Source organism: Acidovorax sp. SUPP950, assembly GCF_030158935.1.
Classification (GTDB): Bacteria; Pseudomonadota; Gammaproteobacteria; order Burkholderiales; family Burkholderiaceae_C; genus Paracidovorax.
Genome location: NZ_BQXE01000006.1, coordinates 114,166 through 210,531 on the forward strand (window position 1 = coordinate 114,166; position 96,366 = coordinate 210,531).

At 68.3% G+C, this 96,366-nt stretch carries 99 protein-coding genes and 1 riboswitch (1 of these 100 only partly in view); of the genes, 39 read left to right on the plus strand and 60 right to left on the minus strand.

What is annotated here, in order from left to right; genetic code table 11:
* Positions 1 to 2,011, plus strand: partial view of a TonB-dependent receptor family protein gene (locus tag AVME950_RS20320; protein ID WP_502869432.1) — the 3' portion only. 89 nt of this gene lie to the left of the window's left edge; the window shows 2,011 of its 2,100 coding nt (coding positions 90-2,100); its start codon lies off the left edge, out of view; its stop codon occupies positions 2,009 to 2,011.
* Positions 2,012 to 2,044: 33 nt separating this feature from the next.
* Here AVME950_RS20320 and AVME950_RS20325 read toward each other — a convergent pair whose 3' ends face one another.
* The 3 genes from AVME950_RS20325 to xopAJ form a co-directional block, all read right to left on the minus strand.
* Positions 2,045 to 2,890: a fumarylacetoacetate hydrolase family protein gene (locus tag AVME950_RS20325; protein ID WP_284414394.1), complete on the minus strand. Its 846-nt coding sequence runs from the start codon at positions 2,888 to 2,890 to the stop codon at positions 2,045 to 2,047.
* Positions 2,891 to 2,953: 63 nt separating this feature from the next.
* Positions 2,954 to 3,250, minus strand: coding sequence for a hypothetical protein (locus AVME950_RS20330; RefSeq protein ID WP_284431188.1), 297 nt, complete (start codon positions 3,248 to 3,250; stop codon positions 2,954 to 2,956).
* Between the two features lie 2 nt (positions 3,251 to 3,252).
* A complete protein-coding gene (gene xopAJ / locus AVME950_RS20335; RefSeq protein ID WP_284431257.1) occupies positions 3,253 to 4,230 on the minus strand; it encodes a XopAJ/AvrRxo1 family type III secretion system effector zeta toxin in 978 nt (325 codons plus the stop codon).
* Between the two features lie 465 nt (positions 4,231 to 4,695).
* On the opposite strand from xopAJ, the gene AVME950_RS20340 reads away from it, so the two are divergent.
* From AVME950_RS20340 to AVME950_RS20350, 3 genes are all read left to right on the plus strand, one after another.
* Complete coding sequence (locus AVME950_RS20340) at positions 4,696 to 5,304, plus strand: chromate transporter (RefSeq protein ID WP_284431189.1); 609 nt, start codon at positions 4,696 to 4,698, stop codon at positions 5,302 to 5,304.
* Positions 5,301 to 5,900 carry a chromate transporter gene (locus AVME950_RS20345; RefSeq protein WP_284431190.1) on the plus strand — a complete coding sequence of 200 codons (600 nt, stop codon included), beginning with the start codon at positions 5,301 to 5,303 and terminating at the stop codon, positions 5,898 to 5,900. Before AVME950_RS20340 ends, AVME950_RS20345 begins: the two co-directional genes overlap by 4 nt.
* A gap of 217 nt (positions 5,901 to 6,117) precedes the next feature.
* Complete coding sequence (locus AVME950_RS20350; RefSeq protein WP_284431191.1) at positions 6,118 to 7,077, plus strand: aldo/keto reductase; 960 nt, start codon at positions 6,118 to 6,120, stop codon at positions 7,075 to 7,077.
* Between the two features lie 24 nt (positions 7,078 to 7,101).
* On the opposite strand, the gene ribB is transcribed toward AVME950_RS20350, so the two are convergent.
* From ribB to AVME950_RS20370, 4 genes are all read right to left on the minus strand, one after another.
* A complete protein-coding gene (gene ribB, locus AVME950_RS20355; RefSeq protein ID WP_284431192.1) occupies positions 7,102 to 7,812 on the minus strand; it encodes a 3,4-dihydroxy-2-butanone-4-phosphate synthase in 711 nt (236 codons plus the stop codon).
* A gap of 153 nt (positions 7,813 to 7,965) precedes the next feature.
* Positions 7,966 to 8,172, minus strand: a riboswitch (FMN riboswitch).
* 3 nt (positions 8,173 to 8,175) lie between these two features.
* Positions 8,176 to 8,988 (minus strand): SIR2 family NAD-dependent protein deacylase, encoded by an 813-nt coding sequence (locus AVME950_RS20360; protein WP_284431193.1) that lies wholly within the window; start codon positions 8,986 to 8,988, stop codon positions 8,176 to 8,178.
* Between the two features lie 16 nt (positions 8,989 to 9,004).
* Positions 9,005 to 9,754, minus strand: a complete 750-nt coding sequence (gene rlmB / locus AVME950_RS20365) for a 23S rRNA (guanosine(2251)-2'-O)-methyltransferase RlmB (RefSeq protein WP_272552603.1) — start codon at positions 9,752 to 9,754, stop codon at positions 9,005 to 9,007.
* A gap of 113 nt (positions 9,755 to 9,867) precedes the next feature.
* Positions 9,868 to 10,563: an ABC transporter ATP-binding protein gene (locus AVME950_RS20370; protein WP_272569367.1), complete on the minus strand. Its 696-nt coding sequence runs from the start codon at positions 10,561 to 10,563 to the stop codon at positions 9,868 to 9,870.
* Between the two features lie 30 nt (positions 10,564 to 10,593).
* Here AVME950_RS20370 and AVME950_RS20375 point away from each other — a divergent pair, with 30 nt between their 5' ends.
* Positions 10,594 to 11,238, plus strand: coding sequence for an arylesterase (locus tag AVME950_RS20375; RefSeq protein ID WP_284431194.1), 645 nt, complete (start codon positions 10,594 to 10,596; stop codon positions 11,236 to 11,238).
* An 83-nt stretch (positions 11,239 to 11,321) separates the two neighbouring features.
* Here AVME950_RS20375 and AVME950_RS20380 read toward each other — a convergent pair whose 3' ends face one another.
* From AVME950_RS20380 to AVME950_RS20390, 3 genes are all read right to left on the minus strand, one after another.
* Positions 11,322 to 11,498 carry a hypothetical protein gene (locus AVME950_RS20380; RefSeq protein WP_284399897.1) on the minus strand — a complete coding sequence of 59 codons (177 nt, stop codon included), beginning with the start codon at positions 11,496 to 11,498 and terminating at the stop codon, positions 11,322 to 11,324.
* Positions 11,499 to 11,607: 109 nt separating this feature from the next.
* Complete coding sequence (locus AVME950_RS20385) at positions 11,608 to 12,831, minus strand: PLP-dependent transferase (protein ID WP_284431195.1); 1,224 nt, start codon at positions 12,829 to 12,831, stop codon at positions 11,608 to 11,610.
* Between the two features lie 103 nt (positions 12,832 to 12,934).
* A complete protein-coding gene (locus tag AVME950_RS20390; protein ID WP_284431196.1) occupies positions 12,935 to 13,396 on the minus strand; it encodes a BON domain-containing protein in 462 nt (153 codons plus the stop codon).
* 149 nt (positions 13,397 to 13,545) lie between these two features.
* On the opposite strand from AVME950_RS20390, the gene AVME950_RS20395 reads away from it, so the two are divergent.
* From AVME950_RS20395 to AVME950_RS20410, 4 genes are read left to right on the plus strand one after another with little or no spacing between them, the layout of a single operon-like run.
* Complete coding sequence (locus tag AVME950_RS20395) at positions 13,546 to 15,216, plus strand: SulP family inorganic anion transporter (RefSeq protein WP_284431197.1); 1,671 nt, start codon at positions 13,546 to 13,548, stop codon at positions 15,214 to 15,216.
* A gap of 55 nt (positions 15,217 to 15,271) precedes the next feature.
* Positions 15,272 to 16,054, plus strand: coding sequence for a GGDEF domain-containing protein (locus AVME950_RS20400; RefSeq protein ID WP_372588176.1), 783 nt, complete (start codon positions 15,272 to 15,274; stop codon positions 16,052 to 16,054).
* A 10-nt stretch (positions 16,055 to 16,064) separates the two neighbouring features.
* Positions 16,065 to 16,916: a MinD/ParA family protein gene (locus AVME950_RS20405; protein ID WP_272569360.1), complete on the plus strand. Its 852-nt coding sequence runs from the start codon at positions 16,065 to 16,067 to the stop codon at positions 16,914 to 16,916.
* Positions 16,917 to 16,959: 43 nt separating this feature from the next.
* Positions 16,960 to 17,742 carry a sulfurtransferase gene (locus tag AVME950_RS20410; RefSeq protein ID WP_284431198.1) on the plus strand — a complete coding sequence of 261 codons (783 nt, stop codon included), beginning with the start codon at positions 16,960 to 16,962 and terminating at the stop codon, positions 17,740 to 17,742.
* A 55-nt stretch (positions 17,743 to 17,797) separates the two neighbouring features.
* Here AVME950_RS20410 and AVME950_RS20415 read toward each other — a convergent pair whose 3' ends face one another.
* From AVME950_RS20415 to AVME950_RS20430, 4 genes are all read right to left on the minus strand, one after another.
* Positions 17,798 to 18,682: a pirin family protein gene (locus AVME950_RS20415; protein WP_284431199.1), complete on the minus strand. Its 885-nt coding sequence runs from the start codon at positions 18,680 to 18,682 to the stop codon at positions 17,798 to 17,800.
* Complete coding sequence (locus AVME950_RS20420) at positions 18,679 to 19,086, minus strand: OsmC family protein (protein ID WP_284399922.1); 408 nt, start codon at positions 19,084 to 19,086, stop codon at positions 18,679 to 18,681. Before AVME950_RS20420 ends, AVME950_RS20415 begins: the two co-directional genes overlap by 4 nt.
* Before the next feature lie 52 nt (positions 19,087 to 19,138).
* Positions 19,139 to 19,693 (minus strand): flavodoxin family protein, encoded by a 555-nt coding sequence (locus AVME950_RS20425; protein WP_272569353.1) that lies wholly within the window; start codon positions 19,691 to 19,693, stop codon positions 19,139 to 19,141.
* Positions 19,694 to 19,777: 84 nt separating this feature from the next.
* Positions 19,778 to 20,479, minus strand: a complete 702-nt coding sequence (locus AVME950_RS20430; RefSeq protein ID WP_284431200.1) for a pirin family protein — start codon at positions 20,477 to 20,479, stop codon at positions 19,778 to 19,780.
* 110 nt (positions 20,480 to 20,589) lie between these two features.
* Between AVME950_RS20430 and AVME950_RS20435 the strand changes: the two genes are divergently transcribed.
* From AVME950_RS20435 to AVME950_RS20455, 5 genes are all read left to right on the plus strand, one after another.
* Positions 20,590 to 21,528: a LysR family transcriptional regulator gene (locus AVME950_RS20435; protein ID WP_272569350.1), complete on the plus strand. Its 939-nt coding sequence runs from the start codon at positions 20,590 to 20,592 to the stop codon at positions 21,526 to 21,528.
* 88 nt (positions 21,529 to 21,616) lie between these two features.
* Entirely contained in the window at positions 21,617 to 22,762 is a 1,146-nt protein-coding gene (locus tag AVME950_RS20440) for an NAD(P)/FAD-dependent oxidoreductase (RefSeq protein WP_284431201.1), read from the plus strand.
* The gene (gluQRS, locus tag AVME950_RS20445) at positions 22,759 to 23,742 is read left to right on the plus strand and encodes a tRNA glutamyl-Q(34) synthetase GluQRS (protein WP_284431202.1); all 984 of its coding nucleotides are present in this window, start codon (positions 22,759 to 22,761) and stop codon (positions 23,740 to 23,742) included. The genes AVME950_RS20440 and gluQRS overlap by 4 nt, the downstream gene beginning before the upstream one ends.
* Positions 23,712 to 24,506 (plus strand): tRNA (guanosine(46)-N7)-methyltransferase TrmB, encoded by a 795-nt coding sequence (gene trmB, locus AVME950_RS20450; protein WP_284431203.1) that lies wholly within the window; start codon positions 23,712 to 23,714, stop codon positions 24,504 to 24,506. The genes gluQRS and trmB overlap by 31 nt, the downstream gene beginning before the upstream one ends.
* A gap of 27 nt (positions 24,507 to 24,533) precedes the next feature.
* Positions 24,534 to 25,580, plus strand: a complete 1,047-nt coding sequence (locus AVME950_RS20455; protein ID WP_284431204.1) for a GGDEF domain-containing protein — start codon at positions 24,534 to 24,536, stop codon at positions 25,578 to 25,580.
* A 73-nt stretch (positions 25,581 to 25,653) separates the two neighbouring features.
* On the opposite strand, the gene alaS is transcribed toward AVME950_RS20455, so the two are convergent.
* The 4 genes from alaS to AVME950_RS20475 form a co-directional block, all read right to left on the minus strand.
* Positions 25,654 to 28,281 carry an alanine--tRNA ligase gene (alaS, locus tag AVME950_RS20460; protein ID WP_284431205.1) on the minus strand — a complete coding sequence of 876 codons (2,628 nt, stop codon included), beginning with the start codon at positions 28,279 to 28,281 and terminating at the stop codon, positions 25,654 to 25,656.
* 214 nt (positions 28,282 to 28,495) lie between these two features.
* Positions 28,496 to 29,620 carry an ROK family protein gene (locus tag AVME950_RS20465; RefSeq protein ID WP_284431206.1) on the minus strand — a complete coding sequence of 375 codons (1,125 nt, stop codon included), beginning with the start codon at positions 29,618 to 29,620 and terminating at the stop codon, positions 28,496 to 28,498.
* Positions 29,621 to 29,836: 216 nt separating this feature from the next.
* The gene (locus tag AVME950_RS20470; protein WP_284431207.1) at positions 29,837 to 31,027 is read right to left on the minus strand and encodes a YeeE/YedE family protein; all 1,191 of its coding nucleotides are present in this window, start codon (positions 31,025 to 31,027) and stop codon (positions 29,837 to 29,839) included.
* Between the two features lie 84 nt (positions 31,028 to 31,111).
* The gene (locus tag AVME950_RS20475) at positions 31,112 to 32,083 is read right to left on the minus strand and encodes a sulfurtransferase (protein ID WP_284425646.1); all 972 of its coding nucleotides are present in this window, start codon (positions 32,081 to 32,083) and stop codon (positions 31,112 to 31,114) included.
* Between the two features lie 194 nt (positions 32,084 to 32,277).
* On the opposite strand from AVME950_RS20475, the gene AVME950_RS20480 reads away from it, so the two are divergent.
* Complete coding sequence (locus tag AVME950_RS20480) at positions 32,278 to 32,664, plus strand: c-type cytochrome (protein ID WP_349817243.1); 387 nt, start codon at positions 32,278 to 32,280, stop codon at positions 32,662 to 32,664.
* A gap of 27 nt (positions 32,665 to 32,691) precedes the next feature.
* Here AVME950_RS20480 and AVME950_RS20485 read toward each other — a convergent pair whose 3' ends face one another.
* The 6 genes from AVME950_RS20485 to AVME950_RS20510 form a co-directional block, all read right to left on the minus strand.
* Positions 32,692 to 33,624 carry a CysB family HTH-type transcriptional regulator gene (locus tag AVME950_RS20485; protein ID WP_284414432.1) on the minus strand — a complete coding sequence of 311 codons (933 nt, stop codon included), beginning with the start codon at positions 33,622 to 33,624 and terminating at the stop codon, positions 32,692 to 32,694.
* 188 nt (positions 33,625 to 33,812) lie between these two features.
* Positions 33,813 to 34,883: a FecCD family ABC transporter permease gene (locus AVME950_RS20490; RefSeq protein ID WP_284431208.1), complete on the minus strand. Its 1,071-nt coding sequence runs from the start codon at positions 34,881 to 34,883 to the stop codon at positions 33,813 to 33,815.
* Positions 34,880 to 35,878, minus strand: a complete 999-nt coding sequence (locus tag AVME950_RS20495; RefSeq protein ID WP_284431209.1) for an ABC transporter substrate-binding protein — start codon at positions 35,876 to 35,878, stop codon at positions 34,880 to 34,882. Before AVME950_RS20495 ends, AVME950_RS20490 begins: the two co-directional genes overlap by 4 nt.
* Entirely contained in the window at positions 35,875 to 36,651 is a 777-nt protein-coding gene (locus AVME950_RS20500; protein ID WP_284431210.1) for an ABC transporter ATP-binding protein, read from the minus strand. The genes AVME950_RS20495 and AVME950_RS20500 overlap by 4 nt, the downstream gene beginning before the upstream one ends.
* A 1-nt stretch (position 36,652) precedes the next feature.
* Positions 36,653 to 38,824 (minus strand): TonB-dependent receptor, encoded by a 2,172-nt coding sequence (locus AVME950_RS20505; protein WP_284431211.1) that lies wholly within the window; start codon positions 38,822 to 38,824, stop codon positions 36,653 to 36,655.
* Positions 38,825 to 39,232: 408 nt separating this feature from the next.
* Complete coding sequence (locus tag AVME950_RS20510) at positions 39,233 to 39,961, minus strand: nitroreductase family protein (RefSeq protein ID WP_284431212.1); 729 nt, start codon at positions 39,959 to 39,961, stop codon at positions 39,233 to 39,235.
* A gap of 134 nt (positions 39,962 to 40,095) precedes the next feature.
* On the opposite strand from AVME950_RS20510, the gene AVME950_RS20515 reads away from it, so the two are divergent.
* Entirely contained in the window at positions 40,096 to 40,659 is a 564-nt protein-coding gene (locus AVME950_RS20515) for a TetR/AcrR family transcriptional regulator (RefSeq protein ID WP_284431213.1), read from the plus strand.
* Positions 40,660 to 40,698: 39 nt separating this feature from the next.
* On the opposite strand, the gene AVME950_RS20520 is transcribed toward AVME950_RS20515, so the two are convergent.
* From AVME950_RS20520 to AVME950_RS20570, 11 genes are all read right to left on the minus strand, one after another.
* Complete coding sequence (locus AVME950_RS20520; protein ID WP_284431214.1) at positions 40,699 to 40,950, minus strand: hypothetical protein; 252 nt, start codon at positions 40,948 to 40,950, stop codon at positions 40,699 to 40,701.
* 242 nt (positions 40,951 to 41,192) lie between these two features.
* A complete protein-coding gene (locus tag AVME950_RS20525; RefSeq protein ID WP_092743710.1) occupies positions 41,193 to 41,408 on the minus strand; it encodes a TOBE domain-containing protein in 216 nt (71 codons plus the stop codon).
* A gap of 79 nt (positions 41,409 to 41,487) precedes the next feature.
* Positions 41,488 to 42,309: an ATP-binding cassette domain-containing protein gene (locus AVME950_RS20530; RefSeq protein ID WP_284425653.1), complete on the minus strand. Its 822-nt coding sequence runs from the start codon at positions 42,307 to 42,309 to the stop codon at positions 41,488 to 41,490.
* 4 nt (positions 42,310 to 42,313) lie between these two features.
* Positions 42,314 to 43,291 carry an aliphatic sulfonate ABC transporter substrate-binding protein gene (locus tag AVME950_RS20535; RefSeq protein WP_284431215.1) on the minus strand — a complete coding sequence of 326 codons (978 nt, stop codon included), beginning with the start codon at positions 43,289 to 43,291 and terminating at the stop codon, positions 42,314 to 42,316.
* Between the two features lie 41 nt (positions 43,292 to 43,332).
* Positions 43,333 to 44,196, minus strand: coding sequence for an aliphatic sulfonate ABC transporter permease SsuC (gene ssuC / locus AVME950_RS20540; RefSeq protein WP_272569330.1), 864 nt, complete (start codon positions 44,194 to 44,196; stop codon positions 43,333 to 43,335).
* On the minus strand, positions 44,193 to 44,567 hold the full coding sequence (locus tag AVME950_RS20545; protein ID WP_284399990.1) for a VOC family protein: 375 nt from the start codon (positions 44,565 to 44,567) through the stop codon (positions 44,193 to 44,195). Before AVME950_RS20545 ends, ssuC begins: the two co-directional genes overlap by 4 nt.
* 15 nt (positions 44,568 to 44,582) lie before the next feature.
* On the minus strand, positions 44,583 to 45,746 hold the full coding sequence (ssuD, locus tag AVME950_RS20550) for an FMNH2-dependent alkanesulfonate monooxygenase (protein WP_284425656.1): 1,164 nt from the start codon (positions 45,744 to 45,746) through the stop codon (positions 44,583 to 44,585).
* A 19-nt stretch (positions 45,747 to 45,765) separates the two neighbouring features.
* Positions 45,766 to 45,951: a hypothetical protein gene (locus tag AVME950_RS20555; RefSeq protein WP_284431216.1), complete on the minus strand. Its 186-nt coding sequence runs from the start codon at positions 45,949 to 45,951 to the stop codon at positions 45,766 to 45,768.
* 12 nt (positions 45,952 to 45,963) lie between these two features.
* Positions 45,964 to 46,926 carry a sulfonate ABC transporter substrate-binding protein gene (locus tag AVME950_RS20560; protein ID WP_284414459.1) on the minus strand — a complete coding sequence of 321 codons (963 nt, stop codon included), beginning with the start codon at positions 46,924 to 46,926 and terminating at the stop codon, positions 45,964 to 45,966.
* A 147-nt stretch (positions 46,927 to 47,073) separates the two neighbouring features.
* Complete coding sequence (gene ssuE / locus AVME950_RS20565; protein WP_272569325.1) at positions 47,074 to 47,664, minus strand: NADPH-dependent FMN reductase; 591 nt, start codon at positions 47,662 to 47,664, stop codon at positions 47,074 to 47,076.
* Between the two features lie 48 nt (positions 47,665 to 47,712).
* Positions 47,713 to 48,735 (minus strand): sulfate ABC transporter substrate-binding protein, encoded by a 1,023-nt coding sequence (locus AVME950_RS20570; protein ID WP_272569324.1) that lies wholly within the window; start codon positions 48,733 to 48,735, stop codon positions 47,713 to 47,715.
* 143 nt (positions 48,736 to 48,878) lie between these two features.
* On the opposite strand from AVME950_RS20570, the gene AVME950_RS20575 reads away from it, so the two are divergent.
* From AVME950_RS20575 to AVME950_RS20620, 10 genes are all read left to right on the plus strand, one after another.
* Positions 48,879 to 49,151: an oxidative damage protection protein gene (locus AVME950_RS20575; protein WP_284414462.1), complete on the plus strand. Its 273-nt coding sequence runs from the start codon at positions 48,879 to 48,881 to the stop codon at positions 49,149 to 49,151.
* Between the two features lie 28 nt (positions 49,152 to 49,179).
* Positions 49,180 to 51,144, plus strand: coding sequence for a bifunctional tRNA (5-methylaminomethyl-2-thiouridine)(34)-methyltransferase MnmC2/FAD-dependent 5-carboxymethylaminomethyl-2-thiouridine(34) oxidoreductase MnmC1 (mnmC, locus tag AVME950_RS20580; RefSeq protein WP_284431259.1), 1,965 nt, complete (start codon positions 49,180 to 49,182; stop codon positions 51,142 to 51,144).
* A 170-nt stretch (positions 51,145 to 51,314) separates the two neighbouring features.
* The gene (locus tag AVME950_RS20585) at positions 51,315 to 52,118 is read left to right on the plus strand and encodes a sulfite exporter TauE/SafE family protein (RefSeq protein WP_284404497.1); all 804 of its coding nucleotides are present in this window, start codon (positions 51,315 to 51,317) and stop codon (positions 52,116 to 52,118) included.
* Positions 52,119 to 52,128: 10 nt separating this feature from the next.
* A complete protein-coding gene (locus AVME950_RS20590) occupies positions 52,129 to 53,967 on the plus strand; it encodes a nitrite/sulfite reductase (protein WP_284431217.1) in 1,839 nt (612 codons plus the stop codon).
* Positions 53,968 to 54,002: 35 nt separating this feature from the next.
* Entirely contained in the window at positions 54,003 to 54,383 is a 381-nt protein-coding gene (locus AVME950_RS20595) for a DUF934 domain-containing protein (protein ID WP_284431218.1), read from the plus strand.
* Between the two features lie 48 nt (positions 54,384 to 54,431).
* Positions 54,432 to 55,364: a sulfate adenylyltransferase subunit CysD gene (gene cysD, locus AVME950_RS20600; RefSeq protein ID WP_272553239.1), complete on the plus strand. Its 933-nt coding sequence runs from the start codon at positions 54,432 to 54,434 to the stop codon at positions 55,362 to 55,364.
* Positions 55,364 to 56,743, plus strand: a complete 1,380-nt coding sequence (locus tag AVME950_RS20605; RefSeq protein ID WP_284431219.1) for a sulfate adenylyltransferase subunit 1 — start codon at positions 55,364 to 55,366, stop codon at positions 56,741 to 56,743. Before cysD ends, AVME950_RS20605 begins: the two co-directional genes overlap by 1 nt.
* Before the next feature lie 103 nt (positions 56,744 to 56,846).
* A complete protein-coding gene (gene fdxA, locus AVME950_RS20610) occupies positions 56,847 to 57,170 on the plus strand; it encodes a ferredoxin FdxA (protein WP_092743740.1) in 324 nt (107 codons plus the stop codon).
* A 29-nt stretch (positions 57,171 to 57,199) separates the two neighbouring features.
* Positions 57,200 to 58,276: an NAD(P)/FAD-dependent oxidoreductase gene (locus AVME950_RS20615; RefSeq protein ID WP_284431260.1), complete on the plus strand. Its 1,077-nt coding sequence runs from the start codon at positions 57,200 to 57,202 to the stop codon at positions 58,274 to 58,276.
* A gap of 189 nt (positions 58,277 to 58,465) precedes the next feature.
* Positions 58,466 to 59,746 carry a purine-cytosine permease family protein gene (locus AVME950_RS20620; RefSeq protein WP_502869433.1) on the plus strand — a complete coding sequence of 427 codons (1,281 nt, stop codon included), beginning with the start codon at positions 58,466 to 58,468 and terminating at the stop codon, positions 59,744 to 59,746.
* Between the two features lie 162 nt (positions 59,747 to 59,908).
* Here the strand turns inward: AVME950_RS20620 and thiD are convergent, their stop codons facing one another.
* Positions 59,909 to 60,763, minus strand: a complete 855-nt coding sequence (thiD, locus tag AVME950_RS20625; RefSeq protein ID WP_284431220.1) for a bifunctional hydroxymethylpyrimidine kinase/phosphomethylpyrimidine kinase — start codon at positions 60,761 to 60,763, stop codon at positions 59,909 to 59,911.
* A 247-nt stretch (positions 60,764 to 61,010) separates the two neighbouring features.
* Here thiD and AVME950_RS20630 point away from each other — a divergent pair, with 247 nt between their 5' ends.
* Genes AVME950_RS20630 through AVME950_RS20645 form a run of 4 tightly spaced genes read left to right on the plus strand, consistent with a single transcriptional unit; the run spans position 61,011 to position 64,084 of the window.
* Entirely contained in the window at positions 61,011 to 62,138 is a 1,128-nt protein-coding gene (locus AVME950_RS20630; RefSeq protein ID WP_284431221.1) for an FAD-dependent oxidoreductase, read from the plus strand.
* Positions 62,135 to 62,332: a sulfur carrier protein ThiS gene (thiS, locus tag AVME950_RS20635; RefSeq protein WP_284400028.1), complete on the plus strand. Its 198-nt coding sequence runs from the start codon at positions 62,135 to 62,137 to the stop codon at positions 62,330 to 62,332. Before AVME950_RS20630 ends, thiS begins: the two co-directional genes overlap by 4 nt.
* A 5-nt stretch (positions 62,333 to 62,337) precedes the next feature.
* Positions 62,338 to 63,168: a thiazole synthase gene (locus tag AVME950_RS20640; RefSeq protein WP_284431222.1), complete on the plus strand. Its 831-nt coding sequence runs from the start codon at positions 62,338 to 62,340 to the stop codon at positions 63,166 to 63,168.
* Positions 63,161 to 64,084: a thiamine phosphate synthase gene (locus AVME950_RS20645; RefSeq protein ID WP_284431223.1), complete on the plus strand. Its 924-nt coding sequence runs from the start codon at positions 63,161 to 63,163 to the stop codon at positions 64,082 to 64,084. Before AVME950_RS20640 ends, AVME950_RS20645 begins: the two co-directional genes overlap by 8 nt.
* A gap of 96 nt (positions 64,085 to 64,180) precedes the next feature.
* Here AVME950_RS20645 and AVME950_RS20650 read toward each other — a convergent pair whose 3' ends face one another.
* Positions 64,181 to 66,403 (minus strand): hypothetical protein, encoded by a 2,223-nt coding sequence (locus tag AVME950_RS20650; RefSeq protein WP_284431224.1) that lies wholly within the window; start codon positions 66,401 to 66,403, stop codon positions 64,181 to 64,183.
* Between the two features lie 112 nt (positions 66,404 to 66,515).
* Here AVME950_RS20650 and AVME950_RS20655 point away from each other — a divergent pair, with 112 nt between their 5' ends.
* From AVME950_RS20655 to AVME950_RS20675, 5 genes are all read left to right on the plus strand, one after another.
* Positions 66,516 to 68,039, plus strand: coding sequence for a 3-hydroxyacyl-CoA dehydrogenase (locus AVME950_RS20655; RefSeq protein ID WP_284431225.1), 1,524 nt, complete (start codon positions 66,516 to 66,518; stop codon positions 68,037 to 68,039).
* Between the two features lie 69 nt (positions 68,040 to 68,108).
* On the plus strand, positions 68,109 to 68,885 hold the full coding sequence (locus AVME950_RS20660; RefSeq protein WP_284431226.1) for an oxepin-CoA hydrolase, alternative type: 777 nt from the start codon (positions 68,109 to 68,111) through the stop codon (positions 68,883 to 68,885).
* A gap of 226 nt (positions 68,886 to 69,111) precedes the next feature.
* Positions 69,112 to 69,831, plus strand: a complete 720-nt coding sequence (locus tag AVME950_RS20665; RefSeq protein ID WP_092743762.1) for a Crp/Fnr family transcriptional regulator — start codon at positions 69,112 to 69,114, stop codon at positions 69,829 to 69,831.
* A 34-nt stretch (positions 69,832 to 69,865) separates the two neighbouring features.
* Entirely contained in the window at positions 69,866 to 70,951 is a 1,086-nt protein-coding gene (locus AVME950_RS20670) for a phosphotransferase (protein ID WP_284431227.1), read from the plus strand.
* Positions 70,952 to 71,013: 62 nt separating this feature from the next.
* On the plus strand, positions 71,014 to 72,288 hold the full coding sequence (locus tag AVME950_RS20675; protein ID WP_284431228.1) for an acyl-CoA dehydrogenase family protein: 1,275 nt from the start codon (positions 71,014 to 71,016) through the stop codon (positions 72,286 to 72,288).
* A 151-nt stretch (positions 72,289 to 72,439) separates the two neighbouring features.
* Here AVME950_RS20675 and AVME950_RS20680 read toward each other — a convergent pair whose 3' ends face one another.
* From AVME950_RS20680 to AVME950_RS20700, 5 genes are all read right to left on the minus strand, one after another.
* The gene (locus tag AVME950_RS20680) at positions 72,440 to 72,940 is read right to left on the minus strand and encodes an Lrp/AsnC family transcriptional regulator (protein WP_284431229.1); all 501 of its coding nucleotides are present in this window, start codon (positions 72,938 to 72,940) and stop codon (positions 72,440 to 72,442) included.
* Between the two features lie 4 nt (positions 72,941 to 72,944).
* Positions 72,945 to 74,312: an aspartate aminotransferase family protein gene (locus AVME950_RS20685; protein ID WP_284431230.1), complete on the minus strand. Its 1,368-nt coding sequence runs from the start codon at positions 74,310 to 74,312 to the stop codon at positions 72,945 to 72,947.
* Positions 74,309 to 75,361 carry a phosphotransferase gene (locus AVME950_RS20690; RefSeq protein ID WP_284431231.1) on the minus strand — a complete coding sequence of 351 codons (1,053 nt, stop codon included), beginning with the start codon at positions 75,359 to 75,361 and terminating at the stop codon, positions 74,309 to 74,311. The genes AVME950_RS20685 and AVME950_RS20690 overlap by 4 nt, the downstream gene beginning before the upstream one ends.
* Positions 75,362 to 75,399: 38 nt before the next feature.
* Positions 75,400 to 76,065 carry a haloacid dehalogenase type II gene (locus AVME950_RS20695; RefSeq protein ID WP_284431232.1) on the minus strand — a complete coding sequence of 222 codons (666 nt, stop codon included), beginning with the start codon at positions 76,063 to 76,065 and terminating at the stop codon, positions 75,400 to 75,402.
* A 405-nt stretch (positions 76,066 to 76,470) separates the two neighbouring features.
* On the minus strand, positions 76,471 to 77,163 hold the full coding sequence (locus tag AVME950_RS20700) for a hypothetical protein (protein ID WP_284431233.1): 693 nt from the start codon (positions 77,161 to 77,163) through the stop codon (positions 76,471 to 76,473).
* Positions 77,164 to 77,365: 202 nt separating this feature from the next.
* Here AVME950_RS20700 and AVME950_RS20705 point away from each other — a divergent pair, with 202 nt between their 5' ends.
* Positions 77,366 to 78,040: a hypothetical protein gene (locus AVME950_RS20705; RefSeq protein ID WP_284431234.1), complete on the plus strand. Its 675-nt coding sequence runs from the start codon at positions 77,366 to 77,368 to the stop codon at positions 78,038 to 78,040.
* A 21-nt stretch (positions 78,041 to 78,061) separates the two neighbouring features.
* On the opposite strand, the gene AVME950_RS20710 is transcribed toward AVME950_RS20705, so the two are convergent.
* The 6 genes from AVME950_RS20710 to AVME950_RS20735 form a co-directional block, all read right to left on the minus strand.
* A complete protein-coding gene (locus AVME950_RS20710) occupies positions 78,062 to 79,078 on the minus strand; it encodes an asparaginase (protein ID WP_284431235.1) in 1,017 nt (338 codons plus the stop codon).
* 75 nt (positions 79,079 to 79,153) lie between these two features.
* Positions 79,154 to 80,092, minus strand: coding sequence for an adenylate/guanylate cyclase domain-containing protein (locus AVME950_RS20715; RefSeq protein ID WP_284431236.1), 939 nt, complete (start codon positions 80,090 to 80,092; stop codon positions 79,154 to 79,156).
* A 185-nt stretch (positions 80,093 to 80,277) separates the two neighbouring features.
* Positions 80,278 to 81,261 carry an LD-carboxypeptidase gene (locus tag AVME950_RS20720; RefSeq protein WP_284404537.1) on the minus strand — a complete coding sequence of 328 codons (984 nt, stop codon included), beginning with the start codon at positions 81,259 to 81,261 and terminating at the stop codon, positions 80,278 to 80,280.
* Between the two features lie 63 nt (positions 81,262 to 81,324).
* Positions 81,325 to 82,719, minus strand: a complete 1,395-nt coding sequence (gene tadA / locus AVME950_RS20725; RefSeq protein WP_284431262.1) for a tRNA adenosine(34) deaminase TadA — start codon at positions 82,717 to 82,719, stop codon at positions 81,325 to 81,327.
* A 58-nt stretch (positions 82,720 to 82,777) separates the two neighbouring features.
* Positions 82,778 to 83,029: a hypothetical protein gene (locus AVME950_RS20730; RefSeq protein WP_284431237.1), complete on the minus strand. Its 252-nt coding sequence runs from the start codon at positions 83,027 to 83,029 to the stop codon at positions 82,778 to 82,780.
* 188 nt (positions 83,030 to 83,217) lie between these two features.
* Positions 83,218 to 84,372, minus strand: a complete 1,155-nt coding sequence (locus tag AVME950_RS20735) for a branched-chain amino acid ABC transporter substrate-binding protein (protein ID WP_502869434.1) — start codon at positions 84,370 to 84,372, stop codon at positions 83,218 to 83,220.
* A 186-nt stretch (positions 84,373 to 84,558) separates the two neighbouring features.
* Between AVME950_RS20735 and AVME950_RS20740 the strand changes: the two genes are divergently transcribed.
* The gene (locus AVME950_RS20740) at positions 84,559 to 86,556 is read left to right on the plus strand and encodes a peptidase U32 family protein (RefSeq protein WP_284431238.1); all 1,998 of its coding nucleotides are present in this window, start codon (positions 84,559 to 84,561) and stop codon (positions 86,554 to 86,556) included.
* Between the two features lie 280 nt (positions 86,557 to 86,836).
* Here the strand turns inward: AVME950_RS20740 and AVME950_RS20745 are convergent.
* The 9 genes from AVME950_RS20745 to AVME950_RS20785 form a co-directional block, all read right to left on the minus strand.
* Positions 86,837 to 87,798 (minus strand): IS5 family transposase gene (locus tag AVME950_RS20745; RefSeq protein WP_284431239.1). Its coding sequence is split into 2 segments (ribosomal slippage): positions 86,837 to 87,198 and positions 87,198 to 87,798, totalling 963 coding nucleotides; the frame shifts between segments, so codons are not numbered across the junction.
* A 68-nt stretch (positions 87,799 to 87,866) separates the two neighbouring features.
* Positions 87,867 to 88,517, minus strand: a complete 651-nt coding sequence (locus tag AVME950_RS20750) for a hypothetical protein (RefSeq protein WP_284431240.1) — start codon at positions 88,515 to 88,517, stop codon at positions 87,867 to 87,869.
* A gap of 82 nt (positions 88,518 to 88,599) precedes the next feature.
* Entirely contained in the window at positions 88,600 to 89,688 is a 1,089-nt protein-coding gene (locus AVME950_RS20755) for a hypothetical protein (protein ID WP_284431241.1), read from the minus strand.
* A gap of 104 nt (positions 89,689 to 89,792) precedes the next feature.
* The gene (locus AVME950_RS20760) at positions 89,793 to 90,515 is read right to left on the minus strand and encodes a hypothetical protein (RefSeq protein WP_284431242.1); all 723 of its coding nucleotides are present in this window, start codon (positions 90,513 to 90,515) and stop codon (positions 89,793 to 89,795) included.
* On the minus strand, positions 90,488 to 91,030 hold the full coding sequence (locus AVME950_RS20765; RefSeq protein WP_284431243.1) for a phage terminase small subunit P27 family: 543 nt from the start codon (positions 91,028 to 91,030) through the stop codon (positions 90,488 to 90,490). The genes AVME950_RS20760 and AVME950_RS20765 overlap by 28 nt, the downstream gene beginning before the upstream one ends.
* A 171-nt stretch (positions 91,031 to 91,201) precedes the next feature.
* A complete protein-coding gene (locus AVME950_RS20770; protein WP_284431244.1) occupies positions 91,202 to 91,609 on the minus strand; it encodes an HNH endonuclease in 408 nt (135 codons plus the stop codon).
* Positions 91,610 to 91,693: 84 nt separating this feature from the next.
* Positions 91,694 to 92,317 (minus strand): hypothetical protein, encoded by a 624-nt coding sequence (locus AVME950_RS20775; protein ID WP_284431245.1) that lies wholly within the window; start codon positions 92,315 to 92,317, stop codon positions 91,694 to 91,696.
* 153 nt (positions 92,318 to 92,470) lie between these two features.
* Complete coding sequence (locus tag AVME950_RS20780) at positions 92,471 to 92,929, minus strand: hypothetical protein (RefSeq protein ID WP_284431246.1); 459 nt, start codon at positions 92,927 to 92,929, stop codon at positions 92,471 to 92,473.
* Positions 92,892 to 93,188 carry a hypothetical protein gene (locus AVME950_RS20785; protein ID WP_284431247.1) on the minus strand — a complete coding sequence of 99 codons (297 nt, stop codon included), beginning with the start codon at positions 93,186 to 93,188 and terminating at the stop codon, positions 92,892 to 92,894. Before AVME950_RS20785 ends, AVME950_RS20780 begins: the two co-directional genes overlap by 38 nt.
* Between AVME950_RS20785 and AVME950_RS20790 the strand changes: the two genes are divergently transcribed.
* Both AVME950_RS20790 and AVME950_RS20795 read left to right on the plus strand, forming a co-directional pair.
* Positions 93,178 to 93,531: a DUF4406 domain-containing protein gene (locus tag AVME950_RS20790; RefSeq protein ID WP_284431248.1), complete on the plus strand. Its 354-nt coding sequence runs from the start codon at positions 93,178 to 93,180 to the stop codon at positions 93,529 to 93,531. The genes AVME950_RS20785 and AVME950_RS20790 overlap by 11 nt on opposite strands.
* Before the next feature lie 44 nt (positions 93,532 to 93,575).
* Positions 93,576 to 94,025 carry a hypothetical protein gene (locus AVME950_RS20795; protein WP_284431249.1) on the plus strand — a complete coding sequence of 150 codons (450 nt, stop codon included), beginning with the start codon at positions 93,576 to 93,578 and terminating at the stop codon, positions 94,023 to 94,025.
* Here the strand turns inward: AVME950_RS20795 and AVME950_RS20800 are convergent.
* The 3 genes from AVME950_RS20800 to AVME950_RS20810 all read right to left on the minus strand — a co-directional run.
* Positions 93,949 to 94,620, minus strand: a complete 672-nt coding sequence (locus AVME950_RS20800; RefSeq protein ID WP_284431250.1) for an RHS repeat domain-containing protein — start codon at positions 94,618 to 94,620, stop codon at positions 93,949 to 93,951. The two genes, AVME950_RS20795 and AVME950_RS20800, sit on opposite strands and share 77 nt — an antisense overlap.
* Before the next feature lie 308 nt (positions 94,621 to 94,928).
* Entirely contained in the window at positions 94,929 to 95,516 is a 588-nt protein-coding gene (locus AVME950_RS20805; RefSeq protein ID WP_284431251.1) for a hypothetical protein, read from the minus strand.
* A partial coding sequence (locus AVME950_RS20810; protein WP_284431252.1) for an RHS repeat-associated core domain-containing protein occupies positions 95,513 to 96,366 on the minus strand: 854 nt, incomplete at its 5' end. The genes AVME950_RS20805 and AVME950_RS20810, both read right to left, overlap by 4 nt.

Here is a 96,366-nt window from a genome sequence, read left to right on the forward strand (position 1 = left end):
TCCGCAGGACCCGCCAACGGCCACGCTCCCGGCCGTGCAGGTGCCTGGACAGGCCGAGGCGCAGCGCCGCTTCGATGCCGCGGCCAGCCACACCAGCGTGGCGGTCGATGCGTTTTCCACCCCCAGCCCGCTGGTGAACCTGTCCGAGTTGCTCGCGGCCCAGGCGGGCGTGGTGGCGCTGGACCGGCAGAACTACGCGCAGGACCTGCAGATCGCAGTGCGAGGCTTCGGTGCGCGCTCCACCTTTGGCGTGCGCGGGGTGCGCATCCTGGTGGACGGCATTCCGGCCACCATGCCGGACGGCCAGGGCCAGGCGGCCACGGCGCAACTGCAGTCGGCCTCACAGGTCGAGGTGCTGCGCGGGCCGCTGGCCCAGCTCTACGGCAACGCGGCGGGCGGCGTGCTGCAGGTCACCACCCGGGAGCCGCGCGAAGGCGGCGGTGCCGGCGCGTCGGTGGCGGCGGGCTCGTTCGGGCAGCGGCTGGTGGATGCCTCGCTCGACTTCGGCGACCGCACGCTCGGCGGGCTGGTGGATGTGTCGCACTTCGAGACCGACGGCGCGCGTGACCACAGCGCGGCGCGGCGCACGCACCTCAACGGCAAGCTGGTGGCCCGGCCCGATGCCGACACCCGGATCACCGCGTTGCTCAATCTCTACGACCAGCCCCTGGCGCAGGACCCGCTGGGCCTGACCCGGGCGCAGTTCGAGGCCGATCCGCGCCAGGCACCGGCCGTAGCGACGGACTTCGGCACGCGCAAATCCGTGGCGCAAAACCAGTTCGGCGTGGTGCTGGAGCGGCAACTCGGCGCGGCCGACAGCGTTCGGGTGCGCGCCTATGGCGGCATGCGCACGCTCACGCAATTCCTGTCGTTCAGCGGCGCCGCGGCCAGCAGCGCAGGCGGCGTCGTGGACCTGGACCGCGACTACTACGGCCTGGGCATGGCCTGGACGCACACCGTGCGGCGCGCCTCCGGCCTGCCCCTGACCTGGACGCTGGGGCTGGACGCCGACCGCCTGTCCGAGCACCGCCAGGGCCGGGTCAACAGCAACGGCACGCCCGGCGCGCTGCGGCGCGACGAGCAGGACCGCGCGGGCAACACCGATTGGTTCGCCCAGGTGGACGCCTGGCTCACACCCACCTGGCGCGCCATGGCCGGAGTGCGCGCCAGCCGCGTACGCACGAGCGTCAACGACCGCTTCATCACCGCCGGGAACCCCGACGACAGCGGCCAGCGCACCTGGCGCCAGACCAGTCCCGTGCTGGGCCTGGTATGGAGTGCCACCGACCAGCTCAACCTGTACGCCAACATCGGCCGCGGCTTCGAGACGCCCACCCTGGCCGAGATGGCCTACAGCACCGGCAACACCGGCCCCAACTACGGCCTGAACGCCTCGCGCAGCCGGCAGATGGAGGTCGGGGCCAAGTGGCAGGGAACGGTGCACCGCATCGACGCGGCCTGGTTCGACGCGCAAAGCCGGGACGAGATCGTGCCGGCGGCCACCGTGAACGGGCGCACTGTGTACCAGAACGCCGACCGGGTGCGCCGGCGCGGGCTGGAGCTGGCCTGGAGCGCCCAGTCCGGCGCCTTCAAGCCGCGCGTGGCCTACACGTACCTCGATGCGTTCTTCGACAGTCCCTACGCCGTGGCGGGCGGCGCCACCGTGCCCTCGGGCAACCGGCTGCCGGGCACCGCGCGCCAGACCGTGCAACTGGCGCTGGACCACGCCCTGTCGCCGGCATGGCAATGGGGCGCGACGCTGGACGTGTCCGGCAAGGTGTACGCCAACGATGTGAACACCGAGGCCGCCGCCGGATTCGCCGTGGCGGGCCTGCGGGCGGGCTATGCCTTTCGCACCGGGGACACGCGCTGGCAGGCCTGGGCGCGGCTGGACAACCTGTTCGACCGCCGCTACACGGGCTCGCTCATCGTGAACGACGGCAACGGGCGCTTCTTCGAGCCCGCGGCGGGACGGCGCATCATGGTAGGGCTGCGCGCGCAGTTCCTGTAGCCGCCCTGCCCGGGGCGCAGGGCCCGGATCGGCTCAGCCGCCCTCGCACACCAGGCGCTGCTCGCCCAGGCCCGTGGCCCCCAGCCGCATCACGTCGCCCGGCCGCAGAAAGCGCGGCGCCGGCTTCTTGCCCAGTCCCACGCCCGCCGGCGTGCCGGTGAGCACGATGTCGCCCGGCTCCAGCGTCATGAACTGGCTGATGTACGACAGCACCCGGGGCACTCCGAAGATGAAATTGCGCGTGTTCCCGTCCTGCATGCGCTCGCCGTTCACCTCCAGCCACAGGCCGATGGCGTGCGGGTCGGGCACCTCGTCGGCCGTGACCAGCCAGGGTCCGATGGGCGCGAACGTGTCGTAGGCCTTGCCTTTGTCCCACTGACCGCCGCGCTCCATCTGGTAGCTGCGCTCGGATACGTCGTTGGCCAGCACGTAGCCCGCCACATGCTGCAGCGCTGCGTCTTCGGCCACATGCTGCGCGCGCGTGCCGATCACGATGCCCAGCTCCACCTCCCAGTCGGCCTTCAGCGCGCCGGGCGGGATGCGCACCGGGTCCGTGGGCCCACTCAGCGCGGTGGTGGCTTTCATGAACAGCACGGGCTCGGCCGGCGCGGCCAGGCCCGCTTCGGCCGCATGGTCGGCATAGTTGAGCCCCACGCACACGATCTTGCCCACGCCCGCCACCGGGCAGCCCAGGCGTTCCGATTCGGGCACGACGGGCAGGCGCGACGTGTCCAGCGCCGCGAGGGCGGCCAGGGTGCGGGGCGACAGCTGGGCGGGGCCGATGTCGGGCAGCAGCATGGACAGGTCCCGGACAATGCCTTGCGCATCGACGAGCCCGGCGCGCTCCGCGCCCGGCTGGCCATATCGGATCAGTTTCAAAGTGTCTCCTACCGGTGGAAGATTCCAGACGCGGAAGCGGGCGACGGGCGCCCGTCCGAAGCATCACGACCAGTAGTCGATCTCGTCCAGGCTGCGGGCAAATGCCTGCAGGTCAGACACCTGCGGATACTCCACGTAGTACAGGTACTCGTAGCCCACCGCCTGCTGCGCGAGATCGATCCAGCGGCCGCGCTGCGTCGTATCGTAAAGCGTCTGGAGCTTCCCGAGGTCGAAGGCCTCCTTGCCGCTCGATGCGGCCTGCGCCTTGGCGGCCTGCAGCCGCGCCGTTCGCTGCTGCTGCGCGCGTTCCCTGAGTTGCCGATGAAAAGCCAGGGCGGCTTCGCCTTTGAGTTGGGTCATCTTCAATCTTGTCCATTCAGCGTGCAGTGGATTCCCAGCGCCTGGGACCACGACAGGCCGGCATATTTCTGCAAGGCTTCGCGAGCGGTCTCGGCGATGGCGGCGGGCATGGCGTGCGTCAGCTGCCTGATCGTCCCGTCGTCGATCACCTGTTCGCCCATGTCGCTGGCGGGCAAGTCGGAGAGCGCCACGATCTCGGCGTATTGGTCCGCGTCGTGGATCGTCAGCTCCCCGTTCGCAACGGTCGCGACAGGCGCCTTCTCTCCCGTCGCCAACGTGCCCATCAGGTGGTAGGTGCCGATCTGCGGCTTCGCCAGGAACTGGTCGATGACGTCCAGGCGATTGCCGCGAACGGCGGAGTAGCCGGCGACGACGGCGGCATAGGGGGGACGCGGATCGTCCCCGTCGGGCTTGCGTTGCAGGACACCCAGCAGCGAACGCTCCAGAGGGGTGTCGATGTCGTACATCTCGACCTGGCGGCCGGTGTGCTCGGACAGTGCGATGTAGCTGGCGACTTCGTGCGCTCCGCCCAGCCGTTTGTCGACCAGCATGCTGGCCGGCTTTCCGCTCGCGGTCTTCCTTGTGGCGATCTGGCGTTCCAGCCGGTCGGCGAGCACGCACGACTCCGCGTGCACATTGGCCGGTGTCAGTCGGGGCTGGCCGTGCGCCTTCCTGAGCCGCGGTTTGAACGCGTCCGGATTGATGCTGCCCCCGCCGCTTTCCTGCAGGGCGTCGGCCAGGGCCGGCACGGCCGATCGGGCCAGCCGGGTCTTTCCGGCAGCCGTATTGCCGCGCAAGGCGAACAGTGTCGGATCGCAGCCCGACCGCTCCACGCATTCCGCGAAGACAGAGGCCTTGCGAAAGGAGTCATCGATCAGCGCATCGTGCAGCTTGCGGCGCTCGGGCTGCCAGTGGGCCGGATCGGCCAGGTAGTCCCATCGCCCGGGCCCGACGGGCGGCAGCGTGCCGACCGCGAACATCTCCACGGAGCCGTTGGCGTATGCGCCATTGAAGGCCGCGGAATGGGTGGTTCGCCTGGCAGACAGGCTTCGCAGTGCCGAGGCCGCGGAACGGACCGGGGACAGGGCCCCGTGGCCTGCGCTGCGAGGGGCTGCCTTCAATTCAGGGGAGCCGCTCTGCGATTTCAGCGTGGAGCCCGCCGGCAGCGGGGGCCCCGATGTCAGTCTGGCGAGGGGATGGCGCGGCACGCGCGCCCGAGCGGCAAGGCGATGAATCATAGGCCCGGCAAGTTAGCGGCAGCCACTCGGCGGCGCCATCCCACGCGCGAAGATCAGGCAGGTTCCGCGAACCCCTGCCCGCCCCCCAGCGCGGGGCCAGGGTGCCACACCAAACTTCGCTCATCGCCAGGGCGGACATCCGCCACGCGCCGTAATATCGGCCCGAACCACCACCCGCTCCCGGCTCCTTTCCGCCCCGAATCCGCCATGCCCCGTTCACACGCCCCCCCGGCCCCCTCCACGCTGCCGCCTGCAGCGGCCGACCGGCCCCGCCCGGCCCATCTGGCCGACCTGTTCTGGTCGTTCACCCTCCTGGCGCTGCAGGGCTTCGGCGGCGTGCTGGCCGTGGTGCAGCGCGAGCTGGTGGACCGCAAGGGGTGGCTCACCAATGAGGAATTTCTCGAAGACTGGGCCGTGGCGCAGATCCTGCCGGGGCCCAACGTGGTCAACCTCGCCGTGGTGGTCGGCGATCGCTATTTCGGACTGCGTGGCGCCCTGGTGGCACTGGCGGGCATGCTGCTGTTTCCCTTGCTGCTGGTGCTGGCGCTGGCCGTGGTGTATGCGCAGTTTTCCGGCCACCCCGCCGTGAGTGGCGCCTTGCGCGGCATGGGAGCGGTGGCGGCTGGCCTGGTCGGCGGCGTGGCGCTGCGGATGGCGGGGGCCTTGCGCACGCACCCGCTGGGCCCGGTGGCCGGGTGGGCCTTCGTGGCCGCGACCTTCGGCACCATGGCGCTGCTGCGCTGGCCGCTGGCCTGGGTGCTGCCCGTGGTGGGCGGCGCGGCATGCGCTGTGACCTGGCGGAAGATCGCCCCATGACGCCGGCCCCCATGCTCGCCCTGCAGCCGGTGGACTGGCTGAACCTGTTCCTCTACTACGCCTCCATCTCGCTGCTGGCAGTGGGTGGGGCCATTGCCGCCGCGCCCGACATGCACCGGTTCCTGGTGGAACGGCAGGGCTGGATCACCGACGTGCAGTTCAACGCCTCGGTCGCCATCGCCCAGGCCGCGCCGGGCCCCAACGTGCTCTTCGTCGGCCTGCTGGGCTGGAACGTGGGCCTGAACGCCGGCGGGCCGGGCGCGGCGGGCTGGGCCGCGGCCACGCTGGGCATGGCACTGAGCCTGGTGGGCATCATGCTGCCCAGCACGGTGCTGACCTGGCTGGCCACGCGCTGGGGCCACCGCAACAGGCACCGGCGCAGCGTGCGCGCCTTCAAGCAGGGGCTGGCGCCCGTGGTGATCGGCCTGCTGCTGGCCACCGCCTGGCTGCTGGGCAGCGTGCACCATGGCGCCGGCACCGACCTGCGCCTGTGGCTGCTGAGTGGCGCGTGCGCGCTGGTGGTATGGCGCACCCGGCTTCACCTGCTGTGGCTGCTGGCGGCGGGTGCGGTGCTGGGGGCGCTGGGCGTGGTATGACCAGGCGCGCCCGTGGATTTAACAGTCCGTGCTGACTCCAGGGGCGTGAAGATTCAGCGGTCGTCTTACCGCGCCGGGTGGCGTATGCCGCAACAATGGCTTTGGCACCTTTGCCGTCGGCGTTGGCCGGGCCTCCCCGGGCCTGCTGCCGCACCCCGTTTTCTTCGTGGCCCGATTCGCAACGGGCCTGTCTTTTCCGCAATCCAAGGAGTCCCCCATGCAATTTCGCCCCCTCGGCCGTTCGGGCCTGCAGGTTTCGCCACTGTGCTTCGGCGGCAACGTGTTCGGCTGGACGGTGGACGAGCCCACCACGTTCTCGCTGCTTGATGCCTGGGTGGACGCGGGTTTCAATTTCATCGACACCGCCGACGTGTACTCGCGCTGGGCGCCAGGGCACATGGGCGGCGAGTCCGAAGCCATGATCGGCCAGTGGCTCAAGCGCAGCGGCAAGCGCGACCGCATCGTGCTGGCCACCAAGGTGGGCAAGGACATGGGCGGTGGCAAGGTGGGTCTGGGCGGCGACTACATCCGCCGCGCGGTGGACGACTCGCTGCGTCGCCTGCACACCGATGTGATCGACCTCTATCAGTCTCACGATGACGATGCCGGTACCCCGCTGGAGGAAACCCTGGGCACCTACGCCGACCTGATCCGCGAAGGCAAGGTGCGCGCGATCGGCGCCTCCAACCATTCCGCGAAGCGCCTGGCCGAGGCCCTGGACACCAGCGAGCGCCTGGGCGTGCCGCGCTACGAAAGCCTGCAGCCGCTGTACAACCTGTACGACCGCGACGTGTTCGAGAAAGAGCTGCGCCCCCTGTGCCTGGAAAAGGGCGTGGGCGTGATCAACTTCTACGCGCTGGCCGCCGGCTTCCTGACCGGCAAGTACCGCAGCGCGGCGGACGTGGACAAAAGCCCGCGCGGCGCCAAGGTGGTGCAGACCTACCTGAACGACCGGGGCCTGCGCATCCTGGCCGAACTCGACCAGGTGGCCGAGCGCTATGAGGTCACCCCCGGCCAGGTGGCGATCGCGTGGCAGATGGCGCAGCCCGGCATCACCGCGCCCATCGCCAGTGCATCGTCGCTGGAGCAACTGCAGGAACTGGTGCAGGCCGCCAGTCTGAAGCTGGATGCGGATGCGCTCGAATCGCTGAGCCAGGCCAGCGCCGAAGCGGCCTGAGGACCCTGAAGGCCATCAAGCGGGTTAGCCGACCGCCGCCTGGGCGGCGGGCACTCTGCCGCCGCCCTGCCCGCCTTCTTCCGCCAAGGCCTGCAATCCCTGCCGATGCGCCACCAGCGCCTGCACGGTCGTGCACAGCAGACCGTGGGCCTGGGCGAACCGCGCCACGTCCGCACCGCGGGCCATGCTGCCGTCCGGATTCATCAGCTCGCACAGCACCCCGGCGGGTGCGCGGCCGGCCAGGCGCGCCAGGTCCACGGCCGACTCGGTGTGGCCGGTGCGCTCCAGCACCCCGCCCGGGCGTGCCACCAGCGGAAAGACATGGCCGGGGCTGACGATCTGCGGGGCACCGCCGGGCGCCGGTACCTGCAGGGCGCAGCGGATCGTCTGCACCCGGTCGGCCGCCGACACGCCCGTGCTCACGCCATGGGCCGCCTCGATGGACTGGGTGAAGGCGGTGGCGAACGAGGACCGGTTGACCTCCACCATCGGCCGCAGGCCCAAGGCGCCCGCATGACCGGGCGTGAGGCACAGGCAGACGATGCCGCTGCCCTCGCGGATCATCAGGGCCATGGTGGCCTCGGTGAGGTTGTCGGCCGCGCAGACGAGGTCGGCCTCGTTCTCGCGGTCGGCATCGTCCATGACGAGCACGGGACGGCCCGCGGCAATGGCGGCGATGACCTCGGGCATGGGCGCCAGCTGCACGCCGTGATCGACGGCCAAGGCCACAGGCATGGAAGGGGAAGAGGAAAAGGAAGAAAAAACGGAAACGGCGGTGTTCATGAAACGCTCCTGGAAGGTGAGGAAACGCCTCAAGGCATGCAAGAAGCACCGGCGCACGCCCGAGTGGCAGGCGCGCGCAGGCACCAGGGCGCGCATGGCTGCGCGCCCCATCTTCTTTCATCCGGACTGTGACCGTCGGCCCCAGACTGGACGGGCCAGGAACCGTGTTCCTTGGAGCCGCGTCGCACTGGGTCTGCTGACCTCCGCCCATCCCGAAGGACGCATGCGGAGCGCTCGCGGGCTCGCGGCGCGGGGAGACCTCCCGCACCGCCTACCGCCGGTGGGGAATTCCACCCCGCCCTGAAGACCGTGCGATTATCGCGGCGCTGCCGCCGGTGGCGTGTCGCCTGCCGGGCGATCCCGGCCCAGCAGCAGGGGCAAGACTTCGGCCGACGGACCGCGCAGCACCGCATGGGCCGTGCCGTCGAGTTCGCTTGGCGCCGGGTTGACGATGACCACGCGCGCCCCGATGCGCCGGGCCATGTGGGCGAGGCCGGCCGCGGGATACACGGCGCCGGCCGTGCCCACGACCAGCATCAGGTCGCAGGCGCTGACCGCCTCCTGCGCCTGACCGAGGATGTCCAGCGGCAACGACTCGCCGAACCACACCACGGCCGGGCGAACGAGATTGCCGCAGGTGGCGCAGCGCGGTGGTGCGCCGGCTTCGGCGTGGGCCATGTCGCAGCAGCCGCGCGGATCGTCCAGCCAGCGGTTACCGCGCAGCTCGCCATGCAGGCACAGCACGCCCTCGCTGCCGGCCATCTGGTGCAGGCCATCCACGTTCTGCGTGACCAGCGTGAGGCGGCCGGGATGGCGCCGGGCAAAGTCCGCCAGCGCCCGGTGGCCCGCATTGGGCTGCACGCCCTGCAGCAGCGCGCGGCGGTGCTCGTACCACGCCCAGACACCCGCGGGATCGGCGCGAAAGCCGGGCTCGCTAGCCATGTCTTCGGGGCGCACGTGCGCCCACAGTCCGGTCTGCGCATCGCGGAACGTGGGCACGCCGGACTCGGCGCTCACGCCCGCGCCGGTCAGCACCACGATGCGCTGCGCGGCGTCGACCCAGGCGATGGCGGTGTTCAGGTCGCCCGAGCCGCTCCACGCGACTTCGAGGGCTGGCACGCGCGGCATGGCGAAAAGACCGGGTTCAGACGGTGCGCTGGCGCAGGGCCTCGTACAGGCACACGCCGCTGGCCACCGACACGTTCAGGCTCTCCACCGCGCCCTTCATGGGGATGGAGACCAGCTCGTCGCAGGTCTTGCGCGTGAGCTGGCGCATGCCGTCGCCCTCCGCGCCCAGCACCAGGGCCACGGGGCCTTTCAGGTCCACCTGGTAGATGGTCTTGGGCGCATCGTCGCTGGTGCCGATGCACCAGATGTTGCGTTCCTTGAGCTCGTTCAGGGTGCGCGCGAGGTTGGTCACCATGAAATACGGCACCGTCTCTGCGGCACCGCTGGCCACCTTGGCCACCGTGGCGTTCAGGCCCACCGCATGGTCCTTGGGCGCGATCACGGCCTGCGCGCCGGCACCGTCGGCCACCCGCAGGCAGGCGCCCAGGTTGTGCGGATCGGTCACGCCGTCCAGCACCAGCAGCAGGGGCTGGGCGACGCCAGAGGCTTCCAGGTCTTCGAGCAGCTCGTCGAGCGAGGTGGCCAGGGCCACCGGCTCCACCCGCGCCGCCACGCCCTGGTGGCCCTGGCTGCCTGCCAGCTTGGCGATGCGCGCGCTATCGGCTTCGATGAGGCGCGCGCCGGCGGCGTTGGCGCGGTCGAGGAACTGGCGCATGCGGGCATCGCGCCGCGTGGCCTCGTAGTAGATCTCGATGATGGATTGCGGCGCGGTCTTCAGGCGCACGCCGACGGCGTGGAAGCCGAAGAGGACTTTGGGGCTGGACATGCGGGGATTATCCGCGCCACAGGCCGAGCGCCCGATTGCTATTTATTTGATAGCAACCAAGGCATGCAATATCCCGGCACAGGGCACAAACGGCCCAAAGTCCCATGGAAGCCTCAGGCCTCGGACACGCGCCCCGCGTCGATGGTGATGCGCCGCTCGCACTGCGCGGCGATGCCCCGGTCGTGCGTGACGAGCACGAGCGTGGTGCCCTGCTCGCGGTTCAACTCGAACATCAGCCGCATGATGGTCTCACCCGTGGCGAAGTCCAGGCTGCCGGTGGGCTCGTCGGCCAGCAGCACGGCCGGCTCGACCACGAAGGCCCGCGCCAGCGCCACGCGCTGCTGCTCGCCGCCCGACAGCACCTTGGGGTAGTGAGACAGGCGCTGGCCCAGCCCCACGCGCCCCAGCATGTCGGCTGCGAGCTTGCGTGCGTCGCGGCGGTCGGCCAGCTCCAGCGGCAGCATGACGTTCTCCAGCGCGGTCAGGTTGCCCATGAGCTGGAAGCTCTGGAACACGAAGCCCACCTTCTGCGCGCGCAGCGCGGCGCGGGCATCTTCGTCGATGGCGAACAGGTCCTGCCCATCCAGGCGCACGGTGCCGCGGGTGGGCGTATCGAGCCCCGCGATGATTGACAGCAGCGTGCTCTTGCCCGAGCCCGAGGCGCCCACGATGGCCGCGGTTTCCCTCGCAGCCAGCCGGAAATCGATATCCCGCAGAATGTCGAGGGTGCCGGTCGAGTCCGTCACCGACTTGTGCACGTGCTCCACGGCGATGATGGGGTGGGTGGGCAAGGAAGGAGTTTCCGACATGAAAGGTGCTTTGCTGTGAATCGAAATCTGTTGTACCGGCGTCACTTTATCGCGGCCCTGGCGGCCGGCGCGGCCGCAGGGCTTTGTGCCCCTGCTGCGCTGGCCGCTGCGGCGGCCAGGCCGGTCATCCTGGTGGTGGGCGATTCGCTGAGCGCCGAGTACGGACTGGCCCGCGGCACGGGCTGGGTGGCGCTGCTGGAAAAGAAGCTGGCCGAAGAGAAGATCGACGCCACGGTCGTGAACGCCAGCGTGAGCGGCGACACCACCTCGGGGGGCCGCTCCCGCCTGCCGGCCCTGCTGACCCAGCACCGGCCCAGCCACGTCGTGATCGAGCTGGGCGGCAACGACGCCTTGCGCGGGTTGCCGCTGCAGAACACCGCCGACAACCTGAAGGCCATGGCCCAGGCGGCCAAACAGTCGGGCGCCAAGGTCCTCATCGTGGGGATGCAGGTGCCGCCCAACTACGGCACCGATTACGCGAAACGTTTTGCCGGCACCTTCGCCAGCGTGGCCAAGGACACCCAGTCGGCGCTGGTGCCCTTCCTGCTCAAGGGCGTGGCCGATGCGGCCGACCCGACCGCCATGTTCCAGCCCGACCGCATCCACCCCAAGGCCGAGGCCCACCCGGCCATGCTGGCCAACGTGTGGCCCGAGCTGCGCAAGCTGCTGCGCTGACGGGCGGCGCCCTAGCGGGCCCGGTCGCCGGGCGAGCGCCTGGACCTGGGCCGGCGGTGCGGCTGCAGCGGGCCGTTAAGGGATCAGGCCGCAGGCGCGTTGCCGTCGGCGGGCGGTGCGCTCTGCTGGCCGTCGTCCTGCGCGGGGCCTTCCCGCGGGTCGTCCTTGCGGTGGGACTTGGCTTGCGCCTTCTCTTCCTTTTTCTTCTTCTTGGCGAGCTCGCGCTGGCGCTTTTCGTATCCGTAGTTGGGTGTTGCCAAGGTAGTACCTTCCTGAATTGAAGCGGTCAATGTAACAGCATGCCCTCAAGGCCCCGGGTCTTCCGGCCGCGGCGCCGCACCGGGCGCAGCCACCGGGCTCTTCGGGGCGTCAGGGTGCGGGAAAGGCATGCGCCAGGGCCTGGGCCAGATCGCGGCGGAGATCGGCTTCGGCCTCCAGTCCGATCGAAAAACGGACCACCGTGCCAGGAACGAGTTGCGGCGTCGGGCGGCTGCGCATGGTCGCCAGCTCGTACGGCACGACCAGGCTCATCGGTCCGCCCCAGCTGTAGCCCAGCTTGAAATATTGCAGCCGGTCGCAGAAAGCGTCCACCTGCGCCTGGGAATACCGCGCATCGATCACCACGCTGAACAGGCCCGCCGCGGCGCCGTCCCCGCCATCGGCCGCGCACAGCGCACGCCATTGGTCGTGCCCGGGCGATCCCGCCAGCGCGGGGTGCAGCACCTGGGCCACCGCGGGCTGCCCAGCCATCCAACGGGCGAGCGCGCGCGCCGCCACGTCGTGGGCGCGGTAGCGCAGTCCGATGCTGGGCAGCGAGCGCAGCACGGATTCGACGTCGTTCGCGCCCACGCCCAGCCCCAGGCGCATGTGGCACAGCTTCATGCGCAGGTGCAGGGCCTGGTCGCGCGTGACGATGCTGCCCATGAGCACGTCACCGCCGCCGCTGGGGTATTTGGTGAGCGCATGCACCGACACATCCACGCCCCACTGGCCGTCGCCCCGCAGGTCGAACGGCGCGAACGCCAAGCCCGCGCCCCAGGTGTTGTCCAGGGCGCAGACCACGCCGCGCTCGCGGCAGATGCGCACCTGCTCGATCAGGTCGGGGAACTCCAGGGTCACCGAGCCCGGCGCCTCCAGCCACACCAGCCGCGTCGCAGGCGTGATCCGGGCGGCGAGGTCGGCAGGGTCCATCGGGTCGTACAGCACGTGGCGGATGCCGTAGTGGGCCAGTTCCACCTCGGCCAGCGCCTTGTTCGGGCCGTAGGCGTTGTCGGGAATGAGCACCTCGTCGCCGGCGCGCAGCAGCGCCAGGGAGACATTGGCGATGGCGGCGAGGCCACTGGGCACCAGCAGGCATTGCTTGCCGCCCTCCAGTTCGCACAGTCGCTCTTCCAGCTGGTAGCTGGTGGGGGTGCCGTGCAGGCCGTAGGTGTAGCTGGTCTTGTCCTTCCACTCTCGGGCGCGCATGGCCGCCACATTGGGGAAGATGACCGTGGAGGCCTTGTACACCGCAGGCTGCGGCGCGGCGAAGCCCGCAGGGGGCACGTAGTCGTGGTGGACGATCCGGGTGGCGAGGTCGGCGGGTGAAGTCATGGGCGCCATGGTAGCGCCCGGCGCACCCGCCGAGGGTGGGCTGGATGCGCGCGGTGGAATGGCCGTGGCACCCGTGCCGGGTTGGCAGAAGCCGGGCCGGAGATCAGCCGGCGCTGGAGATGGTCAGCTGGTTCACCACCGAGTTCACGCCCTGCACGTTCTGGGCGATGTTCGTGGCGCGCTCGCTGGCCTGCTTGGATTTGACCGGACCGTTCAGCGTCACGATGCCGTTGCGGGTGTCCACGTCGATCTTGACGGCGCTCAGTTCCGCGTCCTGCGCCAGGCCGGCGGACACCTTGGCCGTGATGCCGGCATCGTCCATCACCGCGGCGGCGCGCTCGGCGGCCTGGCGGGTCGCATCGCCAGCCTCGTTGGCGGCGGCTTCCATCTTGCGCTGGGCGTCGGAGGCCACCTGGCCGCTCTTGGCGACGGCGGAGTCGATCTGCTGGCCCACCGTGCGGTCATCGGCCTTGTCGCAGGCGGCCAGTCCGAAAGCCAGCAGCGTGGCCGAAAGAATGCTCACCATCCGGTGGGAGGGGCTTTGGGGAGTACGGGTTTCGTTCATGGGAGGCCTCCTTGCAGGAAATGGGGGAATCTGGTGGGCACTTTAGGTTGGCGGCGCCTTGCACCCGGTGGGAAGGCGCCGAAGCTCGCGTAGGACAAGGCAGTCGAGAGGCCGCTGGCGCCCCGCTCCCGCCGCGCGACAATCGCGGGATGCGTCTGCAGTCCCTTTCCCGATGGTTTCCTTTCCTGGCCTGGCCCCGTCCGGACCGCCACCTGATGCGAGGGGAGTTCTGGGCCGGGATGACGGTCGGCCTGATGCTGGTGCCCCAGGGGGTGGCCTACGCAGCGCTGGCGGGCATGCCGGTCATCACCGGCATCTACGCGTCGCTGGTGCCCGCGCTGATCGCGGTGCTGTGGAGCTCCTCCACCCGCCTGGGCGTGGGGCCCACCGCGCTCACCAGCCTGCTGATCGGCGCCTCGCTCACCGGGCTGGCGGAGCCCGGCAGTGCGCACTGGGTGGCGCTGGCCGCCTGGATGGCGCTGCTGTCGGGCCTGCTGCAGATGCTGCTGGGGGTGGCTCGGTTCGGCTGGCTGCTCAATCTGGTCACCTCGCCCGTGCTCAACGGCTTCACCCAGGCGGCGGCTCTGCTCATCCTGGCCTCCCAGTTGCCGGACCTGCTGGGGCTGCGCACCACCTGGAACGCGCTGGCCGTGTCGCCGTCGCTGCACCATTTCGACCTGACGGCCGCGGCTTTCGGCCTGGGCAGCCTGGGGCTGCTGGTGGCCGCGCGGCGCTGGCGCGCCACGTTTCCGGCGGCCATCGTGATCGTCGGGCTGGCGGCCCTGGTCAGCTGGGCCATCGGCTATGCCGACCACGACGGCGCCGTGGTCGGCCACCTGCCCGCCGGGCTGCCCCAGCCCTACTGGCCCGGCTGGCTGTCGTGGGACGAGTTCGGCGCGCTGGTGCTGCCGGTGCTGGTGGTCACGCTGGTGAGCTTCCTGGAGACCGCCTCCAGCGCCAAAGTCGAACACCAGCAGGGCGGCACGCGCTGGAACGAAAACCAGGACCTGATCGCGCACGGCCTGGCCAAGATGAGCTCGGGGCTGTGCGGCAGCTTCGCCACGAGCGCGTCGTTCTCGCGCTCGGCGATCAACCTCTACGCGGGCGCCAAGAGCGGCTGGGCCACCCTTTTCGCCCTGGCGCTGGTGCTGGCGGTGCTGCTGTGGCTCACCCCGGCGCTGTACCACGTGCCCCATTCGGTGCTGGCGGCGGTGGTGGTGACGGCGGTGACCAGCCTCATCAAGCCCGGCACGCTGCTGCGGTTGTGGCGGGTGTCGCGGGTGGAGACGGTCATCGGCGGCGTCACCTTCGCGCTGACCCTGGCGACGGCCCCCCGCATGTACTGGGGCGTGCTGGTCGGCCTGGTGCTGAACCTGGGGCACTTTCTCTACCAGCGCCTGCACCCGCGCATCATCGAGGTGTCCCCGCACCCGGACGGCAGTCTGCGCGACCGCCACCTGTGGCTTTTGCCCCCCATCGCGCCGGGGCTCTTCGCCCTGCGGATGGATGCCGAACTGGACTTCGCGTCCGCCGCGGCCCTGGAACGCCGCATCGCCGAGCACTGGGCTGCCCATCCGGAGATTCGGCACCTGTGCCTTTTTGCGCAACCCATCAACCGCATCGACGTGACTGGCGTGGAAACCTTCGCCCGCCTGCGCACGCTGGCCGCCTCCCGCGGGGGGCAACTGCACGTGAGCGGCATCAAGCTGCCCGTGGAGCAAGTGCTGCGCCGGGCGGGACTTCTGGAGGCGGGACCGGGCCTCGCGCTCTACCGCACGGATGCGCAGGCACTGGCGGTGTTGCAACAATTAACGGAATGAGCCAGGATCGCAGGGGCCAGAAGCCACCCCCGCTGCTACACTCGGTACATACTGTTTGTTGCATTTTGTGACTGAATCTGCGACCCCTCAATTCGTGAACCTGCGCGACCTGCGCCTGACGACAGCGCATGCGTTGGTTGCACAGGCCGCGGGCTCGGAAGCTGCTTTGCCCTCCGACACGCCACTGCACTACCTGCAGGGCTTGATCGATGGCCTGTGCGAGCTGTCGCTCAAGGATCCCCTCACCGGGCTGGCCAACCGGCGCCACTTCCGCACCGTGCTGGAGCGCGAGATCGACCGCGTCACCCGCGCGGGCGAGGCGGCGCTGCTGCTCATGCTCGACATCGACAATTTCAAGCGGGTGAACGACACCTACGGCCATCTGGCCGGAGACATCGTCCTGCAGTCGGTGGCGCGCACCCTGAACGGCTGCGTGCGCCCCATGGACACCCTGGCCCGGTACGGCGGCGAAGAGTTCGCCGTGGTGCTGCCGGCCTGCCAGGCGGGCTTCGGCCGCGTGGTGGCGGAACGCATCCGCCGCGCGATCGAGCGCACGCCGGTGCGCATCTCGCCCTCCGTCGACCTCAACGTCACCGTCAGCATCGGCGGGGCTTTCGCCCTGCAGTGGATCCGCAGCACGACGCTCCTGTGGAGCGAACGTGCCGACAGCCAGCTCTATAAAGCCAAGATGGCCGGCCGCAACCGCGTCAGCATCGAAGAACAGCCGGACAGCACCGTCAGTGCCGAGGAGAAGAGCCTGCTCTTCGGCCCGCTATACACTCCGTCGGGATGGGGCGATCTGCCACCGCCCATGGATTCCACAGGCAGCGCCTATTGAAAGCCCAGAGATGACCGACGCGCTGTCCCCGCAACCCACCACACCCGCCGGCCCCAACATGCCTGCGCGCACCGCTAGCCCGCCGCCTGGCGCCCGCATCATCGCCATCACGAGCGGCAAGGGCGGCGTGGGCAAGACTTTCGTTTCCGCCAACCTGGCGGCCGCCCTCACCCGCCGCGGCCACCGCGTGCTCGTGCTCGATGCCGACCTGGGCCTGGCCAACCTTGACGTGGTGCTGAACCTGCACCCCAAGGTGACGCTGCACGACGTGTTCACCGGCAAGGCCGACCTGGACGATGCCGTGATCGACGCGCCCGGCGGCTTTTCGGTCGTGCTGGCCGGCTCCGGCATGGTCGAGTACTCGCGCCTCACCCCCGAAGTGCGCAGCGAATTTTTGAACGTGATCCAGACCCTGGCACCGCGCTTCGACGTGATCCTGCTGGACACCGGCGCCGGCATCTCCGACGTGGTGCTGTTCTCGGTGTCGCTCGCGTCCGAGGTGCTGATCGTCGCCACGCCCGAGCCCACGTCCCTCACCGACGCCTACGCCGCGATCAAGGTGCTGGCCACGCAGCAAAAGCGCCAGCACGTGCGCATGGTGGTCAACCAGGCCGCGCGCCCCGGCGACGGGCGCGCCATCACAAGCCAGTTGCAGCAGGTGCTGGACCGCTTCGTGAGCACCGAATCGGGCCGCTCCATGCGCTTGCTGCACATGGGCGACATCCCGGCCGACACGTCGGTGCGCGATGCCGTCATGCGGCGCCAGCTGCTGCTGATGCAGATGCCCGGCTGCCCCGCGGCGCTGGCCATTGCCCAGCTGGCCAACAAGATCGACACCGCGCTGCTCACCCCCGCCAGTTAGCCGAACGCCGGGGCCACGCCGTTGGCCGTCCGGCCCGCCTGCCATGCCCGAGTCCACCGTGAACGACGTTCTCAATATCTCCTGCTACCTGTTCGTGCCCCTGCCGGACGCGGCCGAACTGCGCGACGTGCTGCACGCGCGGGCCGAGGCGGCCCACCTCAAGGGCACCATCCTGCTGGCCGAGGAAGGCATCAACCTGTTCCTGGCCGGGCCGGCGACGGCGGTGCGCGGCTTCATAGCCGCCCTGAAGGCGGACGAACGCTTCGAACCCCTGGCCCCCAAGGAAAGCTGGTCGGCCAAGCAGCCGTTTCGCAAGATGCTGGTGAAGGTCAAGCGCGAGATCATCCGCATGGACCACCCCACCATCCGCCCGTCGAACGGCCGGGCGCCCGCGGTGGACGCACCCACCCTGCGCCGATGGCTGGCGCAGGGGCACGACGACGCGGGCCGGCCGGTGGTGACGCTGGACACGCGCAATGCCTTCGAGGTGGACCAGGGCACGTTCGACAACGCCATCGACTGGCGCATCGACAAGTTCACCGAGTTTCCGCCGGCGCTGCGCGAGCACAAGGCCGAGTTCGCGGGCAAGACGGTGGTGAGCTTCTGCACGGGCGGCATCCGCTGCGAAAAGGCCGCCATCCTGATGCGCGAGGAAGGCATCGAGAACGTCTACCAGCTCGAAGGCGGCATCCTCAAGTACTTCGAGGAAACCGACGGGGCGCACTACCACGGCGGCTGCTTCGTGTTCGACGAGCGCCGGGTGTTGGCGAACGACCTGTCGACGCAGCCGGAATCAGCCGCAGAGTCGAACGCTATCAAAATGTGAGCTACCGGGGCATGATTTTCTAGGGCATCGGGCTGTTTTGGCCCGATTTTTCAGTTCAAGGCTTGAAGCGCCGCTCCGGCAGCGGAATCCATTCGGTCTCGCCGGGCACGTGGCCCATGCGCTGGGCGTCCCAGTCGTCGGCAGCCTGCACGATGCGGTCCTTGCGGCTCGACACGAAATTCCACCAGATGTGGCGCGGGGCATCCAGTGCGTCGCCGCCGATCACCATCAGCCGCACCGCCCGGTCTGGCGCGCGCAGCGCGGCGCCGGCGCCCGTCTCCAGCACGGCCAGCGTGTGGGCGGCGAACGGCTCGCCGTCGAGCAGCAGGTCGCCGTCCACCGCATAGATCGCCATTTCCTGCGCCAGGGGCGGCAGGGTGAGCGCACCGCCGGCGGCCAATTGCACGTCGAGGTACAGCGTGGGCGACAGCGTCGCCACGGGCGAGGCGTGGCCGAACGCCCGGCCGATCAGCACGCGCACCGTGGCGCCCTCGTGCGACAGCTCGGGAATGTCGGCGGCCGGCGTGTGCACGAAGCTGGGTGCGTCGTCCTCGCTGGCCATTGGCAGCGCCGCCCACAGCTGGATGCCATGGTTCACGTAGCTGCGGTCGCGCAGCGCATCGGGCCGCCGCTCGGAATGCACGATGCCGCGCCCCGCGGTCATCCAGTTGATGGCACCGGGTTCGATCTGCTGCAGCGAGCCCAGGCTGTCCCGGTGCACGATGGCACCGTCGAACAGGTAGGTGACGGTGGCCAGGCCGATGTGCGGGTGGGGCCGCACGTCGTATTCGGACACCGGCTCCACGGTCACCGGCCCGAAATGGTCGAAGAAGACGAAGGGCCCGACGGAGCGGCGCTGCAGCGATGGCAGCAGCCGGCGCACGGTGAATCCGCCGCCCAGGTCCTTGTCGTGCCCCTTCAGGATGGCCGGCCCGCTCATGGCATGCGCTCCACGGCGGTGGTGATCTCGGTGGTGACGCTGGTCATCAGCTTGTGCACCGGGCACTTGGCGGCCACGGCCTCCAGCTCCGCGATCTGGGCGTCGGTGAGATCGCCGCTCACCTGCAGGCGGGCGGCCAGGCGGTAGGTGCCGCTGCGCTCGGCCGAGGCGTCGCGGTCGATCACCGTGTGCACATCGTCCACCGCCATGCCCTTGCGGCGCGCGTACCACAGCACGGTGAGCGCCTTGCACGCGCCGAGCGCGGCGTCGTACAGGTCGTGCGGATTGGGGCCGGTGTCATCGCCGTCCTCGGCCACGGTGCCGTCCACGACAAGGCGATGCCCGCGAACCGTCAGGGTCTGCGCCAGCGGTGCGCCGGCAATGCGCCGCAATTCGAGGGTCATGGGAAGGCTCCGGTGAGGGGAGGGATCGAGAGGGGATGGGCCGGCCAATCTATCAGCCGTGCAGGCGGCGCGCAATCTCCGCCACGCGTGCGCCGTACGAGCGGCCCGTGTCCAGGTCGCCCTGGAGCATCTCCTGCACGCTGGCGTCGGAGGGCGACTGGGCCAGCACGCCGACCGAGCCGCCCAGGTTGTTCAGGTCGTTGCGGGTGGCGGCCTTGGAGTTGCTGGGCAGCAGGCCCAGGCTCACCCAGATGCCGCCGTGCTGCGACGCCAGGGTGTGCAGGTAGGCCAGCGTGCCCTGCTTGTCGCCGTTCAGGCTGGCGCTGTTGGTGAAGCCGCCGAACACCTTGTCCTGCCAGCTGCGGCCGAACCAGGCCTTGGAGGAGGCATCGGCGAATTTCTTGAACTGCCAGCTCGGGCCGCCCATGTACGTGGGCGTGCCGAACAGGATGCCATCGGCCGCCTGCAGGGTGTCCCAGCCGCCTTCGGGCAGGTTGCCATCGGCATCGATGGCGACGAGCTGCGCGTTCGCGCCTTCGGCCACGGCCTGGGCCAGGCGCTGCGTGTGGCCATAGCCGGAATGAAAGACCACTGCGATTTTTGCCATGATGAAGAACTCCTCGAACGGGTGGTTGGATAAAGAAAAAAGAGAGGGGACAGGGAGAAAAAGAAAACGAAAGTCGGCCGATTCTCAGGCCGCCAGGTCGAACACCAGCACTTCCGCCTGCGTGCCCTGCCCGAACGCCAGCAGGGGCTCTTGCTCGGCAAAGGCCGCGTCGCCGGCCGCCAGGTCAAGCCCGTTGACCTGCAGCGCCCCGCGCACCAGTTGCACGTAGCCCTTGCGGCCGGGTGGCAGCGCCAGCGTGGCGGCCTCCGACCCATCGAACAGGCCGGCGTACAGCCGGGCATCCGCGTGGACGGTGAGCGAGCCACACGCGCCATCGGGCGAGGCCAGCAGCCGGAGCACGCCGCGCTTGTCCGCATCGGCGAAGGTCTTTTGCTCGTATTCCGGGGCGATGCCGCGGGCATCGGGCTCCAGCCAGATCTGCAGGAAATGGGTGGAGCGCCCGGGGGCATGGTTGAACTCGCTGTGCGTCACGCCGGTGCCGGCGCTCATGCGCTGCACGTCGCCCTGGGGAATGCCCCGCACGTTGCCCAGGCTGTCCTTGTGCGCCAGTTCGCCGCACAACACGTAGCTCAGGATTTCCATGTCGCGGTGGCCGTGGGTGCCGAAGCCGGTGCCTGGCGCGATGCGGTCTTCGTTGACGACGCGCAGGCTGCCATAGCCCATGTAGCGGGGGTCGTAGTAGCCGGCGAACGAAAAGCTGTGGTACGACTGCAGCCAGCCATGGTCGGCATGGCCCCGGTCTTGGGATTTTCGGACGGTCAGCATGGGCAGCAGGTGTTCATTCGGTGCAGCGACTTTAGGAGCAGGGTGCGGCTTGCAAGCCCAAGCGGATTGAAGGCATCATTCAAAATCTTTGAAGCCCAGCCGCACCCAACATGCAAAACGCCCGCGATGCTCTGACCCCCGACAGCCTGGCGATGCTGCAGGTCATTGCCGACACCGGCAGCTTCGCCGCGGCGGCGCGTCGGCTGGGACTGGTGCCCAGCGCCCTCACCTACCGCGTGCGCCAGATCGAGGACGCCCTCGACGTGCTGCTGTTCGACCGCAGCGCGCGGCAGGCGCGCCCGACGGAGGCCGGTACCGAACTGCTGCGCGAAGGCGCTCGGCTGCTCGAAGAAGTGGACGCGGTGGCGCACCGCGTTCGCCGCGTCGCTACGGGGTGGGAGCCGCAGCTGACCATCAGCGTGGACGGCATCATCTCGCCCACCACCCTGCTGGAGCTGACCGAGGCGTTCTACGCCATGGAGCCGCCCACGCGGCTCAAGCTGCGCACCGGCATCCTGTCGGGCACGCTGGAGATGCTGACCTCGGGCCGGGCCGACCTGGCCATCGGCGTGGCGGTCAACGCCTCCACCGTTTCCGGCCTGCAGCAGGAGACGATGGGAGAGGTGGAGTTTCTCTACGCCATCGCGCCCCACCACCCACTGGCCGCTGCGCAGGAGCCCATCACCGACACCGTGCTGCGCATGCACCGCGCCGTGGCCGTGGCCGATTCCGCGCAGCGCGGCAGCGTGACCATGGGCCTGCTCGGGGGGCAGGATGTCTTCACCGTGGACAGCATGCAGGCCAAGCTGCAGGCGCAGCTGCGCGGGCTGGGCGGCGGGTTCATCCCAGAGCCCATGGCCCGGCCCTATCTGGAGGCGGGGCGCCTCGTGACACGCCGGGTGGCCCGCGCACGGCGCAACGTGCAGCTGCACTACGCCTGGGGCGGACCGGGCCACAGCGCGCCGGGCCGGGCGCTGCAGTGGTGGCTGTCCCAACTGCAAAGCCCCGCCACGCGCAAGGCACTGCTCGAAAACCATCATCATTTCTAGCGCACGAAGCCGCGCGGCCAAGGGCGGCGCGTGTAGAGTGGGCCTTGTTTCACTGCTCCTGAACTTCGCTTCCGAAAGGCTCGGCCCCATGCCCCCAGCACCTGCCCAACGATCCAAGCAACGGCTGCGACGCAGCCCCTCCACGGAGACCCCATCCCCCCAGACGCCGCCCTCGGCGCAGGCCCGCCGCTTCGCCGTCATCGGTGCCGGCATGGCGGGCATCGTGTGCGCCCGCACGCTGGTCCAGGCAGGCCATGAGGTCACGGTGTTCGAGAAGGCCCCCCATGCCGGTGGACGCACCACCACGCTGGATACGGCCTTCGGCAGCTTCGATGCCGGCGCGCAGTATTTCACCGTGCGCGACTCGCGCTTCGAACGGGCCCTGGAAACCGTGCCCGGCCTGTGCCGGCCCTGGAGCGCCAACACCGTGCGCGTGCTCGACGCGGCTGGCCGCGTGGCCGCCGCGGCACCCCCGCCCGGTGAGCCGCACTGGGTTGCCAGCCCTGGCATGCAATCGCTGGTGGATGCGTGGTCGCGGCCGCTGTCGCAGGCGGGCCGCCTGCTCACCGGCTGCCGCGTGACCCGCATCGAACGCGACTCCATGGACGGCAAGCGCTGGCAACTGCGCACCGAGTCGCCCGATGGCGCGGCGCAGGTGCACGCGGGGTTCGACGCGGTGCTGCTCGCGCAACCCTCGGTGCCGGCGCTGGCGCTGCTGCAGGCCTCCGGCACCGCGTCGGGCACGACCGTTGCGCCGTCGCTGCACGCACCGCTGGCCCAGGTCACCATCGCCCCCTGCTGGACGCTCATGCTGGCGTTTCCCCAGGCGGTGCGGCCGGGCCTGACCACGCTGGGACCGCAGTGGAACGCGGCGCGCAGCACCCACCACCGCATCGCCTGGCTGGCGCGCGAGTCCTCCAAGCCCGGGCGCGGCCCGGTGGAGCGCTGGACCGTGCAGGCCAGCCCCGCGTGGTCGCGGGAGCACCTGGAGGACGGCGAAGCCCGGGTGCAGGCCAAGCTCACCAAAGCGTTCTCCGAAGTGACCGGCATCCGCGCCGAACCCGCGCACGCCGAGGTCTGCCGCTGGCGCTATGCGCAAACGCTCGCGCCGCTGGGCCGCTCGCACCTGTGGGATGCCAAGGCCGGCATCGGCCTGTGCGGCGACTGGTGCCTGGGCCATCGCCTGGAAGATGCGTTCGTTTCTGGACTGGAACTCGCCCTCGCGGTGGCATGACGCTGGGCGCCCTCTCCCGCTACATCGGCCGTTTCGCGCCGTCGCCCACGGGCCCGCTGCATGCGGGCTCGCTGGTGGCGGCGCTGGCCAGTTGGCTGGACGCGCGCTCGGCGCACGGGGGGCGCGGCGGGCAATGGCTGGTGCGCATCGAAGACGTCGACACCCCGCGCTGCGCGCCCGGGGCCGACGCCATCATCCTGTCCCAGCTGGCCGATTGCGGCCTGCTGCCGGATGGTCCGGTGATGCGGCAATCGGAGCGTGGCCTGCCATACCAGCAAGCGCTGGACCGCCTGCTTGCCCAGGGACAGGCTTACCCCTGCGCCTGCTCGCGCAGCGACATCGAGCAGGCCCAGGCCCGGCTCGGCCATGTGCGCCAACCCCATGTGGAACTGCCCTACCCCGGCACCTGCCGCGGCGGGCTGCAGGGTCGGCCGGCACGGTCCTGGCGGTTCCGCGCATCGGAAATTCAGAAAAAATTACCGCCCCGTTCAGGGCCGTGCGAGCGCGATGCGAGGCCTTCGGTCGCGCGGGACGGCGTGGTATGGGAAGACCGCCGGCTGGGCGTGCAATCGCAGGACGTGGCGGGCACGGTCGGCGACTTCGTGCTGCGCCGCGCCGATGGACTGTGGGCCTACCAGCTCGCCGTGGTGGTGGACGATGCCGACCAGGGCATCACGCACGTCGTACGCGGGGAAGACCTCGCCGACAACACGCCGCGCCAGATCCTGCTGCAGCACGCCCTCGGCCTGACCACGCCGCGCTACCTGCACACGCCGCTGGTGTATGCGCCCGACGGTGCCAAGCTCTCCAAGCAGCACGGCGCGCCGCCGGTGGACACGCGCGAACCCGTCAAGGCGCTGGCCGCCGCCGCGCACCAGTTGGGCCTGCCGCCGCTGGTGCGGCCAAACGACACCCCGGTCGGCCATGCGCTGGCGCTCTGGGCGCGGGCATGGTCCGGAATCTACAATCGCTCACCGTGACAGAAACGCAATTGCCCCTGGCCGATGCCGGCCCGACGAATCCCCCCGAGCAGCGCCCTGCGCGCGCGGGCGGCGGTGCCCCCGCCGACGTCCCCTATCCCAAGACCATCAAGAGCTATGTGCGCCGCGCAGGCCGCACCACCACCGGCCAGGCCAAGGCCTTCGAAGAGCTGGGCCCCCGCTTCGTGCTGGACTACGCACCCCAACCCATCGACGCACCCGCCGTGTTCGGCCGCAGCGCCCCGCTGGTGCTGGAAATCGGGTTCGGCATGGGCGAGGCCACCGCGCACATTGCCGGCGTGCGCCCGCAGGACAACTTCCTGTGCTGCGAGGTGCACGAGCCCGGCGTGGGCGCGCTGCTCAAACGCATTGGCGAGCAGGGCCTGGCCAACATCCGCATCCTGCAGCACGACGCGGTCGAGGTGATCGACCACATGGTGCCGCCCGGCACGCTGGATGGGATCCACATCTTCTTTCCCGATCCGTGGCACAAGAAAAAGCACAACAAGCGCCGCCTGATCCAGCCGCCGCTGGTGGCCAAGCTGGCGGCCCGGCTCAAGCCGGGCGGCTACCTGCATTGCGCGACGGACTGGCAGCCGTACGCCGAACAGATGCTGGAGGTGCTGTCGGCCGAGCCCCAATTGGCCAATACCGCTGACGGCTACGCGCCGCAGCCCGACTACCGCCCCCTCACCAAGTTCGAAAACCGTGGCCTGCGCCTGGGGCACGGTGTATGGGACGTGGTGTTCGTGCGCCGAAGTTGACCGCATGACTGCAGAATCGACGCATCCATGAAGCCCATTCTCGACAACCTGGTCGAAATGACCGGCCACCGCGACCATCTTCGGCTGGAGGTGTCGGTGCTCTCCACGCTCCAGAAGCTGCCCGCGATCAAGGCGGTGCGTGCGCTCGAAATCTTCAAGGACGATGGCATTCCATACGTGCGGCCGCGCACCTGGTGCGACCAGGGCCAGATGGTGTCGACCAACTCCGAAGCGGCGGCCGATTCCCGCCGCGAGCCCCTCACCCAATACGCCGCGCTGCACGAGTGCATCTTGCAGAAGGAGCGGCGCGCGCTGCATTCGCTGCGCAAGGGCGAGCACACGCTGTGGATGCCGGTGTGGATGCACGACGAGGTGCACGCCTGCATCGAGGTGACGCAGTCGCGGCCGTTCTCGGTGCACAAGCTGGACGTGATCCAGAGCGTCTTCTACGTCTACCAGAACTACCAGAGCCTGCTGGACTACAGCGAGCGCGATGCGCTCACGGGGCTGTTCAACCGCAAGACCTTCGACGAGCAGTTCGCGCGCCGCGCGGGCGTGTCCGGCAGCGTGCGAATCGCGGCCGACGAGATGCTCGCGGACGGAGACGGTGCCGACACCAGCGAGCCGCTGCAGCAGTGGCTGGCGGTGGTGGACATCGACCACTTCAAGCAGGTCAACGACCGCTTCGGCCACCTGTATGGCGACGAAGTGCTGATCCTGATCGCCAACATCCTGCGCTCATCCTTCCGCAGCCACGACCGCATCTTCCGTTTCGGGGGCGAGGAGTTCGTGGTGCTGCTGCGCTCGACCACGCTGTCGACCGCGCACAAGGTGTTCAACCGCTTCCGCCTGGCGGTGCAGGAGTACAACTTTCCGCAGGTGGGCCGGGTCACGGTCAGCCTGGGCTTCGTGTGCACCGACCGCGGTGCGCCGGTCGAAATCCTGGGCCAGGCCGACCAGGCCCTCTACTTCGCCAAGGAAAACGGCCGCAACCGGGTGTGCTACTACGACGAGCTGATCGACCAGGGCCACCTGCACACCAAGGTGTCCAACGACGACGTCGAACTGTTCTGACCGGCCGGCCCTGCGGCTGGCCAAACAACAAAGGCCCGCGATGCGGGCCTTTGTTTTTGCGGCGCCCTGAAAATCAGAGGCGTTCGCCCACCCAGCCTTGCACGGATGCCAGCGCCGCGGGCACCGCGGACGCATCGGTGCCACCGGCCATGGCCATGTCAGGCTTGCCGCCGCCCTTGCCGCCGACCTGCTGGGCCACGAAGTTGACCAGCTCGCCGGCCTTGACCTTGCCCACGCTGTCGGCGGTCACGCCGGCCGCCAGCTGAACCTTGTCGCCATCGACGGCCGCCAGCACGATCACGGCGGACTTGAGTTTGTCCTTGAGCTTGTCCATGGTATCGCGCAGGGTCTTGGCATCCGCGCCGGGCAGTTGGGCCGCCAGCAGCTTCACGCCCTTGATGTCCACCGCCTGGGCGAGCATCTCGTCGCCCTGCGCCGAAGCGAGCTTGCCCTTGAGTGCGGCCACTTCACGCTCCAGCCCCTTCACCTGGTCCAGCGTCTGGCCGATGCGGCCGTTCAGCTCGGCCACCGGTGCCTTCAGCACGCTGGCCGCACGGGTCACGGTGTCTTCGAGTTGCTGCAGATAGGCCAGCGCGTTGCTGCCGGTGACGGCCTCGATCCGCCGCACGCCGGCTGCCACGCCGCCTTCGGCCACGACCTTGAACAGCCCGATGTCGCCGGTACGCGCCACGTGCGTGCCGCCACACAGTTCGCGGCTGGTGCCGATGTCCAGCACCCGCACGCTTTCGCCGTACTTCTCGCCGAACAGCATCATGGCGCCGGTCTTCTGGGCCGACTCGATGTCCATCACGCGGGCGCCGGTGGGGGTGTTGGCCAGGATTTCCTCGTTCACGCGGCGCTCGATCTCGCGGATCTGCGCATCGGTCACCGGGGCATTGTGGGCAAAGTCGAAGCGCGTGCGCTCGGCGTTCACCAGCGAGCCCTTTTGCTGCACATGGCTGCCCAGCACTTCGCGCAGGGCCTTGTGCATCAGGTGGGTGACGGAGTGGTTGCGCATGGTGGCGGCGCGCAGCGCCGTGTCCACCTCGGCCGTCACGGTGTCGCCCACGTTCAGGGTGCCCGCTTCCAGGCTACCGTGGTGACCGAACACGTCGGCCTTGATCTTGAGCGTGTCGGCCACCGCGAAGCGGGCCGAGCCGCTGGCGATGACGCCCTGATCGCCCACCTGGCCACCGCTTTCGGCGTAGAACGGCGTGGTGTCGAGCACCACGACGCCCTCCTGCCCCGAGCGCAGCGCGGCCACACCGACGCCGTCCACATAGATGGCAGTGATCTTGGCGGTCTTCTCGGCCAGTTGCTCGTAGCCGGTAAAGCGGTTGACGTCGCCGGTGTACTCCAGCGCCTTGTCCATCTTGAACTTGCCGGCCGCGCGGGCCTGGGCCTTTTGCTTGTTCATGGCTTCGGCGAAACCGGCCTCGTCCACGGTCACGCCGCGCTCGCGGCACACGTCGGCCGACAGGTCGAGCGGAAAGCCGTACGTGTCGTGCAGCTTGAAGGCCACATCGCCGGGCAGCACCTTCGCGCCGCCGGCCAGGGCGGCGTCCAGGATTTCCATGCCGTTGGCCAGCGTCTCGAAGAAGCGCTCCTCTTCGGTCTTGAGCACGTCGGTGATGCGCTGCTCCTGCTCGCGCAGCTTGGGGTAGGCGTCGCCCATCTGCTGGGCCAGGTCCTTGACGAGCTTGTGGAAGAAAGGCGTCTTCTGGCCCAGCTTGTAGCCATGGCGGATGGCGCGGCGCACGATGCGGCGTTCGACGTAGCCACGGCCTTCGTTGCTCGGCAGCACACCGTCCACGATGAGGAACGAGGTCGCGCGGATGTGGTCGGCGATCACCTTCAGCGACGGGTTGGACAGATCGGCCGTGTGGGTCTCGCGGCCCGCGGCCTTGATGAGCGCATCGAACAGATCGATCTGGTAGTTGCTGTGCACATGCTGCAGGATGGCGGCCAGGCGCTCCAGGCCCATGCCCGTGTCCACGCATGGTGCGGGCAGCGGCTTGACGGAGCCGTCCTCGGCCATGTCGAACTGCATGAACACGTTGTTCCAGATCTCGATGAAGCGGTCACCGTCCTCGTCAGGGCTGCCGGGCGGGCCGCCGGGGATCTCGGGGCCGTGGTCGTAGAAGATTTCGCTGCAGGGGCCGCAGGGGCCCGTGTCGGCCATCATCCAGAAATTGTCGGACTTGTAGCGGCCGCCCTTGTTGTCGCCGATGCGGATCACGCGCTCGGGCGGCAGGCCGATTTCCTTCGTCCAGATGTCGTAGGCCTCGTCGTCCTCTTCGTAGACGGTGGCCAGCAGGCGTTCGGCCGGCAGCTGATAGACCTCGGTGAGCAGTTCCCAGGCCCACTTCAGCGATTCGCGCTTGAAGTAGTCGCCAAAGCTCCAGTTGCCCAGCATTTCGAAGAACGTGTGGTGGCGGGCCGTGTAGCCCACGTTCTCCAGGTCGTTGTGCTTGCCACCCGCACGCAGGCAGGCCTGGACGGAGGTGGCGCGCTGGTAAGGACGCTTGTCGGTGCCCAGGAACACGTCCTTGAACTGCACCATGCCCGAGTTCGTGAACATCAGCGTCGGGTCGTTGCCCGGCACGAGGGGGCTCGACGGAACGATGGTGTGGCCCTTCGACGCGAAGAAGTCGAGGAAAGTCTTGCGGATGTCTGCGACGCTGGAAGTGGGCTGGCTCATCTTGGAATCTGGTGGGGTGCCGAGGTGCCTCAACGCATGTGAGGCCCATGAAGTCCCGGCGAGGGCTGGGGACGTCGATTATAGGTTTCGGGGCATGCCGGAGGGCGGTCCACCCTATTGGGCAGCGCGGCGCCCGCCCAAGGCGCCAGAGATCGGCCCTGCCCTGCCCTGCGGGTCTTCCGCGCCCTGCCCCGCCCGGCGGCGGGCCTGCGGCTCAGCCGTCCGCGCGGTTCGTGTAGCTGGCGTTGCCCAGGCCCGTGCCCACGGTGAGCACGGCCCAGTGTTTCACGTCGGTGGTGAAAGGCAGCTCCGACAGGCCCTGCACCACCGCATCGTTGTGCAGGCAGACCTGCGTGCGGCCCTGGCCGATGTAGGGCAGGCGCTCGCACAGGTCGCGCGGCAGGTGAAAACGGATGCTCTCCCAGTTGCCCGGAAGGTTCTGCGTGCCGCCCGCCAGCGACCCGTCTTCGCAGACCAGCCCCGGGCAGGCCACGCCGACGTAGGGCGCGAGGCGGATGTTTTCCTTCTCGGCATGAGCCACCAGGTCTTCCAGCATCTCCGCGATGCCTTCGACCAGTTCGTCGCGCTTGGGGGCGTCGTCGGCATGGCCCCACTTCTCGCGGATCAGCACCTCGGCCTTGGACATGTCGGGCGCGCTGTGCAGGTGGGTCTGCACGATGCCGCAGCGCACGTTGGTGCCGCCGATGTCCACAGCCAGAATGGCGTCGTAGCTCTGCAGCAGCGCCGGCGGCGCCAGGTGCACCCAGCCGATCAGGCCACCCTCGTCCGCGTGGTGGTGCAGGGTGCGCAGTTCGACGGAGGTCTTTTCCTTCTTGAGGATTTCGGCGGCCCGGGCGATGGCCCTTTCGCCCACTTCGCTCTGGTGAAAGCCCCCACCGATGATCACGCGCTTCACGCCGCGCCACGTCTTGTGCCTGAGAAAGCACTGCACCACGTGGGACAGCTGCAGCGCGTAGTCCTCCGAGGCAGCCTCGATGGCGCGGGCGGCGGTGCCGTCCTTTTCGAGCAACTCGTCCAGGCGCTGCTTGCTGATCTCGCGCGTGGGCTTGCTGCCCAGTGGGTCCTTGCCGGCCATGTCGGTATAGAGCTTGCGCCAGGCATCGAGCATTTCGCGGAACGCGGTGCGGCTGGCGTTGTCGCCCACAAAGCCGTCGCCGTCGCGCAGCTCCAGGCTATAGCCGTCGATGGTGACCGAGGCCAGGCGCAGGTCGCCGTGCGGTCCCAGCACGCACAGATCACGCTGCGCCTTGATGTCCTTCTCGCTCACGGCCGGACCGGCGGGTTTGTCTTTTTCTTTCTCTTTGTCTTTGGATGCCATGCGTTCCCTGAATCGGATGCGGGCCCGCGGCGCGGGCGACCCGCCGATGGTGGCTCGACCGGGCCCCGGCCCTCCGTCAGCCAAGACGCCCTTTGTCGTCGGACAGTGCCGCGATGCACACCTGGCCCCACAAGTCACAAAAACGTGATTTGCTACAAATTTAGTAGCAATACAGTTATGAAATCCGCCGGCATCGAGGCCAAAACACTTCGAGCATCAGCGGGCGGCCCGGCCCGCCCGCCAGGCCCGCGCCCTCACCCCGCCCCAGACCGCCACGAACACCGCGGCCCCGAACACCCAGCCCGACAGCGCGCCGGCCATGCCCCCCGACAGCAGGGTACCGACGGTGCATCCCAGCCCGGTCATCGCGCCCCAGCCCAGCAGCACGCCGCCACCCAGGCCCCGCACGGCGTCGCGCCCGTTGGGCCAGCGGGGCGCGAACTGGCCGCTGGCCAGCGCCGCGATGAAAGCGCCCGCGACCAGCCCGCCGATCAGCACCGCGTTGGGCGTGAGCCAGGTCGCCTGCAGGGCCGTGGCGCATCCTGCCAGGCTGTCCAGGCCGTCGAGCCGGTCGGGGATCCACCCCTGCCCCTGCGCCAGCGAGCGGGCCGCGCTGCCGAGCGTCGCCGTGACACCCAGCGGCCGCATGCGCACGATCACGAAGGCACCGATGATCCCCACCGCCAATCCGCCCGCCCAGTACGGCCAGCGGCCCGCCCACAATCGCCGCCATGCCTCGCGCAGGCCTGGCACGCCCGGGGGCGCGGTGGCGGCCCCGGGCGCCTCGCGGGCGAATCCGCGCCACAGCCAGGCGGCGATGGCCGCCAGCACGCCCAGCTGCAGCGCCAGCGCGCCGCCGTAGCCCAGGTGCGCCGGCAGCCACACGACCGGTGCGTCGGCCACGCTGGCGCTGTACAGCGGGTTCCAGGTGCGAAACCCCAGGATGAACCCGCCGGCCGATCCGATCAGGGCGAAAGGCGCGACAGGCGAGCCTTCCGCCAGCCGGTACCAGTGCGCGCTGATGCACGAGCCCGACACCACCATGCCGGCGCCGAATGCCAGGCCCGCGGCCACCAGGGCCAGGCTCACCGGGCCGATGTGCATGTCCGCCGGCAATTGCCCGGCCGTGGGCACCGGCACCCAGCTGCCCAGAACGACGGTGTAGCCCACCGTGCCCACGGCCAGCGCCAGGACCAGGGCCAGCAGGCCGCGCGGGTTGCCGTCGGCGAACCAGTCGCGGGCATGGCAATAAAAGCAAAAGCGCGACCGCTGCAGCACCACGCCCAGCACGGCGCCCACCGCCAATGAGAAAGCCAGCGCGCGCCCGCCCGGCTGGCCCTGCAGCGCCAAGGCGGCAACCCCCACCGCGGCCAGCAGTCCCCATGAAAACAGTCCCGCAACGCGCATGGCCAAAACCTCCGGACAAAAAAAAGCCCGCACGCGGCGGGCTTGAAAAGAGACCCCCTACTGACAAACTGTTTTGGCCCGGCGCTACTTGGCGGCCCAGAGGGTGCCGGACGGGTTGGTGATGGGCACGCCCACGGCGTTGCCGTATTCGGTCCACGAACCGTCGTAGTTGCGCACCTCGTAGCCCAGGATCTTGCTCAGCGCGAACCAGGTGTGGCTGGAGCGCTCGCCGATGCGGCAGTACGTGATGATCGGCTTGCTGCCGTCGATGCCCGCGGCGGCGTAAAGCTTCTTCAGTTCTTCGGCCGATTTGAACGTGCCGTCTTCGCGCACCGCCTGGCCCCACGGCACATTGGCCGCGCCGGGAATGTGGCCCGCGCGGACCGACAGCTCGGGCACGCCGGCCGGGGCGAAGACCTTGCCGGTGTATTCGTCCGCCGAGCGAATGTCCACCAGCCGGGCATCGCTGCGCCCTTCGGCCACCGCCAGCGCGTCGGACAGCCGGGCCCGCAGCTGGGTGTTGACGCTGGCGACGCGGTAGGTGGTGGCCACGGGTTCGGGCACCCGGTTGTTCAGCGGCCGGTTCTCGGCCTCCCATTTCTTGCGGCCGCCGTCCAGCAGCTTCACGTCCTTGACGCCGTAGATGTCGAACACCCAGGCGCCCCAGGCAGCGAACCAGTTGCTGGTGTCGCCGTAGAGCACCACCGTGGTGTCCGGTGCCACGCCGGCTTTGGACAGCAGCGCCTCGAATGCCTCCTTGCCCACGATGTCGCGGCGCACCTTGTCGTTCAGGTCGGAATGCCAGGAGAAGTTGACCGCGCCGGGCACGTGGCTGCGCTCGTACAGGCCGGGGTTCACGCTGACCTCGATCACGCGGACCTTGGCGTTGTCCAGGTTCTGCGCCAGCCAGTCGGTGGTGACCAGCGGACCCTGCGGCACCGGCGTGGCCGCGAAGGCGGTGCCGCACAGCGCGATGGCCGCGCCCAATGCCAGGGCATACAGGCCGTCGCGCCATGTCGGGAGGTGGCGTTGAAATCGCAGTGCTGCAGTCGTCATCCCTCGTCCTTTCGCTGGAGTGCCCACTGCGCCGTGCGGTGGGCTTGAAGCGAATCTATCGGGGCCGACGCGCTGGCCCAAGCGACAAGAACGCGTTTGGATATGCGCAAAACGGCAGGCCGGACAGCTAAGGAAGTGCGTGGGCGCGCACCGCTATGCTCGACGGCATGACCCACGCCCTTTTCCGCACCGCCATGGCCCCACGCACCCTGCCCCGTTCCGCAGGCCCGGCCACCGGGCCGCGGCGGGGCTGGCACGGGGCCGTGACGGTGCTGGCGGGCCTGTGGCTGGCGAGCGTTGCCGTCACCGGCGAGGCCGCCGAGGATCGGCACCTGGCTCAGGAGCATGGCTGCATGGCCTGCCACGGCATGGTCCGCAAGCAGGTGGGGCCGGGGTTCGCCCAGATCGCCGAGCGCTACCGCAACGACCCGGAGGCGCCGGCCCGGCTGGCCGGCAAGATCCGCAACGGCAGCGTCGGCACCTGGGGCCGCGTGATCATGCCGCGCCAGGCCCGCATCACCGAGCCCGAGGCGCGGGCCCTCGCGCTGTGGGTGTTGTCGCAGCCTGCCCCGCCGCCTTGAGCGCTGGCTGGCCCTCTTTCGCCCGGCTCAGGGCGCGGGCGCCTTCATGGCGGCTTCCACCGCCTCGCGCGTGAGGGTGGGCACGAAGCTCTCGATGAAGCGGTAGGCATAGCCGCGCATCCAGCTGCCGCGCCGCAGGCCCAGGCGGGTCAGGTTGACCTCGAAGAGGTGGCGCGCGTCCAGCATGCGCAGGTGGCGGTCGCGGTCGGGGTCCACTGCGATGGAGGCGACGATCCCCACGCCCATGCCCAGTTCCACGTAGGTCTTGATCACATCGGCATCCATGGCGGTCAGCACCACGTCAGGCGTCAGGCCCTCGCGCGAGAAGGCCTCGTCGATGTGCGCGCGGCCGGTGTAGCCCAACTCGTAGGTGATGATCGGAAAGCGCGCCAGCTGCTGCAGCGTGACGGGCTCGGCCTGGTCCAGCAACGCATGCCCCGGCGGCACCACGATGCTGTGCGACCACCGGTAGCACGGCAGCGTGACCAGGCTGTCGTAACCGGCCAGCGCCTCGGTGGCCACGCCGATGTCGGCCTCGCCGGACAGCAGCATTTCGGCCACCTGGCGGGGCGAGCCCTGGTGCAGGTGCAGCGACACGTGGGGGTACAGCGCCCGGAAGTCGCGCACCACCTGGGGCAAGGCGTAGCGCGCCTGGGAATGCGTGGCCGCCACGGACAGGCGCCCTTCCTGCGCGGCGCTGAAGTCCAGGCCGGCGCGCTTGAGGTTCTCGGCCTCCAGAAGCAGCCGCTCGACGATGGGCAGCAGCGTGGCGCCGGGGGGCGTGAGCCCGGTGAGGCGCTTGCCCGCGCGGGCGAAGATTTCAAGGCCCAGCTCTTCCTCCAGCTCGCGGATCTGGCGGCTCACGCCGGGTTGCGAGGTGTAGAGCATGGCGGCCACCTCGGTCAGGTTGAAGCCGCAGCGCACGGCCTCCCGCACGGAGCGCAGTTGCTGAAAGTTCATGCGCCGCCCCTTGCGGGCCAGGCGTCAGCCGATCGTGGAAGGCCTGGGGAAATGTCGGTTGCCACGGAGAGCGGTCGGATCACGGAAAACACCTTTCAGGGAAGCTGCCGCGATCTTAGGAGTCGGCCCTTCAAACCAGAAAGAATATATTTCCATGACTTAGGATCAAAAACATCTGATGATCCATGTCAGTCCGCCACCCGACGCCGCAGCAGCGCCATCACGAACACGGCGCCGATGCCAGCCGTGACGATGCCCACCGGCAATTCCTGCGAGCCCAGCAGCGTGCGTGCCGCCAGATCGCTCGCCAGCAGCAATGCGCCCCCCATCACCCCGGCCAACGGCAGGAACGCGGCATGCAGGGGCCCCGACAGCCGCCGCGCCAGATGCGGCACCATCAGGCCGACGAAGCCGATCACCCCGGCCAGCGCCACGCAGCAGGCCGTCGCCACTGCGGCCACCACGAAGGCCTGCGTGCGCAGCCGCTCGGGCGCGATGCCCAGGCTGTGGGCGGTGTCGTCGCCGGCCAGCAGCGCATCCAGTGCGCGGTGGCGGCGCCAGACGAACACCATGGGCACGGCCAGCCCCAGGCATGCCAGCCACAGGTTGTCCCACCGCGCCAGCCCCAGGCCGCCGAGCGACCAGAAGACCACGGCATGCGCCGCGCGCTGATCGCCCGCAAAGACCAGCCCGTGCGTCAGCGCGCCGAACAGAAACGACACCGCCAACCCGGCCAGCACCGTCTGCGCAGGCCCCTGCCCGCCCGCGCGGCGCACCAGCAGCAGCACGGCGCCCGCCGCCACCACGGCCCCGGCGAAGGTCGCGGCCGGCAAGGTCCAGGCGCCCAGCCATTCGCCGGTCAACGTGATGACGGCCACGGCGCCCGTGGAAGCCCCCGAGGACAGGCCGAACAGGAACGGATCGGCCAGGTCGTTGCGCGTGGTGCTTTGCAGCAGGCCGCCCACCAGGGCCAGCGTGGCGCCCACCAGCAGCGCCAGCACCACGCGCGGCAGGCGCAGGTCGCGCACGATGGCCTGCGCCATGTCACCCGCGGGCGCGCCGAACGCCCCGGCCCAGGGCCCCGCCAGTGCCGCGACCGCCTCGCGCCACGACACGGGCGCGCTGCCCGCGGTGAGCGACGCCATGACCAGCAGCGCCAGGGCCAGCGCGATCCCCCATGGCGCCGCGCGGCGCAGCGCGATCCGCAGAGGCACCGCGCTGCGCCGCGCGGTGCGGGCATTCGCCCCCGGCGGCGTCATGGTGCCTGCCTCAGGGCGCGGGCCAGCTTCTCGATGGCGTCGATGTTGGCGGGCCCGGGCGTCAACTCGGCATAGCGCAGCGTGACGAAGCGGCGCTGGCGCACGGCGTCGGTCAGCCGCATGGCCGGGTGCGCCTGCAGGAGGCGCTGAAGGTGTTCCGGGCCCTGGCCATTCTGGTAGTCCAGCAGGACGATGACCTGCGGGTTGCTCGCTGCGACCGTCTCCCAGGCGCTGGTGCCCCAGCTCATGGGGGCATCGCCCAGCACGTTGCGCCCGCCCGCGGCCTCGATCAGGGCCGTGGGCATGGCGGCGCGGCCCGCGGTGAAGGGCTTGTCCTCGCCCGAGTCGTAGACGAACACGCGTGGCGGCTGCGGCAGCGGCGACCGGGTCGCGGCCCGGACCCGCTCGCGCCACTGCGCGATGAGCCGCTCGGCCTCGGCACGGCGGCCGAAAACGGTGCCCAGGCGCAGCAGGTCGCCGTACAGCAGGTCCATCGTGGCGCGCGGTTTGTCGCCGAGCGTGTGCGCGCAGCTTTCGGTCAGGATCAGCGTCTGGATGCCGTGCGGCGCCAGGGTGGCAGGGGTCACCTCGCCCCCAGGCTGCATGCCGTAGTACCAGCCGGCGAAGAACAGGTCGGGCTTGGCGGCCAGCAGCGTTTCCAGCGTGGGGTACTTGGGGGCCAGCTCCGGAATGGCCCCCAGGCTGCGCAGGAACGCCGCATCGGTCTTGTACCAGCCGGTGATGCCCGTCACGCCCACCATGGACGACTGCAGCCCGAGCGCCATCGCCATCTCCACCATGTTCAGGTCGTGCACGACCATGCGCTGGGGCGGCGCGGCGATGCGCAGCGTGTCGCCGCAGTTGGGCACGGTGACGGGGAAACCCGGCACCGCGCCCGCGCCCTGCGCCAGCGCGGGGCCCGCGCCGCACAGCACGCCGGCCACCGCCAGCGCCAGGGATCGGCCGGCCGCCCACCGCCGCAGCGCGCGCCTCATGCCGCCACCTTGCGCTCGAACGACCACAGCGTGCCGCCATGGCGCGGGTGCCGCGTGTGAACCAGTTCCATGCCGAACACGGCGGCCACGCGGTCGGCGCTCAGCGCCTCATCGGGTGGGCCGTCGGCCACCAGGGCGCCGCGGTCCAGCATCCACACCCGGTCGGCGAACGAAGGCACCAGGCCCAGCTCGTGCAGCGCAGCCACCACGGTGATGCCGAGCCCGCGCACCAGGGCCAGCAGGTCGGCACGCGCCGCGAGGTCGAGGTGGTTGGTGGGCTCATCCAGCAGCAGCAGCGCGGGCTGCTGCGCCAGGGCGCGGGCCAGGTGCACGCGCTGGCGCTCGCCGCCCGACAGGGTGGACAACGCCCGGTGCACCAGGGAGTCGACCGCGCAGGTGTGCAGGGCCTCGTCCACCGCCCGCGCGTGCTCCGCGCGGCCGGCATGGTGCTGGTGGGGCAGCCGCCCGAGGGCGACGTAATCGTGCACGCGGAACGCGAGGTCGGCGGTTTCGGTCTGCCCCAGCACGGCGATGTGCCGCGCACGCTCGGGCGCCGGCCAGGCGGCCAGGTCGTGCCCGAGCACGCTCACCCGGCCCTCGGTGGGCACGGCCCGCGCGCCCAGCAGCCTCAAAAGCGTGCTCTTGCCCGCGCCGTTGGGGCCGACCAGGGCCACGCATTCGCCGCGGGCCGCGCAGGCGTTCACGCCGTGCAGCAGCGGGCGCCCCTGCGGGGTGCGAAAGCCCAGGCCCTCGGCCCGCAGCAGCGCGTGCATGTCACAGCGTCCAGCGCAGGGCCAGCTCGAAGCTGCGCGGGGCGCCCAGCAGGATCTGGTCCGGGTAGAACGGATCGGCCCAGGCCGCGTACACGCGGTTGGTCAGGTTGCGCCCGCGCAGGGTCAGCTGCACGCCGCGGGCCACGTCCACGGCCACGGCAGCGTCGAGCGCGGTGTAGGCCGCCAGCCGCACGGTGTTCGCATCGCTGTGGAACCGCTCGCCCACATGCCGCAGCGAGGCCGACACCTGCACCGGCACACCGGCCACGAAGCGGTAGCCCACGCCGGCATTGGCCACCACGCGCGGGGCGTTGGGCGGCGTGTTGCCCGAGAGCGAGCCGCCACCGGCCAGCGCGTAGTCCTGGTAGCGCGCGCGGTTCAGCGCCAGGTTGGACCACAGGCTCCAGTGCGCATCGGGCCGCAGCGCCACCGAGGCCTCGGCGCCCCGCGACTGCAGGGCCCCTGCCACGGCCAGCGACTGCCCGCCCTGCGCGGCATAGACGTTGCGGCGCTCGGTGTCGTACACCGCGAAGGTCCATTCGCCGCGGTCCTGCCAGAACGACTGCTTGATCCCGGCCTCCACATTGCGCGTGCGGGTCAGGTCCAGCGGCTGCGTGCCGCGCAGCAGGAACAGGTTGTTGGCCGCCACGTCGGCGCCCGTGGCGTACTGGCCATACACGGTGGTACCGGCAGCTGGAGCCCAGGTCAGGCCGACGCGCCCCGTGGTCGGGTGCCAGTCCTTGTCGAACGGAAAACCGGCGCGCGGCGCACCGGCGGCATCGGTGGAGGTGCGCGACAGCTCGATGGATTCGTGCCGCAGTCCGCCGAGCAGCGTCCAGCCCGGCGCAACCGAGAACCGGTCTTCCAGCGCGAGCACCGTGTTGCGCACGCCGCTCGTCTGCCATTGCCGGGTGAGCGGGCCGTAGGTGCCGCGATCGGGGTTCACCAGGCTCACGCTGTCACCCGGAAAATTGGCCGCGCCGGGGCGGGTCAGGTCGAGGTCGCTGTATTCGAGCGCCGCCACCCAGCGGTTGTCGCGGCCGGCGATCTGGCCGTCCCACTGCAGCTCGGTCTTCTGGCCCACCGAGGTCTGGTCCTGGGCCACGTAGAAGCGCTCACGGTCCACCAGGCCGGTGCCGGCGTTGAACGCGGCGATCTCGTTGTTGAACCAGGTGCGCGTGGCTGTGTACCGGTAGATCTGTGTGCGCAGCGTGAAGGCGCTGTCGATGCGCCAGTCCATGCCGGTGCGCAGCCAGGTTTCGCGCGCGTCGTTGCGGTTGTCCAGCACGTTGTAATTGGTGCGCAGCGTGCGCCGGTCGATCGCGACCGGGCCGAGCACGCTGCCGTTGAAGCCCGACGTGTAGGTGCCGGACACCACGCCGCCCTCGGGCTCGATGCCGGGCGCGGCGGCGGAAACCAGCGGCGTTCCCCAATAGCTGCTGCCCCGGTCGCGCTTGACCTCGGCCGCCACGAAGAACTTGAGGCCGGGGCGCACATGCCAGTCCAGCCCGCCCGACAGGTGGCGGTTGTGCTGATGGGTGCCTTGCACGGGGCCGTCGCTGTCCGAGCCGCTCAGGTCGATGCGGTAATCCAGGTCCTTCCAGGCGGTGGTGCCGCCGGAGCCCATGCGGACGCGGCGCTCGCCGAACGAGCCGGCCGCCGTCTCGACCTCGGTCTGGACCGGGCCGCGGTGCGGCGCGCGGGTGACGAAATTCACCGCCCCGCCCGAGGCGCCCTCGCCCGACATCAGGGAGGCCGCGCCTTTCAGGAATTCGATGCGCTCCAGGTTGGCGGTGTCCATGACGCGCGAGGTCATGTTGGGCGGACCGATCTTGATGCCGTTGTAGAGCGTGTTGATCTGGCTGTTGGCAAAGCCGCGCATCGAAAACGCACTGGGCTCGGCCGGAAAGTCCCCGGCGGTTACGCCCGCGGCGGCCTGGGCCGCTTCGGTGACGGTGCGCAGCCCGCGTTCGCCCAGCACCTGGCGCGAGACCACGTCGATGGACGCCGGCGTTTCGCGCACCGACAGGCCCAGGCGGGACGCGCCCTCGGCCGGCTGGTCCAGCGCGCCCGGCGTGGCTTGCTCCTTCACGACCACCGTGGGCAGCGCGGCGGTGCTGCCGCCCTCCTGGGCCATGGCGCCGGGCGCGGACAGCGCCAGCAAAGGGGTCAACCAGAGGGAAGCTGTCGGGCAAAGCGGTCGCATGATGGGATGGAAAAAGACAGGGAGCGGCTCTTTGAGAGCCAGGCCGGCGTGGACGGTGGAAAAGGCAGGCCCCGATGCGCGCGAGCCGTGCGGATGCCAAGGCCGCCGGCGGCCGGCGGCCGGGGCAGAGCGCCACGGCGGGATCACAGGGAAAGGTGCCGCAGTTTAAAAGGGGATGAGGATGGTCGAAGGTGAATTTATTTACTACTGCAACTGAGTTGCAACAGCAGATTCTAGACCCAATAACGCAACACGGATGCGTTATTGGAAATTTCGATAGACCATACTGACGAGCATCCCGAAGGCGGGCGGACCGGCTCCTGGCACGGCACGGAGCATGCCGGCCGCGTGGCGTCACCCTGCCCACCCTGCCGGTCAATGGGCGAAGACCGACTCTTCCAAAGGCAGGCGCCAGCGATCCTCGACGCGGGCGTCATCGGCGCGGTAGCCCAGCGCCACAACGAGGGGGATGACCGTGCCGCGCGGCAGTCCCAGCAGCTTGGCAGCCGCGGACGCGGAGAAGCCTTCCATGGGGCACGAATCGATGCCCTTCGCCGCCGCGGCCAGCAGCAGGGTCTGGGCCGCAAAGATCGCATTGCGGGCGGCCCACTGGCGCCCGCCGATGTGCCCCACGGGCAGCAGCGACAGCGTGGGGCGCGCCCAGGCGGCCAGCAGCAGCCATGGCGACCACAGCACCGACGAGCCCGTACCCAGGATCCGCTGGAACATGCCGATCTGCTTGCGGTGGTAGGCCTTCGATTCCGGCCCCAGCACGGTCGATCGTTCGACATGGTCGAGCTGCGCCTGGGCGGTGCGCCGCCCGATGGCGGGACTGGCGGCAAAGACGACGAAATCCGCGGCCGATGCCGCCGCCTTCTGCCCGTTGCAGGCCTGCGCGAGGCGGGCTTTCACGGCCGGGGTGCGAACCCAGTGCAGCTCGTACGGCTGCATGTTTCCGCTGGACGGGGCGAAAGTGGCCTCGCGCAGCAGGGCCCGGACATCCGCTTCCGGAATCGGTGTCGGCCGGAATCGGCGGATCGCCCGGCGAAAGCGGTTGGCGGCTTGGAAGGCATCCCAGGGATGCAGCAGGTCTTGTGTTTTCATGCTTTAAATCGTAAGTTAAAGCTTTTATTTCCGAAACTCGCGTTCCCATGCCGTCCCCGCGCAAAAGCAAAACCGCTGCCACGCCCCGCAAAATTCCGGTCCAGGCGCGCTCGCGCGCCACCGTGGATGCCATCATGCAAGCCGCGACTTACATTTTGACCAAGGTGGGCTGGGCAGGATTCACCACGAATGCCATCGCCGAGCGCGCGGGCGTGAACATCGGCTCGCTCTACCAGTTCTTTCCGAACAAGGAGGCAGTGATCGCGGAACTGCAGCGGCGGCATGCCGTCGAGACGCGCTCTGACCTGCGCAAGGCGCTGCAGGTCCTGCCGGAGCAGCCCTCCCTGCGAAAGGCGCTGACGGTGGTCGTCGAGATGATCGTGGAGGAGCACCGCGCCGCGCCCGCCGTGCACAAAGCCATCTACGACGAACTGCCACGCACGGTGCGCGGCCTGGAAGAAGACAAGCACCAGCTGCGCGGGGAATTCCTGGAGGTGATCCGGCCTCTCATGCAGAACGTGCCGGACCCGGACCTGGCGACCTACCTGGTGGGCGTGGCCGCGCATGCGGTCGTGCACACCGTGACCGCGGAGCGGCCCAAGTTGCTCGGCGACCCCCGCTTCGCCCCGGAACTGGTCACCTTGCTGGAGAACTACCTGTGCCGCACCGCGCCTTCGCAGCGGGACGAAGGCGCCTGAGGCAGCCGCTTCGCTTGGCCGCGCCGGGCGTGCTGCGCCCTACCAGCGCCGGCCCAGCGGCAGATACCGCAGGACGCTGGCCAGGCCCTGGCGCCCGCTGGCGGCCCGCATCAGCAGCGCACTGCCCAGCGCAGAGCCGACGGTGCGCCGCAAGGGCGAGGGGCTGCGGCGCGAGGCCAGCAGCAGCGCGGCGCCCGCGCCCAGCACCAGCCAGTGCTCGCCCTGGAAGCCGGGGCGCCGGTCGTCGTACCGCTGGAGCCGCTTGAATGATTCGATGGGAGAAGGATTCATGGGAGTGCCTCGTTGGAACAGGCCTCGACGCTACCGAGGCGCCGCGCCCAACGGTGTCGGAAAGCGCCCGCACGGATGAAGGCGGACACGCCGGGCGCCGTGCCGCAGCGCGCGCCCCAGCAGGATCGCCCCACCATGAAAAAGGCGGCCCGCAAGCCGCCTTTGAAAACAAATGCTACTTTTTTTATAGCGCAACGCCCTAGTGAATCATGCGCCAGGGGTGTTTTTGGCCCCGATGCCCTTCACAGCTTGGCTATCGACACCTCGGTGGATTTGACCAACGCCACGACGTCGGAGCCCACGACCAGGCTCAGTTCATCGACCGAGCGCGTCGTGATGACGGAGGTGACGATGCCCCAGGGCGTCTCGACATCGACCTCGGACACGACGTCGCCGCGGACGATCTCGCGCACTTTGCCCTTGAATTGATTGCGCACGTTGATGGCTTGGATGGACATGGTTTTCTCCTTGAAAAGTCCGGGAACGGAAAACGGTGGGATCGAAAATCAGGGGAACGGAACGATGGAAAGCGTCGTTTCAGACCGCCCAGCGCAGCCCGTGCGCGGGAATGCCGGGCCAGGCCGGATCGGCCGGCGGGTCGGCGTCGGGCTTTTGCAGCACGCGGTCGAGGATGCGTTTTTCGATGGCGGCGAAGGCGGCATCGCCCTGCGAGCGAGGGCGGGCCAGGTCGATGCGCTCGTCCAGCGCGATGCGGCCGTCCTCGATCAGCACCACGCGGTCGGCTAGGGCCACGGCCTCCTGCACGTCGTGGGTGACGAGCAGCGCCGTGAAGCGATGGCGCTGCCACAGCCCCTCGATGAGGCGGTGCATCTCGATGCGGGTGAGCGCATCCAGCGCGCCCAGCGGCTCATCGAGCAGCAGCAGGCGCGGCTGATGCACCAGGGCGCGCGCCAGGGCCACGCGCTGGCGCTGCCCGCCCGACAGCCGGGCCGGCCATTCGCCCTCGCGGTCGGCCAGGCCCACCTGCGCCAGCACCTCGCGGCCCCGCGCCTGCGCGGCCTTGGGCAGGCCGATCGTCACGTTGTCGAGCACCCGGCGCCAGGGCAGCAGCCGGGCTTCCTGGAACATGATGCGCGTGTCGCCGTGCAGGCCGGCCACGGCTTGGCCGTCGGTGGTGAGCGTGCCGCTGCTGGCGGCCTCCAGCCCGGCCACCAGCCGCAGCAAGGTGCTCTTGCCGCAGCCGCTGCGGCCCACGATGGCGATGAATTCGCCGGGTTCGATTTCCAGCTGCGCGTTGCGCAGCACCTCGCGCTGGCCGTAGCGCTTGGACAGGCCGCGCGCCTGCAGGCGCACGCCGCCGGCGGGGGATGCAGAAGAGGAAGGTCGGGCGTCAGGCATGGGATCAGGCTCCGGGCTTGAACAGGGGAACGGCCAGGGCATCCACCCGGCGCGGGATCAGCTTCTCGGCAAAGAAGGCGTCGGCGATGCGCTGCTGCTCGGCCAGTCCTTCGGGCACCACGGGCCGCACGGAATAGCTGCGGCGGCCGTTGGCCTGCTCGATGACGGACGCATCCAGGCCCCACACGGGGGCCAGCAGCGCGGCGGCCTCCCTGGGGTAGGCCTTGGTCCAGCGGCCGGCCTTTTCCAGTTCGGCATACAGGGTGCGCAGCACGTCGGGCCGCGCCTGGGCGAACCGGGTGCTGGCCAGGTAGTAGCGCTGGTACGACGCCAGGCCCGTGCCGTCGGCCAGCACCCGGGCGCCAGACTGCTGCCGCGCGGCCGCGAGGAACGGGTCCCACACCACCCAGGCATCGATGGCGCCGCGCTCGAAGGCGGCTCGGCCGTCGGCGGGCGTGAGGTAGGCCGGCTCGATGTCCTTGAACGACAGGCCGGCTTTCTCCAGCGCGGCGATCAGCAGGTAGTGCGCACCCGCCGCCTTGGCGAAGCCGACCTTCTTGCCCTTGAGCTCGGCCACGGTCTTGAGCGGCGAGTCCGCCCGCACCAGGATGGCCTGGGCCGTGGGCGACGGTGCCTCCTGTGCCACGAAGGTCACGCGGGCCCCGGCGGCCTGGGCGAACACCGGCACGGTGTCGGCCACGTCGGCGCTGAAGTCCAGGTTGTCGAGGTTGAGCGCCTCCAGCAGCGGCAGGCCGCTCGTGAACTCGTGCCACACGGGCTGCACACCCAGCGGCGCGAGCTGCTTTTCCAGCGTGCCCTGCACTTTCAGCAGCGCGGTCAGCGTGGACGACTTCTGGTAGCCGATGCGCACCACGGACGGCGCAGCGCCTTGTGCGGCGGCCAGCCCGGTGCCGCCCAGCGTGGCCGTGGCAGCCAGCGCCGCCAGCACCGTGCGGCGATTGGGGGAATGGGAAAAGGTCATGGGCGGTTTCTTTCTTTCGGTCGAGCGCACGGCGGACGGGTTCAGGACTTGGCCTGGTAGCCGGGGTGCCAGCGCAGCCACCAGTGCTCCAGCCCGCGGGCGAACACATCGGCCAGCTTGCCGAGCAGCGCATACAGCAGGATGCCCACCAGCACGATGTCGGTCTGCAGGAACTCGCGGGCGTTCATGGTCAGGTAGCCGATGCCGGCCTGGGCCGAAATCGTCTCGGCCACGATCAGGATCACCCACATCAGCCCCAGCGAAAAGCGCAGGCCCACCAGGATGGACGACAGTGCGCCGGGCAGGATGATTTCGCGGTACAGCTGCCAGCGCGACAGGCCGTAGGTTCGGCCCATCTCGATCAGGCCCGGGTCCACGTTGCGGATGCCGTGGAAGGTGTTCAGGTAGATCGGAAAGAACACCGACACGCTGATGAGGAACAGCTTGGCCGACTCGTCGATGCCAAACCACAGGATCACCAGCGGAATGAGCGCCAGCGCCGGGATGTTGCGCACCATCTGGATGGTGGAGTCGAGCAGCGTCTCGGCCAGCCGCAGCGAGCCGGTGAGCAGCCCCAGCACCAGCCCCAGGCCGCCGCCGATCGCCAGGCCCGCCAGGGCACGGCTGGCGCTCACCTTCACATGGGTCCACAGCTCGCCCGATTCGGTGAGCGTCCACGCGGCCTTGACCACGTCCAGCGGCGCCGGCAGCACGCGGGTGGACAGCCACCCCAGGGCGGACGCCACCTGCCACAGCGCGATCAGCGCGACCGGCACCAGCCAGGGCAGCAGGCGGCGCCACACGGCGGCCACCAGCTGCACCAGCGGCGCGGGCAAGGCGCCCGCCGGGCCTTCGGGCGACTCGGGCAGGGGCGAGACCTGCAGCTCTCGTACCGTATCGGTCATGCGTCGTACCTCGGTTCGTTGTCGGGTTCGAGGAACTCCAGCTGGTTGCCCGCCGGGTCCTTCACATAAAAGCGCAGGTAGCCGGGCAGCGCCCGGTTCTCCACCAGCGGCAGCTCGGCCTGCAGCAGCCGCCCGCGCAGCTCGGGCAGGTTCTCCACCTCGAACGCCAGGTGGGACACGGCAGGCGCCGGCTGCCAGCGTTCGGTGGGCACCAGCTCGATGCGCTGCGCCCCCGCGGCAAAGCGCAGGGTGCTGCCGATGGGGTGGATCAATTCCGGCAGCCCCAGCAGCGTGCTGTAGAAGTTGCGGATCTGGCCCTCGGCGCCCGCCGGAAAGGCCAGTTGCACATGGTTGATGGAATGGATCGCCATGGTCTGCCCCGCCGCTCAGCTTTGCGACGCGCGCGGCGCGTACTGGTTGCCCACGACCTCGCCGAATGGCCCGCCGGGCGCGCCGCCCGCGAGCTTTTCCTGCAACGCCAGCGGCAGCAGCGGAAACACCAGCTCGGCAAAGCGGTACGCCTCTTCGAGGTGCGGGTAGCCCGACATGACGAAGGTGTCGATCCCCAAGGCGGCGTACTCCTTGATGCGGTCAGCCACGGTCTGCGGATCGCCCACCAGGGCCGTGCCCGCGCCGCCGCGCACCAAGCCCACGCCGGCCCACAGGTTGGGGCTGATCTCCAGGTCGGCCCGGGAGCGCCTGGCCCCGCCCGAATGCAGCGCGGCCATGCGGCGCTGCCCCTCGGAGTCCATGCGCGCGAACACGGCCTGGGCCTGCACCACGGTTTCGTCCTTCACGCGGCTGATGAGGCTCTCGGCCGCGGCCCAGGCCTCGGCATCGGTCTCGCGCACGATCACGTGCAGGCGGATGCCGAACTTCACCGTGCGGCCCAGCCGCGCGGCCTTCTCGCGCACATCAGCCACTTTCTTGGCCACTTCGGCGGGTGGCTCGCCCCAGGTCAGGTAGGCCTCCACCTGTTCGGCGGCCAAGTCGTGCGCGGCGGCCGAGGAGCCGCCGAAGTACACCGGCGGATACGGCTTTTGCAGCGGCGGGAACAGCAGCTTGGCGCCCTTGACCGAGAGGTGCTTGCCCTCGTAATCGAAGGTGCCGCCGTCGTGGCTGCGCGTGAGGATCTCGCGCCAGATGCGGATGAACTCGGCCGACTGCTCGTAGCGCGCCGCATGGTCGAGGAACACGCCGTCGCCTTCCAGCTCGACCTGGTCGCCGCCCGTCACCAGGTTGATCAGCAGCCGCCCGCCCGAGAGCCGGTCGAACGTGGCCGCCATGCGCGCGGCCAGGCTGGGCTGGTGCAGGCCCGGCCGCACGGCCACCAGGAACTTGAGGCGGCGCGTCACCGCCACCAGGCTGGACGCCACCACCCACGGGTCTTCGCACGAGCGCCCGGTGGGAATGAGCACGCCTTCGTAGCCCAGGCTGTCGGCCGCGACGGCCACCTGCTTCACGTAGTCGTGGCTGAGCTGGCGCGCGCCTTCGGTGGTGCCCAGATAGCGGCTGTCGCCATGGGTGGGAATGAACCAGAACACTTGCATGCGATGACCTCGTCGTCGTTCAGTAGGAAATTGCGAAAAATGGCGCCCGCGCCACGGCCCGGCGCCGGCGCGCAGCCCGGGGTGCCGGGGCGAGCGCCAGCACGCGGGCGCTTTCGCGCGGCTCCGACAGGCCCCAGGCCTGGGCGGTCACGCCCAGCACCCGGCGCACGCGCACCTGCAAAGGGGTTGGGAAAGGTGCGGACATGGGGGCACCCTTTCAGAGCAGGTCCACCGGAGCGGCGTCCTGCAGGTTGAGCTTGCGGGGGATGAGCTTCAGGTCGAAGAAGGTGTCGGCGATCACCTGCTGCTCGGCCAGGATGTCGCGCGACACCAGCGAGGTGCCGTAGCCCGCCCGGCCCACGAACAGCTCGGTGACGGCGCGGTCCAGCCCCAGCACGGTGGACAGCTCCGCCGCGGCCTCGGCCTTGTGCGCGGCAATCCACTTGTCGATGGCGTCCACCTCCTGGATGGCGACGCGCAGCACGTCGGCGTTCCTGGCGGAATAGTCGCGCGAGGAAAAGTAGTAGGCGCGGTTGTTCGCCACGCCCGTGGCATCGGCCAGCACGCGGGCCTGCAGCGTCTTTTGCGCCGACGCGAGGAACGGGTCCCAGATCACCCAGGCGTCCACGGCGCCTTTCTCGAAGGCCGCCCGCGCATCGGGCGGCGCGAGGAAGACCGGCTGCACGTCGCGGTAGTGCAGGCCGTGCTTTTCCAGCACCTTGACCAGCAGGTAGTGCACGTTCGAGCCCTTGTTGAGCGCGACGCGCAGGCCCTTCAGTTCGGCCACGCTCTGGATCGCCGAGCCCTTGGGCACGACAACGGCCTCCAGCTGCGGGCGCGGCACCGTGGCCCCCACGTACACCAGCGGCGCACCAGCGGCCTGGGCGAAGATGGGGGGCGCTTCGCCCACGTCGCCGAAGTCGATCGAGCCGACGTTCAGCGCCTCCAGTTGCACCGGGCCGGCATTGAACTCGGTCCAGGTCACCTTCACGCCCAGCGGCGCCAGGCGCTTTTCCAGCGTGCCACGGGCCTTGAGCAGCGACAGCCAGCCCTTTTGGTGGCCCACGCGCAGGACGCGGTCGCCCTTCTGGGCCAAAGCGGGCGGCAGGCCGGCGGCCAGCACGGTGCCGAGGCCGGAAGCCACCATCCGGCGGCGCAGGGAAGAGAAATTCGAAGTCATGCGATCGGTCTTTCTGGCGAGGTCCACCGGGTGCGGGCGGCAATGCAGCGGCCTGCCCGCGGCGAGCGGGTTCTCAAAAAATGGGGAAGGCTTGGGGAGGAGCGGACGGCGGGGGCCAGAACACAGGCCGGCGCCGCCCGGGGCGCGTCAGACGCTACATCGCACCTGGGAGAAATGCACCGGCGCGAACCGCGTGGCCTGGGCCGGTGCGGGGCGCAGGGTTTCGGTGATGAGCACGTTCACGGCGTCGTCCAGCCGGGAGGACACGTCGTGCCCCACCTCGTAGGCGCCCTCGGGCGTGAGCGTGACCTGGGCATCGGTGGCGTAGATGCCCGGCAGGATGTGCTTGGCACCCAGCGACTGCAGCACCGGCCGCAGCGCGTAGTCCAGCGCCAGCATGTGGTGGGCGCTGCCGCCGGTGGCCAGCGGCAGCACGGTCTTGCCCTTGAGCGCCGTCTGCGGCAGCAGGTCGAGAAAGACCTTGAGCACGCCGCTGTAGGCAGCTTTGTAGACGGGTGTCGCCACCACCAGCACGCTGGCCTCGGCCACGCTGTCCACCGCGTGGGCGATGGAGCGGTGGCCCGTGTCCGCCAGCAGCAGCGCCTGGGGCGACAGGTCGCGGATGTGCAGGCGCTGCACCAGCGCACCGCGCACCGACAGGCGCTGCGACACGGTATCCAGCAGGGCGGCGGAGCGGGAACGCTCCGAGGGGCTGCCGGCGATCAGGAGGACGGACATGGAATGGGGCTTTCTAGCGCGGGCGGATTGGCAAGAGCGCCGTCGTCTTCACTTCTTGGTGTAGATCTGGTCGAAGCTGCCGCCATCGGCGAAGTGCGCCTTGTCGGCCTTCGCCCAGCCGCCGAAGGCCTGGTCGATGGTCACCAGCGTGAGCTTGGGGAACTGCTTGTCGTACTTGGCCTTGGCCTTGTCGCCCGTGGGGCGGTAGAAGTTCTTGCCGGCGATGTCCTGGCCTTCGTCGGAGTACAGGTACTTGAGGTATTCCTCGGCGACGGCGCGGGTGCCCTTCTTGTCCACGTTCTTGTCCACCACCGCCACGCTGGGCTCGGCCAGGATGGACAGCGACGGCACGACGATCTCGAACTTCTCGGGGCCGAACTCCTTCAGCGCCAGGAAGGCTTCGTTCTCCCAGGCCAGCAGCACGTCGCCCACACCGCGCTGCACGAAGGTGATGGTGGAGCCACGGGCGCCGGTGTCCAGCACGGGCACGTTGCTGTACAGCTTGGCGACGAAGTCCTTGGCCTGCGCATCGCCGCCGTACTTGCGCTTGGCGAATTCCCAGGCGGCCAGGTAGTTCCAGCGGGCGCCGCCGGAGGTCTTGGGGTTGGGGGTGATGACCTGCACGCCGGGCTTGGCCAGGTCGTCCCAGTCCTTCAGGCCCTTGGGGTTGCCCTTCTTCACCAGGAACACGATGGTCGAGGTGTAGGGGGCCGAATTGTGCGGCAGGCGTTTTTGCCAGTCGGCCTTGACGAGGCCGCCGTGCGTGACGAGCGCATCGATGTCGCCGCCCAGTGCCAGCGTGGCCACGTCGGCATCGATGCCGTCGATGATCGAGCGCGCCTGCTTGCCGGAGCCGCCGTGCGACTGTTTGATCGCCAGATCCTGGCCGCTCTTGGCCTTCCAGTGCTTGGCGAACGCCTGGTTGTATTCGACGTACAGCTCCCGGGTGGGGTCGTAGGACACGTTCAGGAACTGCACCGGCTGGGCCAGCGACGGCAAAGCCGTCAGGGCCATACCGGCCAGCAGGGCGGCGGCGAGGGGAAACTTGATAAAGTCGCGGCGAACGTTCATGAGAGGCTTTCTTTTGTGGAATGCGGTCCGGTGCAAATCACCGATGCAACGCATTCTGAAAGTCGCTCTTCAAAACTGGAACTACTGAAATTTCAGTTTTAAATACCCAAAACATCTAAACCACCTTTCCAGGACCCTTCCCCATGGCACGTACCGTTCAATGCATCAAACTCGGCAAGGAAGCCGAAGGCCTCGACTTTCCCCCCTACCCCGGTGACTTGGGTAAGCGCATCTGGGAGGGTGTCAGCAAGGAAGCCTGGGCCGCTTGGCTCAAGCACCAGACGATGCTGGTGAATGAAAACCGCCTGAACTTGGCCGACGCCCGCGCCCGCCAGTACCTGGCCCGGCAGATGGAGCAGCACTTCTTCGGCGAAGGCGCCGACGCCGCCCAGGGCTACGTGCCGCCCAGCGCCTGAACCGCCGGGAATGAACCCGGCTCGGTTCCTGCCGGAGCCCATCGACTGGCTGGCGGACGGCACCCCTTACAGCCCGCGGTTCGGCGACCGTTACCACAGTGAAAACGGCGGCCTGGACCAGGCGCGCCGCGTGTTCCTGCACGGCTGCGGCCTGCCCCAGGCCTGGGCCGGCCAAGCGCACTGGCGCATCCTGGAGACCGGCTTCGGCCTGGGGTTGAACTTCCTCGTGACCTGGGCGGCCTGGCGCAGCGACCCCGATCGCCCTGCCCTGCTGCACTTCGCCTCGTGCGAGGCCCACCCCGTGGCCGCGGCCGACCTGCTGCGCGCCACCAGCGCCCACCCCGACCTCGCGCTCCTGGCGCAGCAGCTGCACGACCAGTTCTGGGGGCTGCTGCCGGGCGTGCACCGCCTGTCGTTCGAGCAGGGCCGCGTGCTGCTCACGCTCTATGTGGGCGATGCCCAGGCCATGCTGCGCCAGCAGATGCCGACGGCCGATTCGGTCTACCTGGACGGCTTCAGCCCGCAGCGCAACCCCGATCTCTGGAACGAACACACCCTGAAGGCCGTGGCGCGCTGCTGCCGGCGGGGCACGCGGCTGGCGACCTGGACCATCGCGCGGGCGGTGCGCGACACGCTCGCGCAGTGCGGCTTCACCGTGGCCAAGGTGCCCGGCGTGCCCCCGAAGCGCGACAACCTGCAGGCCACGTTCGATCCGGCCTGGGAACCCCGGGCGGCGCGCAACGCCCCGCCGCCGCTGGAAGTGGCGGCGGCGTCCGAATGCCTGGTGATCGGCGCGGGACTGGCCGGCGCCTCGGTGGCCGCGAGCCTGGCGCGTCGCGGGTGGAAGGTGCGGGTGCTGGACCGCGCCGAGGCGCCCGCGCGCGGCGCCTCCGGCCTGCCCGCCGGCCTGTTCGCCCCCCATGTGTCGCCCGACGACAGCGTGCTGTCGCGCCTGTCACGCAGCGGGGTGCGCACCACGCTGCAGGCGCTGTCGGCCCTGCCGGTGGGCGAAGCCTGGAGCCCCTGCGGCGTGCTGGAGCACCGCGTGGACGGCAGCCCGGGGGTGCCGCCGACCTGGGCCGGCGGGAACGGCGGCGAATGGAGCCGCCCCGCCGACGCCGACGCGCTGCGGCAGGCCGGGCTGCCGCCCGGCACCACGGCCTGCTGGCACGCCCGCGCCGGCTGGGTGCGCCCGGCGCGGCTGGTGCAGTCCCTGCTGGACCACCCGGCCATCGCATGGCACGGCGGCGCACAGGTTGCGCGGTTGCGCCGCGTGCCGGCCGGCGAGGACGGAAAGAGCGACGGCAAGAGCGACGACACTGGGCCGGCGGGCTGGCAAGCCATCGGTGCGCAGGGCCAGGTGCTGGCCGAGGCCCCCTACGCCTTCGTGGCGGCCGGGCCCGACAGCATGCCGCTGCTGGACCACCGCTGGACCCTGCAGCCGCTGCGCGGCCAGGTGTCGTGGGCCGAAGAAGGCGAAGGCACCGCAGGCTGGCCGCCCTTTCCGGTCAATGGCAACGGCAGCCTCGTGCCCCACATTCCCGGGCCGGAGGGCGCGAACGGCGCCCGGCGCTGGTATGCCGGCTCCACCTTCGAACGCCACGCCACCGAGCTTCCGCCCAGCAGCGCCGACGAGACGGCCGCACACGCCACCAACTGGAAAAAGCTGCGCACCTTGCTGCCGGCCGTGGCCGACCAGTTGGCGCCCGCCTTCGGCCAGCCCCAAGCGGCCCCAACGGACCGAGTGCCCGGCAAGGAAATCCCCCCCGTTTCGGTCTGGGCCGGCCTGCGCTGCGCCTCGCCCGACCGCCTGCCGATCGCCGGCCCGGTGGACCCGCACGCCCTGCCCGGGCTGTGGGTGTGCACGGCGATGGGCGCGCGCGGAATCACGCTGGCGCCGCTGTGCGGCGAACTGGTCGCCGCCCGGCTGCATGGCGAACCCTTGCCGCTGGACGCCCGCCTGGCCCAAGCGCTGGGCACGGAACGGCTGTGAACCTGGACTGACCCGCGGGCCGGGCAGAAACGGCGCCCAACCCCTTATCGCCGTTTTCCGCCGTCCGCCCCCTGCCAACCCGCGCCAGCCTTGAGGAATATGCTTATCCGCATAACGGCCTCACAAAACAATCGTTTGTTTCCATAAAGACTCCCACTACATTCGCCCGCATGCATGATTTGGCATTCGTTTTCGCGGGCTTCGCGGTGGGCTTGATCGTCGGCCTCACCGGGGTGGGCGGCGGCTCGCTGATGACGCCGATCCTGATCTTCTTCTTCGGCGTGAAGCCGCACCTGGCCATCGGCACCGACCTGCTGTTCGCCGCCTTCACCAAGATGGGCGGCACCGTCAGCCTGGCACGCCAGCGGCTCGTGCCCTGGAAGGTGGTGGGCCTGCTGTGCGCCGGCAGCGTGCCGGCGGCGCTGCTGTCGCTGTGGGCCCTCCAGGTGATGGGTCCGAGCAGCAGCACCGCCCAGCGCATCATGACGACCACGCTGGGCGTGGCCCTGCTGCTGACCGCCGCGGCCATGCTGTACAAGGCCTTCGTGTTTTCTCCCGCTCGACAGGCGGCCGACCGGGCGGCGCGTGCCGACGCGGGCACAGACGCCGCACGGCCGCGCCACTGGAGCCTGCCGGTGCTGCTGGGCGCCGTGATCGGCACGCTGGTCACCTTTACCTCCGTGGGCGCGGGCGCCATCGGCGTGACGGTGCTGCTGATGGTGTTTCCCCTGCTGCCGTTGCCGCGCATCATCGCGGCCGACATTGCCTATGCCGTGCCGCTGACCCTGGTGGCCGGCCTGGGGCATGCGTCGCTCGGCTCCGTGGACTGGCCGCTTCTGGTCCAATTGCTGGCGGGATCGCTGCCAGGCATCTGGCTGGGCTCGCGCCTCGTATCCCGCGCGCCGGAGCGGTTGATCCGCTCGGCCCTTTCCGTGCTGCTCGCCTGGGCGGGCGCCAAACTGGTTTTGATCTGAGTGACCCACGATGTACCAATACACAGACTTCGACCGCGAATTCATCCGCCTGCGCGCTGAGCAGTACCGCGACCAACTCGAACGCTTTCAGGCCGGCAAGCTTTCGGGCGACGAATTCAAGCCCCTGCGCCTGCAAAACGGCTGGTACGTGCAGCGCTACGCGCCCATGCTGCGCGTGGCCGTGCCCTACGGCGAGCTGTCCAGCACCCAGCTGCGCGTGCTGGCCAAGGTGGCCCGCGAGTACGACCAGCCCGATGCCGCCCTGCTGGCCGAGGCCCAGGCCACGCAGGAAAAGCTGGGCGACATCCCCCTGCACGACGGCCGGCGCATCGGCACGCAGATGAAGTACGGCTACGGCCACTTCACCACGCGCACCAACGTGCAGTACAACTGGATTCCGCTGGACAAGAGCGCCGATGTGATGGACCTGCTGGCCTCCGTGCAACTGCACGGCATCCAGACCAGCGGCAACTGCATCCGCAACATCACCAGCGACGCGCTGGCCGGCATCGCCGCCGACGAGATCGCCGACCCGCGCCCGTTCTGCGAAATCCTGCGCCAGTGGAGCACGCTGCACCCCGAGTTCGCCTTCCTGCCGCGCAAGTTCAAGATCTCGCTCAACGGCGCACTGGAAGACCGCGCCGCCCTCGGCTGGTACGACGTGGGCCTGCAGCTGCACAAGAACGATGCCGGCGAACTGGGCTTTCGCGTGCGCGCCGGTGGCGGCATGGGCCGCACCCCCGTCATCAGCCCGGTGCTGCGCGAGTTCCTGCCCTGGAACCAGCTCATGAACTACCTGGAAGCCGTGATCCGCGTCTACAACCGCTATGGCCGCCGAGACAACGCCTGGAAGGCGCGCATCAAGATCCTCGTCAAGTCCGAAGGACAGACCTACATCGACCAGGTCGAGGAGGAGTTCCGGCAGATCGTCGAGATCGAAGGCGGCCCGCACACCATCACCCAGGCCGAGCTGGACCGCGTGACCGCCTCGTTCCGCGAACCCGAGCTGGACCTGCGCCCGGCCGACGCCGAAGCCGAGACCGTGGCCCTGCTGCGCACCGCCGCCGAGAACGACCAGGACTTCGGCCGCTGGCTCACGCGCAACGTGATGCCGCACCGCCATCCGCAGCTGCGCGCCGTGGTGCTGTCGTTCAAGCGCCTGGGCTACGCGCCCGGCGACGCTACCGCCGAGCAGATGGAAGCCGCCGCCGACCTGGCCGACCGCTTCTCGGGCGGCGAGGCCCGCGTGACGCACGAACAGAACCTGCTGCTGCCCTGGGTGCGACGCGACCAGTTGCCCGAGCTGTACAAGGCCGCCAAGGCGCTGGGCCTGGCCAAGCCCAACATCGGCCTGCTGACCGACATGATCGCCTGCCCCGGCGGCGACTTCTGCTCGCTGGCCAATGCCCGCTCGCTGCCCATCGCCGAAGCCATCACCGAGCGCTACCAGGACCTGGACGAGCTGTGGGACCTGGGCGAGATCGACCTGCACATCAGCGGCTGCATCAACAGCTGCGGCCACCACCACAGCGGCCACATCGGCATCCTGGGCGTCGACAAGGACGGCAAGGAGTGGTACCAGATCACGCTGGGCGGCGCCGACGGAACGAACCTGTCGGGTCCGGCCATTCCCGGCAAGATCATCGGCCCGTCGTTCAGCGCCAGCGAAGTGCCCGGCGTGATCGAGGCGCTGCTGGCCACCTACCGCACCGAGCGCCTGCCCGTGGTGGACGCCGCCCACGGCCCCCGGCACGAGAACTTCATCGACACCGTGCGCCGCGTGGGCATCGAGCCGTTCAAGGCCGCCGCCAACGCCGCGCGCCACCCTGCCGAAGTCCTTTCCGACTGACATCCGCCGACGTCCTCCAGCCCCACCGAATCACTATGAAAATAATAGCTGCCAGCGCACACAGCACCAGCGCGGAAGGCCAAAAAGTCCTTGAACTGGCCAACGACGACGACCCGCTCGCGCAAGACCTTGCAGGCATCGAGCGCATCGACCTGCACTTTCCGAAATTCACCGACGGCCGGGCATTCAGCCAGGCCCGCCTGCTGCGCCAGCGCCTGAAGTTCGCGGGCGAGATCCGCGCCACGGGCGACGTGCTCATCGACCAGCTGGTGCAGATGGCCCGCTGCGGCTTCGACGTGGCCGTGCTGCGCGAGGGCGTGGACATGGCCGACGCGCAGCGCCAGCTGGACCGCTTCCACGCCTTCTACCAGGGCGACGTGACGCACCCGCTGCCGCATTTCCGCGACGCCGCCTGACGCGACGCCCCCGCCCCGCACAACGACGCCCCCAACGAGATCCCCCGCATGAATGCCCGCACCGAATCCCATGTGCTGAGCCACCTCAGCAACCGCCACCTGGACGCGCTGGAAGAAGAAACCATCTTCATCCTGCGCGAAGTGGCCGCCGCCTTCGAGCGCCCCGCCCTGCTGTTTTCGGGCGGTAAGGATTCGCTGGTGATGCTCCGGTGCGCCGAGAAGGCTTTTGGCGTGGGGCGCATCCCGTACCCGCTGCTGATGATCGACACCGGCCACAACTTCCCCGAGGTGACGGATTTCCGCGACTTCCGGGCGAAGGAACTGGGGGCCGAGCTCATCGTGCGCAGCGTGGAAGACTCCATGGCGCGCGGCACCGTGCGCCTCGCGCATCCGGGCGAGAGCCGCAACGTGCACCAGTCGGTCACGCTGCTGGAGGCCATCGAGGAATTCCGCTTCGACGCGCTGATCGGCGGCGCCCGCCGTGATGAGGAAAAGGCCCGCGCCAAGGAGCGCATCTTCTCGCACCGCGACAGCTTCGGCCAATGGCAACCCAAGGCCCAGCGACCCGAGCTGTGGACGCTGTTCAACACACGGCTGGCGCCGGGCGAGCACTTTCGCGTGTTCCCCATCAGCAACTGGACCGAACTCGACGTGTGGCAGTACATCGACCGCGAGCAGATCGCGTTGCCCTCGCTCTACTACACCCACAAGCGCCAGGTGGTGGAGCGCAAGGGCCTGCTCGTGCCCGTGACCGACCTCACGCCGCCGCGCGACGGCGAAACGGTGGAGACGCGCGACGTGCGCTTTCGCACCGTGGGCGACATCACCTGCACCTGCCCGGTGGAGAGCCCGGCCGCCACGGCCGCCGACATCGTGATCGAGACCCTGGCGGCCGATGTGAGCGAGCGCGGCGCCACGCGCATGGACGACAAGACCTCCGACGCTTCGATGGAAAAGCGCAAGAAAGACGGGTACTTCTGATGACCACCACTACCAATTCGATAGCAGAGCAGGCAATCAATCCGCCGGCATCGGGCCAAAACGATGCCATCTCTGCACTGAAGTTCATCACCTGCGGCTCGGTCGACGACGGCAAGAGCACCCTCATCGGCCGCCTGCTGGTGGACAGCAAGGCCGTGCTGCAGGACCACCTGGCCGGCGTGCAGCGCCAGGGCGAGACCGACCTGGCCCTGCTGACCGACGGCCTGTCGGCCGAACGCGAGCAGGGCATCACCATCGACGTGGCCTACCGCTACTTCGCCACCGAAGAGCGCAAGTTCATCATCGGCGATGCGCCGGGCCACGAGCAGTACACGCGCAACATGGTCACCGCCGCCAGCAGCGCCGACGCGGCCGTGGTGCTGGTCGATGCCACCAAGCTCGACTGGAAGAACCCCGGCCTCGAACTGCTGGTGCAGACGCGCCGCCACTCCCTGCTCGTGCACCTGCTGCGCGTGCATTCGCTGGTGTTCGCGGTGAACAAGCTCGATGCGGTGGAAGACCCGGCGCTCGCCTTCCGCCACATTCGCGATGCGCTGGGCGCGTTCGCGCAGGCCGCCGGCATCGCCGCGCATGCGACGGTGCCCGTGTCCGCCCTCAAGGGCTGGAACGTGGTGGATGCTCACCCCGGCTGGTGCGGCTACGAAGGCCCGAGCCTGCTGCAGATCCTGGAGCGCCTGCCCAACACGCCCACCGACGTCGCGCTGCCGCTGGCCTTCCCGGTGCAGTGGGTCGAGAAATTCTCGTCCTCCGCCGACACCTCCCAGGGGCGCCGCGTGTTCTGGGGCCGCGTGGCGGCAGGCGCCGTGGCGCCGGGCACGGCCGTGCAGGTGTTCCCGAGCGGCCTGCAGGCCACCGTGGCCCAGGTCCTGGACCATGCGCGCCGCCCCGTGGGCGTGCCGGCCGGCCAGAGCGCGGGCATCGTGCTCGACCGCGAGGTGGACGTGTCGCGCGGCGACTGGATCCTTACCGCACCGCAGGCCGCCGCCGTGGCCGCCGACGATTTCGACACCCCGGCATCGACGCCGTCGTGGCCCGGCCGGCGCGAACTGCGCGCCACCGTGGCCTGGATGGACGACGAGCCCCTGGTCGCCGGCCGCGTGTACTGGGCGCTGCACGGCCACCGCTGGGTCAAGGCCAAGGTGCAGCGCGTGGTGCACAAGCTCAACATCCACACGCTGGCCGAAGAAGACGCCGCCCAGCTCGACCCCAATGCCATCGGCCACGTGGACCTGCTGCTGCAGGAGCCCCTGCCCGCCGCGCCGTTCACCCAGGCGCGCGTGCTGGGCTCGCTGATCCTGGTGGATACCGCCAGCCACAAGACCGCTGGCGCGGTGCTCGTGAACGCCCCGGCGGCCTGACCCGAGGCGCCGAATCTTCGCCGTTGCAGGGGCGGCCCCCAGGCCGCTCCCTGAAACGCCCTAAAATCGCGGGTTACCCCCGATTCCAACGACAACTCCTGCCATGACTCACGTCGTCTCCGAAAACTGCATCAAGTGCAAGTACACCGACTGTGTGGACGTGTGCCCCGTGGACTGCTTCCGCGAAGGCCCCAACTTCCTCGTGATCGACCCCGATGAATGCATCGACTGCGCCGTGTGCATTCCCGAGTGCCCGGCCAACGCCATCTTTGCCGAGGAAGACCTGCCCCCGGACCAGATCGCCTTCATCAAGATCAACGCCGACCTGTCGCCCCAATTCAAGAGCATCACCAAGCGCAAGGCGCCCCTGCCCGACGCCGACGAATGGAACGGCAAGCCCGGCAAGGTGGCCGACCTGATCCGCTGAAGCAGACAGGCCCCCGACGCCCCGTGAAGATCGAAGCGACCACAGCCCCCTCGAGAACCATCGAGACGGATGCCGCCGTCATCGGCGCTGGGCCGGTCGGGCTGTTCCAGGTGTTCCAGCTCGGGTTGCAGGGCATTGCAGCCCATGTGATCGATGCGCTGCCCCACGTGGGCGGCCAGTGCGCCGAGCTGTACGGCGACAAACCCATCTACGACATTCCCGGCATTCCCGTCTGCACCGGGCGCGAACTCGTCGCGTTGCTGCAGCGGCAGATCGCCCCGTTCCCACCCACCCTGCACCTGGGCCAGCGTGTTGCCACGCTCGCGCCGCAGCCCGACGGGCGGCTTTTGCTGCAGACCACGGCCGGCACCGCGCTGCTGGCGCGCACGGTCTTCATCGCCGCGGGCGTGGGCGCGTTCGTGCCGCGCGCCGTCAAGGCCGAAGGCATCGATCGCTTCGAAGGCACGCAACTGCATTACCACGAGGATGCGGCCGACACCGCCGGCCGGCATGTGGTCGTGCATGGCGGCGAAGACACCGCCGTGGCCCGCGCCATCGCCTGCGCCCAACCGGGGCCGCACGCCGCCGCCAGCGTGACCCTGCTGCACCGGCGCGATGCCTTCCAGGCGCCGCCCGAGGCCCTGGCCCAGCTGCAGGCCCTGCGCGACGCCGGCCGCATCACGGTGGTGGCCGGGCAGATCGTCGGCATCGAGGTGCAGCACGACCGCCTGAGCGCGCTGCAACTGATCGACCCGGACGGCCAGCCGCGACCGTTGCCACTCGACGTGCTCATCGCCTGCCTCGGCATCTCGCCGCGCCTGGGCGCCATCGCCGACTGGGGACTGGCGATGGAGCGCAAGCAGCTCGTGGTCGATACCGCCACGTTCCGCACGGCCATCCCCGGCATCCATGCGGTGGGCGACATCAACACCTACCCCGGCAAGCGCAAGCTGATCCTGTGCGGCTTCCACGAAGCCACGCTGGCGGCCTTCGGCGCGGCCGAATACCTGTCCGGCGCGCCCGTGGCGCTGCAATACACCACCACCAGCGCCCGGCTGCACGAGCGGCTGGGGGTGGCGGTGCCGACGGCCTCCGCACCGCCCTAGAATCGCGGCTTCGCCAGGGGTGGAACCGGCCGACCGGTCCCCGTCTGAGACTTTCCCCTTGAATCGGCCGGGGTCATCCTCGCGCAGGCCATTCGCCTCCCGCCGCCACGCCCACCGCATGCCGTCCCGGCGTGCCTTGGGGCCAGCCCGTGCCGCGACCCTGCTGTGCCTGCCATCCACGGAGCTTCCATGCCGCCCTCCTCGCCCCCTGCGCCCGCCAACGACGCGCTGATGGCCATCGCGCCCGACCGCCGCGTCTTCCGTTTCGGCGACCATGCCTCGCTGTGGTTCAGCCTGGGCGTGGGCCTGCTGGTGATGCAGGTGGGCGCCTATCTGATGCCCGCGTTGAGCCCGCGCGAGGCGCTGGCGGCCATCGTGGCCGGGTCGCTGATCGGCGCCGGCCTGCTGGGCTGGGTGGCCAAGATCGGCTGCGACAGCGGCCTGGCGAGCGCCGGGCTGATGCATGCCGTCTACGGGCGCGCGTTCGCGGGCCTGCCCATCGGGCTCAACATCGTGCAGCTCGCGGGCTGGGGCGCGTTCGAGCTGGTGGTGATGCGCGATGCCACGGTGGCCATCGGCCGGCAGGCCGGCGCCATGGGCGGGGCCCACTGGCCGGTGCTGGCCACGCTGCTGTGGGGTGGCGTGGTGATGCTGCTGCTCAGCGGCTCGATGGTGCAGCTGGTGCGCCGGCTCATCGCGCGCGTGGCGTTGCCCCTGGTGGTGCTGTCGCTGCTGTGGCTGAGCTGGCAGTTCGTGTCGCTGGCGCAGGCCCAGGGCTTCGCCACGCTGTGGACGCGCCCCGGCGCGGGCGGCATGGGCGTGCTGCCGGCGCTGGACCTGGTGATCGCCATGCCCATCTCCTGGCTGCCGCTGGTGGCCGACTACGCGCGCCACGGCACCTCCGGCCGGTCCGCGCTGCGCGGCACCTGGCTGGGCTACGCGCTGGCCAACCTGTGGTGCTATGCGCTCGGCGTGCTGGTGGCGCTCACGCTGCCCAGCCAGGACCTGGTGACCGCGCTGCTGCTGGCCCAGGGCGGGCTGATCGCGCTGTCGCTCATCCTGATCGACGAGGTGGACAACGCCTATGGCGATGCGTATTCGGGCGCGGTCTCGGCCCACAGCCTGCTGCCGCGCTGGGGCGTGCGTCGCTGGGGCATGGCCATGGCGGCGCTGTGCACGGCGCTCGCCCTGGTGCTGCCGATGCACAGCCTGGAGCCGTTCCTGCTGCTGCTCAGCTCGGTGTTCGTGCCGCTGTTCGGCGTCATCCTGGGCCGGCTGGCGTTCGGCGCGCCGGTGCAGCAGGCCCTGGCAAAGGCGCGGCAGGTGGAGTGGCTGCCGGTCGGCCTCTGGATCGCGGGCATCGCCTGCTACCACGGGCTGCCGCGGGTGCTGCCGGCGCTGGGCGCGGCGTTGCCGACACTGTGCCTGTGCTTCGCGCTGGCGTTCCTCACCCGGCCGGGCCGGCGCTGACTCGCGCCTGCGGCGCACCCGGCCGGCTTACCTGGCAGCGTGATGATTTGAAGCAAAAATCGGGCTCCAGCACAATCAAGTCGCCGGCATACAGCTATTATTTTTATAGCGCACCCACCAGCCTTGGTCGGTGAGGGACGGGCAGGCAGCGCCCCTGCGCGGTCAGCCCTGCAAGATGCGCTGCGCCACCGGGCTGTGCCCGTGGTTCAGCGGCCCGTGACCCCGGCCGGTGTGCACGTCGGCGCCCGCGGCGATGGCCGCCAGGATGTAGGCACGGGCATGCTCCACGGCCTGCACGAGCGGCTCGCCGAGCGCCAGGTGCGCGGCGATCGCGGACGACAGCGTGCAGCCCGTTCCGTGCCCGTTGTGCGTGGCGATGCGGGCCGACTGCAGCCGGTGGTACAGGCCCTGGGGCCCGGCCAGCACGTCGATCACCCAGTCGCCCGGCAGGTGGCCGCCCTTGAGCAACACGGCCGGCGCGCCGAGCGCCAGCAGGTCCTGCGCCGCAGCGTCCAGCGCATCGGCGCCGTCCACCGCCCGGCCCAGCAGCAAGCCCGCTTCGTCGAGGTTGGGCGTGACCAGCGTGGCGAGCGGGAACAAGGCCTCGACCAGCACGCCCACGGTTTCTTGCGCGATGAGCCGGTCACCGCTGGTGGCGACCATCACCGGGTCCAGCACCACGTGCGGCAGGCGGTGGCGGCGGATGGCATCGGCCACCACGCGCACCACCTCGGGCGAATGCAGCATGCCGATCTTCACGGCATCCACGCCGATGTCCTCCACCACCGCATCGATCTGCTGGCGCAGCATGTCCGGCGGCACGCCGTGGATGGCGCGCACGCCCTGCGTGTTCTGCGCGGTCAGGGCGGTGATGGCGGTCATGCCGTAGCAGCCCAGGGCGCTGAAGGTTTTCAGGTCGGCCTGGATGCCCGCTCCGCCGCCGCTGTCCGATCCGGCGATCGTCAGCACGCGTGCGTAGCGGCGGACGGCCGGCGGCGAGAGGGTCTCAGTGTTCATGGGCAAAAATTATGGCCCATGCGCCAGGTCAAACCGGCGGGCGCGGTCACTGTGCTGTAATCCCTGCACGGACGAAACAGGGGTGTCCCGCCCATGGCGCGCGACTGAGAACATACCCTGGGGCCTGGCGGCCACACCACCGCCCCGCGTGCCCCGCGACCCGATCCAGGTCATGCTGGCGTGGGGAGTTTCATCGGCGGAGCCTTCCCGTTTTGTCCCCCTGTTGGCTTGCAGACAGACGGACCCGATGCGCCCCCTTCTTCTTTCCCCTTCCTCGCCCTCTTCCCTTGCCATTCTGGGCGCCGGACTCATGGGCCGGTTGCTGGCCGTGGAGCTGGCCCACCAGGGCCATGCGGTCACGGTCTACGACGCCGCCGGGCCCGATGCGCAAGGCGCCGCGGCGCGCATCGCCGCAGCCATGCTGGCACCGTTGGCGGAGTCCGCGGTGACCGAGCCCGGCGTGGTGCGCATGGGCCATTACGCGCTCACGCGCTGGCCGCAGTTGCTGGCCCGCCTGAACGGGCCCGTGTTCTTTCAGCAGGAGGGCACGCTGATCCTGTGGCACCGCCAGGACGCGCCCGAGGCCGCGCGGCTGCGCGGACAACTCGAACGCACCACGGCCACCCTGCCCGAATTGCCGGCCCTGCAGGTGCTCGACAGCGCCGGCGTGCAGGCGCACGAGCCGGCCGTGGGGCAGCGCTTCGCCCAGGGGCTGTATCTGCCCGGCGAGGGCCAGCTGGACAACCGGCAGCTGCTGGCCGCGCTGGAGGCCAGCTTCGCCGGCCTGGGCATCGAGGCCCACTGGCACTGCCCGCGCGCGCCATCGGACTTTTCCCCCGGCATGCCCGGCCAGCCGGACTGGGTTATCGACTGCCGGGGCCTGGGCGCCCGCACGCAGTGGAGCGCGCTGCGCGGCGTGCGCGGCGAGGTCGTGCGCGTGCATGCGCCCGAGGTAACCCTGCGGCGGCCGACCCGCCTGGTGCATCCGCGCTACCCGATCTACATCGCCCCCAAGGAAGACCACCTGTTCGTGATCGGCGCGACCGAGATCGAATCGGACGACCTGTCGCCCGCCAGCGTGCGTTCGACCCTGGAGTTGCTGAGCGCGGCCTACGCGGTGCATTCGGGCTTTGCCGAGGCCCGCATCCTCGAAGTGGCCACGCAATGCCGCCCGACCCTGCCCGACAACCTGCCCGCCCTCCGCCAGGTGCGCCCGCGCGTGCTGGAGGTCAACGGCCTGTACCGCCATGGCTTCATGATCGCCCCGGCCATCCTCGACGCCGTCATGGAATGGTTGAACCAGGGACAATCGGCGCTGGCCTCCCGTTTCGATCTGGCCCTGCACCTCGACGAAGAGGCAGCCCTTTCCCCATGAACATCACCATCAACCAGACCGCCACGACCCTGCCGGAGCCTGCCACCGTAGCCGACGCGCTGGCCGCCATCGCCGCGCGCCCGCCCTTCGCCGTGGCCGTGAACACCGTTTTCGTTCCCAACACCCAGTACCACCTGCGCCAGCTTGCCGCGGGCGACCGGGTGGAAGTGATCTCGCCCGTGACGGGCGGCTGAGCACCATGCATTCCCCTTCCAACCCTTCCCGAGACAACGACGACGCCGATGCGCTGGTGCTGTACGGCCAGCGCTTTTCCAGCCGCCTGCTGCTGGGCACCGCCCGTTACCCATCCCCCAGCGTGCTCGAAGCCGCCGTGCAGCGCGCCCGGCCCGCGATGGTGACCGCCTCGCTGCGGCGCCAGGGCAGCAACGCCGCCGAAACCGGCAGCGGCTTCTGGGAGCTGCTGCGGCGCCTGGAGGTGCCCGTGCTGCCCAACACCGCCGGCTGCCACAGCGTGCAGGAGGTCATTACCACCGCGCAGATGGCGCGCGAAGTGTTCGGTACGCCCTGGATCAAGCTGGAGCTGATCGGCGACGACTACACGCTGCAGCCCGACACGCTGAACTTGGTCGATGCCGCCTCGCAGCTGATCCGCGACGGCTTCCAGGTGCTGCCCTACTGCACCGAGGACCTCGTGCTCTGCCAGCGCCTCGTCGACGTGGGCTGCCAGGCAGTGATGCCCTGGGCCGCGCCCATCGGCACCGGCCGCGGCCCCGTCAACCCCTACGCGCTGCAGCTGCTGCGCGAGCGCCTGGACGTGCCCATGCTGGTGGACGCCGGCCTGGGCCTGCCCTCGCATGCCTGCCAGGTGATGGAATGGGGCTACGACGGCGTGCTGCTCAATACCGCCGTGGCCCTGGCACAAGACCCGGTGGCCATGGCCGGCGCCTTCGCCGACGCCGTGCAGGCCGGCCGCACCGCCCGCCGTGCGGGCGCCATGGCCGCGCAGGAAGCCGCCCAGCCGAGCACCCCGGTGCTGGGCACTCCTTTCTGGCACCACGACCATGGCTGAAATGCTGCACGGAACCGCTTCGGGGCACGCCGCATCGGTGCGCGCCATCCTGGCCGCGCATGGCGCCGCCTTCGCCGACTTCCCATCCCAGCCGGCCCCCGTGCCGCTGTCCGGCGGCCCGGTGTACCGCGCGGCGCTGGAGGCCTGCAGCGCATTGGGTTTCATCGCCAGCGATGCCGAGTGCCTCGCCCGGGCCTGGCAGGCACAGACGGATCGCACCGGCGGCTTCGATGCCTCGCAGTGGCCCGATGCGCCGCAAGACTTCGGCCTGCAGCCGCTGCCGCACCACCAGCCCTTCCCCGCCTGCCCCGAGCGGCTGGGTCTCTATGCAGTGCTGCCCGATGCGCAATGGGTGGGCCGCATGGCCCGCGCCGGCGTACCCACCGTGCAGCTGCGCTACAAAACGGACGACGCACAAACCATCGCGCACGAAGTGCGGGCCGCCGTGGACGCCGTGCGCGGCACGCATGCCCTGCTGTTCATCAACGACCACTGGCAGGCCGCCATCGACGCGGGCGCCTACGGCGTCCACCTGGGCCAGGAAGACCTCGATGCGCTGGCGCCTGCGCAGCTGCAGGCCATCCGCGACGCCGGCCTGCGCCTGGGGGTCAGCACCCACGGCTATGCGGAAATGGTGCGCGCCGATGCCGCGGCGCCCAGCTATGTGGCCATGGGGGCGGTGTTTCCCACCACGCTCAAGAAGATGGCCACCGTGCCCCAGGGGGTCGCACGCCTGGCCGGCTATGCCCGGCTGATGCGGCACTACCCGATGGTCGCCATCGGCGGCATCGGGGCGCCGCAGTTCGGCGAGGTGCTGGCCACGGGTGTGGGCTCGATCGCCGTGGTGCGGGCGCTCGTCAATGCCGACGATCCGGAAGCCGCGGCGCAGGATCTGATGGCCCGCATGGCGGGCTGACACCGGCAACCCCTGGCAGGCGCGCGCCGACGGCAGAAAGCCGCAACGCGCGGCATGCCCTGCATCGAAAAAGGCCCCGAAGGGCCTTTTTTTCCGTTACTTGTCCGTGCGCTGCTTTCGCTCCAGCTCTTCGAGCTCCAGACGCAACTCCATCTTGTCGTTGTCCATGCCGAAGCCGACCGGGTCCCCCGCCGAAGGCGGCGCGGTGACGGGCACCGGGGGCAGCTCGCTCAGCGTGAGCGGTGGTGGATCGGTCAGGTCGATGTCCAGCATGGCCTCGGAGATCGGCTTGGGGGCCAGAGGCGCCGGGATCGATTCCCAGGAGAACCCGGCAGACAGCGAGTCCAGCGATTGCAGCTCCTGCTCCCGACGCGCGGAGAGGCTGTCCACACCGAAGGCGCTGGCGGAAGGCAATTCCGGCTCGGGCTCGATTTCCAGCGGCGGGGGCGTGAGAGGTGTGGTGCGGGTGCGTGGCGGCGGTGCCCCGCGGGCACTGGCCGGCGTGGTCTGCGCGATGGCCAGCAACAGCAACAGATCGTCGTAGGCCGCCAGATCGAACGGCGAGGCGATGGCGTCTTCGCCGCGGCGGAACAGGCAGCCTTCGAGGGTATCCAGCACCTCGGGGGAGGACCATTCGGCCTCGATGGCCGCCAGCGCTTCCGTGTAGCTTTCCAGCGTCAGGCCCGTCCGGTGGAACGAGGAGAACTCCGGCACCTGCGCATTGAACTGCGCCTGGAACTGGGCACGCAGCTGATTGAAGCTGTCCACGCGGCTGAGCGTGTGGTACAGGCGCAGCAACTCCAGGTAGGCAAAGGGCGAGGTCTCTCCATGCTCGGCAATGTGGCGCTTGAGCACACCGATGGCCTGGTCATGCTCTCCCACCGACACGAAGAAGTCGGCCTGCTGCTGAATGTCGAACAGGTCCTCCGGATGCACGATGGGCGCGGCCCGGACAGCAGATGGCGGCGGCACCAAGGACACGGGCGGCACGGGGGGCGGCGGCGCCAGGGGCGCTGGCGCGCTGCGCAACGAGGGCTCGGTGCGGCGCATCACCGGCGGCGGAGCGCGCTCGGGCAAGGTGGCGGCGCGTGGCGCCGGCTTGGCGGACACCGGGGCGGGCGTTGGCACGGGCGCGGCTACGGCAGCAGGCACCGCTGCGGGCGTGGCATATGCGACCGGCTCGGGCATGCCCGGCCACTCGTCCGCCGCCTGCGGCGCGGTCTGAAGCGACTCGCGACCCGTCGGCCCATCCACCACCGCGCCGCCCAGGGGCCCGTTGCCGCCACTGGCAGCGACGGCATGGCTCCAGTCCAGCGCCGACTGGCGGCGTGCGCGCGCCCAGATCCAGGCCGCCAATCCCAGGGCCAGGACCAGCAAGGCCAGCAGCCCGTAGACCACCGTGGCGGAAAACCGCTCGGTCTCGGCGGCTTCGAGTTGCTGCCTGAGCTGGGCGGCGGCCGCACGCTCGGAGGTGGCCTGGGCACGCTGCGCTGCCACCTCGGCTTCGAGCTTGCCGGTGCGTGCCGCGGACTGCTGCAGCTCTTCCACGGGCGTGTTCAGCGCCTTCCACAGCGCAGCGGCTTCGGTGCGCTGGGGGCTGGCATCAGTGGCGGTAGGCGCCGCCATCTCGGGGGCCGCGCGCAATGGCAGCGGGGCATCGAGCCACACATCCAGAGGCTCCATCACGAGGCGGGGGCGCTCGGCGGGCGCCGGCTGCTGCGGGCTGGTGAACACCGCGCGGCCCGAAGCGGGTGTGGCGGGGGCCGCCGCAGCACGGGGTGCGGCAGCATTCGCGGCAGGGGCCCGTGGGGGACGGGGCGCCGCCGCGGGCCTGCGAGGGGGTACATCCGTGGTGGCTGCGGCGGAAGTCCGTCCCGCACCCGTTGCAGCCGCGCCGTCGCCTGCCAGCCCAGGACCTGTGGCCGGTGCCGTGCGAGGCCGCGCCAATTGGCCCAGATCCACGGGGCGGGAGGTGCCAGCCGCCGACTCGGGCAGCTGCGCAAAAAAAGTGTAGTTTCGTGTAACACCACCGCGGCATCCCGCGGTGAGCCTGGCGGTGAGAATGGGTTCGTCGGCCGACACATTGGCCTGCACGCGCACGGCAGCGGATCGGCCGGCCGAGGCGGGTATCGGCGTCACCCGGACTTTGGAATCCGGAACTGGAGTCTCGCCGGACACCAGCCGGGCCGCCACGCAGGACGATTCGATGTCCGTGCCCGGGTCGGGCTGCACCTCGAACACCAGATCCACCGGAGCGCCCAGCACCACGGCGCCGCGGCTCGCGCCCAGCGAAAGTGCCGTGGCGCTGCAGGCAACCATCGACAAACTTGCACCAAGAATCGCGTTACTTATTTTCACAACAGTTTCTTTTTTGTTCGGCCCATTCTGGCACATAAGTCCTCCCCAATACGCCGCCGCCATAATGCGCCCCATGACCAGCAACCCATTTTCCTTCGTGGGCATCATAGGCACCGGTGCCATGGGCCAGGGCATTGCCCAAATGGCGGCACAGGCCGGCAGCAATGTTCTTCTATTTGATGCCAAGCCTAACTCAGCAGGCGAAGCGATTGACCATATCAAGCAGCAATGGCTGCGCCTCGTAGGCAAGGGCCGCATTACCGAAGCCCAGGCCGGCGACTGGCAGGCGCGGTTGACGGCGGTGTCCTCGCTGGAAGGTCTGGCGCCATGCGACCTGATCGTCGAAGCCATTGTGGAACGGCTCGACGCCAAGCAGTCGCTTTTTGCACAGATGGAGCGCATTGTCGCCACAGATGCCGTGCTGGCAAGCAACACGTCCTCGCTTTCGGTGACGGCCATTGGTGCGGCGCTGCAACACCCCCAGCGTCTGGCGGGTTTCCATTTCTTCAATCCCGTGCCGCTGATGAAGGTGGTGGAAGTCATCGCCGGCCTGCGCACGGACCCCGCCGTGTGCGAGCGGCTTGCCGCGCACGCCCGCTGCATGGGCCACACCCCGGTGCAGGCGCAGGACACGCCGGGCTTCATCGTCAACCATGCGGGACGCGGCTACGGCACCGAGGCGCTGCGGATCGTGAGCGAAGGCATTGCCGACTTCGCCACGGTGGACCGCATCCTGCGCGACCAGGTCGGCTTCAAGCTCGGCCCCTTCGAACTCATGGACCTGACCGCGCTCGATGTCTCGCATCCGGTCATGGAGTCGGTCTACCACCAGTATTTCGAGGAGCCCCGCTACCGCCCCAGCGTGATCACCGCCCAGCGCCTGGCCGGTGGCATGCTTGGCAGGAAGACCGGCGAAGGCTTCTTCCGCTATGCCGACGGCGTGGCGCAGGTGCCCGCGGAGCCCGCCGCGCCGGTCGTGGACCAAATACCGCCGGTCTGGGTGTCTCCCCGCGCCGCGCGGCGGGCCGAGCTGTACCAGTTGCTCAAGGACCTGGGCGCGCAGATCGAAACCGGCACCTCGCCCTCTCCCAACGCGATCACGCTGGTGGCGCCCCTGGGATTCGACATCACCACGGTGGCCGTGGTGGAGCGGCTCGACCCGGCACGTACCCTGGGCATCGACATGCTGGTGGAAGACCCTGCCACCAGGCGCCGCGTGCTGGCCACCAACCCCGCCACGCGCCTGGACATCCGCAACGCGGCCCACGCGCTGTTCGCCCGCGACGGCAAGCCGGTGAGCGTGATCCGCGACAGCGGCGGCTTCGTCACGCAGCGCGTGGTGGCCACCATCGTGAACATCGCCAGCGACATCTGCCAGCAGGGCATCTGCAGCCCGGCCGACCTGGAAACGGCGGTCACGCTGGGCCTGGGGTATCCGATGGGCCCCCTCGCCATGGGCAATCGCTGGGGACCGACCAACATCCTCGAAGTGCTGTTCAACATGCAGACCGTGTATGGCGACACGCGCTACCGGCCCAGCCCCTGGCTGCGCCGGCGCGGCGCGATCGGGCTCAGCCTGCTGCACGAAGAAGAGTGAACCCACCGATCTTCCCTGCGGGCCGGCGCACCGCCGGCCCTGCCCGCCTCTTCTTTACTTAAAGCGCCCATGCCCGCACAACTCCAGAGCACCAGCCACGGACAGACCCTCGTGCTGACCATCCGCCATCCGGAAATGCGCAACGCGCTCGATCCGGCCATCTACGCGGCGGGCATCGAAGCCCTGAACGGCACCGAGCGCAGCGCGGAGGTGCGCAGCGTGGTCATCACCGGCGCCGACGGCACGTTCTGCGCGGGCGGCAACCTGCAGCGGCTGCTGGCGCGGCGCCAGGAAGATGCCGAATCGCAGGCGCAGGGCGTGGAAGCGCTGCACCACTGGATCGAAACCATCCGCGCCTACCCCAAGCCGGTGATCGCCGCGGTCGAGGGCGCTGCAGCCGGCGCGGGCTTCTCGCTGGCGCTGGCCTGCGACCTCGTCGTGGCGGCGCGCAACGCGACCTTCACCATGGCCTACAGCAGCATCGCGCTGTCGCCCGACGGCGGCGCAAGCTGGAGCCTGGCCCAGGCCGTGCCACGCCAACTGGCCAGCGAAATGCTCATGGGCGGCGGCAAGGTGGAGGCCGAACGCCTGCACGCCCTGGGCGTGGTCAACCGGCTGTCGCAGGCCGGCTCGGCCCTGGCCTGCGCGCTGGAACTGGCGGACACCCTGAACGCACGCGCCCCCAATGCGCTGGCCAGCATCAAGGAGCTGATCAGCGAGGCGCCGCAGAACACGCTGACCGCACAGCTGGCCCAGGAGCGCCAGCACTTCGTGCGCAACCTGCAGCACCCCAACGCGGGTGAAGGCATCTCCGCCTTTCTGGAGAAGCGCCCAGCGCGCTATTAATACGATAGCAATCAGGGCATATAAATCGCCGGCATCGGGGTATTTCGCCTCGAATCGCCGCCCCTGAGTTCCGCCATCGTCTTCGTGCCGCGCCTCCCGGCGCGTCGCGGCGTGGCCGTGCGCGCGTGCCAGACACGCAGGCGACAGCCCCGGGACAACGAGCAGCAGGCGCACCGGTCCCGGGCGCGACAATGAAAGCGATACCAGTCACCCAAAAGACAGACCAATGGACGACCCCATTCTTACCATCGAAGAACGTGAAGCGATCAATACCGGTCGCTGGTTCTCTTCCCTCTCCCCTTCTCTGCGGCACGACATTCTCCGATGCGCGTACGTCAAACGCTTCAAGGACGGCGGCCTGATCGCCGCCCGCGGCGATCCGCCCGAGGAATGGATCGCGTGCGCCCGCGGCGCGGTGCGGGTGAGTTCCACCTCCATCTCGGGCAAGCAGATCACGCTGACCTACGTGGAGCCCGGCATCTGGTTCGGCGACGTGGCGATCTTCGACGGGGACCGCCGCACGCACGATGCCTATGCCCATGGCGACACCACCATCCTGTGCGTGGCCAAGGCCGACTTCCGCAAGATCCTCAGCGCGCACGTGGAGTTCTACGAAGCCATGCTGCGCCTGCATGCGCGGCGCATCCGCCAGCTCTACGGCCTGGTGGAAGACCTCAACACCCTGCCCCTGCGCGCGCGGCTGGCCAAGCAGTTGCTGCACCTGGTGCGCAGCTACGGCATTCCCAGCCTCTCGGACGGACGCGAGATGCGCATTGGCCTGCAACTGGCGCAGGAAGAGCTGGCGCAATTGCTGGGCGCCTCGCGCCAGCGCGTGAACCAGGAACTCAAATCGATGGAGCGCGAGGACGCCATCCGCATCGAGCCGGGCGGCCTCGTGGTGCGTGACCGCGAAGCCCTGATGCGCATCGCAGAAACCGACAACTGACCGACCCCCCGGCCTCCCACCTCCACCGCACTCCATGAGCAACTACGACCACTTCATCGGCACCCGGCCCGTCTCCGATCAGCATGCGTTCGACACCCGGGCCCTGAGCGACTGGCTGGGCCGAAACCTGGATGGATTCGCCGGACCGCTGACGGTGGAGATGTTCAAGGGCGGCCAGTCCAACCCCACCTACAAGCTCGTCACGCCGGGCCGCAGCTACGTCATGCGCGCCAAGCCCGGGCCGGTCGCCAAGCTGCTGCCATCGGCCCATGCGATCGAGCGCGAGTTCGCGGTGATGAGCGGGCTGGCCGGTACCGACGTGCCCGTGCCCCACATGCATGTGCTGTGCGAGGACGAGTCGGTGATCGGCCGGGCGTTCTACGTGATGGAGTTCATGGCAGGCCGTGTGCTGTGGGACCAGTCGCTGCCCGGCCTGCAACCGGCCGAGCGCGGCGCCATCTACGACGAGATGAACCGCGTGATCTCGGCACTGCACACGGTGCGTTTCGCCGACCGGGGCCTGGCCGGCTATGGCAAGCCAGGCAATTACTTCGACCGGCAGATCGGTCGCTGGAGCAAGCAGTACGCGGCCTCCATCACCCAGCCCATCGAGGAGATGGACCGGCTCATGGAGTGGCTGCCTGCGCACATTCCGGAGAGCGCGCGCGACGAGAACCGCGTGTCCATCGTGCATGGCGACTTCCGGCTCGACAACCTGATGTTCCACCCCACCGAGAACCGCGTGATCGCGGTGCTGGACTGGGAGCTGTCCACCCTGGGCCATCCACTGGCTGATTTCAGCTACCACTGCATGGCCTGGCACATCCCGCCGGGCATGTTCCGCGGCATCGCGGGGCTGGACATCGCGGCACTGGGCATTCCGGACGAGGCCGACTACATCCGCCGCTATTGCGAGCGCACCGGCTTCACCACGCCCGAGGCGCTGCGCGCCGACTGGAATTTCTACCTGGCCTACAACCTGTTCCGCCTGGCCTCGATCCTGCAAGGCATCGCCAAGCGGGTGGAAGCCGGCACCGCCTCCAGCGCCCAGGCACGCACCTCGGGCGAAGGCGCCCGGCCCCTGGCCCAGATGGCCTGGGGGTTTGCCCAGCGCATGTGAAACCACGGCCGGCGATGCAGCACCGCCGGCCTGCCCCCAAGCCTTTCAACCGGAGGACCGCGATGGATTTTGATTACTCACCGAAGACCCAGGACCTGCAGGCACGCCTGCGGCAGTTCATGGACGACCACATCTACCCTTCGGAGCCCGCCTATGCCGCCGAGTTGGCGGCCAACACCGCCGCCGGCAAGCGCTGGACGGCCCTGAACACCATCGAGCAGCTCAAGCCCAAGGCCCGCGCCGCCGGGCTGTGGAATTTGTTCCTGCCGGTGGACAGCGCCGCCGCCTCGGGCTATGACGGCGCCGGGCTGACCAACCAGGAATACGCGCCGCTGGCCGAGATCATGGGCCGCGTGCCGTGGGCCAGCGAGGTGTTCAACTGCTCCGCGCCGGACACCGGCAACATGGAGACCATCGCCCGCTATGGCAGCGAGGAGAACAAGGCGCGCTGGCTCAAGCCGCTGCTGGAGGGGCAGATCCGTTCGGCCTTCGCCATGACCGAGCCCGACGTGGCCTCCAGTGACGCGACCAACATCGAGACGCGCATCGAACGCCAGGGCGACGAGTACGTCATCAACGGCCGCAAGTGGTGGATATCTGGCGCGGCGGACCCGCGCTGCGCGGTGTTCATCACCATGGGCAAGAGCGATCCGGAAGCGGCCCGCCACTCCCAGCAGAGCATGGTGCTGGTGCCCGCCGACACGCCCGGCATCCGCGTCATGCGCCCGCTGAACGTGTTCGGCTACGACGACGCGCCCCACGGGCACGTGGAGATGGTGTTCGAGAACGTGCGCGTGCCCGCCTCCAACATCCTCCTGGGCGAGGGCCGCGGCTTCGAGATTGCCCAGGGCCGACTGGGCCCGGGCCGCATCCACCACTGCATGCGGCTCATCGGCCTGGCCGAACGCGCGCTCGAGCTGATGTGCCGCCGCGCCAGCAGCCGCGTCGCCTTCGGCAAGCCGGTCTCGCAGCAGACGGTGACGCAGGAGCGCATCGCCGAGGCCCGCTGCAAGATCGACATGGCCCGCCTGCTCACCTTGAAAGCGGCGTGGCTGATGGACGTGGCCGGCAACAAGGTCGCACGCACCGAGATCGCCATGATCAAGGTGGTCGCGCCCAGCATGGCCTGCCAGGTGATCGACTGGGCCATGCAGGTGCATGGCGGCGGCGGCATGTGCGACGACTTTCCGCTGGCCTATGCCTATGCCAACGCGCGCACCTTGCGCTTTGCCGATGGCCCGGACGAGGTGCACCGCAACGCCATCGCCAAGTGGGAACTGGGCAAGTACGGAACCTACGGCAGCAGCGTGGAGCCGCCCATCACCCGCGGCTGCTGACAGCCTGCAGCCCCAAGGTGCAGGGGCCCACGCATCCCGGACCCCTGCCCTTCAGACTCCACTCCAAGAGGTTGCGATCGCCCCGGATCACGGGGCGTTTTTCCATGGCATCGAGAATCGGCACGGGGCGCCCCCGACCCGGAGCCCACCGTCACTCCCAACGTTGCCGAGCCGCAATGGCCCCCAAGGGGTACTCGCGCCGTCCATGCGGTTGGCGCAGGACAATCCGGCAAGCGAAACGCTCGATGCCGATATCGTCTTCCAGCATCTTTTCCATCAGCGCCTGAAAAGCGCCGATGCCCGACACCACGATCTTGAGCAGGTAGTCGTATCCGCCGCTGACGTTGTAGCACTCGACGATCTCTTGGTACTTCCCGGCGCCTTCCTCGAACTTTCGAAAATCATGCGGCCGGTGGCTGCCGATGGTGACCTCGGAGAACACGATGACGTGATCCCCCAGTTTTTCGAGCGCGATGTCGGCGCTGTAGCCACGGATCAGTCCGATCTCCTGCAGCCGCTTCGTGCGCAGGAGACACGGGCTGGGGCTCAGCCCCACCGACTTGGCCAGATTGACGTTCGAGCAGCGCCCCTCGCGCTGAAGATGCGCGAGGATCTTGAGGTCAAACCGATCGAACAGGATGGCCGATTTCATGGCGCTATCGTATGGCCAAGCCGCCTTGCCTTGTGGTGCATGTCTCGGCCAGCGATTCGTCGAGCGCTTGGACAACCATGCCGGCCTGCTCCGCCGACAACACCAGCGGCGGGCGGATCTTGAGCACGTTGTGTCCCTGGGCACACGCGCTGAGCAACACGCCTTTGTCGCGCATCCGGTTGACGACCCGGCTGGTGAGTTCGCGCTCCGGCGCCCGCGTCGCCCGGTTTGATACCAGTTCGACGCCCACGAAGAGCCCCGCCCCCCGAACGTCGCCGATGGCCTCGTACTTCGCGGCAAGCCCCGCGATGCCGTCGAGCAGCAATCGGCCGATCCTGGCCGCGTGCGGCACCAGTCGGTCCCGCTCGATGGTCTCCAACACCGCCAGGGCCGCTGCGCATGAGACCGTGTTGCCGGCGAAGGTGTTGAAGTAGCGGGAGTTCTTGCCGAATTCCGCTAGGGCATCGGCTGTCGCAAGGATGCCGGCGATCGGCTGGCCGTTGCCCATGGGCTTGCCCATGGTGACGATGTCGGGAACGAGGCCATGGCGCTGGAAGCCCCACAGATGCTCGCCCGTGCGGCCGAAGCCAGGCTGCACCTCGTCGGCGATGAACAGCCCGCCAGCGCGCTGGATCGCCTCGACTGCCCCCTTCAGGAAGCCCGCGGGCTCGGGGAGTATGCCGTCGCTGGTGAAAAGCGAATCGACGATCAAGGCGGCCGGCCGGATGCCATGGCGCTGCAGGTCGGCGATGGCCGCCTCGACGTCGCGCGTGAAGCGCTCGCCGAGGTCGGCACCCTCGGCGTGGTAACGGCGCGGCGCCGGCACCAGGCGAACGTGCGCCCCCAGATCGACGGTCGGGCCCAGCGAGGGCGAGAACTGCGACACGGCGTCCGTGATGCCGTGGTATGCCGTGTCGGTGACGATCACACCCGTGCCGCCGGTGCGCACCTTGGCGATGCGATAAGCCAGGTCGTTGGCCTCGCTGCCGGTGCAAGTCAGCATCAGGTGGGCCAGATCCGTGCCCGGCACGCTGGCCAGCAGGCGCTCGGCCAGTTCGAGGATGGTGTCGTGGAGGTAGCGCGTGTTGGTCGCGAGCGTCGTCACCTGGCGGCAGATCGCCTCGGTCACTGCAGGGTGGCAATGACCGAGCGAGGTAACGTTGTTGTAGGCGTCGAGGTAGCGGCGGCCCTGGGGGTCCATCAGCCAAACGCCGTCACCGCGCACGATGTGCAGCGGATGCTCATACATCAGCCGGTAGGCCGGGCCGAGCAGCGCATTGCGCCGATCGATCATGGCCTCGGTGGCGGGGCCGACCTGGGCTCGGCCGGGGATGTAGGCATTGACCATATTGAAATCAGCAGTGGTTTTCATGGCGGGGTTTCAGTGGGTGTGGGGGTCAACAGGCGGTCGCGCGCCTCGTGGCGGGAAAGGTCTGCCATCTGCGACAGCGCCTGCCAGGCCGCCGGGTTGTGCCGCATGATGTAGTCGCGGTTTTCGGGATAGCGCAAGGCCCGCCACTCCGAGATCAAGGCCGTGATCAGGTGGCGCGTTGCCATGAGATCGGCGACGATCTCCTGCTCCGGCTCGGTCAGCGGCACAACGGATTGGTAGGCCCTGACGAACTGCGCCGGCCCTTCGAACGGATCGGCGCAGCCGGCCATGTGGAAGGCCGCCGCCGTGGCCACCTCGCCGACCAGTGGCGCGTGCAGCATGTCGCCGAAGTCGATGATGCCGGTGATGCGCGACGGGTCGTGCGGCGCGACCAGCACGTTGTAGAGGTGATAGTCGTTATGGATCACCTGCGCCCTCAACGAAGCAAGGCGAGGCAGCACGTGGTCGATGAAGCGGGCCATGAACGACTGGGCCAGCACGCGCCTCGGGCCTTCCACCAGGCTGTCGAGCTGGACGGTCAGACGATGCGCTGCCGACACGTTCCACAGCAGATCATGGGCCGCCGCCGGGTGCGTGAAGCCTTGCAGGGCAAGGTTCAGCGCGGCCAGGCCTTGCCCCATCGCCACCCGCTGGGCAGCGGTGCGCGGTGTCTCCCGGATCTGGATGCCATCCAGGTAGGTGAGCATGCGCACGGTGGTCCGGATGCCCCCGGCGAGGTCCACGGTATCGCGCGCGCGTCCGTCCAGCATCCGCACCACGCGCGGAACCGGCTGGCCGGGCGATGTGCGGGCGATGTGCTCGATGGCGGCGATCTGGAAATCGACCAGTTCCACCCGCTCCGAGGGGTTGCTGATCTTGAACACGTAGCGCGCGCCGTCGGCCGATTCCAACGCGCAGTTTTGGTCGCGCTCGCCAGCGAGTGCCCTCACGCCGACGTCGAGGCCGTAGAGGCGCTTCACCAGCCGCTGCACCTCGGCTGGCGCCAGTTGGGGCGCTGCCGTGCTCAATGCCGCGGCTTGGTCACGCATCGCGCCATGGGTTCCCAGGTGGGGGTCGAGGCGGAGCATCAGAGTCCGAGCAATGCAGGAAGCTGGCGAACGTCTGTCAGGCGGCACACGCCGTAGTCGCTCGACGCAGGCTCATGGCCCCGGTCGATGAAGGCCTTGGCCATGAACCCCAGGTCGGACGCCGTCATCAGGTCATAACGAAAACTCGACGAGACATGCATCATCTGATCGGGCCCGCATCCCAGCCGGTCGAACATGTATTCGAAGGCTTGCATGCGCGGCTTGTACGCGCGCGCTTCCTCGGCGGTATAGACCGCGTGGAAGGTGGCCTTGAGGTGCGCGACGCTGTGGGGAATCAGGTCGACCATCGAGTTCGACAGGACGACCAGCGGTACTTCTGGCGCAATCGCCTCCAGCACTTCCACCACGTTCGGGTGTGGCTGCCAGGTCGGCACGGCGTCGTACAAAGCGGCAGCATCCGATACCAGGCATTCGATGCCGTGCGCCTTGCAGGCACGTTGGATGGCGTTCGCCACCACGTCGTAGAAAGGCTTCCAGTCGCCCAGCACCTCGTCGAGGCGATAGGCCCGAAAACTGTCCAGGAACGCAGGCATCCGATCGGCCGCCACCCGGTCTTTGAACAGGATCTTTGCCGTCGGCCCCATCTCGAAGTTGATGAGCGTGCCGTAGCAGTCGAAGCTGATGAATCGAGGTTTGAAGATCATGGGCAGATCTGCTGTGTTGAGGTGAAACGAGTCTAGGACTGCGCCCTTTACAGGAGATGCCATATCGATGCGAGTCCCGAGCAGTTTCTTTGTCAATCTGCACGGGGCCTGGCATTTTTGGATAGTGTTGTTTTGCCCTCGTCCGGCGCGATGGCGGCCACTACCGCATCGCGAGGCGCACCCTGCGCATGCGATCACGCAGGGGTGGCCCGATGGGGAAATGGGGCTGAAATCCCAGCACCGACGGGCAGGTCCCGTTGCGCTGAGCACTTGCCGATTCGTCAGGCCAGCCTTGGCTCGCCGCGTTGGAAGACCGCGTTCGATCGGCCCGCAGCGAGCCGCTGCGATCTCCCTGCATTCACGGTCGCAGCGAATCCGCCTCGGCGCAATTCGTGCCAGCCGGTCCTAGTTCTTCGCTGTGCCCTGCGGCAGGTGCTGCAGGGCACAGCGGGCAGCCTCGTGCAGCAGCATCACCGCATCGGCCAGTGTCTGCAGGTGGTCGCCCGGGTATTCGATGCGCAGCGACACCTTGCCGCGCGCCACCATCAGCATCAGCGGCGGCGCTTTCGGCGCGCGCGTGCCCGCTTCATCGGGCTCGCCCTGGGCCGGCAGCAGCATCTCCAGCAGATGGGACACCATGGACGGCTGCACCCACCGCTTGGCGTGCAGGCCGCCCTCGCCCACCACCGCGAAATGCTGCCAGAAAGGCAGCGGCACGCCGGGCCACGCCATCTCCTCGAACATGGCGAGCCAGCGCACTTCCTCGGGCAGGTCCCCTGGCAACGAGGTCTGCAGCGTGTCGGTGAAGGCACCGTAGGCTTCGCGTTCCAGTGCCTCCTTGAGGGGGCGGGATACCAGCATCAGCGCCACGTCGGGCTCCACGCCCACATCGATGCGTGCGCGCAGTTCCGTGCCCCTCAGGTAGTGGCGCTGCGGCGCCCCGCACTCCAGGCGCCAGGTGCGCCCTTCGTACTGGCCCAGCATCAGGAACCCGCCAGGCTCCGCGGTACGCGAGAAAGCCAGGCCCTGCGCGGCCGCCCATTGCTCGGTGTCCTCCAGCGATACGGGGCGCGGAGGATCGTCGGGGCGTGGGCCCAAGGCGAAGGCTTTGCGAAAGCGCTCGAACATGGTGTGAAAAAATCAGGGCAAAGGCTCGGCAGAAGCAGCCATTATTCGCCCAAACCGGCCCCCTCTGCTCGCACGCGCCAGCATGCACGGCACTTTCCACCCCTTGGGACTTTTTGGGTACTTCTTCGCTACTTGCCAGGGCCGTTTCTGCCTGGCCATCCAATATCACCGCATGACCGGACCGCCCGCCGCCCCGACCCACGCCGCCGCCCTCTCGCGCAGGGCCGCCATCGCCGCAGCGGCCCTGGGGCTGCTGCCCGTTGACGGATTACGGGCTGGCACCGGCGCGACGTGGCCGCCAGAGGGCACCTCCGACACCGCGGTGCAATTGGTGCGGTGGGTGCAGGGCACGGCCGACCACGGCGGCCTGCCGTTCGCCGTGATCGACAAGCTGGGCGCGCGCCTGCATGTCTTTGCCGCCGACGGGCGCTGGCGCGGCAGCGCGGCCGTGCTGCTGGGCTCCGCCCGCGGCGACGCCTCGGTGCCCGGCATCGGCGACAAGCCCCTGTCGAAGATCCGGCCCGAGGAGCGCACCACCCCGGCCGGCCGTTTCATCACCGAGCCGGGGCTGAACCTGCGCGGCGACGACATCGTCTGGATCGACTACGACGCCGCCGTGTCGCTGCACCGGCTGCGCAGCGTGAGCCCCGCAGAGCGCCGGCGCGAGCGGCTCGTGCATGGCAGCGCCGAGGACAAGCGGATTTCCTACGGCTGCGTGAATGTGGACGCGGCGTTCTACGACCGGCTCATCGCCCCTGTGTTCGGCCAGTCGGCGGGCGTGGCGTACATCCTGCCGGACACTTGGTCTTTTGCGACTGTTTTTGCAGCGGCCAGCGCTTATCCGTAAAGCGGCGGCGGCCTGTCGGCCTCAAACGGCGGCGCGCTCCAGCCGGAACACCGGGCGGCGCTCGCCCACGGGCATGCCCCGTGCGCTCAGCAACGGCGCGGCACGCCAGGGCGCCAAGGCGGCGCGCTGGGCGTCATTCATCCAGCCCAGCTGGTCCAGCACCTCGACGGCGGCGGCGATCTGCGCGGTCATGTTGCCGTCCATGACCTTGAGCGCGAAGGCCTCGCCCCGGCTGCGGCTGCCCAGCACCTGCACGCCATCGGCGCCCGTCTTGGACACCCAGTCGCCCCCGCCGGCCCGCATGAAGTCGGCATCGTGCCGCCCCGTGCCCGAGCCCAGTGCAGGAAACGCCACCATGGCATCGGCCAGCGCCGCCAGGTGCGGGCCCAGGTCGCTGTCCTGCGGTGCTTCGCCGGCCAGCCGGGCGTAGCCCCGCGCCAGGTGCGCCAGCGGCATGGCGTAGTTGGGCGCCGAGCAGCCGTCGATGCCCATGGCCAGCTCTTCGGGTGCGAGCCCTACGGCGCTGGCGACCTGCTCGCGCACCTGGGTCTGCAGCGGGTGCGTAGGGTCGGTGTAGTCGGGCAAGGAGAGGCCCTGCTGCACGCAGTACGCAACGAACCCCGCATGCTTGCCGCTGCAGTTGTGGTGGCGCTCGTCGTGCACGGCGCCGGGCGCCAGCGTGCCCAGCTCGAGCGCCGCGAACAGCGGCACGTGGCAGCCGCAGCGCAGCACGGTGTGGGCCTGGCCCACGCTGTCGAGCATGCCCTGCACCACCTGCACGTGCTGCGCTTCGCCGTTGTGGCTGGCGCACAGCAAGGCCAGTTCGCGCTCGCCCCAGGCGAGGGCGTGCACGCCGCCGGACCGCAGCAGCGGCAGGGCCTGGAAGGCCTTGATGGTGGAGCGGGTGAACACCCGCGCGCATGGGTCGCCCACCTGCGCGAGCAGACGGCCCAGCCGGTCCACCACGGCCACCGAGCCGGCATGCAGGCTTTCGGGAATGCCGCCACGGGTGAGTTCGATCAACGGTGCATGGTGCATGGGGCAACTCGCTTTGGTTTGGGTGCTGGGCCTGCCCCACGGGCAGGCAGATGGAAAGATCCCGGCGCTGCCGCGTCAGTGCGGCAGCACGGTGCCGCCCGACACGCGAAAGCCCACCGTCGGCCCGCCGGCCACCTTGCCCAGCGGCACCCCGAGGGCGATCACCCCCGTGCCATGCAGCAGGCAGGCGTCGCGGCGCAGGTTGACGACGGTGCTGCCGCCCCCGAAGTGCACCCAGGTGCCGAAGCTGCTGAGGTCGGTGAGCACGAAGGTGCCGTTGCGCCAGTCGATGCGGGCATGCAGGCGCGAGACCCGGGGGTCGCCCACATGCACCTGGGCCTGCGTGGCGCGGCCCAGGTGCACGGGCGTTTGCGTGGACAGGAAGGCGCGGTGCGCGCCGCCCCAGGACAATTCCAGGCAGGCGCTGCCGGAATCGAGCGGCATCACCGCGCTGGGCAGCGCCGCCTGCATGGTGACCGAATCGCCCTCCTCGCCATCGCGCCATTCGACCTGGTACATGACGATGGGCTCGGACCGCCCGCGCAGGTCCATGGCGCCCAGGCGCACGAACCAGGTGCCGTCCACCGCTCCCGCCTGCTCCACGGTGCTTTCGGTGGCCCAGATCTCGCGCGGGCCAGCACGCTCGGACAACCGGGCGGCCACGTTGACCGCGTCGCCGTAGCAATCGCCGTCCACCTGCACGATCTCGCCACTGGCCAGGCCCGCCCGCAGGTCGAGGCGCAGTTCGCGCGGCCAGGCGTGCATGCGGTGGTGGTGGCTGCGCATCATCGCGGCCATGGCGGCCACGCCGGCCGCGCCGTCCTCGAACACGCCGAGCACGCCGTCGCCCAGCGTCTTGACCACGCGGCCGCCATGGGTGGTGACGGTCTCGCCGATCCAATCGGTCAGCTGGGTCACGGCGGCGGTCGCACGTGCGTTGCCCACAGCCTCGAACAGGGCGGTGCTGCCCGCGATGTCGGCGAACACGACGGTGTGCACCGCGCCGCCCGTCATGGCGCGGCCTTCCGGCGAGCGCCTGGCCGCGTGGTGGCGCCAGGGCCTTCAAAGATCAGGGATGCGTGCACGCAACACGCGAACAGACGAGGCACGGAGGGGAGAGAATGGAAACGGAATGCAAATTATGGGGCCGGCTCGGGCGGCCTGCAGCGGGGCATGGAAGGTGGCACCGCCCGCGTTCCTCAGTGGGTGTGGCCCCAGTACAGCAGCGCGTCGCGCCCCTCGACCGACAGCGACACCGTGGCGCCCACCGGCAGCAGCACCTTGGTGGCGACATGGCCGTAAGGCAGGTTGGTCAGCACCGGCGCCTTGATCTGCGTGCGCAGCCAGTCCACCACGCTCTGCAGCTTGAAGCCCTTGTCGTGCGGTGCGAGCTTGTAGCCGGTGAACTGGCCCAGGATCACGGCCTTTTGCTGCGCCAGCACGCCCGCGTGCAGCAATTGCGTGAGCAGGCGCTCCACGCGGTAGGGATGCTCGTTCACGTCCTCGATGAAGAGGATGCCGCCGCGCACCGCCGGCAGGTAGGGCGTGCCCACCAGCCCGGCCAGCACGGCGAGGTTGCCGCCCCACAGCTGCGCGCTTTTCAGGTAGACGTCGCGCACCGCGGGCTGGCCGGCGGCGTTGGGCTTTTCGGCGTTCATGCGCCAGCCGCTGCCCTCGCCGTGGCCGGTGAGCAGGTCGTCCAGGCAGGCCAGCATGATGTCGTCGGGCTCGCCTTCCGGGCCCAGGTCTCCGCACAGCGAGGGGCCGGCCCAGGTGATGGCGCCGGTCTTGGCCAGCAGTGCGTTCTGGAACGCCGTGAAATCGCTCACGCCGACGAAGCGCGTGCCCCCCGCAACCGCCTTGGCCACCGCCTTGTAGCGGATGCCCGGCAGGATGCGGGTGATGCCATAGCCGCCGCGCGAGATCAGGGCCAGGTCGGCGCCGCTGGCCGCCGCGCGGTGGATGGCCGCCAGCCGGGTGGCGTCGTCGCCCGCAAAGCGCGTGTGCGTGGCCAGGGCATCGGCATCCACCTCGACCTCGTGCCCCAGGGCCTTCAGGCGGGCGATGCCGCGCTTGAACGCCGCCTTGTCGCGCACCGCGCCGGAGGGCGAGTAGATGTAGATGTGCCGGGGGCCGTGGTCGTGGCCGCAATGGGCGTGGTCGTCATGGGATGCAAGGGACAAGGCATTCAGGCCGCGCGGGCCTGCTCCGGTGGATGCGGTGTGTGCGCCGGTGCGGCCGGCGCGCTAGGGTCGGAAGTATTCCACAGCCCGCGCGGCGATTTCGGCGCCCTGCTCCGGCACGAAATGCCCCGCACCGGGCACTGCCAGCGGCGGCGGGCTGCCGCGCACCAGGGCCTGCAGGGACTGCATGGCCGCAGGGCCCAGCGCGGCGTCCGGCGCACCGGCCACCAGCAGGCTGCGGCCTGTCCATTCGCCCTGCCAGAAGCGGCGGGCCGCCAGGGCCATGACGGCGCCCTCGGGTTCCTCCGGCACGGCCTGCGGCAGCGCCCGCAGCGCAGCGCGAAAACCCACATCGGGAAACGGCGCATCGTAGGCCGCCTGCGCCTCGGGAGTCAGCGGGCTGCCGGCCTGCGCCACCAGGCGGCCCGCGCCCGCGCTGCGGCCGGCCCGGGCGCATTCGGCCTGCCATGCCTGCAGGCGGGAGGGCACCGGCGCATCGGCGCCGGCGAGCCAGGTGTTCATGGCCAGCACGCCGTCGAACCGCCCGGGCAGGGCCATGGGCAGCGTCAGGCCCAGCGCCCCGCCCCAGCCCTGCACCACCAGCACGGCGTGGCGCAGGTCCAGCCGTTCGATCCACTCGATCAGCACCTGCCGGTGCCATTCGAAGCGGTGGGCGGCCTCTTTCTTGGGCTTGTCGCTGCGGCCGAAGCCAATGAGGTCGGGCACCACCACCCGGTCGCCCGCGGCGGCGAACACCGGCAGCATGTGGCGGTACAGGTAGCTCCAGGTGGGCAGGCCGTGAAGGCACAGCCAGGTGCGGGCGGCATCGCGCGGGCCCTCGTCCAGGTAGTGCAGGCGCAGGCCGGCGAGCGCGGGCAGGTCGCTCAAGTAGTGCGGCGCCCAGGGGTAATCGGGCAGGCTGGCGAAGGCGGCGTCCGGCGTGCGCAGCGCGTCATCGCGCAGCGGGTGGGCCGACAGCGCCCGGGCACGCTGCTGGCTGCGCCGCTCGCGGAAAAAACCGCTGAGCAACTCGCCGCACTCCGGGGCCAGCACGCCGCGCCGCACCTGGGTGTGGTGGTTCAGCCGCCGCTCGGCGAACAGATCGACGACCGAGCCGGCCGCGCCGGTCTTGGCGTCCTGCGCCCCGTACACCACGCGCGGCAGGCGGGCGTGCAGCATGGCGCCGCTGCACATGGCGCAAGGCTCCAGCGTGACGTAGAGGGTGCAGCCATCCAGCCGGTAGTTGCCCAGGCGCGCCGCCGCCGCCCGCAACGCGGCGATCTCGGCGTGCGCGGTGGGATCGTGGCCGGCGATGGGGGCGTTGCGGCCCGTGGCAATGACTTCGCCGTTGCGCACCACCACCGCGCCCACCGGCACCTCGCCCGCCTCGGCCGCAGCACGCGCCTCAGCCAGGGCGTGGCGCATCCAGCGCGCATCTTCATCGTCGGCCGAATCCATCATTTGCTATTATTTTTATAGCTATCAGGGCATGGAAAACGCCGGCATGGGCCCGATTTCACTTGGATTCGTCTTCCGGCATGGGGCGGGCCTGCTGCATGAGCGCTTCCATCTGTCGCTTGACCTGTTGCTGCACCTGCTGGCTCTGCTCGCGCACGGTGGCAGCCGAGGCCCCGCTGGCCGGCGGCTGGGCGCCCGGCACCGCGATGACGGGCACGGAGGCGCGCGTGGCGCCCATCTGCTTTTTCACGAGGACGGCGACGATCGCCAGGGCCACGAGCAGGCCCACGAGTCCGAATCCCATGCGCATGGTCAGTTCTCCGTGTGTTGCGCGACCGGCGGCGGCCCGATGCCCTGCCGCGCGCCGACTCCACCCTGCGCCCCATTCACGGGGTCACGGGATCGAAATCGCACGGGGAGTGGCATCGGCGGCGCCGCCGGACAGAGCCGCCACTGTAACGAAGAACAGCGCGCTGGCGGGCGCGCTCGGGTGCAGGATCAGTTCAGCGCCACCCGGGCATTCGCCGGGTAGTGGTACAGCGTCACGGCCGGCGCCGTCAGCTCGCCCTTGGGCGTGAACGCGATGTTCGCCGTCACGCCCTTGTACTGGGTCTTGGACAGGAATGGCGCGTAGACCTTGGGGTCCACCGAGTCGGCACGCTTCATCGCATCCACCAGCACCATGGCCGCGTCGTAGGCGTACGGGCTGTAGATCTGGAACTGGCCGGGGAACTTGGCGTCGTAGCGCTTCTTCCATTCGGCGCCGCCCTGCATCTTGGTGACCGAGGCCCCGCCCGTGGCGCAGGTCACGTTCTTGAGCACGGCCGCCTTGGACGACAGGTCGGGCAGCTTCTCGGTGCACAGCGCGTCGCCGCCGAAATACTTCACCGAGCCCAGGCCCAGCTGCTCCATCTGGCGCAGCATGGGGCCGGCCTGGGCATCGAGGCCGCCGTAGAAGATGCCGTCGGGCTTCTTGGACTTGATGGCGGTGAGGATGGCCATGAAGTCCGTGGCCTTGTCGTTGGTGAACTCTTCGGACACCACCGTCAGGCCCTTTTGCAGCGCCGTGGCCTTGAACACCGCCGCCACGCCCTGGCCGTAGGCCGTGCGGTCGTCGATGATCGCCACGGTCTTGAGCTTGAGGTGGTCCGCCGCGTAGAGGGCCAGCGCCGCGCCCAGCGCGCTGTCGTTGGCGATCAGGCGGAAGGTCGTCTTGTAGCCGGGCTTGGTCAGGTCGGGGTTGGTGGCCGCGGCCGTGATGTGGGGCAGGCCGCACTTGTCGTAGATGGACGAGGCGGGAATGGACGTGCCCGACTGCAGGTGGCCGACCACCCCCGCCACCTTCAGGTCGCACAGCTTCTGCGCCACGCCCGTGGCCTGGCGCGGGTCGCCGGCATCGTCTTCGGCGGCCAGCTCGAAGCGGATCTTCTTGCCGCCGATCACCAGGTTCTGCGTGTTCAGGTCGTCCAGCGCCAGGCGAACGCCGTTCTCGGTGTCCTTGCCGATGTGGGCGATGCCGCCCGACAGGGGGCCGGCGTGGCCGATCTTGACGGTCTGCACGTCCTGGGCCATGGCGGCGCCGCAGGCCACCAGGGCCGCACAGGCCAGCGCGGTGGACCGCAGGGAAAAACTCAGTCGGGAAGCGTTCAGCACTCTCAAAGTCTCCATCCTTGTCGTTGGAAAGCCGCCGGGGCCGGCGGCCAAGCGTGCGTATGCTAGCCCCGCCACGCACCGGTTTTGGGATAAATCGCACCAATTCAGTGCAGATTGCGGGGCATTCGCGCCGCTAATGCCGGCCCGGGTAGGCACCGGCAGCGCCCGCTGGGATAATCGCGCCCCATGTCCCTGCTGCCCCACCATATCGAACTGCTTTCCCCGGCGCGCGACGCCGACATCGGCATCGAGGCCGTCAACCATGGCGCCGACGCCGTCTACATCGGCGGCCCGGCCTTCGGCGCCCGGGCCGGCGCGGGCAACGATCTGCGCGACCTGGAGCGCCTGGTGCGCCATGCGCACCGCTTCCACAGCCGCATCTTCGTCACGCTGAACACCATCTTGCGGGACGACGAGCTGGAAGGCGCACGGCAGATGGCCTGGCAGGTATACAACGCCGGGGCCGACGCGCTCATCATCCAGGACATGGGCCTGCTCGAACTGGACCTGCCGCCCATCCAGCTGCACGCCAGCACCCAGACCGACATCCGCACGCCCGAGAAGGCGCGCTTCCTGCAGGACGCGGGCCTGTCGCAGATCGTGATCGCGCGCGAGCTGGACCTGCAGGAGATCGCCGCCGTGCGCGCCGCCACCGACCCGGCGCGCACCACCATCGAATTCTTCGTGCACGGCGCGCTGTGCGTGGCCTATTCCGGCCAGTGCTACATCACCCATGCGCACACTGGCCGCAGCGCCAACCGGGGCGACTGCAACCAGGCCTGCCGCCTGCCGTACGAGGTGCTGGACGGCAGCGGACGCATCATCGCCCACGAAAAGCACGTGCTGTCGATGAAGGACAACAACCAGAGCGACAACCTGCGGGCGCTCATCGATGCGGGCGTGCGCAGCTTCAAGATCGAGGGCCGCTACAAGGACATGGGCTACGTGAAGAACATCACGGCGCACTACCGCAAGCTGCTCGACGAGATCATCGAAGAGCGCGAGTTCTCGGCCGAGCCGCTGGCGCGTTCGTCGTCCGGGCGCACCACGTTCACCTTCACGCCCGACCCCGACCAGAACTTCAACCGCGAGTTCACCGACTATTTCGTCAACGGACGCCAGGACGACATCGGCGCGTTCGACACGCCCAAGACGCCGGGCCGCGCCATCGGGTGGGTCACCAAGGTGGGCGAGAACTTCGCCGAACTCGAACTGTCCAGCCCCGACACTGTGCTGCACAACGGCGACGGCCTGTGCTACTACGACCTGCAAAAGGAACTGGTGGGCCTGCAGATCAACCGCGCCGAGGCCGTCAACGCCCGGAAAGGCCTGTGGCGCGTGTTCCCCAAGGACCCCATCGCCGGCTTCAAGGACCTGCGAAAGGGGCTGGAGATCAACCGCAACCGCGATATGGACTGGGTGCGCACCCTCGACAAGAAGTCAAGCGACCGGCGCATCGGCCTGTGGGCGCAGCTGTCCGAAACGCCCGACGGCTTCGACCTCACGCTGACCGACGAGGACGGCTTCGTCGGCAGCGCGGCGATCGTGCACCCGCACCAGCGCGCCACCGACGGACCCCAAGCCGAGGCCACGCTGCGCGAGCAACTCGGCCGCTTCGGCGCCACGGTGTTCTCCGTGCACGACATCGCCCTGAGCCTGTCGCAGCCCTGGTTCGTGCCGGCCTCGGCATTGAACCCGCTGCGCCGCGACGCGGTGGCCGCGCTCGAGTCCGCGCGCGCCGCCGGCCTCGTACGCCTGCCCCGCGCCGAGCCCGTCCAGCCCCCCGCCCCCTTCCCCGAAGACACGCTCACTTATCTGGCCAACGTGTTCAACCAGAAGGCGCACGACTTCTACGTGAAGCACGGCGTGAAGGTGATCGACGCGGCCTACGAGTCGAAGGAAGAGGAAGGCGAAGTCAGCCTGATGATCACCAAGCACTGCGTGCGCTTTTCCATGAGCCTGTGCCCCAAGCAGGCCAAGGGCGTGATCGGCGTGAAGGGCACCATCAAGGCCGAGCCGCTGCAGCTCATCAACGGCAAGGAAAAGCTCACTCTGCGCTTTGACTGCAAGCCGTGCGAGATGCACGTGGTGGGCAAGATGAAGAAGTCGGTGCTCAACCAGCACGCGCGCGACATGCAGGCGGTGCCGATGCAGTTTTACCGCACACGGCCCGTGGCGGGATAACGCCATCGAAACGCGGCTTTGACAGCCGCATGCCCCGGGAAATTCGCCCCGGCTACACCCGCCCCCTATCAGCCTCAAACGGAGGGCCAGAATCTGCGGCCGAGAACAGCCCGCGAGGTGCGGCCTTGCCTAAGGAAGCTCTGCACAAAACACGCACGAACGTGCTGATGCCCTGAGCCAGTTGGAATGCGATGCGGCCAACCCCTGATTCATCTCAGTTCCGGTGCCTGTGGCACCGAACTGGCGGCCTGAATGGCCGGTTTGGGAACTGCGGGCGCACTCATGCCGAGGCTCCCAGCAGTTTGCGCCTCACCATCCAGAGATTGGCCAGCGCAAACAGCGTGTGCAGTTGCGCGGTGTTCTTGGCCAGCCCTCGGTAGCGCACCTTGATGCGGCCGAACTGGCGCTTGATCACTCGGAAAGGGTGTTCCACCCGCGCCCGAATGCTGGCCTTCACGCGCTCCAGTTTCCCGGTCAGGGCCTCGATCGGTTTGGCCGGGTCGAGCAGGCGACGTTTGCCGGGCCGCATGGCGATGTGCCAATTCACGTCGCGCCTGGCATCAGGGCGGTGGCCCGCGCCTTGGTAGCCGGCATCGGCATAGACATCCCGGTCGCTTGCGCGCACCAGACTGTTGGCCTCGTCACATCATTGACCGCGCCACTGGTGCCGCGCGCGGTATGCACCAGGCCCGAGTCGGCGTCCACTCCGATATGGCACTTCATACCGAAGTACCACTGCTGTCCCTTGCGGCTTTGTTTCATCTCCGGGTCGCGCTCTCCACTGCTGTTCTTGGTCGAGCTGGGTGCTGCGATCAAGGTGGCATCCACTACCGTGCCGCTCTTGAGCATCACGCCCTTGGCGCTGAACAGATCGTTGACGGTCTGCAGGATTTGCGCAGCCAATTTGTGCTTCTCCAGCACATGCCGGAACCGAAGGATCGTGCTCTCGTCGGGCAGCCACTCGTCCCAGCCTTCCAGGCCCGCGAACTCGCGGAATACCGGCATGTCGTGCAGCGCTTCTTCCATCGCCGGGTCGCTCAGCGCGAACCACTGCTGCATGAAATGGATGCGCAACATGGTCTCGCACGGGAACGGAGGACGCCCCCGCTTGCCTTCGGGTAGGTACGGCGACACCAGGGCCACCAGTTCGGCCCACGGTACGACCTTCTCCATCTCATACAGGAATTCCCGCCGCCGCGTTCGCTTCGCCGTCATTCCCAAGCCCAAGCTGTGTTGCTTCATTACCCGTATCGTCTCAGGGCTTCACGCCGGTGCCAAGGATGCCGTGGGGCGATTTATGCAGACCTTCCCTAGCGGCCAAACCAGCGATTTAACTCCACCGATACCGATGCAAGCACAACCCCAATAAAAATCCACACGGTTCCCATTGCTGATAACGCCATTCCGCCCGTACTCACCTGCTGCAACTTGCCCCCAAACTCTAGCAGGGCGTACTTTCTATCCGTGCTTTCATGCATTACAAGTTCTGAAAGCCGCCGAATCTCAGTGCTCATATTTAGCTCAGCCTCATCAAGGCGATGTGCCGCGATTCTCATTGCAGCTTCAATTCGAGCCAGGCGATCTTCTATATTGGCACTAGGAACCATATTGGGAATTGCGGTTGATATCCGTGCATCCACATGCGACGAGTAGGTAAAAATTCCATCTGCCTCGACATATGTTGGTTCGCCACTCCAGAAACATTTGATCCAAGATATGGCACCATCGCGCAGTGAAGACATTCGAAACTCGCGGCGAAGCTCAATCAATCCACGCACTACACAGACGAGGCCTAGCAGCTGCAGCAGCATGCCTGAGACTCTAAAGGATTGTTCACTGCGGTTAAAGGCCAATATAATAAATATGGCAAGAAAAACAGGTGCCAGCATCCAATAAATTTTTAGAAGCTGAGGTTGCCGAAGCATATTTAAGCGCCGTTGAGCTTTGGTTATTTTCGTCATCACCCCTCTTTTTAATGACGCATGCCATGAAAAAACGCAGTATTAAATGGCGCAGTTTCCACCCAAGTAACTGGGACAGCCATCAGTCGAGTTTTCTAAATATCGGTTTAGGCGAAATTATTTTAGGCGCCATCTCCTTAATATGTAACCAATCCGGAGCATTGACACCAATAAGTTCATGAGACGCCTTAACCAACTTCTGCTGGGCCGCGTCGTTCAAAGCATCCTCAATTTCCAGGGCGGTAGCGGCGGGATATTTCTCTAATTGTGCTTGCAATACTTGAGCCTTGGCACTCGGTTTAGTGTAATAAGGCGGGGGGGACTGCTTACCAAGAGTACACATTGCCCTACCGACAGCGTGATAGGCATCGGAAAACAGACCCATGAAGCCGTTCGGATCGGCTAGAGACACGACCCAAAGCCCATGTTTATCGTCGTAGCGCACACCGCCGCCGCGGTTACCCCTATGTTTCGACTCCGGGACTATGCCCACCCGTAACCCACGACCTCCTTCAAGAAGTTTGTAATTCGACTTCACTGTCGCAGCAAAATGCCGGACATCGTCCTGTGAAGACAAGAACAGGTCGGTTTTCCAAATTTGTTTGATTCGGTCCCCCAAGTCGGCTTCAGCTTCCTTTCCACGTGCCGCCTCAGCAACCCACTTACCAAAACGGAAGGGCCTGCCTTGACCGTCAGGGAGAATAAAAGAATCAGCGCCGGCATCAGTGACAGCAGCATTAAGGAAGCCAAGATACTTAGCTCGCTCGTAACCGAAAAGAATGGAGTTAGGAGCTGCATCTTTAACGCTTCGCGAGCACTTTCTCAATGCATGGTGTACCGGCTCAATAACTTGAGGTTCGCCCCCCAATATAACTTCATGGACTGCCCATTCAAATCCATCACCTCGCATACCCTGGTCACGGTCGAGGCGAACTACTTTAGCGAGCTGCCGCATAGTGACGCGATCTAAGGGCGTGCAAAGATCCGTGAGATCCTCATCTGAGAGTGAATCGATCAAAGCCCTTAGAACCGACCGAGAAACCGCATATAGACCTCGGCCATATTCATCGATAGGAGCATCCTGTTCGATAAAAGTAACCTTGGCGCCTTTGCCTCCACGCTTTTTTCGCCCTACCCCTCCCTTGTAGCTGGGAGCTGCATTGGTAACCATGCGATATCCTCCTTAAACTCTGAGTATTAGTCTCGAAACCATCAAGCTCAAAACTCTAGTGATACCAAGGATTGTGGAGCAAAAAGACTGACTGTCTGCGATGTTTATCTAGGTCTTTGTGCAGACGTGTGCACTAGGATCCGGCGATCCTCGATGTTCAGGATCTCATTGAGCTGGCCGCTTACTTCGCCGTACCAAGCCCTGCAGGTTGCGATCCAGTTGGTGGTATCTCGCTCGCTTGCGAAGCCGCCGGCATCGTCAGCGGCAGATCCGGCAGCGGCCGTGGCCGCACCCTCAGATTGGCCGGCAGGGGTTCGTAGCCCGAGACCACGGGCGGGGGCACCAATGGTGTTGAGCACCCGGACAGTGCTGCCGCCGAGGCACTGGCGATCACCGGAAAGAGTAGCGATGTGGTCATTGGCTTTTAAAAGTTGGGGGGTGATGCCTGCAACAGTCACCGCGTGGCGCCCTGCAGCCGTCTCGTTAAAAAGGCGCTGCTGACGCGCATCGGACGCGCGAGCCTCGTCGGCCTGGCGCTGCGCGCTTTGGAGCTCCAGCTCGGCCGCCTGCGTGTTGGCGATCCACCGCCAGTCCTGCACCTGCCAGGCGCCGGCCGCCGCAAGTAAGCCGGCGCCGATGGCGGTGGCCACATAGGTGTAGATGCCGGCGGTCATCAGCGGCCGTCCTTTATGCCGAGCTGGGCGCCCTTGCCCCTTCATCGTGATGACGCGGTTGGCGGGCCGCTCAGGCACAAGCGTGGACACGTGCACCCAGTATTTGCCGCCCACGCGCTCGTAGATCAACTGGCCGATGCCCAGCACCGACACCAGCGGTGCGAGCGCCCGCGCAACCTGCAGCGGCGTGCCGTAGCCTGGCGCAACGACGTCAGCGGCGTGGCCCTGCTGGTGGCGGCGTCGCTGTGGGCATTCTGGAAGAGCTCCTGCTGCGGCGCCGCGGCGGCCTTCATGTTGCGCCGTGCAAGAGGCGTGAAACCGAAACCCGCGCCAGCAGCGTTCAAGCGCTTTTCCGCATCGCTTGCCAGCTGGCGCCAGATGCTGATCTGCTTGGCCCCGGTTGCAAAGGTCTGAACATCGCCGCTGTCAGCCAACCGGGCGTTCTTCGCTGCAATGCGCTCGCGGAACATTTCCCAGTCGGCCACCGCCTCGCAGTAGCTGGCGAGCGCCATGCGGTCCAGGCGGTGCAGCCAGCCGAGCGTGAGCAAGTCTGGTACGACTCGTTTCCACTCAGCCACGGCGCGTGGCGTCAGCCAGTCGGGCCGCTCTGGCTCCACCGCCTGCAGCTGCAGCGCAGCGGTTTCGTTCGCCAGCGCGGCCGCGTTCATCTTGCTGGCGTTGCCGGTCAGCTGGTGCACAAAGGGCGGCAGCGCAGGCCGGCCCGAATTCGAGTTTCCGGCCATATGGCCCCCTTTCATTGATACCCCCCCTCCCCCATATTTCCCGGAGTTGCGAGCGGAGAGGAGCAGTCGGTCTTTAGTCGATGGATCTGGGAGTTTTCACCCCCTCCCCACTGTTGCGCGGTTCCAGTGGTGACCCGCATCGAGGGGGCGACCGTCCGGGGTGCATCCGATCTGCCGCTCTGACTTTTCCATCCGCTGCTCGTCAGAGTCGTGACAGAGCTTGCACAGGGGTTGCCAGTTCTCGCGATCCCAGAACATTTCGCGAGATGCAGTGATGCGTTCAGGGTCTCCGCTTTCCATGGCTTCACGTAGCCTCGGCGCTTTGATGTGGTCGACCACCGTGGCCGCTACGATCTCGCGGCGCCGCTTGTGGTTAGCGCACAGCGGATGCGCGCGCAGATAACCGTCGCGCGCTCGTTGCCACACAGAGGTGTAGCCACGTTCGTGCGCGCTGCCGCGCCGCGCGTCGAAGTTCTTACGGTCGGCTGCGCGGCGTGGTGTCATGGCTTCGTATGTACTTTGGTTTTCGGAATGCAAAAACCTCGGCAAGCTAAGCCTGCCGGGGTCCAAGTCAACGATCACTAATTTTCAGTTAAACGCGCCTGACTGCGGCTGTGCCAACGGTATGGTTCCAGCTCCAGTGATAACAAGCAAATAAGCTCTTAAGGCTCTGGCGCAGAGCGAGGAAGCTTCATCTGCTATGGATTTATATGAACCCAAGGTATCTGGAGTTTCGAGCGTGAACTCTGCAGGCCTGCTCGCACCTTCCGCCAACTTGGATCTGTACAGCCCTACCTCGCCTTTACCAAAAGGATCGGACCGATACCAGTGACTGTGCACAAGCGCATTTCTTTTGAGTCTGGCTATTTCCCCTTTTTCGACCCCACTCATCAACTGCTTGTCAGCCTCTTTCAGCTCATCTCTCAATCCATCCTGAAACTTCGCTTGAGGCGGAATGTCTTTCTCAGTGATGACGCCCGGCAACTGGCCTGCGACGTTGAGGAGATTCGCCAAGCTCTGATCCTTCAAGCGTTTTTTTTCTGCTTTGCCGTTAACCACCGGGCGCGGAAGCTTTACGCCTTGAATCTGCAACATTAGTAGACCTCCTCGCAGGGCGGTAGTCATGCCCTCGACGGCGAATATTGTTTCACCAACCAATTGCGCGCATAGCTTCAGCTTATCCCCTGAATCACCTTCTGCTGCGACCTTCATTTCCGCCCCTTACGTAGAGTTGTAGTGACGGATTATTGCTCTAATACAGCCATACAAAAACCCCGACAAGCGCGAGGCCTGCCGGGGTTCCGACTGGTGCATGAGCGGGTGGGACGCACCAAACACCAGTTGCCTGAAATGTACGCAAAGTCTCTATGTCGTAAAACTCCCCCCGATGCCTTTCGCTTTGAGCGCATCGCGCAACCGCAGCCTTTCATCCGCCCGGTCGTTGAGCCACATCGCAATGGCCATGTCGGCCTGGTCAAGCCGCGCATGCATGGTTGATGCAGCGCATCCATCACGCCGCGCCGCCTCCTGCACGCCAAGCTCTTGAATGTACAACGCCAACAGCGCGCGCACCAGATGCGGCCGGGTCTCCTTGAACGAAGTGATGGCGAGGTCCGTCTCTGCCGCCTCCTCCTCGAATGCAGGGATGGCCACACTGTTGTAGCTGCCGCGCTCCCACAAATCGCTCACCCAGTCGGCCAGCACGGATTGCTTTGCGTACCCGCCACTACCTGCACCGCCACGCGATGCCCACAACGCCCAGTTCTCAAGGCGCTTCACCACCCAGCTAATGCGCGCCATCGTCGCTCCCTGCCGCTGCTGCATTCGCATTCCAAACACGGGCAGACCATATGCGCGCGTGTGCACAGCCAAACACCACGACGAACTCACCCAACTCCTGCAGCGTGCGCGCATCCAGCCCGGCCGGGTTGCCCACCACATGCCCCGCCTCGATGGCGTAGAAGCAGCCCGCCTCACCACGCAGTGCCCGCCTCACCAGCGCCCGCGCTTCCGGGCCGAAGTGCCGCACTCTGTCCTCAATGCACTCCATCGTGCGAGGCATGTGCGCTTTGATGATTTCCAACCTGTATCTATCCGGCCCGATGACGGGCATCGAGCACCTCAACTACCCCGCCTTTCGCGCGGCCGCGGAGTCACTGCGAGCTGCCGGCTACGTGGTCACCAACCCGGCCGAGAAAGACGTGCCTATCGAGTCGCCATGGATCGTGCACATGCGTGCAGACATCAAAGCCATGATGGATTGCGACGGCCTGGCCATCCTGCAGGGCTGGGAGGCATCTAAGGGCGCCAATGTGGAGATTGCACTGGCCCACGGGCTCGGCATGCCCGTGCACTGGCTGGTGGCATGTCTGGCACTGGCCAAGCCGTCGAAAGCAGAGCCTGGCCAGGAAGCGAGGCCAGCATGACGCGCGGCCGCAAACCCCGCGTTCCACGTCGCATAGGCAACCCCATGGACATCGCAAAAAAGCGGGCCTCTCGCCTCACGGATGCAGAGATCGCTGAGCTGATGGCACCACTGCGCGAGTGCGCAGCGCGTCTCCGCACGGGCGTGGCCAGCGAGCTGCAGCGAGACACGCTGTACACCGCCCTGCAGATCGCCGAGTGCATCGAGGCCAGCGGCACCGTGCGAGGGCTGCGTGAACACATCGGGACCGCGCTGCAGGCGAGCCAGGCCATCCGCGGCCGGGCCATGGCCACGGGCACCTGGCGACCCACCGCCCTGTACTTCTACGAGCTGGACGCGATCCGCGAAGCGCTCGATCTGCACGTGTACCAGCTGGAGCAACTCTCTGCCGGCGAGCTGCAGGACATGGTGACAAAGCTCATGGCTCGCATAGCAAGCGCCGGCGACAGAGTGGTTTACATCTTTGAAAAAGACCTCGGCTTGTTGGCCGTATGAAAGGCTTGATTTTGACTGAAACTAAAGAGCAAATTTCAATGGCAAGATGATGCGAATTCGGATTGGTCAATTTACCCACTGGACCGGCAGCTGGATGGCCCACGATATTGGCCTCCAATCCTAGCGGGTCAATCATGGTGATGGGTTGATTTGTATAGAGATATAAATTTCTACCCCCATTTAGGCCGATGGGATCCTGCGTGATGTACTGCCCCAGGTGAGGGTCGTAGTACCGGAAGCGGTTGTAATGCAGCCCGGTCTCGGCATCGATCTGCTGGCCCTGCAGCCGGATGCTCTGCTCGATCCGGTGCGGGTTGTATTCCTCCTGCACATCTCCCCAGGCACCGTAGCTGGCCGCCCAGGTGATCTCGCCGGCCTTCTCTCCGTTGCCATCCACCAGCCCGATCGGCGTGCCCAGGTGGTCGCACAGGTGGTCGCACAGGTAGTGCCGGATGGTGAGCGGGTTGCCCGCTGCCTGGGCCTGTCGTTCGGCCTGCAACTGGCCCACGCTGCCCGCCATGGCCTGCGCCAGATCCTGCGGCATGTGTTTTTGCACCAGGGCCAGTGCCTGCGCGCCGCTGGCGGGGTCCAGCACGGTGTTCAGCGCCGCCTTGCACCATCTCCCGCTGCGCCCGCGGCATGGCCGCGAAGCTGTCCGCCGCATCCGTGGCGTCTTCGCCCGGCTCTGCTTGCATCAGCAACTGCACAGCTGCAGCAGCGGTACGAAGCTGGCCGGCTCGTACACCGTGTGCCGGATGCCTTGCCCAGACGCCGCCCGAACGCGTCGTAGCGGTAGCGCGCCACCGGCGTCCAGCCCCTGCCCGCGCCCGTCGCTCTTGGCCCGCGCCGTCGTACTGGTGGCGCGTGCGCTGGTTCAGGGCATTGATGCTCTCGCTTTCATAACTATTTCATTTTTATCAATTCAATTTTTGGCGTGCAAGTATAAGAATATTTTAAATCGGGAAATATTGCTGTCAATTTCATATGTGTTGGATTGCCAGATTTACCCTCATCTGTTGCCAGCTTGTCCACCACCATCATCATTACGGCATCATCATCGACAATTTTTGCCCGGATTATACTTAAATGATTTAATTTATCCTTCTTTTGCTCATCCAGATAGTGCGGCGATTTTTTTGTGAAAAAAGCATTTTTTTTGGTCGCATTTATCAAATCACCGAGACTCCCTTGTTGGGGCGAGGTATTTTTTAAATCAGCTGATCCAATTAATGATGAAAAAGCGAATCCATCACCTTCAAATTTACCATTTTTATATTTTCCAGTTTCTGCAATCCACGCGTATTCAGGACGTTCGACAGTCCTTTCAACAACGTGCCATTGCCATATTTTTTTTGGGTTTAACACAGGGAATCTTGCAAAAATATAATCCTCCGAAAACATGGCAGAACAATCAATATCATTGCGAAATTTCTCCGCCTTGATATCAAAAGAAATCAAAAAAACAATTGCAAAACATATCGATTTAATCATTTTCGAGATCCTCTTCGTTGCCTCATTTTATTTGCCAAATCCATAATATCATCAGTATCCGCAGTAGGTGCCGTGCCTCTTTCTTGCAAATCTTTAAAGTACACAGGCGTATCACATTCGTATCCCTTTGGGATTTCAGAACTTTTCCACATCGATTCTTCCGGTATGTAATCTGAAGGAGTTTTAACGTCCTTGCCGGGCTCTTTATCTCCAGACTGGCAAGTTAACTTATTTTTGCTCCATTTTTTGCAATATTGTGTGTAGTCATAAGGACTCGCTTGTTTCCAAACTTTTTCGTTCGGATTAACCACGTCATAAACCTTGTCCAATGGATGACTGGGCGCCTCAAGCATCCCAGCAGTCTGCGCATCAATTGATGCTTGTCTATTCACCTCACCGCGTTTAACGGCGCGTTGGTGAGCATTCCCTGTCAAGCCCAATGGATCAATATAAGTAGTTGGTCTTTCAACGTAACGATATAAGTTGATTCCTCCCCCCAATCCAATGGGATCCTGCGTGATGTACTGCCCCAGGTGAGGGTCGTAGTACCTGAAGCGGTTGTAATGCAGCCCGGTCTCGGCATCGATCTGCTGGCCCTGCAGCCGGATGCTCTGCTCGATCCGGTGCGGGTTGTATTCCTCCTGCACATCTCCCCAGGCGCCGTAGCTGGCCGCCCAGGTGATCTCGCCGGCCTTCTCTCCGTTGCCATCCACCAGCCCGATGGGCGTGCCCAGGTGGTCGCACAGGTAGTGCCGGATGGTGAGCGGGTTGCCCGCTGCCTGGGCCTGCCGCTCGGCCTGCAACTGGCCCACGCTGCCCGCCATGGCCTGCGCCAGATCCTGCGGCATGT

Coding starts and splice junctions, on each gene's coding strand:
- AVME950_RS20740 (WP_284431238.1), top strand. CDS start 84,559: ATGTCCCTGCTGCCCCACCATATCGAACTGCTTTCCCCGGCGCGCGAC.
- AVME950_RS20670 (WP_284431227.1), top strand. CDS start 69,866: ATGAGCAACTACGACCACTTCATCGGCACCCGGCCCGTCTCCGATCAG.
- AVME950_RS20430 (WP_284431200.1), bottom strand. CDS start 20,479: ATGCTGACCGTCCGAAAATCCCAAGACCGGGGCCATGCCGACCATGGC.
- AVME950_RS20795 (WP_284431249.1), top strand. CDS start 93,576: ATGGACATCGCAAAAAAGCGGGCCTCTCGCCTCACGGATGCAGAGATC.
- AVME950_RS20730 (WP_284431237.1), bottom strand. CDS start 83,029: ATGCGCATGGGATTCGGACTCGTGGGCCTGCTCGTGGCCCTGGCGATC.
- AVME950_RS20695 (WP_284431232.1), bottom strand. CDS start 76,065: ATGATCTTCAAACCTCGATTCATCAGCTTCGACTGCTACGGCACGCTC.
- AVME950_RS20360 (WP_284431193.1), bottom strand. CDS start 8,988: ATGCCGCGCGTGCCAGCCCTCGAAGTCGCGTGGAGCGGCTCGGGCGAC.
- ribB (WP_284431192.1), bottom strand. CDS start 7,812: ATGCCTGTGGCCTTGGCCGTCGATCACGGCGTGCAGCTGGCGCCCATG.
- AVME950_RS20780 (WP_284431246.1), bottom strand. CDS start 92,929: ATGCAGCAGCGGCAGGGAGCGACGATGGCGCGCATTAGCTGGGTGGTG.
- AVME950_RS20465 (WP_284431206.1), bottom strand. CDS start 29,620: ATGGCATCCAAAGACAAAGAGAAAGAAAAAGACAAACCCGCCGGTCCG.
- ssuD (WP_284425656.1), bottom strand. CDS start 45,746: ATGCAAGTGTTCTGGTTCATTCCCACCCATGGCGACAGCCGCTATCTG.
- alaS (WP_284431205.1), bottom strand. CDS start 28,281: ATGAGCCAGCCCACTTCCAGCGTCGCAGACATCCGCAAGACTTTCCTC.
- gluQRS (WP_284431202.1), top strand. CDS start 22,759: ATGACGCTGGGCGCCCTCTCCCGCTACATCGGCCGTTTCGCGCCGTCG.
- AVME950_RS20555 (WP_284431216.1), bottom strand. CDS start 45,951: ATGTCCGCACCTTTCCCAACCCCTTTGCAGGTGCGCGTGCGCCGGGTG.
- AVME950_RS20370 (WP_272569367.1), bottom strand. CDS start 10,563: ATGTCGGAAACTCCTTCCTTGCCCACCCACCCCATCATCGCCGTGGAG.
- AVME950_RS20350 (WP_284431191.1), top strand. CDS start 6,118: ATGCAATTTCGCCCCCTCGGCCGTTCGGGCCTGCAGGTTTCGCCACTG.
- AVME950_RS20435 (WP_272569350.1), top strand. CDS start 20,590: ATGCAAAACGCCCGCGATGCTCTGACCCCCGACAGCCTGGCGATGCTG.
- AVME950_RS20530 (WP_284425653.1), bottom strand. CDS start 42,309: ATGCCTGACGCCCGACCTTCCTCTTCTGCATCCCCCGCCGGCGGCGTG.
- AVME950_RS20790 (WP_284431248.1), top strand. CDS start 93,178: ATGATTTCCAACCTGTATCTATCCGGCCCGATGACGGGCATCGAGCAC.
- AVME950_RS20690 (WP_284431231.1), bottom strand. CDS start 75,361: ATGCGTGACCAAGCCGCGGCATTGAGCACGGCAGCGCCCCAACTGGCG.
- AVME950_RS20680 (WP_284431229.1), bottom strand. CDS start 72,940: ATGAAATCGGCCATCCTGTTCGATCGGTTTGACCTCAAGATCCTCGCG.
- tadA (WP_284431262.1), bottom strand. CDS start 82,719: ATGGATTCGGCCGACGATGAAGATGCGCGCTGGATGCGCCACGCCCTG.
- xopAJ (WP_284431257.1), bottom strand. CDS start 4,230: ATGTTCGCGGTCGGCACGCTGCCGCCCGTCGGGCCCGGGCGATGGGAC.
- AVME950_RS20575 (WP_284414462.1), top strand. CDS start 48,879: ATGGCACGTACCGTTCAATGCATCAAACTCGGCAAGGAAGCCGAAGGC.
- AVME950_RS20345 (WP_284431190.1), top strand. CDS start 5,301: ATGACGCCGGCCCCCATGCTCGCCCTGCAGCCGGTGGACTGGCTGAAC.
- rlmB (WP_272552603.1), bottom strand. CDS start 9,754: ATGTCCAGCCCCAAAGTCCTCTTCGGCTTCCACGCCGTCGGCGTGCGC.
- AVME950_RS20525 (WP_092743710.1), bottom strand. CDS start 41,408: ATGTCCATCCAAGCCATCAACGTGCGCAATCAATTCAAGGGCAAAGTG.
- AVME950_RS20410 (WP_284431198.1), top strand. CDS start 16,960: ATGCCCGAGTCCACCGTGAACGACGTTCTCAATATCTCCTGCTACCTG.
- AVME950_RS20640 (WP_284431222.1), top strand. CDS start 62,338: ATGCATTCCCCTTCCAACCCTTCCCGAGACAACGACGACGCCGATGCG.
- AVME950_RS20750 (WP_284431240.1), bottom strand. CDS start 88,517: ATGACGAAAATAACCAAAGCTCAACGGCGCTTAAATATGCTTCGGCAA.
- AVME950_RS20490 (WP_284431208.1), bottom strand. CDS start 34,883: ATGACGCCGCCGGGGGCGAATGCCCGCACCGCGCGGCGCAGCGCGGTG.
- AVME950_RS20685 (WP_284431230.1), bottom strand. CDS start 74,312: ATGAAAACCACTGCTGATTTCAATATGGTCAATGCCTACATCCCCGGC.
- thiD (WP_284431220.1), bottom strand. CDS start 60,763: ATGAACACTGAGACCCTCTCGCCGCCGGCCGTCCGCCGCTACGCACGC.
- AVME950_RS20620 (WP_502869433.1), top strand. CDS start 58,466: ATGCCGCCCTCCTCGCCCCCTGCGCCCGCCAACGACGCGCTGATGGCC.
- AVME950_RS20510 (WP_284431212.1), bottom strand. CDS start 39,961: ATGAAAACACAAGACCTGCTGCATCCCTGGGATGCCTTCCAAGCCGCC.
- AVME950_RS20545 (WP_284399990.1), bottom strand. CDS start 44,567: ATGGCGATCCATTCCATCAACCATGTGCAACTGGCCTTTCCGGCGGGC.
- AVME950_RS20395 (WP_284431197.1), top strand. CDS start 13,546: ATGCGTCTGCAGTCCCTTTCCCGATGGTTTCCTTTCCTGGCCTGGCCC.
- AVME950_RS20675 (WP_284431228.1), top strand. CDS start 71,014: ATGGATTTTGATTACTCACCGAAGACCCAGGACCTGCAGGCACGCCTG.
- AVME950_RS20755 (WP_284431241.1), bottom strand. CDS start 89,688: ATGGTTACCAATGCAGCTCCCAGCTACAAGGGAGGGGTAGGGCGAAAA.
- AVME950_RS20705 (WP_284431234.1), top strand. CDS start 77,366: ATGACCGGACCGCCCGCCGCCCCGACCCACGCCGCCGCCCTCTCGCGC.
- AVME950_RS20765 (WP_284431243.1), bottom strand. CDS start 91,030: ATGAACGCGGCCGCGCTGGCGAACGAAACCGCTGCGCTGCAGCTGCAG.
- AVME950_RS20405 (WP_272569360.1), top strand. CDS start 16,065: ATGACCGACGCGCTGTCCCCGCAACCCACCACACCCGCCGGCCCCAAC.
- AVME950_RS20645 (WP_284431223.1), top strand. CDS start 63,161: ATGGCTGAAATGCTGCACGGAACCGCTTCGGGGCACGCCGCATCGGTG.
- AVME950_RS20520 (WP_284431214.1), bottom strand. CDS start 40,950: ATGAATCCTTCTCCCATCGAATCATTCAAGCGGCTCCAGCGGTACGAC.
- AVME950_RS20415 (WP_284431199.1), bottom strand. CDS start 18,682: ATGAGCGGGCCGGCCATCCTGAAGGGGCACGACAAGGACCTGGGCGGC.
- AVME950_RS20495 (WP_284431209.1), bottom strand. CDS start 35,878: ATGAGGCGCGCGCTGCGGCGGTGGGCGGCCGGCCGATCCCTGGCGCTG.
- AVME950_RS20715 (WP_284431236.1), bottom strand. CDS start 80,092: ATGACGGGCGGCGCGGTGCACACCGTCGTGTTCGCCGACATCGCGGGC.
- AVME950_RS20665 (WP_092743762.1), top strand. CDS start 69,112: ATGGACGACCCCATTCTTACCATCGAAGAACGTGAAGCGATCAATACC.
- ssuC (WP_272569330.1), bottom strand. CDS start 44,196: ATGACCGATACGGTACGAGAGCTGCAGGTCTCGCCCCTGCCCGAGTCG.
- AVME950_RS20385 (WP_284431195.1), bottom strand. CDS start 12,831: ATGACTTCACCCGCCGACCTCGCCACCCGGATCGTCCACCACGACTAC.
- AVME950_RS20390 (WP_284431196.1), bottom strand. CDS start 13,396: ATGAACGAAACCCGTACTCCCCAAAGCCCCTCCCACCGGATGGTGAGC.
- AVME950_RS20440 (WP_284431201.1), top strand. CDS start 21,617: ATGCCCCCAGCACCTGCCCAACGATCCAAGCAACGGCTGCGACGCAGC.
- AVME950_RS20570 (WP_272569324.1), bottom strand. CDS start 48,735: ATGAACGTTCGCCGCGACTTTATCAAGTTTCCCCTCGCCGCCGCCCTG.
- AVME950_RS20485 (WP_284414432.1), bottom strand. CDS start 33,624: ATGAACTTTCAGCAACTGCGCTCCGTGCGGGAGGCCGTGCGCTGCGGC.
- AVME950_RS20515 (WP_284431213.1), top strand. CDS start 40,096: ATGCAAGCCGCGACTTACATTTTGACCAAGGTGGGCTGGGCAGGATTC.
- fdxA (WP_092743740.1), top strand. CDS start 56,847: ATGACTCACGTCGTCTCCGAAAACTGCATCAAGTGCAAGTACACCGAC.
- AVME950_RS20770 (WP_284431244.1), bottom strand. CDS start 91,609: ATGACACCACGCCGCGCAGCCGACCGTAAGAACTTCGACGCGCGGCGC.
- AVME950_RS20660 (WP_284431226.1), top strand. CDS start 68,109: ATGCCCGCACAACTCCAGAGCACCAGCCACGGACAGACCCTCGTGCTG.
- AVME950_RS20480 (WP_349817243.1), top strand. CDS start 32,278: ATGGCCCCACGCACCCTGCCCCGTTCCGCAGGCCCGGCCACCGGGCCG.
- AVME950_RS20775 (WP_284431245.1), bottom strand. CDS start 92,317: ATGAAGGTCGCAGCAGAAGGTGATTCAGGGGATAAGCTGAAGCTATGC.
- AVME950_RS20455 (WP_284431204.1), top strand. CDS start 24,534: ATGAAGCCCATTCTCGACAACCTGGTCGAAATGACCGGCCACCGCGAC.
- AVME950_RS20475 (WP_284425646.1), bottom strand. CDS start 32,083: ATGACGACTGCAGCACTGCGATTTCAACGCCACCTCCCGACATGGCGC.
- AVME950_RS20500 (WP_284431210.1), bottom strand. CDS start 36,651: ATGCACGCGCTGCTGCGGGCCGAGGGCCTGGGCTTTCGCACCCCGCAG.
- AVME950_RS20470 (WP_284431207.1), bottom strand. CDS start 31,027: ATGCGCGTTGCGGGACTGTTTTCATGGGGACTGCTGGCCGCGGTGGGG.
- AVME950_RS20590 (WP_284431217.1), top strand. CDS start 52,129: ATGTACCAATACACAGACTTCGACCGCGAATTCATCCGCCTGCGCGCT.
- AVME950_RS20650 (WP_284431224.1), bottom strand. CDS start 66,403: ATGGTTGCCTGCAGCGCCACGGCACTTTCGCTGGGCGCGAGCCGCGGC.
- AVME950_RS20420 (WP_284399922.1), bottom strand. CDS start 19,086: ATGACCCTCGAATTGCGGCGCATTGCCGGCGCACCGCTGGCGCAGACC.
- AVME950_RS20425 (WP_272569353.1), bottom strand. CDS start 19,693: ATGGCAAAAATCGCAGTGGTCTTTCATTCCGGCTATGGCCACACGCAG.
- thiS (WP_284400028.1), top strand. CDS start 62,135: ATGAACATCACCATCAACCAGACCGCCACGACCCTGCCGGAGCCTGCC.
- AVME950_RS20595 (WP_284431218.1), top strand. CDS start 54,003: ATGAAAATAATAGCTGCCAGCGCACACAGCACCAGCGCGGAAGGCCAA.
- cysD (WP_272553239.1), top strand. CDS start 54,432: ATGAATGCCCGCACCGAATCCCATGTGCTGAGCCACCTCAGCAACCGC.
- AVME950_RS20330 (WP_284431188.1), bottom strand. CDS start 3,250: ATGACCCAACTCAAAGGCGAAGCCGCCCTGGCTTTTCATCGGCAACTC.
- AVME950_RS20655 (WP_284431225.1), top strand. CDS start 66,516: ATGACCAGCAACCCATTTTCCTTCGTGGGCATCATAGGCACCGGTGCC.
- ssuE (WP_272569325.1), bottom strand. CDS start 47,664: ATGTCCGTCCTCCTGATCGCCGGCAGCCCCTCGGAGCGTTCCCGCTCC.
- AVME950_RS20605 (WP_284431219.1), top strand. CDS start 55,364: ATGACCACCACTACCAATTCGATAGCAGAGCAGGCAATCAATCCGCCG.
- AVME950_RS20535 (WP_284431215.1), bottom strand. CDS start 43,291: ATGACCTTTTCCCATTCCCCCAATCGCCGCACGGTGCTGGCGGCGCTG.
- AVME950_RS20630 (WP_284431221.1), top strand. CDS start 61,011: ATGCGCCCCCTTCTTCTTTCCCCTTCCTCGCCCTCTTCCCTTGCCATT.
- AVME950_RS20560 (WP_284414459.1), bottom strand. CDS start 46,926: ATGACTTCGAATTTCTCTTCCCTGCGCCGCCGGATGGTGGCTTCCGGC.
- AVME950_RS20710 (WP_284431235.1), bottom strand. CDS start 79,078: ATGCACCATGCACCGTTGATCGAACTCACCCGTGGCGGCATTCCCGAA.
- AVME950_RS20340 (WP_284431189.1), top strand. CDS start 4,696: ATGCCCCGTTCACACGCCCCCCCGGCCCCCTCCACGCTGCCGCCTGCA.
- AVME950_RS20805 (WP_284431251.1), bottom strand. CDS start 95,516: ATGATTAAATCGATATGTTTTGCAATTGTTTTTTTGATTTCTTTTGAT.
- trmB (WP_284431203.1), top strand. CDS start 23,712: ATGGTCCGGAATCTACAATCGCTCACCGTGACAGAAACGCAATTGCCC.
- AVME950_RS20585 (WP_284404497.1), top strand. CDS start 51,315: ATGCATGATTTGGCATTCGTTTTCGCGGGCTTCGCGGTGGGCTTGATC.